General features: G+C 61.0%; 84 protein-coding genes and 3 pseudogenes. 41 read left to right on the forward strand and 46 right to left on the reverse strand.

The features are described 5' to 3' along the window. Positions 1 to 651: 651 nt before the first annotated feature. A complete protein-coding gene (locus SLW75_RS13095) occupies positions 652 to 2,865 on the forward strand; it encodes a TonB-dependent receptor (protein ID WP_410934634.1) in 2,214 nt (737 codons plus the stop codon). Positions 2,866 to 3,448: 583 nt separating this feature from the next. Here SLW75_RS13095 and SLW75_RS13100 read toward each other — a convergent pair. From SLW75_RS13100 to SLW75_RS13110, 3 genes are all read right to left on the reverse strand, one after another. After that, the gene (locus SLW75_RS13100; RefSeq protein WP_410934635.1) at positions 3,449 to 4,540 is read right to left on the reverse strand and encodes a polyamine ABC transporter substrate-binding protein; all 1,092 of its coding nucleotides are present in this window, start codon (positions 4,538 to 4,540) and stop codon (positions 3,449 to 3,451) included. Then, complete coding sequence (locus tag SLW75_RS13105; RefSeq protein WP_410934636.1) at positions 4,537 to 5,571, reverse strand: histone deacetylase family protein; 1,035 nt, start codon at positions 5,569 to 5,571, stop codon at positions 4,537 to 4,539. The genes SLW75_RS13100 and SLW75_RS13105 overlap by 4 nt, the downstream gene beginning before the upstream one ends. A 132-nt stretch (positions 5,572 to 5,703) precedes the next feature. Next, positions 5,704 to 6,696 carry an AraC family transcriptional regulator gene (locus SLW75_RS13110; protein ID WP_410934637.1) on the reverse strand — a complete coding sequence of 331 codons (993 nt, stop codon included), beginning with the start codon at positions 6,694 to 6,696 and terminating at the stop codon, positions 5,704 to 5,706. A 242-nt stretch (positions 6,697 to 6,938) separates the two neighbouring features. Here SLW75_RS13110 and SLW75_RS13115 point away from each other — a divergent pair, with 242 nt between their 5' ends. Beyond that, positions 6,939 to 7,736, forward strand: coding sequence for a phosphodiesterase (locus SLW75_RS13115; RefSeq protein ID WP_083232998.1), 798 nt, complete (start codon positions 6,939 to 6,941; stop codon positions 7,734 to 7,736). Positions 7,737 to 7,861: 125 nt separating this feature from the next. Here the strand turns inward: SLW75_RS13115 and SLW75_RS13120 are convergent, their stop codons facing one another. Then, positions 7,862 to 8,758: a serine hydrolase domain-containing protein gene (locus SLW75_RS13120; RefSeq protein WP_410934638.1), complete on the reverse strand. Its 897-nt coding sequence runs from the start codon at positions 8,756 to 8,758 to the stop codon at positions 7,862 to 7,864. A gap of 86 nt (positions 8,759 to 8,844) precedes the next feature. On the opposite strand from SLW75_RS13120, the gene SLW75_RS13125 reads away from it, so the two are divergent. After that, a complete protein-coding gene (locus tag SLW75_RS13125) occupies positions 8,845 to 9,339 on the forward strand; it encodes a hypothetical protein (protein WP_410934639.1) in 495 nt (164 codons plus the stop codon). 47 nt (positions 9,340 to 9,386) lie between these two features. Here the strand turns inward: SLW75_RS13125 and SLW75_RS13130 are convergent, their stop codons facing one another. Continuing rightward, entirely contained in the window at positions 9,387 to 9,782 is a 396-nt protein-coding gene (locus SLW75_RS13130) for a DoxX-like family protein (RefSeq protein WP_410934685.1), read from the reverse strand. A gap of 5 nt (positions 9,783 to 9,787) precedes the next feature. Continuing rightward, positions 9,788 to 10,239: pseudogene (locus SLW75_RS13135) on the reverse strand (thiol-disulfide oxidoreductase DCC family protein). 293 nt (positions 10,240 to 10,532) lie between these two features. Between SLW75_RS13135 and blaOXA the strand changes: the two are divergent. The 4 genes from blaOXA (at position 10,533) to SLW75_RS13155 (ending at position 16,710) form a co-directional block, all read left to right on the forward strand. Beyond that, positions 10,533 to 11,348, forward strand: a complete 816-nt coding sequence (gene blaOXA, locus SLW75_RS13140) for a class D beta-lactamase (protein ID WP_410934640.1) — start codon at positions 10,533 to 10,535, stop codon at positions 11,346 to 11,348. Between the two features lie 72 nt (positions 11,349 to 11,420). Further along, positions 11,421 to 11,918 (forward strand): HIT family protein, encoded by a 498-nt coding sequence (locus tag SLW75_RS13145; RefSeq protein ID WP_410934641.1) that lies wholly within the window; start codon positions 11,421 to 11,423, stop codon positions 11,916 to 11,918. 193 nt (positions 11,919 to 12,111) lie between these two features. Further along, positions 12,112 to 13,020, forward strand: coding sequence for a glutaminase B (glsB, locus tag SLW75_RS13150; protein WP_410934642.1), 909 nt, complete (start codon positions 12,112 to 12,114; stop codon positions 13,018 to 13,020). Positions 13,021 to 13,290: 270 nt separating this feature from the next. Then, positions 13,291 to 16,710: a PAS domain S-box protein gene (locus SLW75_RS13155; protein WP_410934686.1), complete on the forward strand. Its 3,420-nt coding sequence runs from the start codon at positions 13,291 to 13,293 to the stop codon at positions 16,708 to 16,710. A 56-nt stretch (positions 16,711 to 16,766) separates the two neighbouring features. Here the strand turns inward: SLW75_RS13155 and SLW75_RS13160 are convergent, their stop codons facing one another. Beyond that, complete coding sequence (locus tag SLW75_RS13160; RefSeq protein WP_065986530.1) at positions 16,767 to 17,327, reverse strand: hypothetical protein; 561 nt, start codon at positions 17,325 to 17,327, stop codon at positions 16,767 to 16,769. 129 nt (positions 17,328 to 17,456) lie between these two features. On the opposite strand from SLW75_RS13160, the gene SLW75_RS13165 reads away from it, so the two are divergent. The 6 genes from SLW75_RS13165 to SLW75_RS13190 all read left to right on the forward strand — a co-directional run bounded on the left by SLW75_RS13165 (position 17,457) and on the right by SLW75_RS13190 (position 23,415). Next, positions 17,457 to 18,497 (forward strand): hypothetical protein, encoded by a 1,041-nt coding sequence (locus tag SLW75_RS13165; RefSeq protein ID WP_410934643.1) that lies wholly within the window; start codon positions 17,457 to 17,459, stop codon positions 18,495 to 18,497. A 177-nt stretch (positions 18,498 to 18,674) separates the two neighbouring features. Next, positions 18,675 to 19,310, forward strand: coding sequence for a CGNR zinc finger domain-containing protein (locus SLW75_RS13170; protein ID WP_410934644.1), 636 nt, complete (start codon positions 18,675 to 18,677; stop codon positions 19,308 to 19,310). A gap of 142 nt (positions 19,311 to 19,452) precedes the next feature. After that, the gene (locus SLW75_RS13175) at positions 19,453 to 20,370 is read left to right on the forward strand and encodes a DUF72 domain-containing protein (protein WP_410934645.1); all 918 of its coding nucleotides are present in this window, start codon (positions 19,453 to 19,455) and stop codon (positions 20,368 to 20,370) included. After that, entirely contained in the window at positions 20,367 to 21,161 is a 795-nt protein-coding gene (locus SLW75_RS13180; protein WP_410934646.1) for an endonuclease/exonuclease/phosphatase family protein, read from the forward strand. Before SLW75_RS13175 ends, SLW75_RS13180 begins: the two co-directional genes overlap by 4 nt. Positions 21,162 to 21,166: 5 nt before the next feature. Then, positions 21,167 to 22,417 carry a cardiolipin synthase ClsB gene (gene clsB, locus SLW75_RS13185; protein WP_410934687.1) on the forward strand — a complete coding sequence of 417 codons (1,251 nt, stop codon included), beginning with the start codon at positions 21,167 to 21,169 and terminating at the stop codon, positions 22,415 to 22,417. After that, positions 22,414 to 23,415 (forward strand): lysylphosphatidylglycerol synthase domain-containing protein, encoded by a 1,002-nt coding sequence (locus SLW75_RS13190; RefSeq protein WP_296308660.1) that lies wholly within the window; start codon positions 22,414 to 22,416, stop codon positions 23,413 to 23,415. The genes clsB and SLW75_RS13190 overlap by 4 nt, the downstream gene beginning before the upstream one ends. A gap of 539 nt (positions 23,416 to 23,954) precedes the next feature. Here SLW75_RS13190 and SLW75_RS13195 read toward each other — a convergent pair. From SLW75_RS13195 to SLW75_RS13205, 3 genes and pseudogenes are all read right to left on the reverse strand, one after another. Continuing rightward, positions 23,955 to 24,506: a methyl-accepting chemotaxis protein gene (locus SLW75_RS13195; protein WP_410929382.1), complete on the reverse strand. Its 552-nt coding sequence runs from the start codon at positions 24,504 to 24,506 to the stop codon at positions 23,955 to 23,957. After that, positions 24,492 to 25,268 (reverse strand): annotated as a pseudogene (locus SLW75_RS13200) (PAS domain-containing protein); the annotation flags it as partial. The gene SLW75_RS13195 and the pseudogene SLW75_RS13200, both read right to left, overlap by 15 nt. A gap of 168 nt (positions 25,269 to 25,436) precedes the next feature. Beyond that, positions 25,437 to 26,363, reverse strand: a complete 927-nt coding sequence (locus tag SLW75_RS13205) for a MurR/RpiR family transcriptional regulator (protein WP_296311100.1) — start codon at positions 26,361 to 26,363, stop codon at positions 25,437 to 25,439. Positions 26,364 to 26,609: 246 nt separating this feature from the next. Between SLW75_RS13205 and SLW75_RS13210 the strand changes: the two genes are divergently transcribed. From SLW75_RS13210 to SLW75_RS13265, 12 genes and pseudogenes are all read left to right on the forward strand, one after another. Then, positions 26,610 to 28,547: a bifunctional 5-dehydro-2-deoxygluconokinase/5-dehydro-2-deoxyphosphogluconate aldolase gene (locus tag SLW75_RS13210; protein WP_410934647.1), complete on the forward strand. Its 1,938-nt coding sequence runs from the start codon at positions 26,610 to 26,612 to the stop codon at positions 28,545 to 28,547. Positions 28,548 to 28,607: 60 nt separating this feature from the next. Continuing rightward, the gene (gene iolE / locus SLW75_RS13215; RefSeq protein ID WP_410934648.1) at positions 28,608 to 29,561 is read left to right on the forward strand and encodes a myo-inosose-2 dehydratase; all 954 of its coding nucleotides are present in this window, start codon (positions 28,608 to 28,610) and stop codon (positions 29,559 to 29,561) included. A 2-nt stretch (positions 29,562 to 29,563) separates the two neighbouring features. Then, entirely contained in the window at positions 29,564 to 30,373 is an 810-nt protein-coding gene (gene iolB / locus SLW75_RS13220; protein WP_410934649.1) for a 5-deoxy-glucuronate isomerase, read from the forward strand. A gap of 22 nt (positions 30,374 to 30,395) precedes the next feature. After that, positions 30,396 to 31,895: a CoA-acylating methylmalonate-semialdehyde dehydrogenase gene (locus SLW75_RS13225; RefSeq protein WP_410934650.1), complete on the forward strand. Its 1,500-nt coding sequence runs from the start codon at positions 30,396 to 30,398 to the stop codon at positions 31,893 to 31,895. Between the two features lie 223 nt (positions 31,896 to 32,118). Continuing rightward, entirely contained in the window at positions 32,119 to 34,050 is a 1,932-nt protein-coding gene (gene iolD, locus SLW75_RS13230; protein ID WP_410934651.1) for a 3D-(3,5/4)-trihydroxycyclohexane-1,2-dione acylhydrolase (decyclizing), read from the forward strand. Between the two features lie 161 nt (positions 34,051 to 34,211). After that, on the forward strand, positions 34,212 to 35,231 hold the full coding sequence (locus SLW75_RS13235; protein ID WP_410934652.1) for a Gfo/Idh/MocA family protein: 1,020 nt from the start codon (positions 34,212 to 34,214) through the stop codon (positions 35,229 to 35,231). 536 nt (positions 35,232 to 35,767) lie between these two features. After that, positions 35,768 to 36,694, forward strand: a complete 927-nt coding sequence (locus tag SLW75_RS13240) for a sugar ABC transporter substrate-binding protein (RefSeq protein ID WP_410934653.1) — start codon at positions 35,768 to 35,770, stop codon at positions 36,692 to 36,694. Positions 36,695 to 36,779: 85 nt separating this feature from the next. Then, a complete protein-coding gene (locus SLW75_RS13245; protein ID WP_410934654.1) occupies positions 36,780 to 38,342 on the forward strand; it encodes a sugar ABC transporter ATP-binding protein in 1,563 nt (520 codons plus the stop codon). A gap of 95 nt (positions 38,343 to 38,437) precedes the next feature. Beyond that, positions 38,438 to 39,460, forward strand: a complete 1,023-nt coding sequence (locus SLW75_RS13250) for an ABC transporter permease (protein WP_065986264.1) — start codon at positions 38,438 to 38,440, stop codon at positions 39,458 to 39,460. Positions 39,461 to 39,809: 349 nt separating this feature from the next. After that, positions 39,810 to 40,214 (forward strand): TraR/DksA family transcriptional regulator, encoded by a 405-nt coding sequence (locus SLW75_RS13255; RefSeq protein ID WP_065986217.1) that lies wholly within the window; start codon positions 39,810 to 39,812, stop codon positions 40,212 to 40,214. 796 nt (positions 40,215 to 41,010) lie between these two features. Continuing rightward, a pseudogene (locus SLW75_RS13260) lies at positions 41,011 to 42,024 on the forward strand (methyl-accepting chemotaxis protein); the annotation flags it as partial. Between the two features lie 273 nt (positions 42,025 to 42,297). Further along, complete coding sequence (locus tag SLW75_RS13265; protein WP_369318723.1) at positions 42,298 to 43,761, forward strand: T6SS phospholipase effector Tle1-like catalytic domain-containing protein; 1,464 nt, start codon at positions 42,298 to 42,300, stop codon at positions 43,759 to 43,761. A gap of 93 nt (positions 43,762 to 43,854) precedes the next feature. Here SLW75_RS13265 and SLW75_RS13270 read toward each other — a convergent pair whose 3' ends face one another. Continuing rightward, a complete protein-coding gene (locus tag SLW75_RS13270; RefSeq protein WP_065986220.1) occupies positions 43,855 to 44,091 on the reverse strand; it encodes a DUF2789 family protein in 237 nt (78 codons plus the stop codon). 495 nt (positions 44,092 to 44,586) lie between these two features. Between SLW75_RS13270 and SLW75_RS13275 the strand changes: the two genes are divergently transcribed. Next, entirely contained in the window at positions 44,587 to 45,054 is a 468-nt protein-coding gene (locus SLW75_RS13275) for a hypothetical protein (protein ID WP_192134775.1), read from the forward strand. 107 nt (positions 45,055 to 45,161) lie between these two features. On the opposite strand, the gene SLW75_RS13280 is transcribed toward SLW75_RS13275, so the two are convergent. The 6 genes from SLW75_RS13280 to SLW75_RS13305 are packed head-to-tail and all read right to left on the reverse strand — an operon-like array spanning position 45,162 to position 51,246. Then, positions 45,162 to 45,527 (reverse strand): Na+/H+ antiporter subunit G, encoded by a 366-nt coding sequence (locus SLW75_RS13280; protein ID WP_065986222.1) that lies wholly within the window; start codon positions 45,525 to 45,527, stop codon positions 45,162 to 45,164. Continuing rightward, positions 45,524 to 45,802, reverse strand: a complete 279-nt coding sequence (locus SLW75_RS13285) for a K+/H+ antiporter subunit F (RefSeq protein ID WP_065986223.1) — start codon at positions 45,800 to 45,802, stop codon at positions 45,524 to 45,526. The genes SLW75_RS13280 and SLW75_RS13285 overlap by 4 nt, the downstream gene beginning before the upstream one ends. Then, positions 45,799 to 46,287, reverse strand: coding sequence for a Na+/H+ antiporter subunit E (locus SLW75_RS13290; protein ID WP_410934655.1), 489 nt, complete (start codon positions 46,285 to 46,287; stop codon positions 45,799 to 45,801). The genes SLW75_RS13285 and SLW75_RS13290 overlap by 4 nt, the downstream gene beginning before the upstream one ends. Beyond that, entirely contained in the window at positions 46,284 to 47,963 is a 1,680-nt protein-coding gene (locus tag SLW75_RS13295) for a monovalent cation/H+ antiporter subunit D (protein WP_410934656.1), read from the reverse strand. The genes SLW75_RS13290 and SLW75_RS13295 overlap by 4 nt, the downstream gene beginning before the upstream one ends. Then, complete coding sequence (locus SLW75_RS13300; RefSeq protein WP_065986226.1) at positions 47,960 to 48,304, reverse strand: Na+/H+ antiporter subunit C; 345 nt, start codon at positions 48,302 to 48,304, stop codon at positions 47,960 to 47,962. Before SLW75_RS13300 ends, SLW75_RS13295 begins: the two co-directional genes overlap by 4 nt. Next, positions 48,304 to 51,246: a monovalent cation/H+ antiporter subunit A gene (locus SLW75_RS13305; protein WP_410934657.1), complete on the reverse strand. Its 2,943-nt coding sequence runs from the start codon at positions 51,244 to 51,246 to the stop codon at positions 48,304 to 48,306. The genes SLW75_RS13300 and SLW75_RS13305 overlap by 1 nt, the downstream gene beginning before the upstream one ends. 249 nt (positions 51,247 to 51,495) lie before the next feature. Here SLW75_RS13305 and tusA point away from each other — a divergent pair, with 249 nt between their 5' ends. Then, positions 51,496 to 51,771, forward strand: coding sequence for a sulfurtransferase TusA (gene tusA / locus SLW75_RS13310; protein ID WP_410934658.1), 276 nt, complete (start codon positions 51,496 to 51,498; stop codon positions 51,769 to 51,771). A gap of 88 nt (positions 51,772 to 51,859) precedes the next feature. Next, positions 51,860 to 53,008, forward strand: a complete 1,149-nt coding sequence (gene pdxB / locus SLW75_RS13315; protein ID WP_410934659.1) for a 4-phosphoerythronate dehydrogenase PdxB — start codon at positions 51,860 to 51,862, stop codon at positions 53,006 to 53,008. 1 nt (position 53,009) lies between these two features. Here pdxB and SLW75_RS13320 read toward each other — a convergent pair whose 3' ends face one another. Both SLW75_RS13320 and SLW75_RS13325 read right to left on the reverse strand, forming a co-directional pair. After that, positions 53,010 to 53,990, reverse strand: a complete 981-nt coding sequence (locus tag SLW75_RS13320) for a zeta toxin family protein (RefSeq protein ID WP_410934660.1) — start codon at positions 53,988 to 53,990, stop codon at positions 53,010 to 53,012. Between the two features lie 165 nt (positions 53,991 to 54,155). Further along, entirely contained in the window at positions 54,156 to 54,332 is a 177-nt protein-coding gene (locus SLW75_RS13325; RefSeq protein ID WP_166650608.1) for a PA1571 family protein, read from the reverse strand. Positions 54,333 to 54,585: 253 nt separating this feature from the next. Here SLW75_RS13325 and SLW75_RS13330 point away from each other — a divergent pair, with 253 nt between their 5' ends. Further along, positions 54,586 to 56,364 carry an ABC transporter transmembrane domain-containing protein gene (locus SLW75_RS13330; protein WP_296307433.1) on the forward strand — a complete coding sequence of 593 codons (1,779 nt, stop codon included), beginning with the start codon at positions 54,586 to 54,588 and terminating at the stop codon, positions 56,362 to 56,364. 21 nt (positions 56,365 to 56,385) lie between these two features. Here SLW75_RS13330 and SLW75_RS13335 read toward each other — a convergent pair whose 3' ends face one another. Both SLW75_RS13335 and SLW75_RS13340 read right to left on the reverse strand, forming a co-directional pair. After that, positions 56,386 to 56,673 (reverse strand): pyrimidine/purine nucleoside phosphorylase, encoded by a 288-nt coding sequence (locus tag SLW75_RS13335; RefSeq protein WP_065986230.1) that lies wholly within the window; start codon positions 56,671 to 56,673, stop codon positions 56,386 to 56,388. Positions 56,674 to 56,763: 90 nt separating this feature from the next. Further along, positions 56,764 to 57,306, reverse strand: coding sequence for an exonuclease domain-containing protein (locus SLW75_RS13340; RefSeq protein WP_065986231.1), 543 nt, complete (start codon positions 57,304 to 57,306; stop codon positions 56,764 to 56,766). A 441-nt stretch (positions 57,307 to 57,747) separates the two neighbouring features. Between SLW75_RS13340 and SLW75_RS13345 the strand changes: the two genes are divergently transcribed. After that, positions 57,748 to 58,560, forward strand: a complete 813-nt coding sequence (locus SLW75_RS13345; RefSeq protein WP_244657039.1) for a substrate-binding periplasmic protein — start codon at positions 57,748 to 57,750, stop codon at positions 58,558 to 58,560. A 116-nt stretch (positions 58,561 to 58,676) separates the two neighbouring features. Here SLW75_RS13345 and SLW75_RS13350 read toward each other — a convergent pair whose 3' ends face one another. Then, positions 58,677 to 58,844 (reverse strand): DUF2897 family protein, encoded by a 168-nt coding sequence (locus tag SLW75_RS13350; RefSeq protein WP_065986232.1) that lies wholly within the window; start codon positions 58,842 to 58,844, stop codon positions 58,677 to 58,679. A 175-nt stretch (positions 58,845 to 59,019) separates the two neighbouring features. On the opposite strand from SLW75_RS13350, the gene pyrF reads away from it, so the two are divergent. Next, the gene (gene pyrF / locus SLW75_RS13355) at positions 59,020 to 59,718 is read left to right on the forward strand and encodes an orotidine-5'-phosphate decarboxylase (protein ID WP_167355761.1); all 699 of its coding nucleotides are present in this window, start codon (positions 59,020 to 59,022) and stop codon (positions 59,716 to 59,718) included. Positions 59,719 to 59,783: 65 nt separating this feature from the next. Here the strand turns inward: pyrF and SLW75_RS13360 are convergent, their stop codons facing one another. Together SLW75_RS13360 and SLW75_RS13365 are read right to left on the reverse strand one after the other, a co-directional pair. Next, positions 59,784 to 60,923, reverse strand: coding sequence for a glycerophosphodiester phosphodiesterase (locus SLW75_RS13360; RefSeq protein WP_244160287.1), 1,140 nt, complete (start codon positions 60,921 to 60,923; stop codon positions 59,784 to 59,786). 242 nt (positions 60,924 to 61,165) lie between these two features. Continuing rightward, positions 61,166 to 61,618: a DUF2442 domain-containing protein gene (locus tag SLW75_RS13365; protein ID WP_192134797.1), complete on the reverse strand. Its 453-nt coding sequence runs from the start codon at positions 61,616 to 61,618 to the stop codon at positions 61,166 to 61,168. A gap of 414 nt (positions 61,619 to 62,032) precedes the next feature. On the opposite strand from SLW75_RS13365, the gene SLW75_RS13370 reads away from it, so the two are divergent. From SLW75_RS13370 to SLW75_RS13385, 4 genes are all read left to right on the forward strand, one after another. Then, positions 62,033 to 62,965 carry a 2-hydroxyacid dehydrogenase gene (locus SLW75_RS13370; RefSeq protein WP_410934661.1) on the forward strand — a complete coding sequence of 311 codons (933 nt, stop codon included), beginning with the start codon at positions 62,033 to 62,035 and terminating at the stop codon, positions 62,963 to 62,965. A 43-nt stretch (positions 62,966 to 63,008) separates the two neighbouring features. After that, a complete protein-coding gene (locus SLW75_RS13375; RefSeq protein WP_410934662.1) occupies positions 63,009 to 63,773 on the forward strand; it encodes an SDR family oxidoreductase in 765 nt (254 codons plus the stop codon). A 131-nt stretch (positions 63,774 to 63,904) separates the two neighbouring features. Continuing rightward, positions 63,905 to 64,594 carry a fumarylacetoacetate hydrolase family protein gene (locus SLW75_RS13380; protein WP_410934663.1) on the forward strand — a complete coding sequence of 230 codons (690 nt, stop codon included), beginning with the start codon at positions 63,905 to 63,907 and terminating at the stop codon, positions 64,592 to 64,594. A gap of 96 nt (positions 64,595 to 64,690) precedes the next feature. Then, the gene (locus tag SLW75_RS13385; RefSeq protein WP_410934664.1) at positions 64,691 to 65,596 is read left to right on the forward strand and encodes an AraC family transcriptional regulator; all 906 of its coding nucleotides are present in this window, start codon (positions 64,691 to 64,693) and stop codon (positions 65,594 to 65,596) included. A 293-nt stretch (positions 65,597 to 65,889) separates the two neighbouring features. Here the strand turns inward: SLW75_RS13385 and SLW75_RS13390 are convergent, their stop codons facing one another. Then, on the reverse strand, positions 65,890 to 66,828 hold the full coding sequence (locus SLW75_RS13390; protein ID WP_410934665.1) for a LysR family transcriptional regulator: 939 nt from the start codon (positions 66,826 to 66,828) through the stop codon (positions 65,890 to 65,892). 29 nt (positions 66,829 to 66,857) lie between these two features. Here SLW75_RS13390 and SLW75_RS13395 point away from each other — a divergent pair, with 29 nt between their 5' ends. Together SLW75_RS13395 and SLW75_RS13400 are read left to right on the forward strand one after the other, a co-directional pair. Next, positions 66,858 to 67,568, forward strand: coding sequence for a CTP synthase (locus tag SLW75_RS13395; RefSeq protein ID WP_410934666.1), 711 nt, complete (start codon positions 66,858 to 66,860; stop codon positions 67,566 to 67,568). A gap of 4 nt (positions 67,569 to 67,572) precedes the next feature. Beyond that, positions 67,573 to 67,899: an antibiotic biosynthesis monooxygenase family protein gene (locus SLW75_RS13400; RefSeq protein ID WP_192134844.1), complete on the forward strand. Its 327-nt coding sequence runs from the start codon at positions 67,573 to 67,575 to the stop codon at positions 67,897 to 67,899. Positions 67,900 to 68,117: 218 nt separating this feature from the next. On the opposite strand, the gene SLW75_RS13405 is transcribed toward SLW75_RS13400, so the two are convergent. The 3 genes from SLW75_RS13405 to SLW75_RS13415 form a co-directional block, all read right to left on the reverse strand. Continuing rightward, on the reverse strand, positions 68,118 to 69,536 hold the full coding sequence (locus tag SLW75_RS13405) for a short-chain fatty acid transporter (protein ID WP_065986241.1): 1,419 nt from the start codon (positions 69,534 to 69,536) through the stop codon (positions 68,118 to 68,120). A 222-nt stretch (positions 69,537 to 69,758) separates the two neighbouring features. Next, positions 69,759 to 70,415 carry a CoA transferase subunit B gene (locus SLW75_RS13410; RefSeq protein ID WP_065986242.1) on the reverse strand — a complete coding sequence of 219 codons (657 nt, stop codon included), beginning with the start codon at positions 70,413 to 70,415 and terminating at the stop codon, positions 69,759 to 69,761. 83 nt (positions 70,416 to 70,498) lie between these two features. Beyond that, positions 70,499 to 71,200, reverse strand: a complete 702-nt coding sequence (locus SLW75_RS13415; RefSeq protein ID WP_410934667.1) for a CoA transferase subunit A — start codon at positions 71,198 to 71,200, stop codon at positions 70,499 to 70,501. Between the two features lie 130 nt (positions 71,201 to 71,330). On the opposite strand from SLW75_RS13415, the gene SLW75_RS13420 reads away from it, so the two are divergent. The 3 genes from SLW75_RS13420 to SLW75_RS13430 all read left to right on the forward strand — a co-directional run bounded on the left by SLW75_RS13420 (position 71,331) and on the right by SLW75_RS13430 (position 74,353). Next, complete coding sequence (locus tag SLW75_RS13420; RefSeq protein WP_410934668.1) at positions 71,331 to 72,254, forward strand: LysR family transcriptional regulator; 924 nt, start codon at positions 71,331 to 71,333, stop codon at positions 72,252 to 72,254. 154 nt (positions 72,255 to 72,408) lie between these two features. Continuing rightward, positions 72,409 to 73,779, forward strand: coding sequence for a gluconate:H+ symporter (locus SLW75_RS13425; protein WP_410934669.1), 1,371 nt, complete (start codon positions 72,409 to 72,411; stop codon positions 73,777 to 73,779). A 298-nt stretch (positions 73,780 to 74,077) separates the two neighbouring features. After that, positions 74,078 to 74,353 (forward strand): hypothetical protein, encoded by a 276-nt coding sequence (locus tag SLW75_RS13430; RefSeq protein WP_410934670.1) that lies wholly within the window; start codon positions 74,078 to 74,080, stop codon positions 74,351 to 74,353. A gap of 10 nt (positions 74,354 to 74,363) precedes the next feature. Here SLW75_RS13430 and ssuE read toward each other — a convergent pair whose 3' ends face one another. The 17 genes from ssuE to SLW75_RS13515 all read right to left on the reverse strand — a co-directional run bounded on the left by ssuE (position 74,364) and on the right by SLW75_RS13515 (position 93,890). Further along, entirely contained in the window at positions 74,364 to 74,945 is a 582-nt protein-coding gene (gene ssuE, locus SLW75_RS13435; protein ID WP_065986246.1) for an NADPH-dependent FMN reductase, read from the reverse strand. Between the two features lie 352 nt (positions 74,946 to 75,297). Continuing rightward, positions 75,298 to 76,380: a polysaccharide biosynthesis/export family protein gene (locus tag SLW75_RS13440; RefSeq protein WP_065986247.1), complete on the reverse strand. Its 1,083-nt coding sequence runs from the start codon at positions 76,378 to 76,380 to the stop codon at positions 75,298 to 75,300. Positions 76,381 to 76,548: 168 nt separating this feature from the next. After that, entirely contained in the window at positions 76,549 to 77,961 is a 1,413-nt protein-coding gene (locus tag SLW75_RS13445; protein WP_410934671.1) for an undecaprenyl-phosphate glucose phosphotransferase, read from the reverse strand. A gap of 13 nt (positions 77,962 to 77,974) precedes the next feature. After that, a complete protein-coding gene (locus tag SLW75_RS13450) occupies positions 77,975 to 79,198 on the reverse strand; it encodes a glycosyltransferase family 4 protein (protein ID WP_410929365.1) in 1,224 nt (407 codons plus the stop codon). Between the two features lie 96 nt (positions 79,199 to 79,294). Then, entirely contained in the window at positions 79,295 to 80,335 is a 1,041-nt protein-coding gene (locus tag SLW75_RS13455; RefSeq protein WP_410934672.1) for an acyltransferase family protein, read from the reverse strand. A 9-nt stretch (positions 80,336 to 80,344) separates the two neighbouring features. Then, the gene (locus tag SLW75_RS13460) at positions 80,345 to 81,466 is read right to left on the reverse strand and encodes a glycosyltransferase family 4 protein (RefSeq protein WP_065986251.1); all 1,122 of its coding nucleotides are present in this window, start codon (positions 81,464 to 81,466) and stop codon (positions 80,345 to 80,347) included. A 102-nt stretch (positions 81,467 to 81,568) separates the two neighbouring features. Further along, positions 81,569 to 82,891 (reverse strand): hypothetical protein, encoded by a 1,323-nt coding sequence (locus tag SLW75_RS13465; protein WP_065986252.1) that lies wholly within the window; start codon positions 82,889 to 82,891, stop codon positions 81,569 to 81,571. A 100-nt stretch (positions 82,892 to 82,991) separates the two neighbouring features. Further along, a complete protein-coding gene (locus tag SLW75_RS13470) occupies positions 82,992 to 84,245 on the reverse strand; it encodes a glycosyltransferase family 4 protein (RefSeq protein WP_410934673.1) in 1,254 nt (417 codons plus the stop codon). Continuing rightward, positions 84,242 to 85,243 carry a glycosyltransferase gene (locus SLW75_RS13475; protein WP_192134820.1) on the reverse strand — a complete coding sequence of 334 codons (1,002 nt, stop codon included), beginning with the start codon at positions 85,241 to 85,243 and terminating at the stop codon, positions 84,242 to 84,244. The genes SLW75_RS13470 and SLW75_RS13475 overlap by 4 nt, the downstream gene beginning before the upstream one ends. Positions 85,244 to 85,350: 107 nt before the next feature. Then, positions 85,351 to 85,884, reverse strand: a complete 534-nt coding sequence (rfaH, locus tag SLW75_RS13480) for a transcription/translation regulatory transformer protein RfaH (RefSeq protein WP_192134822.1) — start codon at positions 85,882 to 85,884, stop codon at positions 85,351 to 85,353. Between the two features lie 5 nt (positions 85,885 to 85,889). After that, positions 85,890 to 86,690, reverse strand: coding sequence for a WbqC family protein (locus SLW75_RS13485; RefSeq protein WP_192134824.1), 801 nt, complete (start codon positions 86,688 to 86,690; stop codon positions 85,890 to 85,892). Positions 86,691 to 86,717: 27 nt separating this feature from the next. Further along, entirely contained in the window at positions 86,718 to 88,934 is a 2,217-nt protein-coding gene (locus SLW75_RS13490) for a polysaccharide biosynthesis tyrosine autokinase (protein ID WP_410934674.1), read from the reverse strand. Continuing rightward, positions 88,935 to 89,387 (reverse strand): low molecular weight protein-tyrosine-phosphatase, encoded by a 453-nt coding sequence (locus SLW75_RS13495; protein ID WP_065986257.1) that lies wholly within the window; start codon positions 89,385 to 89,387, stop codon positions 88,935 to 88,937. After that, the gene (locus tag SLW75_RS13500; protein WP_410929373.1) at positions 89,377 to 90,306 is read right to left on the reverse strand and encodes a glycosyltransferase family 2 protein; all 930 of its coding nucleotides are present in this window, start codon (positions 90,304 to 90,306) and stop codon (positions 89,377 to 89,379) included. The genes SLW75_RS13495 and SLW75_RS13500 overlap by 11 nt, the downstream gene beginning before the upstream one ends. Positions 90,307 to 90,323: 17 nt before the next feature. Further along, complete coding sequence (locus SLW75_RS13505; protein WP_410934675.1) at positions 90,324 to 91,838, reverse strand: lipopolysaccharide biosynthesis protein; 1,515 nt, start codon at positions 91,836 to 91,838, stop codon at positions 90,324 to 90,326. 42 nt (positions 91,839 to 91,880) lie between these two features. Further along, the gene (locus tag SLW75_RS13510; protein WP_410934676.1) at positions 91,881 to 93,002 is read right to left on the reverse strand and encodes a DegT/DnrJ/EryC1/StrS family aminotransferase; all 1,122 of its coding nucleotides are present in this window, start codon (positions 93,000 to 93,002) and stop codon (positions 91,881 to 91,883) included. A 102-nt stretch (positions 93,003 to 93,104) separates the two neighbouring features. Continuing rightward, positions 93,105 to 93,890: a hypothetical protein gene (locus SLW75_RS13515; protein WP_410929375.1), complete on the reverse strand. Its 786-nt coding sequence runs from the start codon at positions 93,888 to 93,890 to the stop codon at positions 93,105 to 93,107. 912 nt (positions 93,891 to 94,802) lie between these two features. Between SLW75_RS13515 and SLW75_RS13520 the strand changes: the two genes are divergently transcribed. After that, positions 94,803 to 96,611, forward strand: coding sequence for an aminopeptidase P family protein (locus SLW75_RS13520; RefSeq protein WP_410934677.1), 1,809 nt, complete (start codon positions 94,803 to 94,805; stop codon positions 96,609 to 96,611). 129 nt (positions 96,612 to 96,740) lie between these two features. Here the strand turns inward: SLW75_RS13520 and SLW75_RS13525 are convergent, their stop codons facing one another. Further along, complete coding sequence (locus SLW75_RS13525) at positions 96,741 to 97,031, reverse strand: hypothetical protein (RefSeq protein WP_065986263.1); 291 nt, start codon at positions 97,029 to 97,031, stop codon at positions 96,741 to 96,743. Positions 97,032 to 97,866: the final 835 nt, after the last annotated feature.

Genomic DNA, 97,866 nt, shown 5'->3' on the forward strand with positions numbered 1-97,866 from the left:
TGCCTCGCTCAAAAGATGAGCTACTGCAAAGACAGTTTCTCATTGGCCTTACTCCCGAGGCAGTGATACCTTTCGCCGCCATGGACGGGACCCGCTCTTATCTCAAGTATCTAGCTCCAGCCTTGCTGATCCTCGTGCTACTTAATGGCATGGCATGCAGCATTGGGCACGGGCAGATGTTGCAGAAGATGTTTGTGCCCAGTGTGGCGTCCCAATCTAGCCAAGTAATGTCCACTGGACATGCGATGGTGATGGATCACTCTAATCACCACTTGAACAAGGCATCAGCGAATCAGCATATGCCGCCCATGCCAGGCATGGACTCCCCTTTCAGCGACTGCTTTTTTGCAGCGTCACTGCCGTTGGGCCTCATTCTGTTCGCCGTGCTGGGCTGGCTGCTTCGGCGCAGACCGATGCGCCCAATTCCGCGCCGCCTGACGCTACCGACCCATCCCACAGCGTTATTACTGAGTCTGCATCCTCGCGCGCCTTGAGTAGCCTGTTGTCCCTATAACCATCACTTTAAGCGCTTGGCCCTAACAAGTGCTAAAGGCGCTTCTGCGCATGGTGCATCGGGAAACTGTCGAAATCTTGAAGTGCTGGCCCTGAGGCCTGCGCCATTCGTTGCTGCCTACTCTAAAGAAATTGACCATGAACAGTACTTTCAACCGCAGGCCTTTCCGCCCGCTCCCTTATGTCGTTTACCTTGCAGCAATCTCGTGCGCGCCAGGGCTTGCCTTGGCTTCAAACGGCAACGCGGAAATCGGTGCCGAGCCATCACCACCCGCTCAGGCAAAGAAAGAACAAAGCACGACATCCAACAGTCCGGTAGTGCCGAACTCGGCACAACCTCCGGTCGATCTGCCAAGCACCCTCGTCGTGGACACCCCCATCTCTGGCTACGTTACTCAGACGTCGGCCAGCAGCATCCGAACGGATACCCCACTCAAGGAGTACCCTGCGTCCATTCAGGTCGTACCCAATGAACTGCTGAAAGACCGAGGCGTTACCCGTATCGATCAGGTGGCTGAAACCGTCAGCGGTGTGCATGCGGAGGCCAACTACGGTGGGAACGGTGGAACCTTCTTCAACATCCGGGGCTTTAGTGAAAGCAATGGCCTGCGCGATGGTTTTCGCAACTACGGCTATTACGCGTTCCGCGATGTGCAGAACATTGATCAAGTCGAAATATTCAAGGGGCCCGCTGGTGCGTTGTACGGGGGCATAGGTGCGATTGGTGGCTACATCAATACCGTCTCGAAACGACCTGAGTGGAATGACTTTGGAGAAGTGACCGGCACAGCAGGGAGCCACGACTTGGCGCGTTCCACCCTAGACGTTAACCGAGTTTTGAATGAAGACCTGAGCGTGCGTGTCAATGCGTCCGCCGAATATGATTCGTCTTTCCGCGACGACACCCGTGACCACTCATGGTCATTTGCGCCTGCGATAACCTGGGATAACCACGACGGAACTTCTTTGACGCTGTTAAGTGAGTATAACCACCTCAACCGAGATGGATTCGACTTCGGCGTTCCTGCAGTGGCCAACTACCGCGAACTGTCGAAAACCCGATACTACGGACTCAGCCGGAGTCGGTACGCTGGTATTGACGGCGACTACGGGAAAAACGACACCCTCTCTGAAACTCTGCTGTTCGAGCATCAGCTATCTGACACTTGGAAGTTGCGTCTGGCAGGTCAGTATTCGTATGCACGGCAGCGTTCGACCCAGTCATTCCCTAACAGCACAACGGCGACGGATAATCTGCTCGACTACTCTGTTTACAGCAACGCAAATGAGTCTTCTCGACAGCTCGGGACGCGTGCGGAGCTGGTAGGCGACATCATCACTGGGGACATCAAACACCAGTTGTTGATAGGCACCGACTACAGCCTCCAGAAGATTTCAAGCTCGGGTTCACAGGTGTCTGCGATGACGCTTGATCTGAGCAATCCGGATTACTTTTCAGGTTTGACGCCGGCCGGTTCGCTAAATGGCCACGAATCTCAAGGGAAGGACTACGGTGCGTACGTACAGGACCTCATCGAGCTGACACCGACGATCAAGCTCCAGGCCGCGTTACGTGCAGACCGATTCGTCAACCGCGCCAGGGAGTCGGGTGGTGACCCGGCTCAAGGACAACAATCGACCTTGTCTCCGCGTGTGGGAGTCGTATGGCAGGCCACTGACAGCACGTCGTATTTCGCGGATTGGAGCCTCAGCCATTCACCGAATGTCGGTCACAGCGGCAGCAACGTCACCTATGAAGCTGAGGTTGCGGAGCAGTTCGAGGTGGGGCTCAAGCACGAGCTGATCAAGGACCGCCTTGATGCCAATCTGGCGGTGTTCAATCTTGATCGTAACCATATCCTGACCACAGACCCGGACAACCCCTTGCTCCAGGTGTTAACCGGCAAACAGCGAAGTCAGGGCGTAGAGCTGGATATTACTGGCAACATCACCCCACGATGGAAAACTGCTGCGAGCTACACCTACACCGTTGCGAAGGTACGCAGTGATAGCAACTACCCTGTGGGGGATGTTTTGAGCAATGCACCGCGCCACAGTGCCAACCTGTGGACGGCCTACCAGTTAAAGTCAGTCGAAGGTCTGCAGGTGGGCGGCGGTATTTACTATGTAGGCTCTCGCGAAGCAACGCTGCCCAACACGTTCAAGCTTTCAAGCTATGTCCGAACAGATGTGATGGCCTCATACAAGGTTGGAGGCTGGACGACGCAAATGAACGTTTTCAACCTCTTCGACCGTACGTACTACACCGGAGGCACCGCTGCGACGTTTGACTACACGCTGATGCCAAGTCCGCCGAGAACGGTTCAGCTATCTGAAACCTATCGGTTCTGATCGCCACGAGCCTTGTTCAGCCCTTTAGTCGATACTTTTTAGTATGTGGCGAAAAGGGCTGGCAATGGCTCTGGGTGCAGGTTTGACTGGGAAGCGAGCTGATATTCATGCATGCGCAAGGCGACACTGGATGCGAGACCGCTAGCCTAAATAATGTGGAAAAGGGGGGCCGTACCAGGCTGGTAGCTTCCGGTTAGCAGCGGGGCTTCATAAGGTTTTCCTGGACTGCAAAACCAGTAAAACGCTTTCATACAAGGGCATGTATCGGGCTTACCGATGTGTCTGCTGGGAAGGTAAGCTCAGTGCTTAAGGAAGCCGGCTTTTTTCAAATCCCAACACAACCGGCGATCTACTGGTCACTGAGGGGTTCTGTTCGAGTGCCCTGGTCCTTGTAGCGCATCCGCTCCCACAGCGCCCCTGACCGTTCTCGACCCAAGATCGCTAATCAATGGGCTCTTTTCAAAAGCTGACCATTTCCCACGGTAAACCGACCACTGCGGACACCTTGAAAGCGCATACCACGCTTTACCGCAGATGAAAGCTTGGTCATCCAGTTCGCCCCGCTACGTATAACGGCAACGTATCAAGTGCCTGACTTGATCTTGGTCCAAGCCCGCGTGCGGGCGCGTTCGGCGTCACGACCCAGAGGCTTGAGCGTATAGAGCGTGGCCATCGCGGCCTCGGTGGGGTACAGGTTGGGGTTGTTGCGAATCGACGGATCAACCTGTTCGGTAGCGTCTTTGTTGGGATTGGGGTAGCCGACAAAATCGCTGATGGGCGCAATCACCTGCGGCTGCAGCAGGTAGTTGATGAATGTGTAGGCGTCTTGTGGGTTCTTGGCACCTTTGGGAATGGCGAGCATGTCAAACCAGATAGGTGCGCCTTCCTTGGGCAGACGCATGTCTACGGTCACGCCGTTCCTGGCCTCTTTAGCGCGGTTGGCGGCTTGGGAAAAGCTGCCGGAGTAACCGACCGCGACGCAGATGTCACCGTTGGCGATATCTGCCATGTATTTGGAGGAATGGAAGTAGGTGATATAGGGGCGGATTTTCATCAGCAGCGCTTCGGCCCTCACATAGTCCTTGGGGTTGCTGCTGTTGGGGTCGAGGCCCAAGTGCTGCATGGCCAGGGGCAGGATTTCGGAGGGCGAGTCCAGCAGCGCTACACCGCAGGACTTGAGCTTGCTGATGTTTTCTTCCTTGAAAATCAGGTCCCAGCTGTCCACTGGCGCATCGGCACCCAAGGCGGCCTTGACTTTGTCCGGGTTGAAGCCGATCAGGATGGTGCCGTACATGTAAGGCACGGCGAATTTATTGCCCGGATCGTTGGCCTCGATCAGCTTCATCAGCTTGGGATCGAGGTGGTTCCAGTTCGGCAATTGGCTGCGGTCCAGCGGCTGGAATATTCCGGCTTCGATCTGCTTGGCCAGGAACACGTTGGATGGCACTACCACGTCATACCCTGAGTTGCCGGTGAGCAGCTTGGCTTCCAACGCTTCATTAGTGTCGAAGATGTCGTACACCAATTTAAGGCTGGGATTGTGCGCCTTGAAGTCCTCCAGCGCCTTGGGGGTGATGTAGTCGAACCAGTTGTAGACCCGCAGGGTTTTCTCTTCGGCATGAGCCATGCCGCTGATAACGGCAGTGCAAAGGATAAGTGACTTGAACATGTTCATTGGGCAGCCCCTTGAAAACCTTCGAGAACGTTGACGGCATTGATGCCGATTTCTTCCACCGCGTAGCCGCCTTCCATCACGAACAGCGTAGGTTTACCCAAGCGGGAGATGCGTGCGCCCATCGCCAGATAATCCTCGCTGTCGAGTTTGAATGTCGAGATCGGATCGTCCTTGAATGTATCCACGCCCAGGGAGACGACGATGATGTCGGCGCCATAACGATCAATTTCTGTGCAGGCTTGCTCAAGCGCCGCGCTCCAGGTCTCCCAGCCGGAACCGGCCGGCAGAGGGTAGTTGAAGTTAAAGCCGGCACCGGCGCCTTCACCCGACTCGTCGGCATAGCCCAGGAAAAACGGAAACTCCGCTTCCGGGTGGCCGTGGATCGAGGTAAACAGCACGTCGCTGCGCGCATAGAAAATCGACTGGGTGCCGTTGCCGTGGTGATAGTCCACATCCAGAATCGCGACCTTTTTGTGGTCTTGATCAAGAAAGGCCTGGGCGGCAATTGCGGCATTGTTGAGGTAGCAATAACCGCCCATCAAGTCGCCAGCTGCGTGGTGTCCCGGTGGACGGCACAGGGCGAACGCACTGTGGGCCCCTTGCTGAATCGCCTGTTGGGCGCTAAGCGCGACCTGCGCCGCCGAGTAGGCTGCCTGCCACGTGCCGGCGGTGATTGGCGCTCCGCCGTCGAAGCTGTAATAACCGAGTTGACCATGCAGGCTTTCGGGTAACACGCGGCGCAGGGTGCGGGCGGGCCAGGTGTAGGGCAAGAGGTCGCCGTCCTGACCAAATTCGGTCCAGCGCGCCCAGGCACCCTTGAAGAAATCCAGGTACTCCCGGCTATGAACGCGTTGCAGCGGTTCCAGGCCAAAGTCCTGCGGCGCCTGTACCTCGCCAAGTTGACGGTCCCTGACCCGTTGTAATACATGATCGGCGCGTGAGGGCATTTCGAAGCAGGGCATCAACTGCCCGTCCATCAGCTCACAGCGGCCGTGGTGCAGGTGGTGATCATCCGAGTAGATGGTCAGCATTGGTTGTTCTCCGCAGGCTGTATCGGTCAATACAGTCTTGCCCTGGGCGCAGCTTATGAGAACGGTAAGTGCGGCCAAAAGGGGATAAATATGGCCAGATTCTCTGTCCGTAATTCGCTCCTCAATGAGGCGTCATGCGCGAAATTGGCTCGGCGCCACGCCACTCCAGCGCACAAAGGCGTGCCGAAAACTTGCGGTCTCGCTGAAGCCCAGAGTCTCGGCGATCCGGTAGATGGGCCACCGGTCTTCGGCCAGCATTTGCTTGGCGCGTTCGAAACGAAGTTCGTCGAGCAGTTCCTGATAGCTGCAGCCCAGGTCGTGCAAGTGTCGACGCAAGGTGCGCGCCGAGCAGTTCATCTGTCGGGCCAGCCCGTCCAGCCCAGGTGCGGCATGCAGTTGTGCAGCCAGCAATAGCCGGATTCGCCCCAGCCAGGCCTCGCGCCCGGTGAACTCAGTGTTCTGTTTTCGGCAGCGCTCGGTCATGGCCTGGTGTGTTACCGCATCAGCCAGCGGTAAAGGCTGGTCGAGCCAGCGTTTATCAAAAGCAAATGCATTGACGGTGGACTGGAATTGCAACGGACAGTCGAAACATTCGGCGTAGCGAGTCTGATAGTCCGGCGCATCATGCTCAAAGCGAGCGCCCAGCAAGGGCAGTGAGTGGCCGAGCAGGTCGTCGCAAATGACCTTTAGCGACCCCAGGCACAGCTCGACATTGAAGGCGGTCAGTGCCGGATTCTCGCGGTAATCGCCCGCAGTGAACCAGATCCGTTCGCCGTCTTCCTCCAGACTCAGCTCGAACAGTGTTCCCAGCAGCGCGGGATAACGCAGAGCCAGACGTAGCGCGTCACCGAAAGTGGCACTGGTAAGCAGGGCATAGCCCAGCATGCCGTAGGATGAGACATGCATACGCCGCCCCACGATCAGGCCGATATCGCGCTGCAGAGCCACGGCGTTGGCGCACACCTGCATCTCCTGATGCGTGGCGATGCGCGTGTCGGCACGGTTCAGGTCCGCTGCGCATATGCCACTGCCGGCCAGCAGCGCCTCGGCGGACCAGCCTTGGGCCTTGAACGTGCTCAGGACCAGTGAGACAGCATTGAGGGTGGTGAGATGGGAGTGCAACATGGGACTTCCAGCCAAGCGAGGAATACAAAAAGGGCAAGTTATGTGCCGGAATCCCGCCTGGTTATTTTTGCTTCGGCGACTGGCTGTTCGAGCCTGGGCCGGTTCAACAACCAATCGCCCGTTCCGGCCTCCAAGATCTCGGCGCTCTGCCATGCCGCATGGACGCTGACGCCGTCCATCGCAGCTCAGACATGCTACCTTCACCCGACATCGATCACTGCTTCCTCTAGGGAGAATGTCCCGTGCTGATTGCCCACCTTTCCGATCTGCATATCAGGCCGCAAGGCATGCTTTATCAGGGGCTGGTTGATTCGAACACGATGTGCGAGCAGGCCATTGCACACCTGAACAGGCTCGTGCCGCGACCCGATGTCGTGATCATCACCGGCGACCTGGTGGATGAGGGGCTACCGCAAGAGTACGCAATGGCGCGTACATTGCTGGCCGGGATCGAGCCGCCGTTGCTGATGATTCCTGGCAATCATGATGACCGAAACTTAATGCGTAGTACCTTTTCCCAGCCGTATCTCTCTTCAACGGCAGGCCCGTGGCACTTCGTCGCCGATGACCTCGGGCCGGTACGGATCATTGGCGTGGATGTGACCGTACCGCATGAACACCACGGCGACATGACCGAGGCGGCTGGGGCCTGGCTCGATGCGGCACTGGCCCAGGAGCCGGCGCGTCCGACTCTGATCATGCTGCACCAGCCACCGTTCCTCAGTGGCATTCCCTATATCGACACGTATGCCTGCCGGAACTCGGAGCGACTGCGCGAGGTGGTGCAGCGTTATCCGGCGATCGAACGTGTGGTGTGCGGACACATTCACCGCTCGATGCAATTACGTTTTGGCGGCACAGTCCTGTGCACTGCCCCCAGCACAACGACAGCCATCGGGTTGGCCCTGGATCCAGAGGCAGAAGAGGCGTCGTATGTGGAGCCGCCGGCGTTGCTTCTGCATCACTGGAAGGTGGATACGGGTCTGATTACCCACTGGGTGCCAATCGGCACATTCCGCGGGCCACTGCCGTTTGCATGACTGCAGGAGTGTGGCGGGAGGCGGATGGGGGTGAGTGCCTGCATCGGGTGAGTGCTGGTAACGGGCAGCTATTGACCCAAAGCGGTCAATCGCCGAATAACCACAAAGCTGAGGCAAAAAAGGGCTTATACGCCTTCCGTCTCTTGCCGCAAGACCTGTACCAGTTCTCCAGCAACAAAGGCTTCGACCGCTCCTTCACTGGCGTTCGCCTCAAACGCTGCGCAACACGCCGATGTGTCGCCGTCGTCTATACGGTAAACGGCAATGACGCTGCCAGGCCCGCAGCCTGTGTGTCCGCATAGGGTAAACCCGCCGTCAATCGAACCCTGCATGACACCGAGGCCATAGCCGGCATTGACCCATGGGCGCCCGGGAATCGCGCCGCCCAATCCCCGCGCTGCCTGCATTTCCTGAAGTAGGCTTTTCGGGAGAAGATCACCGGACAGGAGTCGATCCAGGAATACCGCCGCTTGCGAGAGTGGGCCGATCAGCAAGCCGTGATAGACCCAGGCGGGGTCGTAATTAGAGGCACTTCCAAGAGGGGAGGTTTGTAAGTCTGCCTGCGTTTTGGCGAAGCGAACGTTTGACAGGCCCAATGGGCTTAGTGCCCGTTGATTGACCGCTTCATCAAGCGTCAGATGAGTTAGCCGCTCAATAAGCCTGCCGATCAGCATGTATCCGACATTTGAATAGCGCCAGCCGGTTCCGGGGCTGTATCGAAGTCGAGTGCCGTCCAGGCGCTGCATCATTTCGTCTGTTGACCAGGCTGATTCGCTGTTTGAAACGGCAGCGTGATACTCCGCCAGTTCGCCATAATCAGCGAGACCTGCCTCATGCCGCAGTAGCTGGCGTAACGTGAAAAGCTGATCGGGAATAGGTTCGTCCAATCCGATCAGCCCATCACGCACCAATGAGAGGGCTGTTGCCGCCAGGACCGTTTTCGTAAAACTCCACCAAGGCACCATCAGTTCTGATGGGTCGGGCGTTTGTGGCTGACCATTTGATATGAGTGAACTGAGCATTGGCGTCCTTGGGATGTTTGCGGGTCGAGGGCTCGACACGATATCTCATTTGATCTTATTCGCCGGAGGCCTTCGAGGCACATCTGATGGATTCATTCGTCCTTTGGAGGACGTTGTTTCAGGCAGGGAAATATCGTTATTCTGGCGGGCGTAGTTGCTTTTATCGAAGACTGTTCTGGTCCACTGCAGATGCTCCCCAAAGCCTGCCGTCAGGCCGTTCGCTTCAAGTAGGATATTTCGGGGCATTTACATTGCTCGTCAATGCGCAAGGAAGCGGAAATATGACTCAAGCCAAACGCAATAAAACACTCAGCGGCTCCTTCGTATTCGCTGGATTAGCGTACGGCGTATTGCTGTTTTTCTTGATTCTCATCTGGTTTTTGCCTGAGCGAGCGCAAGTGATCGCACATTTTCGGGCCTATATGTTGCCCGTTATTTTTTTCGGGGTGACGGGGAGCATTGTGTATCGCGAGGGCAAGGGGAGCGCTGAGAAGGCAGGAAAGTGCTTGATGGCAATGGCCTACCTGTCCTGTGGTGCCTTTTTCGGCTTGTTCATCTATACGTTCCTGACCGGCAAGTAGTCCGCTATCGTTCCAGGCTGACATTCGTCACCTAATGTTCTTAGTGTTCAGCTGCGTTCCTGACTTCCCCAAGGTGACTGATCCCTTGTCCTTGTAGCCCACGCGATGGCGCATAGCGCCATTCCCGCCACATTCAACGTGACCGGATTGAACGCGTCCAAGAGCATTGAGGGTTGCATGATCGCCACATCCACCAGCAGAGCTAGCAGGATGAGTCCGCCGAGCAGCAGCGGCCAGTTGAGCCGAGGTAGAAGAAGCAACACTGCGGCCAGCACCAGTTCTGCCGCGCCTGCCGCCTGGACCAACCATGTTGAATGTCCCAGCCCGTGAGCCTGCAACAGCATCTGCTCGCCGGGGCTTAATGCGATGAGCTTCGGCACCAGGCCGTGGTAAGCGAACATGAAAGCCAGGCTGCCGCGTGCCAGCCAGTGAACCTGGCGCATCCCCTTCACGAAAATCCCTTGAGGAAGCGCTGTTGATGGTCAGGTGTTGGCAGCATGCACACTTCGTGCTTTCCAAACAGACGATAGCGGTTTAGCGCGACGCGGTCGTAAGCCCAGTCACGAAACCACTGTGGAAAATACGCAGCACCCGAAACATTGGCCACGCTTCCGGCAACAGAGTAACCACTTCGAAGAATGCCTCCGAGCGCACCCAGTAATGTTGGTCGCGAATGACCGCCATGGTGTCGAACGCATTGACGGGCAACCCTGCCCACGCCAGCAAGGCTTGACCTTCGGGCGACTGCACCGCTGCCAGTCGAACGCGATGGTGACGGTCGTGCCGGATCAGAAACTTCGCCCAGCCGTTACACAGTTTGCAGACGCCGTCGAACAGCACCACGGTTTCACCAGGGGCCAGAAGCGGCGCGGGGGCAGGGCGGACCAATGAGGCAGGCATGCTGGATTCTCTGCGGGGGCGATGGAAGCATTGTATGGCGCGCTGTCGTAGCGTTTCCAGTCAAGGCAAAGGAGTCGTCTGTGCAACCACATGCCTTCGATTCGATTTTGATGCGCAGAGTAGGGAATTTCGCTTACCTTGCACTTGATCCGGTCAGCTGTGAGCGAACCGTCGAACAGGCCTGAGAAAAGCTGATATTGGATAAGCGGCTCGGAGAGAGTCTGCTCGAACTGCGGAGTCGTATTCCCCACGCGGGAGAGACTCCTGCATCACCGTCTAAAGGAATAGGATTTATGTTTATGCGCCGCGTTGCGTTAGGTTTACTGATTCTGGGGTTCAATGTCTCGGCAGCACTTGCCGGGACTATTTGCACGATTGTCGCTGACACGAGAAGTGGTGAGCTTCTGCTTGAAGAAGGTGATTGCAGCAGCCGAGTGACCCCCGCCTCAACGTTCAAGATCGCCATTAGCCTGATGGGCTTTGACGCAGCTTTTCTGCAAAACGAGCATTCTCCTACTTTGCCGTACCGTCCCGGTGATCCTGACTGGGGCGGAGCTGCATGGCGGGAGCCGACCGATGCAGCGCGGTGGTTTCAATATTCCGTGGTGTGGTTCTCTCAACGCGTTACGCATGCGCTTGGAAAGGCTAAGGTCAAGCGATATGCCGAGTCATTCGATTACGGAAATACCGACCTGACGGGTGATCCGGGGAAAAACAACGGCCTTGATCGTGCCTGGATCAGCTCCTCGTTGAAAATCTCTCCTCGCGAACAGATCACTTTTCTGAACAGGCTGGTGAACCGTCAACTACCCGTGAGCCCCCATGCGTTCGATATGACGAGTCGGATTTCGCAAATCGCCTTGCGGCCAGACGGTTGGGACGTTCACGGTAAAACAGGCACAGCATTTCCTCGGATGGGAGACGGCACAAGCGATGAGGCTCATGGATACGGATGGTTCGTCGGTTGGGCAACGAAGGGCGAACATTCCCTGGTTTTCGCCCGTCTAGCTCAAGATGACCACGCGCAGCCGATGCCCGCAGGACTGCGAGTTCGTGATGCGTTACTGGATGAGTGGCCCGAGCTGGCCAGATCGCTGGTGAAGCGATGAAGGAAGCCCAGCAGGCCGGGCGGCATCCGTCTTGACCGTTACTCAGCTGTCATCAGCGTAAAGGACCGCCTCATGCACATATCCCCTAATCTCGTCATTCACGAAACCACCCACTGGCTGATCAACCACCGCAAGGACAGCCACCTCCCAGGCTACCTGATGCTCAGCGCCAGGCAGTTAACCAATTCACTGACAACCTTACCCAACGAAGCGCTGGCCGAGCTCGGTGTATTGCAGGCCCAAATCCAGCAAGCCATCGAAACCCACCTGCTCCCCAAACGCCTCTACATCGGCCATTTCGGCCATGACGCGGGCCATTCCATTCACTTCCATTTCATCCCGATCTACTCATGGGTCGAGGCGTTGTTCTGGAAAGACGAACGTTACAGATCGCTGCAAACCTTCGGCTCGCTACCTGACGGCTCCAACCAAACCGACGGCGCGGAACTGACCCTCTTCGTATGGCGAGAATTCTGTGAGCGCCCTGATCCTCCGCCGATAGAAGGCCCGTCCATCGATCAAGCCATCGCGGCGCTGCGGCATGCATTCAGTCCCGACACTCGTATCTGATGGCAGGGCCGATTTCAGAAAAACGACAGTCCCGCAAAAGCGCTCGGTCAACCAACGGCTGCCAACCTGAAAGCGCCAACCCACCCGCCACAAAAAAACCAAAATCCTGTCCAATTGTGTGATCCCGCCCCTCCAGCATTCGTCATGAACCCTAACCTCTGCTGCCGTCAGGGGATCAACGCCAGGACCCTCCATGCAAACGCTGTTGAACGAGATTCTCGACGAAGTGCGTCCCTTGATCGGCCAGGGCAAGGTGGCTGATTACATTCCCGCGCTGGCCGACGTGCCGGCGCAGCAATTGGGCATTGCCGTTTATGGCAACGATGGCACCTATTATTGCGCGGGCGATGCCCTGGAGCCGTTCTCGGTGCAGAGCATTTCCAAGGTGTTCAGCCTGGTTCAGGCGATCGGTCATTCTGGCGAAGCCATTTGGGAGCGCCTGGGCCATGAGCCGTCGGGTCAGCCGTTCAACTCGCTGGTGCAGCTTGAGTTCGAGCGCGGACGCCCGCGTAACCCTTTTATCAATGCCGGGGCTTTGGTGATCTGCGACATCAACCAGTCGCGGTTCGCTGCGCCGACCTTGTCCATGCGCGATTTCGTACGGCGGCTGTCGGGCAATCCCCAGGTGTTGATCGATGCCCGCGTGGCGGATTCCGAATATCAATTCCGCGCACGCAACGCGGCCATGGCCTACCTGATGCAGTCATTCGGCAACTTCCATAACGAAGTCGAAATCGTGCTGCGCAGTTATTTCAGCTGCTGCGCGCTGAAGATGAGCTGCCTGGATCTGGCCCGGGCGTTCTGCTTTCTGGCGAACAACGGGTTCTGCAAACACAGCGGTGAGCAGATCCTCACGCCGCGCCAGACCCAACAAGTGAACTCGATCATGGCCACCAGCGGGCTATATGACGAAGCCGGCAATTTCGCCTACCGCGTGGGATTGCCGGGCAAGAGCGGGGTAGGGGGCGGAATCGTCGCGATCGTGCCCGGCCAATTCACCGTGTGCGTGTGGTCGCCGGAACTGAATGCTGCCGGGAATTCACTCGCCGGCATGGCGGCGTTGGAGTTGCTGAGTTCGCGGATTGGCTGGTCTGTTTTCTGACAGGGGTCGTGGTTGTTTGACGTTCGGTTGATCATTGAAAAAGTTTGACCGGCGGGCGCGTTGGTCGCTTTTCCGAGAAAGCCGAATCGAGCCGTGTCGAGGGCGAAGGGTTACCCGATACAATGCCGCTTTGGCCCTGTCCAGTTCGAACCAGTCTGCGGGATGTTGATGCCGTGGCGATGTCGGGAGATCCGTGTGACTACTGTTCCAGTCGACCCCAGCGGCGATGAGCGCCTGTCTCATGTGCTGAATGCCAGTGAACGGCTCGTCATGGCGGGATCCGTGGACGAAGTCGTCGCGGTGCTGCGAGACGTGGCGCGTGCCACGCTCGGCGCGGATGGCATTGCGGTGGTGATTCAGGACGAAGGGCGGTGTTCTTACATAGCCGAAGATGCGGTCTCTGCGCTGTGGCAGGGCCAGACCTTTCCGGCTGACCACTGTGTTTCCGGGTGGGTCATGCACCGCGGCGAGACGGTTGCGATCCGTGACGTCCGGCTCGATCCACGCATCTCGCAAGACATCTACGCGCCGACCTTTGTGCGTAGCCTTGTTATGGCACCCATCGGTCGGCCAGTGCCGGTCGCGGCGCTGGGCGCCTATTGGTCGCAGGTCCGCAGTCACGATGACGACACGGTCAAACGCCTGGAAAGTCTGGCGCGGCTGGCAACCATCGCCATCGAGAATGCGCGCCTGACCCAGGCCCGCAATCGCGCGGCTGCACTCGGGGCCGCCCAGAACCGTATCCTTGAACTGGCGGTTGAAGAAACACCGCTGAACGCCGCGCTGGACGCGATCGTCCGCGAGGTGGAGGCGCTGTCGCCGTCCCGTTTCCTGGGCAGCATCCTGCTCCTGAACGAGGAGGGCAGCCAGCTGCAGCATTGCGCCGGGCCCAACCTCCCCCTTGCATTTATCGAGGCTGCCGCACACGTCACTGTCGGCGCAGGTTCAGGCTCCAGCACAACCGCGACGGTTCCGAACTCGCGGACGGCGGTGTCCGACATCGTGGACCACCCTCACTGGGCCCAATTCAGGGCGCTTGCCGTCGGACACGGGTTGCACGTTTGTGGGGCGATTCCGATCCGTTCGGCGCAGGGCGCCATGCTCGGCACTTTTGTCATGTATCACACCGAGCGGCGCGAGCCCTTGACGGCGGATATCGAGATCGGCGATTTCGTGGTCAAAACGGTGGGACTGGTCGTGCACCGTGCGCGCGCTGAGGCCGCCATTCGCAGCAGCGAGGTGCGCTACCGCCAGATAGTCGAAGGCGCCGAGGACTTCGCGATCATCACCTTCGATGGGCGGGGGGCCGTCACCGGTTGGAACATCGGCGCCCAGCGCATCGTCGGTTACTGCGCCGATGAAGTCATGGGCCGCGACGGTGATCTCTTCTACACCGATTCGGACCAGATCGAACGGGTCTTTCAAGCCGAGCTCGAACTCTCCATGGAGCAGGGGCGCGCCGTCAACGAACGTTGGCACGTCGATAAACACGGCGCGCGCTTCTGGGGCTCGGGTTTGATGATGCCGCTGGCAACGGATCAGGGCGGCTTCGTGAAAATCTTCCGCGACCGCACGGCCGAGCATCAGGCGGAAGCGGCGTTGCAAGAGAGCGCGGCGCGTCTGAGCTTTTTTGATGAGCTCGACAACCGCCTTTTCAACATCCGCCGGGCCGAAGACGCGATGCTCGCGGCGACCGAGTTGCTCGGGCGCAGGCTCAACGTGTCGCGCTGCGCCTACGCAGATGTCGACATCGACCATGACCGCTTCTGGATTCGCAGCGACTATAACGCGGCTGGCATTCAGAGCTCGGTCGGCGCCTACAGCCTCGATCTTTTCGGCCCGCGGACGGCGGCTGACATGCGCGAAGGCCGAACCCTGATCGTGCGCGACGCCGTTGCAGAACTGGGTCCCGGCGAAGGCCTGGAGACCTTCCGTGGGATTGGCATCGACGCGATCATCTGCTGCCCGCTGGTCAAGAATGGCCGGCTGACGGCCATGATGGCGGTTCATCAAGATCAGCCTCGCGACTGGTTGCCCGCTGAAGTCCTGCTGGTCAGGGAAGTGGTCGAGCGCTGCTGGGCGCATGTCGAGCGTGTGGGCGCCGAGATGCGGATGCGCGAGAGCGAAGAGCGCCTGCGCCTTGCCGTCGAACACGCCGATATCGGTTTCTGGGACGTGGACATCGTCCACGACGCGTTGATCTGGCCCCCCAGAACCAAAGCAATGTTCGGCATCCCGGCTGACGTGCGGGTCACGATTCAAGACTTTTATGACGGCTTGCATCCGGAGGACCGGGACGAGACGATCGAAGCATTCACGGCGGCCAGCGACCCCGAACGCCGCGCGCTGTATGACGTCGACTACCGCACCGTCGGCAGAGACGATGGTGTGATTCGCTGGGTGGCCGCCAAGGGGCGGGGCGTGTTCGATGCCGCCGGCCGTTGCTTGCGCGTCACCGGCACGGTGGTTGAAGTCACGGCCCGCAAGGATGCCGAGGAGGGGCTGCGCGAACTCAATGCCACGCTGGAAGTGCGGATTGCCAAAGCCATCGCCGAGCGCGAAGAAGTCCAGGAGGCGTTGCGCCAGAGTCAGAAGATGGAGGCCATGGGTCAGCTGACCGGCGGCGTCGCCCATGACTTCAACAACCTGCTCACCCCGATCGTCGGCACCCTCGACATGCTCCAGCGCAAAGGCGTAGGCGGCGAACGTGAGCAGCGGTTGATCTCCGGCGCCGTGCAATCGGCCGATCGCGCCAGGACACTCGTGCAGCGGTTGTTGGCTTTTGCGCGCCGTCAGCCGCTGCAGCCGGTGTCGGTCGACGTGGCGAAACTGGTGAACGGCATGGGCGATCTCGTCGCCAGCACCACCGGGCCGCAAATCCGGGTCGTCGTCGATGCCCCGCCTGATCTGCCTGCCGCCATCGCGGACCCGAATCAGCTCGAGATGGCGCTTCTGAATCTTTCCGTGAACGCGCGGGACGCCATGCTCGAAGGCGGCACGATGAGGATCTCGGCGAGTGCCGAATGGGTGTGCACCGGCCACCGTTCCAGGCTGCCGACCGGCGACTACCTCTGTCTGTCCGTTGCGGACACCGGCATTGGCATGGATGCGTCCACGCTCGCCCGGGCGGTGGAACCGTTTTTTTCCACCAAGGGCGTCGGTAAAGGCACGGGGCTTGGGTTGTCGATGGTGCATGGCCTGGCGTCCCAGCTCAACGGCGCGCTGACGATTCAGAGCTCGCCGGGGCTTGGGACGAACGTGGAGCTGTGGCTGCCGCGCAGCATGACCGTGCCGGCGGCGGCGTTGCGTATCGACGAGGCCCCGGACCGACGCTCCCTGCGCGGGATCGCGCTGCTGGTCGACGATGAAGACCTGGTGCGCGCCAGTACGGCGTACATGCTGGCCGATCTGGGTTATCGCGTGATCGAAGCCTCGTCCGGCGAAGAAGCCTTGCAGTTGTTGGGCACCGGGCAGCCTGTCGATCTGATCGTCACCGACCACCTCATGCCGGGCATCAGTGGCACCGACCTGGCCAGACGCGTCCGAAACGCCCGGCCCGGGACGGCTATCCTGCTGGTCTCGGGGTATGCCGAACATGAAGGGCTCGACCCGGATTTGCCGCGCCTGACCAAGCCGTTCCGCAAAAGCGAACTGGCGGCGAGTCTTGCTCAGTTGGGAGGGACGGCCTGAGGCAGCCAGGTGGCCCGGGTACTTACCAGGCGCGGTAGAGGATCAGGGGACGAAGCTCAATGCCGCGACATAACCGCGTTATGAACAGGTAATGCGGCGTGTTCGGGATGTTGATGCAAGAAATACCCGATCGCTTGGGCCTCGCGGTCCACAACGCAGATGTTCACGCTGGGGCGCGGGACTGTGCACTGCCCCAGGGCCAGAAATCCGCAGTCCATCACGCCGTAAACTGCAGCCGGCCGTGCGACCTCCGAGCAGTCGTAGACCATCTCGCCGAGGTAGTTGATCTGCCCTTTGGCAACGCTGAAACGCAGCGATTTGTAGTAAGGTCCCATTACGCCGCGGCGGTTACCCAGGCGGCTTACCTCATAGTCACCGGCGGGTAGCCACGCCGAGTAATCATCCTTGGGGCCCCACCCGAAGATCTTGTCACTTTTGATATCACGAAACTCCAGATACGTTCCGTATGGACCACCCTCAATCAGCGTGCCAACAACCAGACCGGCGTTTTGCGCATTGTAAACGGGCGAATTCAACGCCATGTCCTCAGGCAATGATGAACACCCCATCAGTGATGCGGTCAGGCCAAGTGCGAGTATGTGCTGCGAGCCAAGCATTCAGGCAGTTCTCCAGGGTGGCAGTTAAACGTTTCGAACCAGCTATTACCGGCGCGCTGGACGGCGACGACAGCCTTCATTAGCATGATGGCCTTTCGCCTATCTGTACATCAAGGACGATCAGTCAATATGTTCAGTTTTTCCCCACAGCGCCTGCGTGGCGGTGTAACCATTGCCGCACTCTTACTGGGCGGGTGCAGTTTCAACGGATCCTATCCGGATGCCAGTGAATCTGATTCTGCAAAGCTGCGCTTCATCAGCAGTAACGAAAACTCGACCCTCGATCTGTTCGACGAAGAGCATTGCGGCGGCCAGACCACCGGAATCCTGAACAATCTGTTCACCGCCAATACCCGGCGCAGGGCGGATATGAGCATTGCTGCTCCCGATGACGCCAAGGCTTATCTGGAAGTCCGCTTGCGGCCAGACCACGAACTGTTCGCTCGAGCCAATACATTGGGCAGCGCCAGCGTGTGCACAGTGGGGTTCAACTTCACGCCGCAAAGCAGCGGCGAGTACGAAGCAAACTTTCGCCACACAGGTAACACTTGCCAGGTCTCCCTTAGCCGACTGCGCCAGATTGATGGCAAGGTCATACGCTCGCCAATTGCGCTGACCTACAAAGGTCTGCCCGCCTGCGCCGGCCGCAGTCCGATCTTCCCCAAGTCTGTCGAAGCACCGCCGCAATCTCCGGAGCGTGCGGCCCTGATCGCGCGAATCGTTGATGCAAGTGTTATCCCCAAGATGAAGTCTGATAACGACGACGCCTCTTCGTCTAGAGACGCGTTGATCGGCACAGCGATGGACGAACGCAAGCAACGGTTTGGCTTCAAGCTGCCCGATGTGTACTGGACTGAATATCACCAGAACCTTGAACAGTTCGCCAAAGATGAAATGGCTATCAAGGCGCGTGCACTAGAGCTCTACAAGGATTACTACACTCGCAGTCTAGGCGTGCTCGAGACCCCTCAAATTGTCGAATTGTCGCCAGACGGGCCAACAGCCGACCGCAGCAAGGCGATGTCTACCAACAACGCCATGCTGGAGTACTACTACCGAACCTATCGAGAACTGGAAAAGGAAACATTGAGCGCGCATCAGGCGCGCATGGCAGATCTGGATCAGCGTTTTGATGTGTGCAAGCGGTTCACGGGTTGCTGGCAAAATTAATCGGGCCTGCCGGAAGTACGTTATGCGATTGACCAGTTTGACGAAAGTCGGCCTATTGAATCGTTTCACTTCAGCACTTCCGGCACCGATACGACATCGCCGACAACCGTCCGAAACTTCAGCACCCCCTCACTTCTCTGCCATCATTCCCTCATCGCTTCAAACTGAGGGCAGGCAATGTCTATCGGACAGCTGAAGATCAACGCCATCCGTCTCGTCGGCGGTGCTGCGGTGCTGGATTACCTCAATACCTGTGACGGCCGTCGGCCGGGCACGGGGTTGCGGGAGGTCGTCGACAAGCTGGGCAATCTGGAGGACATCGTCCACTGGTTTCACCACGCCGGGCTGATCGACGATCAGGAGCATCAGCACTTCGTTGCGCTGGTACAGGACTCGTCCTGGCACGCGATGACGTCATTTGGACAGTTAATCGATTTCCGCGAAGCGTTGTATCGGTTGCTGCTGCCCATGGCGCTGGACCACGGGCCTGGCACGTCCAGCCTGGATGCGTTGAATCAGGCACTGGTGGACACCGCTGGCCAGCGTTTACTGGTGCTGACGCCTGCGGGCGTGATCTGGCGCTGGCGTGTGGGCGACGATCTTGGCTCGATGACGGCCGGTTTCATCGGTCGTCTCGCGGTGCAGGCAGCGGCGCTGCTGACCACCAGTGATCTGACGCGTCTCAAGGCCTGCGCCACGCCGGATTGCGACTGGCTGTTTCTCGATACGTCGAAAAACGGCCGCCGCCGCTGGTGCCAGATGAATATTTGCGGCGCCCGGGAAAAGATCAAAAGGGCCACGGCCGAGTCATGAGCACTGGCGTCCGTGCAGCCTGCGGCAATCTGCGCCCTAACACCGGCAAAAAGCCAGGGAACCTGCCACGTTCTCAAGCTTCTTATCTCTAGTTCACAAGCGTCGGGGCAGGTGCCGCGGCGGGACATGAGAGAGCACAGGCATGGGCGACATTCGTATCGGCATTTCAGGCTGGCGTTACACGCCGTGGCGCGGGGATTTCTATCCCGTCGGCCTGACGCAGAAAAACGAGTTGAAATTCGCCTCCAGAGCCGTGAACAGCATCGAAATCAATGGCTCGTTCTATTCGCTGCAGTCTCCCGACCTGTACGCGCGCTGGTACGACGAGGCGCCGAAAGGCTTCGTCTTCAGCGTCAAGGGCCCGCGCTATATCACCCATGTCCGCCGCCTCAAAGAGATCGACGAGCCCGTCGCCAATTTCTTCGCCTCCGGTATTTTCCAGCTCAAGGAAAAGCTGGGCCCGATCCTCTGGCAGTTTGCGCCCAATTTCCCATTCGACCCCGAGCGCTTCGAACATTTTCTGAAACTGCTGCCCCACGACGGTAAAGCCGCCAAGGCCTGTGCAAGCAAGTGCGCCGAGCGGTTGCAGCAGCCGGGTTATCTGGACATTCCGCCCCGCCTGAAGCTGCGGCACGCCGTTGAAATCCGCCATGAAAGCTTTAAGGTGCCGGCCTTTGTCGCGCTGCTGCGCAAGTACAAGGTCGCGCTGGTGGTCGCGGACACCGCCGGCAAGTGGCCCCACGTCGAAGACCTCGCCACCGACTTCGTCTACGTGCGACTGCATGGCGACAAGGAACTCTATGCCAGCGGCTATTCCGACGAGGCGATCAAGCACTGGGGCGACCGCATCGACGCGTGGCAGCGGGGCGCGCAGCCCAAGGATGCTCAACTGATCGTGGACAATGCGCCCCGGGCGCGGAAATCCCGCGACGTCTATTGCTACTTCGATAACGACATCAAGGTCCGCGCGCCCTACGACGCGCGCCGGTTGCTTGAGCGTTTCAATCTCACTGAAAACCTGGAAGTTGCGCCAGGCGATTTGCATGGAGCCACGTTGTGACCAGTGCCCTGATCCCCGAAGAACTCCACGGCCGACGACAAAGCGCGTCGACGTCGGTCACGCTTAATGTGCTGACCATGAACATGCACATGGGCTTCGGTTTCCTCAATAAACGCTTCATCCTGCCGGAGCTGCGCGACGCGGTGCGTACGGTGTCCGCCGATATCGTGTTCCTGCAGGAAGTCCACGGCGAGCATCAGGACCACGCGCAGAACGTGAAAAACTGGCCGACCACGTCGCAGTACGAATTCCTCGCCGACAGCATGTGGAAGGATTTCGCCTACGGCCGCAATGCCGTGTACCCCCATGGTCACCACGGTAATGCACTGCTGTCCAAGTACCCGATTATTCGCCACGAAAACCTCGACATTTCCATCCACGGCACCGAAGAGCGCGGCCTGCTCCACTGCGTGCTGGACGTGCCGCATTTCGGCGAGCTGCATGCGGTGTGCGTGCACCTGGGCCTGAAAGAGGTTCATCGCCAGCAGCAGCTGAAATTGCTCGCTGATCTGGTGGGTCGGTTGCCGTCCGATGCGCCAGTGATTGTGGCGGGGGATTTTAACGATTGGCGGCAGAAGGCCGATGGCGTGTTGAATCCTGCCGGGCTGCGCGAGGTCTTTGTTGAATCATTTGGGGCGCCGGCGAAGAGTTTTCCAGCGCGCTTTCCGTTGTTGCGCCTGGACCGTATTTACGTGCGCAACGCGCACATCCGGTCGCCCAGGGTGATGTCCAATCGTCCCTGGTCGCACCTTTCCGATCATGCGCCGTTGGCGGTGGAGGTAACGCTATGAGGGGTATGAGAGCGATGGGCGCCATGTGTGGCCTTTGGCGGGACGGCAACTCGGTGGAGTTGTTGATCAATGGCGAAGACTTTTTCGCCCGGGTGTTCGACGCCATTCGTGCGGCGCGCGAAGAGGTGCTGATCGAGACCTTCATCATCTTCGAAGACCGCGTCGGCGAGGGTTTGCAGCAGGCCGTGATCGAAGCGGCCAGCCGTGGCGTTCGCGTGATTATCACGGTGGACGACTACGGCACCAGCGACCTGAGCACGGCGTTCGTCAGCAAGATGATCGAGGCCGGCGTGCAGATTCAGCTGTTCGACCCGCGCCCCAAGCTTATGGGCATGCGCACCAACCTGTTCCGGCGCCTGCACCGCAAAGTGGTCGTGATCGACGGCGAAACGTCGTTCATGGGCGGGATCAACTATAGCGTCGACCACATGGCCGACACCGGCATCACCGCCAAGCAGGACTACGCGGTGCTGGTGCGCGGGCCGATTGTCGCCGACATTTATCGCTCGACGCTGGGCATGCTGGGCCCCGCGGTGCGCAAGACTTTCACGCCGCTCAAGCCGGTGACGCGTCAGGCCGGCAGCGCGCGCATGCTTCTCGCCGAACGCGACAACCGTAATCACACCACCGACATCGAAGAGCAGTACCTGCTGGCGATGCGCAACGCGACTCAGCGCATCACCATCGCCAACGCCTACTTCTTCCCCAGCTACCGGTTCCTGCGTGAACTGCGCAATGCGGCTCGACGCGGGGTGAAAGTCACGCTGATCCTCCAGGGCCAGCCGGACATGCCATTTGTGCGCGTGTGCTCGCGTCTGACCTACACCTGGCTGCTGCGCGAAGGGGTGATCATCCACGAATACAAACAGCGGGCGCTGCACGGCAAGGTCGCGTTGATCGACCACGAGTGGTCAACGGTGGGCTCGAGCAACCTCGACCCGCTGAGCCTCGCGCTGAACCTGGAAGCCAACCTGTTCATCCGCGACCATGCCTTGAACCAGCGCTTGCACGAACACCTCCGAGACCTCGCCGTGGCCCACAGCAAACAGGTCAACCTCAAGGGCCTGGCGAAAGGGCAGTGGTGGCGTGCACCGATGATCTTCCTCAGCTTCCACTTCCTTCGGCACTTCCCGGCCATTGCCGGCCTGTTCCCGGTGCACGGTCCACGCCTGAAACCCCTGCGCGCGCCTGAAACCCTGCCGGAAGCCGCCGCGCTCAAAAACGAGCTGCCGGCCGATCAGGAGAAATCCCTATGACCGGCGTATCCCAAGCTTCTACCCACGAGCAGAAACCGGCCGACGCGGGCAAGAATCGTCCGTGGCTGACGTGGGCCAAGCGCGCCTTCACGCTGTTCTTCTTCATCGCGGTGCCGGTGCTGCTGTTCACCCTGATGAAAAACCTCGACTGGAACGAGGTGATGCACGCGCTGGAGTCCTACAAGCTCAGCACCCTGGCGCTGGGCTTTATCATCGCGGCAGGCAGCTACCTGACGTATTGCTGCTTCGACGTCCTGGCCCGGCGCTACACCGAACACAAATTGGCGGTCAAGCAGATCATCCCCGTGACCTTCGTTTGCTACGCCTTCAACCTCAACCTGAGTTCTTGGGTTGGCGGCATTGCGCTTCGCTATCGCCTGTATTCGCGCCTGGGCCTGGACGTGCCGACCATCACCCGTATCCTCAGCCTGAGCCTGATCACCAACTGGCTGGGCTACATGCTCTTGGCCGGTTTCGTGTTCGCCGGGGACTTCGTCGACCTGCCCGAAGGCTGGAAGATTGGCGACACCACGCTGCAACTGATCGGCTTTGTCTTGCTGGCCGTTTGCCTGGCGTATTTTTTGGCCTGCCGCTTCTCGAAAAAGCGCACCTGGACCGTCCGCAAGCAACAGTTTGTCCTGCCCTCGCTGAACCAGGCACTGCGCCAAGCCCTGCTGGGCGCGCTGAACTGGGGGCTGATGGCGCTGCTGATCTACGTGCTGCTGCCGGAAAAAGCCTTCTACCCGGCGGTGCTCGGGATCCTGCTCATCAGCAGCATCGCCGGCGTCATCGCCCACATCCCTGCGGGACTTGGCGTGCTTGAAACGGTGTTCATCACACTGATGCAACACCAATTCAGCAAAGGCCAACTGCTGGCCGCGCTGATTGGCTATCGCGTGATCTACTTCCTCATCCCGCTGATGATTGCGCTGGTGGTGTATGTGGTTTTGGAGAAACGGGCCAAGGCCATGCGCAGCAAGAACGAAGGGCAGTTGTAGGAGAGGAGATCGACTATCTGGGGCAGGTCGGGGACAGATTGCAGGTCGGGGACAGATTAATTTACGGTGAAGCGTTGTAAATAAATCAGTCCCCTCAAACATCGATCTGGAGAGGTCGGGGACAGATTGCAGGTCGGGGACAGATTAATTTACGGTGAAGCGTTGTAAATAAATCAGTCCCCCTCAAACATCGGCTCTGACTGTAGGACCGGCTTCAGCCGGGAAGCTTTTGCTTTTGATCTTCATACACAGATGGTCCAGTCACCGCCAATCGCGACTTGGGTGCAGGCTGAACGCAGGTCTCGCGGAGTGGGCCGAGCCGCATGGATGCGGCGAGAGCTGCCCCCCGCCATGGATGGCGGATGGCAGCGGGCCCACGGAGCGAGACCGGAGTGAAGGAACCCCGAGGAACGAGGGGCCCAACCGAGAGCAAGCACCCTTGGTTACTTGGGGTGCTTTTCCAAGTAACTCGCCGAAGGCGAAACAGTCTGCCCCCAGGCAGACACCCTAGATCTTGATCTTGATCTTGATCTCAAAGATCAATCCCGCCCAGCGAACATTTTGACGGCATCCACCGCATCATTCGTCCCCGAACTGATCTGCACAATCGCAGCCCCCGCCTGATCCGCCAGATCCACCCCCTTCACCGCCGTACTCCGCGTATTGTCCATACTCACAATCGCCTGACGCGTCTCAGTCTGAATCACCTGAATCATCTCCGAAATCTCCTGCGTCGACCGACTCGTACGACCCGCCAGTTGCCGAACCTCATCGGCCACCACCGCAAACCCACGGCCCTGATCGCCGGCCCGGGCCGCCTCGATCGCCGCATTCAACGCCAACAGATTCGTCTGATCCGCAATACTGCGAATCGTATTCACGATCGCCGTAATCTGCTCCGAGCGCTCACCCAACTGACCGATGATCCGCGACGAATCATCGATATTCTGCGAAATCTGACGCATCTCACTGGCCGCCTGCTGAATCACCTGCGTGCCTTGCTCAGCGTATTTCTGCGTCTGCACCGAAATGTGATAGGCCTGCGCAGCACTCTGGGAATCCTCCTCGTGCTTCTGAATACGCGCGGTCACATCCGACGCAAACTTCACCACCTTCCACAGCTTGCCGCTGGCGTCATACACCGGGTTATAGGACGCCTCCAGCCAGAGCGTTCGGCCCTGCTTGCCGACGCGCTTGAACTGATCGCTGAAAAACTCACCCTTGTTCAACCGACGCCAGAAGTCCTGATAATCGGCGCTGTTGCTGAACTCAGGCGGGCAGAGCATCTTGTGGCTTTTGCCCAACAACTCCTGCCGACTGTAGCCCAACAAACGCAGGAGGTTATCGTTGGCCGCGATGATCGTGCCGTCCAGGTCGAACTCAATCACCGCCATGGCGCGGTCGATGGCCTGCAACTTGTTGTGGGTTTCGCTCTCGGCCTGAAGCTTGGCGGTCACGTCCATGGCGTACTTGACCACCCGGATGACCTTGCCGTCCGAATCCCTGACCGGATTGTAACTGGCCTCCAGCCACACCGTGCTGCCGTCGCCGGCGACACGCTGGAACGTCGCGGTCACAAACTCGCCGCTGCGCAAACGCGACCACAACTGAGCGTACTCAGGGCTGCGCGCGTGTTCCGGGGTGCAGAACATGCGGTGCTCTTTACCGATGACCTGCTCGGGCCGGTAGCGCATGGTGTTGAGGAAGTTGTCGTTTGCCTTGAGCACCATACCGTTCAGATCGAACTCGATGCTGGCCATCGAGCGATTGATCGCTTCCAGCAGACTGGCCTGATGGGCGACGGTCAGCTGCAGGTCCTGGATGATTTTATTCTTGGACGAGTCGAAAAACATGATGGCGGCTCACGCAGGTGGAGAGGCGAGGGTCCAGGTCCATGACCGTGCGAGCGAGAGTCAGCTCAGATGCGTGTTCCCTGTGCAGTGCAGCGGATAATCACGCAGGTGATGTTAAAAAGCTATACCAAAGTTATACAGCTCGTCGGGTTTGTACAAGGCTGCCAGTTAATCGTCGAAACCGGCCTGCTCGGAGATCTCGTCCACCTTCAGCTCCAGTCGATAGGCCACGGCAATGAACAGGGCCTGACACAAACACAACGTAGCGCTGAGCGAACGAAACGCGAACGAGCTGCCTTCGTTGACCAGCAGCACGGCGTTGGCGCGCTTGGCCAGGGGCGACAGATTGCTGTCAGTAATGATCAAGGTCTTGGCCTGATGATGCTGGGCGATGCGCAGACAGTGCTGGGTTTCTTTGCCGTAGGGCGTGAAGCTGATGGCGATTACCAGGTCATTGGCGCGCACGCTGCGCATCTGCTCGCGGTAACTGCCGCCGAGGCCGGAAATCAGGTGGATGCGCTTATTGGTGTGCTGCAGGTTGTAGACCAGATAGTCGGCAACGGCGAAGGAGCGTCGTACCCCGACCACGTAGATGTTGTCGGCGTTGACCACCAGGTCCACGGCTTTCTCGAACGCTTCGTCGTCCAGTTCCAGCGCCAGCCGCTCCAGCCCCGACAGTGTGGCGTTCACGCATTCGCGGGCCAGGTCGCCGGCGCTGGCCTTCTGCGATTTGTTGGCGATCATGCTGCGAATACGTTGCTGGTAGTTCTGCACCGGGGTGGTTTTGTGGGTGTAAGCCTCGCGAAACAGCGCCTGCATTTCGCTGAACCCGCTGAAGCCGAACCGCTGGGAGAACCGCACAATGGCCGAAGGATGCACCTCGCATTCCCGGGCGATGTCGCTGATGCGGTCGACCATGATCCGGTCGCTCTGCTGGCTCATGTAGCTGGCGATGCGTTTGAGCTGGCGCGGCAGGCTCTCGTATTCGGCCGTGATCAGCTTGAGCAGGGCATCGGCGGTCTCCGGCGCGGCGGTGACGGGCGTTTCGCCGTCGGCTCCGTTATCGGGCGCGCCTGGCTGATCGAGGCTGGACATACGTGCAAATCCTTTGGCGGATGGTGGCGTGGCGGATTGTCCGGGAAGACAGGCGGCCAGTTTTGCAGGCTGTGACCCGCAATGCAAAGTGGAATAAATATTCCACCTGAAAATAATTTAGAAAAATTCATTGATCAAGGCCCGGCGCCGTTCTAGTCTGCATCCACGAACTCGCTTGCAAGCATCGGTTTTGCAGGCAAGGGCATCAGCACTCAAATCCATAACAATAAAAGAAGAGGGGCCGGCATGGGCCAGACTCGTTTTGCCACTGGGCGTCAGCTGGACGTGATTTGTCTCGGCCGCCTGGGTGTCGATCTCTACGCGCAGCAGATCGGCGCGCGCCTGGAGGACGTCAGCAGTTTCGCCAAATACCTCGGCGGCTCCTCCGCCAACATCGCGTTTGGCACCGCACGGTTGGGTGTGAAATCCGCCATGCTGACCCGCGTTGGCGACGACCACATGGGCCGTTTTCTGGTGGAGTCCCTGGCGCGGGAAGGCTGCGACGTCAGCGGCGTCAAGGTCGACGCCGAACGCCTGACCGCCATGGTCCTGCTCGGCATCAAGGACCGCGAAACCTTTCCGCTGGTGTTCTACCGCGAGAACTGCGCCGACATGGCGCTGCAACCGGAAGACATCGACGAAGCGCAGATCGCCTCCAGCAAGGTGCTGTTGATCACCGGCACACATTTCTCTACCGATCAGGTGTTCCGCGCCAGCAGTCAGGCGCTGGACTACGCCGAAAAACACCACGTCAAACGCGTCCTCGACATCGATTACCGTCCGGTGCTCTGGGGCCTGGCCGGCAAGGCTGACGGCGAGACGCGCTTTGTCGCCAACGACACCGTCAGCCAGCACGTGCAGCGCATCCTGCCGCGCTTCGACCTGATCGTTGGCACCGAAGAAGAATTCCTCATCGCCGGTGGCATGACCGATTTGCTCAGCGCCCTGCGTCGGGTCCGCGAACTCAGTGCCGCGACCCTGGTGGTGAAGCTTGGGCCCCAAGGCTGCACGGTGATTCACGGTGCGATTCCGGCAAAGCTGGAAGACGGCGCGATTTACCCCGGCGTGCGCGTGGAAGTGCTGAATGTGCTGGGCGCGGGCGATGCGTTTATGTCCGGCTTTCTCAAGGGTTGGCTCAACGACGAGAGCGATGAGCGCTGCTGCCAGTTGGCGAATGCCTGCGGCGGTCTGGTGGTGTCGCGGCATGCGTGCGCGCCGGCCATGCCGACGCTGGTCGAACTGGAATATCTGTTCAACAGCCCGGTGGCGATTACCCGACCCGATCAGGACGCGGTGCTGCAGCGCCTGCACCGGGTCAGCGTGCCCCGTCGCGAATGGCAGCCGCTGTTCATCTTCGCCTTCGATCACCGCGGGCAACTGGTGGAGCTGGCGCAAAAGGCCGGGCGCGATCCGGCCTGTATCGGCCAGCTCAAGCAGTTGTTCGTGCAAGCGGTCGCGCGGGTCGAGGCCGATTTGCACACGCGCGGGATCGCTGCCGATGTCGGCGTGCTGGCAGATCAGCGCTTCGGTCAGGATTCACTGAATGCCGCCAGCGGGCGCGGCTGGTGGGTGGCTCGCCCGGTGGAAGTCCAGGGTTCACGCCCGTTGGCGTTCGAGCACGGGCGTTCGGTGGGCAGCACGCTGCAAAGCTGGCCTCAGGAACAGATCATCAAGTGCCTGGTGCAATACCACCCGGACGACGAGCCGATGCTGCGCCTGGAACAGGAAGCGCAACTGCTGGGGCTGTATCAGGCGGCACTGGCCAGTGGTCACGAACTGCTGCTGGAGGTTATTCCGCCCAAGGATCATCCTTCGACCCATCCAGACGTTATCTACCGTTCCCTCAAGCGCCTCTACAACCTGGGCATTTACCCGGCCTGGTGGAAAATCGAGTCGCAGCCCGCCGAGGTCTGGGAGCAGCTCGACGCGCTGATCCACGAGCGCGATCCGTACTGCCGGGGCGTGGTGTTGCTGGGGCTGAACGCGCCCGCCGAAACCCTGGCGGCCGGCTTTCGTCAGGCGGCGAAAAGCACCACCTGCCGCGGTTTTGCCGTCGGCCGGACGATTTTTCATGAGCCCAGCCGAGCCTGGCTGGAAGGCGAAATCGACGACGCGGGCCTGATCACGCGGGTGCAGAGCAATTTCGGTTTCCTCATCGAATCCTGGCGCGACGCCCGGGCCTGACATCAGAACCCGCGGCCTCTGTTTTCAGTTGAACGAGATAACAACAATAAAGGTGCAGCCATGCCCGCTTCTGCAATCCGAATTGGCATCAACCCGATTTCCTGGAGCAACGACGACCTCCCGGCCCTCGGCGGCGAAACGCCCCTGAGCACCGCGCTGGGTGAGGGCAAGGAAATCGGCTACGAAGGCTTCGAGCTCAACGGCAAATTCCCCAAGGATGCCCAAGGCGTGGCCGATGTGTTGCGCCCCTATGACCTGGCGCTGGTGTCGGGCTGGTATTCCGGTCGGCTCGCCAGCCGCTCGGCGGCCGAGGAAATCGACGCCATCGCCAGCCACGTCGAGCTGCTCAAGCACAACGGCGCCACGGTGCTGGTGTACGGCGAAGTGGCCGATTCGATTCAGGGTCAGCGCATTCGATTGGTCGAGCGACCGCGTTTCCACAGCGCCAGCGCCTGGCAGGCCTACGCCGACAAGCTCACCGAGCTGGCCCGGTTTACCCTGTCCCAGGGCGTGCGCCTGGGCTATCACCACCACATGGGCGCCTACGTGGAATCGCCGGAGGACATCGACACGCTGATGGCGCTGACGGGCGATGAAGTCGGCCTGCTGTTCGATTCCGGTCACTGCTACATGGGCGGCGGCGAACCGCTTCAAGTGCTGAGCAAACACATCGACCGCGTCTGTCACGTTCACTTCAAGGACGTGCGCAAGCCAGTGGTGCAGCTGGCGCGCAACCATTTGTGGAGCTTTCCGGACTGCATCGTCAACGGCACCTTCACCGTGCCCGGCGATGGCGACATCGATTTCGCCGCGCTGCTGGATGTGTTGATGCAGGCCGGTTACCAAGGCTGGCTGGTGGTCGAAGCGGAACAGGACCCGGCCGTCGCGCCGAGCTATGCCTATGCAAAGAAAGGCTACGAGACCCTGCGCGCGTTGCTGGCCGCCGCGCAGGTCAATCACTCCGCTCGACAACACAGCACGCCCCAACAACCGCCTGAACACAGGAGTCTGTGAACATGAATCTCTTGGTCAAGAGCAAGGCCGAAGGGCGCGACGTGGTCGCGCTGGCCGACGGCGTGCTGACGTACGTCGGCTTCTCCGCCCATCGATTGAGCGTCGGCGAACGTCTGCCGGTGAGTGCGGGCGACAAGGAAATCTGCCTGGTGCTGCTCAGCGGTCGCATCAGCGTCAGCGGCGAGGCGCCGGGGCAGGGCGGTTTCAACTGGGAAAACCTCGGCGATCGGCAGTCCGTGTTCGAGGACAAATCTCCCTTTGCGGTGTATCTGCCGCCGGGCAGCCAGGCCGAAGTCACGGCGTTGAGCGCGGTGCAGATTGCCGTGTGCGCGGCGCCCGGCGATGCGTCCAAAGACCTGCCGGGGCGCGTCATCACACCCGACACGATGAAACGCAGCGTGCGCGGCCGGGCGGCCAACACCCGTTACGTTTGCGACATTCTCCCTGATTCCGAGCCCGCGCATTCGTTGCTGGTGGTGGAGGTGCGCACGCCCTCGGGCCACTCATCCAGCTACCCGCCGCACAAGCACGACACGGATGATTTACCGCACCAGAGCTTTCTCGAAGAAACCTATTACCATCAGGTCGACCCGCCCCAGGGCTATGTGTTCCAGCGCGTGTACACCGACGATCGCAGCATCGATCAGGCCATGGCCGTGGAGAACAACGACCTGGTCACGGTGCCCAAGGGGTATCACCCGGTCACCGTGCCGTACGGCTACGAATCCTATTACCTGAACGTGATGGCCGGCCCCAAACGCGCCTGGCAATTTCATAACGATCCGCAGCATAGCTGGCTGCTCGATTTGTAAATCTATTGGAAGGAGCCCCTCAATGAGCACTGCCCCGATCATCGGCCACTACATCAACGGCCAGATTCACGACAGCGCCGAGCGTTTCAGCGATGTGTTCAATCCGGCCACCGGCGCCGTGCAGGCCCGGGTCGCGCTGGCGGAACTGAAGACCGTCGATGAAGCCGTTGCCGCTGCCCAGGCGGCGTTTCCCGCCTGGGCGGACCAGTCGTCCCTGCGCCGTGCGCGGGTCATGTTCAAGTTCAAGGAGCTGCTGGACCAGCACCATGACGAGCTGGCGGCCATCATCTGCCGCGAGCACGGCAAGGTGTTTTCCGATGCCAAGGGCGAGGTGGTGCGCGGCATTGAAATCGTCGAGTTCGCCTGTGGCGCGCCGAGCCTGTTGAAAAGCGACTACAGCGACAACATCGGTGGCGGCATCGACAACTGGAACCTGCGTCAGCCACTGGGCGTCTGCGCCGGCGTCACGCCGTTCAATTTCCCGGTGATGGTGCCGCTGTGGATGATCCCCATGGCGCTGGTCACCGGCAACTGCTTCATCCTCAAGCCGTCCGAACGCGACCCGTCGGCGAGCCTGCTGATGGCGCAACTGTTGAAACAGGCGGGCCTGCCGGATGGCGTGTTCAACGTGGTGCAGGGCGACAAAGTGGCCGTGGACGCGCTGTTGCAGCACAAGGGCATCGAGGCGATTTCATTTGTCGGCTCCACGCCCATCGCCGAATACATTCATCAGCAGGGCACGGCCCACGGCAAGCGCGTGCAGGCCCTCGGCGGTGCGAAAAACCACATGATCGTCATGCCCGATGCCGACCTGGATCAGGCGGCCGACGCATTGATCGGCGCAGCTTACGGTTCGGCTGGCGAGCGCTGCATGGCGATTTCCATCGCCGTGGTGGTGGGTGACGCGGGGCAGAAACTCATCGACAAGCTGCTGCCGCGCATCGATGCCCTCAAGGTCGGCAACGGCATGAACGCCGACTCGGACATGGGCCCGCTGGTCACGGCGGTGCACAAGGCCAAGGTCGAAGGCTACATCGCCCAGGGCGTGCAAGAGGGCGCGAAGCTGATTGTCGACGGGCGCAACTTCACCGTGCCGGGGGCGGAACAGGGCTTCTTCGTCGGTGCCACGCTGTTCGATGAGGTGACGCCGGAGATGACTATCTATAAGGAGGAAATATTCGGACCGGTGCTGGGCATCGTCCACGTGCCCAATTTTGCCTCGGCGGTGGAGCTGATCAACGCCCACGAATTCGGCAACGGCGTGTCGTGCTTCACCAGCGACGGCGGCATTGCCCGGGCCTTTGCGCGCAACATCAAGGTCGGCATGGTGGGCATCAACGTGCCGATTCCGGTGCCGATGGCCTGGCATTCGTTCGGCGGCTGGAAGCGCTCGCTGTTCGGCGATCACCATGCCTACGGCGAAGAAGGCCTGCGGTTCTACAGCCGCTACAAGAGCGTCATGCAGCGCTGGCCGGACAGCATCGCCAAGGGCGCGGAATTCAGCATGCCGACGGCGAAGTAGGGGAACAACGTTAATCGTTTGCTGAACGCGGTCGATGTGGGAGCGAGCTTGCTCGCGAAGGCGGCTGTATGGCCACTGGGGATGTGCCAGACGGACCGGCCCCTTCGTGAGCAAGCTCACTCCCACAGGGATCATCGCTGAGTCTGAATATTCAGCCCAGTCAGCCAAGTCCGCTAACCATTCCCAGGGCTTTCATCACCGCCAATAACAACAAGGTGCAAGCATGACCACGACTCGATTGACCATGGCCCAGGCCCTGGTGAAGTTTCTCGATAATCAGTACGTCGAAGTCGACGGCGTGCAGAGCAAGTTCGTCGCCGGGGTGTTCACCATTTTCGGTCACGGCAACGTGCTCGGCCTGGGCCAGGCGCTGGAGCAGGACAGCGGCGAGCTCATCGTCCATCAAGGCCGCAACGAACAAGGCATGTGCCACGCCGCCATGGGTTTTGCCAAGCAACACCTGCGGCGTAAGGTCTACGCCTGTAGCTCGTCGGTCGGCCCCGGCGCCGCCAACATGATCACTGCCGCGGCCACCGCGTCGGCCAATCGCATTCCGCTGTTGTTGCTGCCCGGCGATGTCTACGCCAGTCGCCAGCCCGATCCGGTGCTGCAACAGATCGAACAGTTCCACGACCTCAGCATCAGCACCAACGACGCCTTCAAGGCTGTGAGCAAATACTGGGACCGCATCAACCGCCCCGAGCAGCTGATGAGCGCGGCCCTCAACGCCATGCGCGTGCTCACGGACCCTGCCGAAACCGGCGCCGTCACCCTGGCGCTGCCCCAGGACGTGCAGGCCGAAGCCTACGACTACCCCGATTCATTCCTGCAAAAGCGCGTGCACCGCATCGACCGCCGTCCGCCCACCGAAGCGATGCTCAACGATGCCGTGACGCTGCTCAAAGGCAAACGCAAGCCGCTGCTGATCTGTGGCGGCGGCGTGCGTTATTCCGGTGCGGCCGTCGAGTTGCAGGCGTTCGCCGAGCGCTTCGGCATCCCGTTCAGCGAGACCCAGGCAGGCAAGAGCGCCATCGTCTCCGCCCATCCACTGAACATGGGCGGCATCGGCGAGACCGGCAACCTGGCGGCGAATACCCTGGCCCGGGAGGCGGACCTGATCATCGGCGTCGGCACCCGTTACAGCGATTTCACCACCGGCTCCAAATCCCTGTTCCAGAACCCTGACGTGCAATTCCTCAACCTCAACGTTGGCGCTTTCGATGTGCAGAAACTCGATGGCGTGCAGGTACTGGCCGATGCGTGCCTCGCGCTTCGCTCCCTGTCGGATCAGTTGGGGGACTACCGCGCGCAGTGGGGCAATCAGCCGCGCGAGGCGAGGGCTGCTCTGGATGCGGAAGTGGATCGGCTGTACGCCGTGGACTATCAGGCCGAGGCTTTCGAGCCGGAAGTCAGCGGCCATTTCGACCCGCAGGTGCTGCGCGATTTCATCGAAATGACCGGTTCGTGCCTGACCCAGAGCCGGGTATTGGGCGTGCTCAACCAGCAATTGCCCTCAGACGCGGTCATCGTCGCGGCGGCCGGCAGTCTGCCCGGCGATTTGCAGCGGGCGTGGCGCAGCACCAGTGTCGACAGTTACCACGTCGAGTACGGCTATTCGTGCATGGGCTATGAGGTCAACGCCGCGTTGGGCGTGAAAATGGCGGCGCCGGAGCGTGAGGTGTACGCGCTGGTGGGCGACGGTTCCTACATGATGCTGCACTCGGAACTGGCCACGTCGATTCAGGAACGGCGCAAGATCAACGTGGTGCTCCTCGACAACATGGCCTTCGGTTGCATCAACAATTTGCAGATGGGCAACGGCATGGGCAGTTTCGGCACCGAGTTCCGCTACCGCAATCCCGAGACCGGTCAGCTGGATGGCGACTTAGTGCCGGTGGATTTCGCCATGAATGCTGCGGCTTATGGCTGCAAGACCTACAAGGTCAGCAACGCCCAAGAGCTGGAAGCGGCACTGGCCGATGCGCGCCTGCAGACCGTTTCGACGCTGATCGACATCAAGGTGCTGCCGAAAACCATGATCCACGGCTACCTGTCGTGGTGGCGCGTGGGCGTGGCGCAGGTGTCGACCACGGGAACAACGGCCGAGGCGTACGAGCGGCAAAAAGCGGCGTTGGCCAAAGCCCGCCAGTATTGAACACAGGCCCTGTAGGAGCGTGGCTTGTCCCGCGATCTGCCGGGAACCGGCAGCACATTAGGCAATGCGATGTGTCTGATACACCGCATTGGCTGGATTGACGACGACTGCGTCGCCGATCGCGGGACCAGCCACGCTCCTACAGGGCAAGGAGATTACACATGAAAATCGGACTCATCGGCTACGGCAAGGGCGGGCGTTACTTTCACGCGCCGCTGATTGCCAGCCAGCCCGGCGTGACGTTTGCCGGCGTGGTCACCCGTTCGCCGGAACGCCGCCAGGACCTGCGCAACGATTACCCCAAAGTCCCGGCTTTCGACAGCCTGGCCGATCTGGTCGCGGCCGGTGTCGATGCGGTGGTGATCTCGACGCCGCTGGCCTCCCGCCGTGCCTTGATTCTCGAAGCCATCGAACTCGGCGTCCCGGTCGTCAGCGACAAACCGTTCGCGCCGGATGCCCAGGCGGCGCAGGCGCTGGTGGACGCCGCCGAACGCCGAGGCGTGCTGCTGGGCGTGTACCAGAACCGTCGCTGGGACTCGGATTTTCTCACCGTGCGCAAACTGATCGATCAGGGCGTTCTCGGCGACATCAGCCGCTTCGAGTCCCGGGTCGAGCGCTATTCGCCGTCCTCGGTTGGCAAGGAAAGCGGCGGCGGCATTCTCCGCGATCTCGGCAGCCATCTGGTGGATCAGGCACTGCTGCTGTTCGGGCCGGTGAAGCGGGTGTACGCCGAGCTTGAGTTCGCCACTCTTGAGCAAAAGGTCGATCACGGCTTCTTTATTTCACTGACCCATGCCAACGGCGTGGTTTCGCACCTCTGGGGCAACTGCCTGCAAAACGCCCAGGGCCCGCGTTTTCGAGTCAACGGTTCACAGGGCTGCTATACCGTGGAGGGCCTCGACGGTCAGGAAGCTGCCGCACTGGCCGGGTTGTCCCCCCGATCCGAAGGCGATCGCTGGGGCGTGGAAGAACACCGACGCTGGGGCTGGTTCGAGCAGGGCGAGCACCGCGAGCGGGTCCCGTCGGAGCGTGGCTGCTGGACCGAGTTTTACCGGCAGTGGCAGGAAGCGGTGATGAACCAGGGGCGTAATCCTGTGGATGCAAACGATGCGGTGGCCTCGGCCCGCGTGCTGGATGCCGCGAGGATCAGCGCGATGGAGGGCAGGGTGGTTGTGCTGTAGGACGTGCACCCGGATGTCCCGCGAGGGAGTGCGCTGCACCCACCGGATTGTCCGAACGAGGCGCATCAAACCGAAAATAGAAATTAATTCTAAAAGCTGTTGAAGTAGAAATTATTTTCCAATAGAGTCATTTCCAGGTTGCCGACGATCGCCGTCAGCGCCTGGTGCCGGGTTTCCCGGCAGCAGGCCGAACGAGCGACACAAAAACAAGAAAGCCAATCGCAGACAGGTACCGCCAATGAATATCTTCAGATCAGCCGCCAAGGCTTGCCGCCCCTTCTTACTCGCGCTTCCTGCTATTCCCCGCGCTGTTTCCCACAGATTGATCAACGCCGCCCCCGCTGTCGAATCCGCCCTCGAAACCATCGCCCATGTGCTCTGCGTCCAACGCCGCGGCGTTGTGGTATGCGGCGCATCGGGTGGTTCGGTCGCGCACCTTTCAGACACGGCGTGCACTGCTCCGCGCTGAGTGTCAGTACCTCCAGCCGTCATCATCCCTGTCATTACAACAACAAGAATCTGGAGAAAGACCGTTCATGAATACCCCGCTCCGTTTCACCTCACTCGCTCTAGCCCTCATGCTGAGCAGCGGCGTCACCCTGGCCGCCGACCTGAAGATCGGCGTGTCCATGTCGCAGTTCGATGACACGTACCTGACCTACATGCGCGAGGACATGGACAAAAAAGTCAAAGCCATGGGCGGCGTCGATTTGCAGTTTGTCGATGGCCGCAATGACGTGAACAAACAGCTCGATCAGGTGCAAGAGCTGATTGGCAAGAAGGTCGACGCACTGATCGTCAACCCCGTCGACACCGAAGCCACCGTGAAGATCACCAAGGCTGCCACGGATGCCGGCATTCCGCTGGTCTACGTCAACCGCCGTCCGGACGATCCGAAGCTGCTCGCAGGCGTTGCCTCTGTGACCTCCGACGACAAGGAAGCAGGGCGCATGCAAATGGAATACCTGGCCAAGAAAATGGACGGCAAGGGCAACGTCGTCATCTTGCTCGGTGAGCTGGCCAATAACTCGACCCGCGACCGCACGGCGGGCGTCAAGGAAGTCCTGAAAAACTACCCCGACATCAAGGTCACTCAGGAGCAGACCGGCGCCTGGCAGCGGCAGAAAGGCATGGACGTCACCAATGACTGGCTGACCCAGGGCCGCGACTTCAAGGCGGTCATCTCCAACAACGACGAAATGGCCATCGGTGCGGCCATGGCCCTGAAGCAGGCGGGCAAAAAAGGTGAGGTATTTGTGGCCGGTGTCGACGGCACGCCGGACGGTCTGAGCGCGGTCAAGAAAGGCGACCTCTCGGTCTCGGTGTTTCAGGACGCCAAGGGGCAGGGCGAGGGCGCAATCGATGCGGCTGTGAAACTGGCGAAGAAGGAAACGCTGCCCGAACAGGCCATCGTGATTCCTTTCAAGCTGATCACCCCGGAAAACGTCAACACCTTCAAATAACCGCTCATCTCAGCCCGACTGACACCCGGCAGAGCACCGCCTGGCCGTGCCTCTGCCGACCCTGTCACCCGAGGAGCCTGTGACCATGTTCGCTTCCACAACCGCTTCGGCTTCAACCCTCTCGCCTGTCTCCGGGACGACGAACGACGCCGAGCACCCTTATCTGCTGGAAATCACCAACATCAGCAAGGGCTTCCCCGGGGTGGTGGCGCTGGACAACGTGCAACTGCGCGTGCGGCCCGGCAGCGTGCTGGCGCTGATGGGCGAGAACGGCGCGGGCAAGTCCACGCTGATGAAAATCATTGCCGGCATCTACCAGCCCGACAGCGGCGAAATCCGCCTGCGTGGCGAGCCGGTGGTGTTCCAGTCGCCGCTGGCGGCGCTGCAATCGGGCATTGCCATGATCCATCAGGAGCTCAACCTGATGCCCCACATGAGCATCGCCGAGAACATCTGGATCGGCCGCGAGCAGCTTAACGGCCTGCACATGGTCGACCACCGTGCGATGCACCGCTGCACGGCGCAATTGCTCGGACGCCTGCGCATCAACCTCGATCCAGAGGAGATGGTCGGCAACCTGAGCATCGCCGAGCGGCAGATGGTCGAGATCGCCAAGGCCGTTTCCTACGACTCCGACGTACTGATCATGGACGAGCCGACCTCCGCCATTACGGAGACGGAGGTCGCCCACCTGTTTTCGATCATTGCCGACCTGCGGGCCCAGGGTAAGGGCATCATCTACATCACCCACAAGATGAACGAAGTGTTTGCCATCGCCGATGAGGTAGCGGTGTTCCGGGACGGCGCCTATATCGGTCTGCAGCGGGCCGACAGCATGAACGGCGACAGCCTGATTTCGATGATGGTTGGCCGTGAACTCACCCAGCTGTTTCCCGAACGCGACCAGCCCGTGGGCAAGTTGCTGCTGTCGGTTCGCGACCTGTCGCTCAACGGCGTGTTCGAAGGCGTGTCGTTCGACCTGCACGCCGGCGAAGTGTTGGGCATCGCCGGGCTGATGGGCTCGGGGCGCACCAATGTCGCTGAAACGATCTTCGGCATCACCCCCAGTACGCGCGGGGAAATCCTCCTCGACGGCACGCCGATCCGTGTCAGCGACCCGCACTTCGCCATCGAGAAGGGCTTCGCGTTGCTCACCGAGGATCGCAAGCTCAGCGGCCTGTTTCCGTGCCTGTCGGTGCTGGAAAACATGGAGATGGCGGTGCTGCCCCATTACGCTGGCAACGGTTTTGTCCACCAGAAAGCCTTGCGCGTGCTGTGCGAAGACATGTGCAAAAAGCTGCGGGTGAAGACGCCGTCCCTTGAGCAGTGCATCGACACGCTGTCCGGCGGCAATCAGCAGAAGGCGCTGCTGGCGCGCTGGCTGATGACCAACCCGCGGGTGCTGATCCTCGATGAGCCCACCCGCGGCATCGACGTCGGCGCCAAGGCCGAGATCTATCGGCTGATTTCCCTGCTCGCCAGCGAGGGCATGGCGGTGATCATGATTTCTTCCGAACTGCCGGAAGTGCTGGGGATGAGCGACCGGGTCATGGTCATGCACGAAGGCGAAATGATGGGCACCCTCGACCGCGCCGAGGCCACCCAGGAGCGGGTCATGCACCTGGCGTCCGGAAACCCGGTCCACTGAATCTCGGGCTATTGACGCTCCGATTCAAGCACTGCACCACGCCCCAGTCACACTGCCCCAGTCGGGTCGCACAAGAACAAGAGGCACACATGAAGATGAACGCGATGCTGGAAAACAAACCTGCACTGGCGCCCCGCAAGCACAAGCGCCGGCTGCCCACCGAACTGAGCATCTTTCTGGTGCTGATCGGCATTGGCCTGATTTTCGAACTGTTCGGGTGGATCGTCCGCGATCAGAGCTTTCTGATGAATTCCCAGCGGCTGGTGCTGATGATTCTGCAGGTGTCGATCATCGGCCTGCTGGCCATCGGCGTGACCCAGGTCATCATCACCACCGGCATCGACTTGTCGTCAGGTTCGGTGCTGGCGCTGTCGGCGATGATTGCCGCCAGCCTGGCGCAATCGTCGGACTACACCCGCGCCGTGTTTCCGTCGCTGACCGATCTGCCGGTGTGGGCGCCCGTCATCGCCGGCCTTGGGGTGGGGCTGCTCGCCGGGGCGATCAACGGCAGCATCATCGCCATCACCGGCATCCCGCCGTTCATTGCCACGCTGGGCATGATGGTCTCGGCGCGGGGGCTGGCGCGCTACTACACCGGCGGCCAACCCGTGAGCATGCTGAATGATTCCTACACCGCGATCGGCCAGGGCGCCATGCCGGTGATCATCTTTCTGGTGGTCGCGGTGATCTTTCACATTGCCCTGCGCTACACCAAGTACGGCAAATACACCTACGCCATCGGCGGCAACATGCAGGCGGCGCGCACCTCGGGGATCAACGTCAAGCGGCATCTGGTGATCGTCTACAGCATCGCGGGTCTGCTGGCCGGGCTGGCCGGGGTGGTGGCGTCGGCACGGGCGGCCACCGGGCAGGCCGGCATGGGCGTTTCCTACGAGCTGGACGCCATCGCGGCGGCGGTGATCGGCGGCACGAGCCTGGCCGGTGGCGTCGGGCGGATCACCGGCACGGTCATCGGCGCGCTGATCCTCGGGGTCATGGCCAGCGGCTTTACCTTCGTCGGCGTCGATGCCTACGTGCAGGACATCATCAAGGGCCTGATCATTGTCGTCGCCGTGGTCATCGATCAGTACCGCAACAAGCGCAAGCTCAAGCGCTGAGTCGTTCAGGCGTCATCAAAGAGGGCCTCATTGCAGGCCCTTTTCGTTTTTCATCGGTTTGAACCGATCACGCCACGATCGGTCAGACACCATCTGCCTCGTTTCGAGGACGCCCGGGCCGGGTGAAGGGTGCGATCAAATCCCCGGCGCGACCCAATGCCACCGGGTATTGCGGCCCTTGTTGGACGAATCCTGATCAATTATGTTGCCGAGTACCGAACCCGGCCTTAGACTGCCGCCCCTCGTAAATTGAGTGCCAAGCGGCGCTTCGAGACTACGGCGCGTTTAATGCCAGGTTGAGGCGCACCTTTGAGATCGCCTTAATGCACGTTTTTTTATAGAGAAATCAATGACCAAGGAAAAGTTGCTGGCGATGCCGGCCGATGACTACATGAACGCCGAGCAGCACGCGTTCTTCGTCGGCCTGTTGCAAGCCATGAAAGTCGAAATCCACGAGCGCATCGAGCAGAGCCGTATCGCGATCGAAAGCCTGGACACCCCGGCTGACCCTGCCGACGCCGCTTCCGTGGAAGAAGAGCGCCACTGGCTGGTGAACGTGATTGACCGCGATCAGCGCATGCTGCCTCAGCTGGAAATGGCCTTGAGCCGCATCGCTGACGACAGCTTTGGCTGGTGCGAAGACAGCGGCGAGCCGATTGGCCTCAAGCGCCTGCTGATCAGCCCGACCACCAAGTACTGCATCGAAGCTCAGGAACGTCACGAGCAGATCGACCGCCACCAGCGTCAGGCGTGATCCATCGGGTTCGACCGCCCGCAACGGGTGGTCGAGCCGTTCCCTTGCGCACCGTTCAAGCGCCTACCGTATAGCCCCCCCCCGTCGCAGCACATTCCGACCGACTACCACCAATGACTCATGGCGCATGGCCGCTATTTGGGCGTTTAATGCTTTCACAATAATGAAAGCAGGGCAGGTCCCGGACATGGATGCGAAAGGTCGTCACGCAGCAACACCCTCCCACCCCGCGCACGCGGCCGTCGACAGTCAGGTCGTCACCGGTTCGCGCTGGCTGACGCCCGCCCTGCAAAGCCTTGGCTTGTGCCTGCTGTTTGCGGCGATGGCGTGGGGCTATGTGTCCGTTTACGTGTGCCTGCCCGTCGCGCTGTTGATTCTGTGGTTGCCGCCGCTGTTCGCCGGCCGAACGCCGGTGGCGGCGGTAGAGGCGGGCGAAGACACCATGACGCGTTTGACCCGGGACCTGTCCCGAAGCACCAGTCACAACGCGCTGTCTGCGGCGGCCGTGGCGTTTTCCGTCAGGCAACTGGCGGGCAAGCTGCAGTCTCAGGTCAACGCGGCCGAGCAGATCGTCAGCAGCGCCGATGTGATGATCGCTACCGAGCGCGCCACGTCGACCCTCAGCCAGCAAGCGCTGACGGCCGCCAGCCAGGCGCGGGAGAGCAGCGGCGCCGGGCTCAACGTCCTCAACGCTTCCATCGGCCTGATGCACCAACTCAGTGAGCGGGCCGACAGCAGCCGTGAACTGATCGAAGCGCTCAGCCAGCGCAGCGAAGACATTCAGCGTGTGACGGCGGTGATCCAGTCCATCGCCAGCCAGACCAATCTGCTCGCCCTCAACGCCGCCATCGAAGCCGCGCGGGCCGGCGAACACGGCCGTGGCTTTGCGGTGGTGGCCGATGAAGTGCGCGGGCTGGCCGGGCGCACGGCGACGGCGACCAGTGAAGTCGGGGAGATGGTCGTTGATATCCAGCAGCGCACCCGTCAGGTGGTCGAGCAGATCCGGCAGTTGTCGGGCGACCTGAGTGGCGGCGTGGCGCAGGTCGAATCCACCGGTCAGCAACTGGCGAGCATCGCTCAGCTGGCGGTTGGCGTAGAGCAGCAAGTGGGTGAGATCGCGCGGGGCGCCCAGACCAATCAGGCGCAATTGAGCAGCCTGTTCGTGGCCGTCGAGCAAATGCGCAGCGACCTTGCCGTCAGCGATGACCAGACCCGGCGCCTGGCGCAATCGGCGTTGCAGATGGAGGAGCAGGCGGAAACCATCAGCGAACGCCTGGCCCAGGTCGGTCTGGATGACTATCACCAGCGCATTTACGACCTCGCCCGCGAAGGCGCCAGCCAGATCGCCGCCACGTTCGAGGAGGACATCGATCAGGGCCGGGTCAGCCTGACCGATCTGTTCGACCGCGCCTATCAGCCCATCGCCAACACCTCGCCGGCCAAGTACCAGACGCGCTTCGACCGCTACACCGACCAGACGCTGCCGGCCATTCAGGAACCGCTACTGACCCGTCATGAGGGGCTGGTGTTCGCCATCGCCTGCACCCAGCAAGGCTACGTGCCGACCCACAATAAGGCGTTCAGCCGACCTTTGACGGGCGACACGGCAGTCGACGCGGTCAACAACCGCACCAAGCGCAAGTTCGACGACCGCACCGGGATTCGCTGCGGCAGTCACCAGCAGCCGGTTCTGTTGCAGACCTACACCCGCGACACCGGCGAACTGATGCACGATCTTTCCGTGCCTGTCATGGTCAAGGGCCGGCATTGGGGCGGGCTGCGACTGGGCTATAGGCCGGAGAAAAGCTGAGGACTGAGTTGCAAGCTACAAGCTTCAAGTGAAGAGCAGTGAGCAGTGATCGGGCGTCTTGTGGCTTGCCGCTTGAAGCTTGCAGCTCTTCGCGGAGCGTTAGTTGTGAGACTAAGGCCCTTTAATTATTTAAACGTCCGATATTGAAGTAGGAAGCGTCTGAAGTGCAGTTCCATCGGTTGACGGGACGTTAACTGCGATCATCCTGTGAGTATATGTCCGAATATGTAAATGCCTGTTCGGGACTCATGTCAGTACTCAAGGATGAATCAAATGACAAAGAAAACTATCACTCACGCGTCGGCCGATTCCCGCACCGACGCGCCGGAAGTCACCGTTCGTCTCGGTGTGTTCTTCGACGGGACCGGTAATAATCGCGTCAATAGCCAGATAGGCGCCGACTGCCAGGCCATGGCGGAAGTCTATGGCGGCGTGCATATAAAAGAATGTGGTGGCCGACACACTGACCCCGGCAGCAGTTACAGCAACAGCCCCACCAATATCGCGAGACTGGCCGGCTTATATAAGCAACAGCGCAAGGCGATCATTAAAGCCGACGGCCTGTATGTATATGGTGCGGTGTATGTCAGCGGCGTTGGCACTACCTCTGGCGGGCGCGATTCACGCGTGTCGGGCCAGGGCTTTGGTCGCGGCACCACCGGCGTGGTGGCAAAAGTGTCGCGGGGAATCAAAAAACTCGCCGACGAACTTCAGATGTTTGAAAGCGATAATCCGGGTTGTGTCATCGGTGCGCTGGAACTGGACGTGTTTGGCTTCAGTCGGGGTGCGGCCTCGGCCCGGCATCTGGCCAACGAAGTGCTGAAAAAATCCCGGGGCGCGCTGGACCCGGTTCTGGACCCGCGCAAACTGCCGCTGTCGGACAGCTTCTCATGGGCCAGCGGCAGCGTACGGTTGAAGGTTATCGGGCTGTTCGACACCGTGGCCGCCGTCGGTGGGATCTCCGATCTGGGCAGCGTTCGGGATGCGGTCAATAAACGGGTCAATCTGTTTCTGCCGCCCGGGTGCGCGCAGCAGGTGCTGCATCTGGTGGCCGGCGATGAGCATCGGCGCAACTTCGTCCTAAACAGCGTCAAGCCCGACTGGCCCCGGGAAATCGTGCTGCCCGGCAGCCATTCGGACATCGGCGGCGGTTACCAGCCTCAGGAGGTGGAGAAGGTGTCGCTGTTCCGGCCACGCCGCAGCCTGGTTTGCGTCAATACGCCCTACGACGAAACGGACGCCTGGCTGCAGGCCCATGCCGAGCTGTCCACCCTCGACGCCAGGCGTCTGCTCGACCCCACCGATGAGAGCGCTTCGCTGGGTGTTGAATGTTTCGAGCGGTTTGCCAGCAGCTCACGCGGGGTCAAAACGGTGGTCGCAACGGTGACGCTGGAACGCCGCGTCTACAACCACCTTGCCCACGTTTACCTGCGGCTCATGCACACCCTGGCGAGTGACGAAGGTGTGCCGTTTTTGCCGATCCGTGATTCCGCAGAAATCACCCTGCCACCAGAATTGCGTCCCATCGCCGCCAAGCTGATCAGCCATGCAAAAGGAGAGGGCGGGGTGCTGAACGACGCCGAGCTGACGCTGTTGCATCAGCGCTACATCCATCGCTCGGCGCACTGGAACAACGCCCGACGCGATGCGCTGGTGGATGGTCTTTTTGTGCACGCGCCTGCGCGGAATGGGCGGCAGATGTTTTCCAATGTCGGCCAGCCCGGTTATCCACAGTGACCGGGCTGCCTTGAGGGGTTGGGGCACGATAATGGCGGATCAGGCAAAAAAATGGCGGCCTCGAAGGGCCGCCTTTTTCACACGTGCGCCGGGTCAGGTCGGCGTGTGCAGCAACACATTCAGCTCGTCAACGATGGGCGCCCAATCGTCATCCAGCTGAATCTTCTCCTTGAGCAGTCCGGCTTGATTCTCCGTCCAGAAATCGGCTTCGGAGACCTTCTCACCTTCCGGCAGTTGGTGCGCGGCGACAAATGCGTCGATGCTGGCCTGATCGGACTCCAGCCCCAGTTGTTCGAACAACATTTCAAGCGACGGCGTCATGATTTCCATTTTTTCTCCCGAACGGGTCAAGGACCCGGGTTGGCGTGTCAGTGAGTAACCTTCTGCTGCATGGGAGTACGCGCGGCAGGCAAGAGTTCTAACTGATTGCCTGAAGAGCCGCTGACACACCGCGCGCTTTTAGTAGGACTGGCTTTAGCCGGGAAAGCGTCAGGCGTCACACCGCGAGATTGAGGGTGTTCAATCAGGCCTTTTCCCGGCTGAAGCCGGTCCTACTAGAACAAAATCGCATGGCTCTTTACTGGGGTGGATCCACCCCACTCAAACATCCGATGGCGTCTTGCCGTGTCGGGTCAGCCCCACCGAAACATCGTATGGCGGCAAAAACGTCATCGCAGCGGACGAAAGGGATATAGCCCGTATAGACTGACTGCCGGTAGAATCCGTACCCACGCCAGCGTCCGGCTTCAGGACGCACCATTTCTCGTTTTTTTCTCGCCCGGTCCGCTGTCCGGGCGAGTTCCTATCTGGTTGGGAGTTTGTACATTGGCAGTAGGTAATCTGGATACCCACGCGTTATTCGTGCTCGGCGACGTGCGCGCGAAGTTGGTGAAGCTATTCCAGGCGCGATTCGTTTACGTCATCGAACAATCCCCTGAAGGCATTTACATGTCGGAGATCGACACCGACACCGCACTGGTGGTCGATGACAAACCCGGTCTGGAGCTGAAAGTGGGTGACCACTTCCGTGCCGCGGTATTGCCCAGCCGCGAAGGCGGCAAATTCGAAATCCGCTTTCGCGACATCAGGATGACCATCTATGGTCTGGGCGAATACGCGTTTGTCGAAGTGCCTGAAGGCCAGGGCATCGTGTTCAAAGAGTCCCACAGCATCTTCATGGTGTTCGCCGCCCACGAGCAGATTGAGTCCGGCCTGAGCAAAGTCCTCAAAGCCGCCACCGCCAAAGCCGCGAAATGGCGCAAGGGCGAGCTGACGTTCAAAGCCAGCGAGTAAGCACCGCGCTTCAACACACCTGCACACGGAACGCGCCCACATCCCCCCACGCCACAAGCGATGGGTGGCGGGCATGCGTGCGCCCGGCTATCGCCAATGGCACAGCATCAATGCCCTTGCTGTCTGCCGTCGCTGACTTCAGGTGGCACGTCGTCACCGGCCATGCGCTTGCGAAAGAGTCCGGTGCGCGCCAGCAGCAAGGTGGTGACCGGCACGGTGATGGCGAGCAGGATCGGGATCAGCCACGCGTGCAGCACGGGACCTTCCTTCAGGGCCGAGAAGTAGACGATGGACGCCAGCGCCACGCACCACGCGCCGAGGGTCGACGCCAAGGCGGGCGGGTGCATGCGCTGAAAAAAGTCTTTCATGCGCAACAGACCCAGCGCGCCGATCAGCCCGAACAGGCTGCTCAGCACCAGCAGGACGGCGGTCAGCACTTCGACCCAGAACGGCAGAACCTGCAACGAATTCATTCGATCACCTCGCCGCGCAACAGAAATTTGGCCAGCGCAAATGAGCCGACGAAGCCGAACAGTGCGATCAGCAGCGCCGCCTCGAAGTAGGTGTCACTGGCGTAGCGAATCCCCAGCACCAGCATCATCAGCATCGCCAGGATGTACAGGTAGTCCAGCGCCAGCACCCGGTCCTGCGCCGACGGGCCTTTGAACAGGCGGATCAAGGTCAGGACCATGGCGAGGGTGAACACCGACAGCGTAAACAGAATCGCGTTTGTGAGCAGGGCGCTCATTGGAAAATCTCCATCAGTGGCCGTTCGTACGTGCTCTTGAAGTGCTCGATGAAGGCCGCTTCGTCGTCCAGATCGAACACATGCATCAGCAGCACGCTGCGATCCAGCGCCAGTTCAGACCAGACCGTGCCCGGCACCACCGTGCAGATCATCGCCAGCGCCGCGAGGCCGTGGGCGTCGTGCAGGTCCAGCGGCACCTTGACGAAGGCCGAGCGCGGCGGACGGCGGCCCGCGCGCAGTACGTCCCAGGCGACGGCCAGATTGGACACCACCACATCGCGGCCCACCAGCAAGAACAAGCGCAGTGCGGCGCCGGGTTTGCGGATTCGCGCGGGCGAAGGGCGCAACGGCGCGAAGATGTAGGGCGCGAAAAAGCCGAGCAGGGCGCCCAGCAGCAGGTTGCCCGGGCTCAGCGACAGGTTCAGCAACAGCCACAACCCCCACAGCGACAGCGACAACAGTGGCGCGGGAAACAGGCGCTTCATGGCTGCACCTCCGCCGCTGCCGAAGCGGGCCCCGGTATCGGTCTGGCTGCCTTGACTGAGAGCACGTATTGCTGCGGGTCATGCAGCGCCTGGGCGGTGTCCTGGGTGTAATGCAACAGCGCCTGGGCCTTGAACGTCAGCACGATGGCGCAGCCCACCAGCAAGGCGATCGGCAGGCATTCGTTGAGCCGCAGCAGTGGCGCCGCGTGTTCCTGGGGCGTCCAGAAGCGTTTGATGCCGACCCGCACGAAGGCAAACAGCGACGTCAGTCCGGAAATAATCAGCAGTGCCACCAGCGTCCAACTGTCGCCGCGAATGGCTTCGGCCTTCGCCACATCAAGGCCCAGCGGATTGAGCAGGGCGCTGATCAGCGTCAGCTTGCCGAGAAAACCCGACAGCGGCGGCATGCCGATGATCAACAGTGCACAGGCAATGAAACTCAAGCCCAGAAACGCCATGGTCCAGGGGATGACATGACCGACCACGGCTTTCTGCTCGTCATCCAGATTGGTCCCCGGCACCGGGTGCAAGGACTCCAGCGCCTTGGGCAACTGGTCCGCATCTTCGTCGAGGGCGATGTCATTGGCCGAGCGTGAGCGTTCGATCAACTCCGCCAGCAGGAACATCGCGCTGAGCGCCAGGGTCGAGCTGACCAGATAAAACAGTGCGCCTGCGGTCAGGCTCGGCTGCGCGAAACCGACCGCCGAGAGCAGGATCCCCGCCGACACCAGAATGCTCAGACTGGCCATGCGCTCCAGGCGCTGGGCGGCCACCACTGAAATCGCCGCCACGGTCACGGTGGCCATGCCCCCCCAGATCAGCCAGTCCCCGCCGAAGAACGCCGACGCGCCGGCCTGACCGGAAAACAGCAGCGTCCACAGCCGCAGCAGCGTGTAGAAACCGACCTTGGTCATGATCGCGAACAGCGCCGCCACCGGTGCGCTGGCGGCGGAATACGCCGGCACCAGCCAGAAATTCAGCGGCCACATGCCGGCCTTGGCCAGAAACGCCACTGCCAGAATGGCCGCGCCCGCGTGCAGCAAGCCCAGATCGCCCTCCGGCACCTGAGGAATTTTCACGGCCAGGTCGGCCAGGTTCAGCGTGCCGGTGACGCCGTAAATCAGCGCCGCGCCAATCAGGAACAGCGACGAAGCCAGCAGGTTGATGGTGATGTAATGCAGGCCCGCCGACACCCGCGCGCGGCCCGAGCCGTGCAGCATCAGGCCATAAGATGCCGCCAGCAAAACCTCGAAGAACACGAACAGGTTGAACAGGTCGGCAGTAAGAAAGGCGCCATACAACCCCATCAGTTGAATCTGAAACAGCGCGTGGAAACTGGCGCCCGCGCGGTCCCAACGGGCCAGGGCGAAGAGCAGGGCGCAGAAGGCGACGATGCCGGTCAGCACCAGCATCAGCGCCGACAGGTGATCGACCACCAGCACGATGCCGAACGGCGCCTCCCAGTTGCCCGGTAGGTACACGCCAATGGAGCCGGTGGTGCCGGTCTTCTGCACCCAGATCATCAGCGTGATGGCGATCGCCAGGCCGAGTCCGGTGGAGAAGAGGTTGATCCGCGCTTTCAGCGGGCGGTGTTTCTCGCCGAGCCACAGCACCAGCGCAGCGGTGAGCACCGGCAGCAGGATCGGTGCGACGATCAGTTGATTCATCAAACTCATTCACCCAGCTCCCGGCCGTCGACGTGGTCGTTGCCGGTCAGACCGCGCGACGCCAGCAGCACCACCAGGAACAGCGCAGTCATGGCGAAGCTGATGACGATGGCCGTCAGCACCAGCGCCTGGGGCAGGGGATCGGTGTAATTGAGCAGGTCCTGGGGCACGCCGTCCTTGATGATCGGCTCCTTGCCGATGAACAGGCTGCCCATGCTGAAGATAAACAGATTGACGCCGTAGGACAGCAGGCACAGGCCCATCACGACCTGAAAGGTCCGTGGACGCAGGATCAGCCACACGCCGGAGGCGGCAAGCACGCCGATGGCAATGGCGATGACTTCTTCCATCAGATGGCTCCTTGTGAAATCGGACTGTCGGCCGGGACCGGTTCAATGGGCTGCGGCAGCGAGGTCGGGCGATGGCTGCGCACCGACTGGTGAGCCAGCGCCGTGAGGATTAACAGGGTCGAGCCGACCACCACCGCGTACACGCCGATGTCGAAAAACAGCGCGCTGGCGATGTGCAGGTCACCCAGTATCGGCAGGACCAGGTGCGCGGTGTGGGTGGTCATGAACGGATAACCGAGGGCCATCGAGCCCAGACCCGTGGCCAGCGCGAAGAACAGCCCGGTCCCCATCCAGCGCAACGGCCGCAGGCTCATGTTGGCCTCGACCCACTGGGTGCCGGCCACCATGTATTGCAGGATGAACGCCACCGACATCACTAGCCCGGCCACGAAACCGCCACCCGGCTGGTTATGCCCGCGCATGAACAGGTACATCGACACCACAAAAGCCACCGGCAACAGCAGGCGCACCAGCACCGCCGGCACCATCATGAAGCCCAGTGCGGTATCGGCGGCGTGACGCGGATTGACCAGATCGGTGACCACGTCACGGGCCAGCAAGCGCTGTTGTGCTGGCAGGGCAATGCTCTCTTTCGGCGGACGGAAGCGCCGCAGCAGGGCAAAGACCGTCAGCGCCACCACGGCCAGCACGGTGATTTCGCCAAAGGTGTCGAAGCCACGGAAGTCCACGAGCATGACGTTGACCGCGTTGGTGCCGCCGCCCTGGGCCAGGGCACGGCTCAGGTAAAACTCGGAAATGGCGTTCGGCGTCGGCCGCGTCAGCATCGCGTAGGACAACACCGCCATGCCGCCACCCACCGCCACGGCGAGGACGAAGTCGCGGATCCGCCGCACCTTGGCCCGGCGTCGCGCCTGGGACGGTGGTGGCACGTTTTCGTTACGTCGCGGCAGCCAGCGCAGGCCCAGCAGGATCAACACCGTGGTGACGACTTCCACCGCCAGTTGGGTCAGTGCCAGGTCCGGCGCGGAAAACCAGACGAAGGTCACGCAGGTCATCAACCCGCAGACGCTGACCATGGTCACGGCCGCCAGACGGTGGTACTTGGCTTGCCAGGCGGCGCCGATGGCGCAGGCAATGGCGATCAACCAGAGCATCACAAACACGCCGGAACCCGGGATCTTCGGTCGATCGCCCCAGCTCAGTCCGCTTTCGTACATCGGCACGAAACCGGCGACCAGCGCGGCCAGCACCATCAGAAACAGCTGCGCCTGCAAACGACGTGTGGTCAGCAGCCTCATCAGTCGGCGGGCGCCGCGCATCTTCCACACCAGCACGCGCTCGAACATGCGCTTGCCGTTCAGGCGCCACATCAGCGGGGGGCCATTGACCTGTTTGCGCTTGATCGGGCCGCGCAGCAGCAGGTATAGAACGATGCCAGCCGCCATGGCGATCAGGCTCATGATCATCGGCGCGTTCAGCCCGTGCCAGATCGCCAGGCTGTACTCGGGGAGTTCACCCCCCACCACCGGCTGTGCCGCAGCGGCCAGCAACGGGCCAACGGAGTGCGTGGGAAAAATGCCGACGATCAGGCACGCCAGCACCAGCAATTCCACCGGCAGGCGCATCCAGCGCGGCGGCTCGTGGGGCGTGTGAGGCAGGCGCGTGGCTTTAGGGCCGAAGAACACGTCGACGGTAAAGCGCAGGGAATACGCCACGCTGAAGATCCCGGCGATCGTGGCGATCACCGGCAGGGCGATCTCGACCCAGTCGGTCGAGGTGATGAACACCGTTTCTGCGAAGAACATTTCCTTGGACAGGAAGCCATTGAGCAGCGGCACCCCCGCCATTGACGCGCTGGCGACCATGGCCAGCGTCGCGGTGTAGGGCATCAGCTTGATCAGCCCGCTGAGTTTGCGGATGTCGCGGGTGCCGCTTTCGTGGTCAATGATCCCCGCCGCCATGAACAGCGAGGCCTTGAACGTGGCGTGGTTGAGGATGTGAAACACCGCCGCGACGGCGGCCAGTGGACTGTTCAGGCCCAGCAGCAGGGTGATCAGCCCCAGGTGACTGATGGTGGAATAGGCCAGCAGGCCCTTGAGATCGTTCTGAAACATCGCGGAATAGGCGCCGATCACCAGCGTGCACGCCCCCGCGCCGCTGACCATCCAGAACCACTGTTCGCTTCCGGACAGCGACGGCCACAGGCGCGCCAGCAGGAATACCCCGGCCTTGACCATCGTCGCCGAGTGCAAATACGCCGACACCGGTGTCGGTGCCGCCATGGCGTGGGGCAGCCAGAAGTGGAAGGGGAATTGCGCGCTCTTGCTCAGCGCGCCGATCAGGATCAGCGTCAGCAGCACGGGGTACAGCGCGTGGGCGCGAATCGCATCGCCTGAAGCCAGCACGCGATCCAGGTCATAACTGCCGACGACATGCCCGAGCAGCATCATCCCCACCAGCAGCGCAAGGCCGCCCGCGCCGGTGACCATCAGGGCCATGTAAGCGCCGCGTCGGGCGTCGGCGCGGTGGTGCCAGTAGCCGATCAGCAGGAACGAGAAGACGCTGGTCAGCTCCCAGAAAAACACGATCTGAATGAGGTTGCCGGACATGACCAGTCCGAGCATGGCGCCCATGAACGCCAGAAAAAACGAGAAGAAGCGCGGCACCGGGTCGTCCGGCGACATGTAATAACGCGCATACAGCGACACCAGCGCGCCGATCCCCAGTACCAGCATCGAGAACAGCCAGGCGAAACCGTCCAGACGTAAAACAAAGTTCAGGCCCAGGCTGGGTAGCCAGAAAAACTCTTCTCGGATGACCCCGCCGTGGGCGATCTGCGGATACCACAGTGCGACCTGCACCGCGCCGATCAAGGCGATCAGGCCGGCGAGGAGGGATTCACTGTTGCGTGCGTTGTGCGGCAAAAGCGCCGCCAGACAGCTGCCGATGAAAGGCAGAAGCAGTAGAACTATCAGGGACATAGGCTTCTAATCTGCGGAGAAATGTCAAGGATCATACGTGCCGGGTCCGGGATGACCAAACGCCAAGATGTCGCAGAATCCTACAAAGTTTGTAGGCAGCAGCGTAGTTGACAGTCTGGTTCGCGTAAGGTTGGCGGCTATCTGCCCTATTGTGGGAGCGAGCTTGCTCGCGAAGGGGCCGAGGCAAAGTGCCGATTGGCGGCATGTACCGATTAGGCGACAATGCCGGCCTGTTTCCGGAGCCCCCTCATGTCTGATTCGATCGCACCCCCGTCTGATTCCATTGAAAGGCCCGCCGTCGATGCGGTGCTCGACGCCACCGGCCTCAATTGCCCCGAGCCGGTCATGATGCTGCACCAGAAGGTGCGCGACCTGCCGCCCGGCGGCCTGCTCAAGGTGATCGCCACCGACCCTTCCACCCAGCGGGATATCCCGAAATTCTGTGTCTTCCTCGGCCACGAACTGGTGGATAAACAGGCGGGCGACGGCGAGTTCCTGTACTGGATCCGCAAGAAGCTCGACTGATTTGCGACCTACTCGCTGACGCGTTGCGCGTCACGCTGGCTCGACAGGGCGCTGGCGCCTACACTGCGGCCACTCCAGGAGCCCTGACATGCGCATAGTTGCCGACGAAAACATTCCCTTGCTCGACGCCTTTTTCGCAGGCATCGGTGATATCCAGCGTTACCCGGGCCGCACACTCGACCGCGCCGCCGTCGCCGAGGCCGATATCCTGCTGGTGCGCTCGGTGACCCGGGTCGACCGCGCCTTGCTCGAAGGCACGCCCGTACGATTCGTCGGGACCTGCACCATCGGCACCGATCACCTCGACCTCGATTACTTCAAAGAAGCCGGCATTCAATGGTCCAGCGCCCCGGGCTGCAATGCCCGCGGCGTGGTGGACTACGTGCTTGGCAGCCTGCTGACCCTCGCGGAAATCGAAGGCGTCGGCCTCGCCAGTCGCACCTACGGCGTGGTCGGCGCGGGGCAGGTCGGCGGTCGCTTGATCAAGGTGTTGCGCGGCCTGGGCTGGAGCGTCCTGGTCTGCGACCCGCCGCGTCAGGCCAGCGAAGGCGGCGATTACGTCAGTCTCGACGAGATCATTGCCCGCTGCGATGTGATCAGCCTGCACACACCGCTGGATAAAACCGGCGACACGCCCACCTGGCACCTGTTCGACGGCGCCCACTTGCAGCAGCTCAAGCCCGGCGCCTGGCTGATCAACGCGGCGCGTGGCCCGGTGGTCGACAACACCGCCTTGCGCCAAGTGTTGCTGGAGCGCGAAGACCTGCAAGCGGCGCTGGATGTCTGGGAGCAGGAACCGGCGGTCGACGTCGAGCTGGCCGAGCTGTGCGTCATCGGCACGCCCCACATCGCCGGTTACAGCCTCGACGGCAGGCAGCGCGGCACGGCGCAAATCTATCAGGCTCTGTGTGCGCACCTTGAGCAACCGGCGAGCATCCGGCTTGAAGATCTGCTGCCCAAGCCGTGGCTGGCCGAGGTCACGCTGGATGCCGCCACGGACCCGGTCTGGGCGCTGAACACGCTGTGTCGCGGCGTGTACGATCCGCGCCGCGATGACGCGGATTTCCGCCGCAGTCTGGTGGGGGATGCCCAGAGCCAGCGCCTGGCCTTCGATGCCCTGCGCAAGCATTATCCGCCCCGTCGGGAAATCGACAGCCTGCGGGTTCGCCTCAACGGTGAGTCGGCGACGTTGAGTCAGATCGTCGAGGCCTTGGGCGCCACCGTTGTCACTGAGTGAGTCACTCGCTGTATTTTTTGATGTAAGACCAGAGTGTCTCGGGCAGGCGGGGCGGAACGTGCTGCCAGAATCGGCGCATTCTCGGGAGTGCGTTGTAGGCCTCTTGCCAGGCTTCCAGGCGATCTTCAGCGCCTGAGACAGGGGCTTGGATCAGCGCGATGAAGCTGGCAAAGCTGCAGGGGGTGGGTAACGCTTCGCTGCGCTCGATCCGGTGCACCTGTTCCTGCAACGTGATTTCTGTGCCTTGTTCATTGGTGAACACGTACGGGGTCAGCGAGTCGACTCGATCACAGCGGCTGCTGCAGATTTTTTTGCGGTCTTTGAGCTCACCGAAGCCGCGCTCGTACAGGGTGATGGTGGAGCCGCTCACCCTCATGCAAGCCTCCTCGAACGCATTGAGAATGACCTCGGCGTTCTCGATGCTCGTCTCGATCGTGGCGATATCGACAAAACGCTCGAGGGTCCCGGCTTCCAGCGCGTTGAAGGCGCGCCTGATGGTTGAAAGGTGCACGAAATCCTTCTTGCAGCCAATCAGGTGAACGTCGAACTGGTAGGCGGCCAGTGCCTGGCCCGAGATCACCGTGGCGAAGGCTTTGGTGTCCAGCGCGGTTTCCATTACGATGTTGAACGTGTTGCTGTGGGCATAAGCAAAGATGCGGCTGCACAGCTCCCAGATGAAGGTTTCAGTGTGCTTGTAGCGGCGGGTCACGTCCTGATCGGCGAACTCGGCATAGCGCGGGTGCAGCTCGCGAAAATACTCCTGATAAAGATGCACGTAGTTGCCGTGTCCGGGAATCTTGAGCAGCGTGTTGTTCAGCATGTAGGTCTTGCCGGACCCTTGTACGCCGGCGACCACCAGAATTTTCGGGGCGGGCTGCCCATCGTCTGCAATGTCCTTCGGTACATCGAAGATGGTGTTCACAACTGCCTCAAATACGGCATCCAGTTCTTTTGGTGTGTAGGCGTAGTGAGTGTCGGTCATGGCAGGTCTTCCTTGAGTTGAGTCGGATTGACTGTTGAAGGTCTCAAGGACGTAATCGGAATGCCCGCCGATGGGCAACGGAATAAACGCGCTGTGTATTGCAGAATGTTTTTCCCGTCCATAAAAAACCCGGCGCCATGGCCGGGTTTCAGGCAGATCTGTGCATCAATCTTGTTTTTCGGGCTGCACCCAGTACTTCTCGCATTCCTGACAGGCAGCCTGAACCATTTCTTCAGTGATCAGGATTTCCTGCCCGTTTCTGTCGAGAATCGCGCCGCCCAGTTGCAGCTCAGGTTGCGGGCGGAACACGGGTTCTTGATTGCTGCTGCTTTGCAAGCTCATGGGCTGTCTCCTCATCAGGGGGGTTGCGCGTTCATGGTAGCCACGCCCGCGTGACTGCGCCGTGACACCTGCTGCGGCCGATCTGCGTCGCGGTCGCGAGTCGTCGGGGAAGGCGGTGTGCAAGGCCCATGCACGCAGGGCGTGAGAACAATCCATGACTGACGGCGGCGCGCAGAGTTCAGCGAAAGCTGACGAGCGTGCGCGGGGAGGGAGGTGTAGGCTCTGCGACTGATTCGTCTTGCGAGTGTTCTCCATGGCTTCAGTTTTTTCCGGCCGTCAGCGGCATGCCATTCGTCTTGCCTTGCGCATGATCGCCCCGTACCGCAAGCAAGCCCTCGGCGCGTTGCTCGCGCTGGTGGTCACCGCCGGCATCACGCTGTCGATGGGGCAAGGCATCCGGCTGATGGTCGATCAGGGGTTCATGACCCGTTCGCCGACGCTGCTCAATGAAACCATCGGCCTGTTCATGGGGCTGGTGGTCGCCCTCGCCATCGGCACCTTCGCGCGGTTTTATCTGGTCTCCTGGATCGGCGAACGGGTGGTCGCCGATCTGCGCAAGCAGGTGTTCGACCATCTGGTCAGCCTCCACCCGGGCTTCTATGAGAACAACCGCAGCTCGGAAATCCAGTCGCGCCTGACCGCCGACACCACGCTCCTGCAATCGGTGATCGGCTCGTCGCTGTCGATGTTCCTGCGCAACGCGCTGATGGTCATTGGCGGAATCATCCTGCTGTTCTTCACCAACCCCAAGCTCACCAGCATCGTCGTCGTGGCATTGCCGCTGGTGATCGCGCCGATTCTGATTTTCGGGCGGCGTGTGCGCAGCCTGTCGCGGGAGAGCCAGGACCGCGTGGCGGATGTCGGCAGCTACGTGTCCGAGGCCCTGGGGCAGATCAAAACCGTCCAGGCCTATAACCATCAGGAGCAGGATCGACAGCGTTTCGCGCAGACCGCCGAAGGCGCCTTCGAGACGGCACGCAAGCGTATTCTGCAGCGCTCGTGGCTGATTACCCTGGTGATCGTGCTGGTGCTGGGCGCGGTGGGTGTGATGCTCTGGGTCGGCGGGATGGACGTGATTGCCGGCCGCATCTCCGGGGGCGAGCTGGCAGCGTTCGTGTTCTACAGCCTGATCGTCGGCAGCGCGTTCGGCACCCTCAGCGAGGTGATCGGGGAAATGCAACGGGCGGCGGGCGCGGCAGAGCGGATCAGCGAGTTGCTGCAGGCGCGCAGTGAAATCACCGCGCCCGCCAGTGATCTGCTCACGCTGCCCGAGCGCATCAGCGGTCGCCTGGCGCTGGAAAACCTCAGTTTCGCCTACCCCTCGCGCCCGGAACGCAATGCCGTAGACGGCTTGAGCCTGAGCGTCGAAGCGGGGGAAACCCTGGCGCTGGTCGGGCCTTCGGGCGCGGGCAAGTCGACCTTGTTCGACCTGCTGTTGCGCTTCTATGACCCGCAACAGGGCCGCGTGCTGATTGAAGGCATCCCCGCCGAGCGCCTTGATCCTCTGGACCTGCGCCGGTGCTTCGCCTGGGTGTCACAGACCCCTGCGCTGTTTTTCGGCTCGGTGGAGGACAACATTCGCTACGGCAACCCGGCGGCGAGTGTCGAGCAGGTGGAGGCCGCGGCGCGGATTGCCCATGCCCATGAGTTCATTCAACTGCTGCCCCAGGGTTATCAGACGCATCTGGGTGACGGCGGCATGGGCTTGTCGGGCGGGCAGCGTCAGCGGTTGGCGATCGCCCGGGCTTTGCTGGCCGATGCGCCGATTCTGTTGCTCGACGAGGCCACCAGCGCACTGGATGCCCAGAGCGAGTACCTGATTCAGCAGGCGTTGCCAACGTTGATGAAGGGCCGCACGACCCTGGTGATCGCCCACCGACTGGCGACGGTGCAGAACGCAGACCGAATTGCTGTCATGGATCAGGGGAAATTGGTCGCGGTGGGAACCCATCGCGAGCTGATTGCCAGCAACCCGCTGTACGCGCGGCTGGCAGCCTTGCAGTTCAATGCCGGGGTGGAGCAGGCCGGCTGAGCGCCGGCCTGAATTTGCGTATCAGTCTTTGCGGTATTCGCAGAGGTAGGCGGTTTCTTCGGTGGCTTCGACGTCGAATTTGACGTTCGCCGGGATCTTGAAATCCGTGCCGGCTTTGAAGGTTTCCCAATCATTGGCGCCCGGCAGCAGCACTTTCAGCTCGCCTGAGATCACGTGCATGATTTCCCGGTCGCCGGTGCCGAAGTTGTATTTTCCGGGAGCCATGACGCCGATGGTCGCGTCGCCTGCTGCTTGCTTGAAGGCGATGGATTTGACGGTACCGTCGAAATACTCGTTGACCTTGAACATGGCTGAATTCCTTGGGAAGGGCTGGAAAGGGCCGGACAGTATGCCGAACGTATAAAAGGCCGTCATCCGCTTTGATAAATGCGTCACGCCCTAGCCGGGAATCACCAGCGGTAACAACCGTGCGGTATTGCGCGCGTCTGACAACGCCCGGTGCTGCTGGCCGTTGAAATGCATTCCCGCCAGTTGCAGCGCGGTGTTCAGGCCGCAGGGCTTTTGCAGGTGACGGGCTTTGGCGAAGCGTTGTTTCAGGTTGATGTGGGGCAGGGTGGCGAGTTCGCTGGCGAGCCGGTGCTGATGCCAATCCTGTTGCAGTTGCTGGCGGTCGTAATCGCCCCAACTGGTCCAGGCCACCAATCGCTCGCGGTGTTGGGCGATCCAGCGTTCGAACTGTGGCCATACGGCGGGCAGCGTCAAGGCGCTGTCGATGACGCTCTGCCGAATGTGCGTCAGCTCGCGGCAGAAGGGCGTGAGCAACGGCCGGCGCATGGGCCGTACGTAACGTTCGAAATGGTCGATTTCGCGCCCGTCCTGATTGACCAGCGACGCACCGATTTCGATGATTTCCATTTCCGCCACCGGCCACCCGCCCTCTTCGGTGGTGGCCTCCAGGTCTATCACCAGCCAGTAGGGCATTTCGAACTCCTGTCTCATAACCTGCGGCAGCGCCCTGGAGCGTAGCCACATCACGGCCCTTACGTCCAACTGCCGGCGCAGATGATCCATGATTGGGACTCGCGGCGGGCAGGAAGGTTTGCCGGGCCAGCGTCTTTTGTAGCGCCTGACTTGCATATGGCCGGGACAGCGCTTGCCTGGCCCCCATCCCTCGGCATAAATTGCAGGCGCATTGGTCCTCACATAAAGCGCTGCGCGGTCGATAATGCACAGGACAAGGACAGCTTCAGCCGGGATGTGGGCTAAAAGGGAAAGGGGGCAGCAAGGCGCAAGGAGGGCGAGAGTTGGAACGACAGAGGCGATTTAGCTTCCGTTTGACCGTTGTCTAATTGATCGCGAACGCATAGCTTACGTACTCCGTTTCGCCTGAGGTGCCTTTTCTTGATATCCACGCCGATGCGGATGGTTTTTAAAACCCTGCTGTTCACGACCACAACGCTGTGGGCCTGGCAGGTCGGTGCGACCCAGATCGTGCGCATTGGTGCAGCGCATTTCCCGCCGTATACGATTCGTCCCGAGCGCGGCGAAGACACCGGGCTGCTGCCGCAGATGATCAGCGCACTGAACGCGATGCAGACCGAATACCGCTTCGAAGCGGTGCCCACGTCCATCCCGCGCCGGTTTCGCGATTTCCAGCAGGCACGCTTCGACATGGCCATTTTCGAAAACCCCGACTGGGGCTGGAAAGGCATTCCCCACGAAGCGGTCGATATGGGGCTCGAAGACGCCGAAGTGTTTGTGGCCCATCGCTTGAAGGGCAGGACCCAGACCTATTTCGATGAGCTGCATGGCAAGCGCCTTGCGCTGTTCAGCGGCTATCACTATGCGTTCGCGGGGTTCGACCCCGACCCTAAATTTCTTGCCGACAACTACAACGCCACGCTGACCTATTCCCACGACAGCAACTTGCTGATGGTGCTGCGTGACCGTGCGGACATCGCCCTGGTGACGCGCTCCTACCTGAGCACGTTCATGTCGAACAACCCGCAGGACGCCGATCAGTTTCTGATCTCGGACCGGGTGGATCAGGTGTATCGCCACTACGCGCTGTTGCGTCCGGATGCGCCCATCAGCGGCGAACGCTTCAGCGAACTGCTGCGGCAGCTCCGGGAGAACGGGGAGATGTTCAAAATCTTTCAGCCGTTTCGCATCGCGGTGACACCGCAGTCCACCCGTCGCGCGGTGGCGTTGGGCGACAGGAAGGAGGGGGACTGACGAGGGCACCTATTACCGGCTGAGGAAGCGCGGCGCAAGAGGGGGGGCGCGCGATGCGGGAGCGCTGGCAGCGTGCTCCCGCAATGGGCTTTAACCGTATCGTTTGGCGGGCTGACTCAGCGGTCCCGCGCTTCTTTTGCGTCCATCTCGGCATTGCGCTCGTGGACACGCTTGAGCTGTTCATCAGTCAGGGGCAGTTTCTTCGCTGAGTCCTTGAGCATCAGCAGACCGCCGACGATCGAGCCGATTGCAACGACCAGAATTAACCAGGCATACCAGGGCATAACGCTCTCCTTCTTATGATAGAGGTTGGAGCAGCGACGCTGCCCAGTGGTTCAATTGTAGAAGATGCCCGACGCCTGGCGCGTGTCGGGCAGGCATTTACTGATTGCCGGGTCCCGTCCTGCGGGATGTTCGGCTACAATGCGCGCCGATTTCGACTTGCCAGAGAACCCGCTCATGTCCGCCTGCCAGACCCCCATCATCGTCGCCCTGGATTTCCCGACCCGCGAAGCCGCGTTGAATCTGGCTGATCAGCTGGACCCCAAGCTGTGCCGGGTCAAAGTGGGCAAGGAGCTGTTCACCAGCTGTGCATCGGACATCGTCGAAACCCTTAACGGCAAGGGCTTCGACGTGTTTCTGGACCTCAAATTCCATGACATTCCCAATACCACGGCGATGGCAGTCAAGGCCGCTGCTGAGATGGGCGTATGGATGGTCAACGTGCACTGCTCAGGCGGCCTGCGCATGATGGCGGCCTGCCGTGACGTGCTGGATCAGCGCACCGGCCCCAAGCCGCTGTTGATCGGCGTCACCGTGCTGACCAGCATGGAACGCGAGGATCTGGCCGGGATCGGTCTGGACATCGAGCCCCAGGAGCAAGTGCTTCGGTTGGCGGCGCTGGCTGAAAAAGCCGGGATGGACGGTCTGGTGTGTTCCGCACTGGAGGCCCAGGCGCTGAAAACCGCGCATCCGTCACTGCAACTGGTGACCCCGGGCATTCGTCCGGCTGGCAGTGCGCTGGATGATCAGCGCCGCATCCTGACCCCGCGTCAGGCACTGGATGCGGGGTCTGATTATCTGGTTATCGGCCGCCCGATCAGCCAGGCGGCCGATCCGGCGAAAGCATTGGCTGCGGTGGTGGCAGAGCTGGCTTAAAACCGTCGGGCATTTGTGGGAGTGACCGGGGTGGCGCTCCCACATCCTGATCACTGGTTTCGACGTTAGAAACCGCTGCGTTTCAGGATCGAGTCCATGCTTTCCTTCGACGGCCGGCCGTAGAACTTCAGCAATTCCGCAGCCCGGTTGGTGAAGAACCCGTCCACCCCTTGTTCGCTGATCGCTTTGAAGTCCACCGCGTCATCCACGGTGTACGGGTGAACGATCATTCCGCGATCGTGGGCCATCTTGTTCATCCAAGGCTGCACCAGGTCACTGTAGCTCTGGTCCCCGCCGTTCTTCAGCGCTGCCGACGGCCCGGTCCCTACGGCGCCGTGGGCTTTGGCCCAGTCCATCCAGGCGGCGAACTCCTCTTTCGATTTCACCTGCTGGCTGGCGTAGAAGCTGGCCTTGTCCTTTGCGCCCGAATCCTTGAATGTCTTGCCCGAAGCCGTTTCGATCGAGCCGTCACCCAGCCACAGCAGCAGGACTTTCGGCGTGTCGGGCATACTCTTTTGCAGCAATTCCAGGCTTGGTTTTTCGAAGGTCTGCAGGACCACGCGGCCCGGCATGTGGGCGACGTTGACGTAGCCTTTCTCGGCGGCAGGGCGCTGGCTCAGCCAACCGCGCTGATCGAGTTTCTTCTTCAAATCTTCTTCGATGCCCGGAAACTGTGCCGGCACCTTGGTTTCGATGTACAGACCGGGCTTGTTCTTGCCGCCTTCGGCGATGTCGATGACTTCGTCCAGCGTCAGAATCTTCAGCCCGGCGTAGGTGGCGCGGGCGCGATCGGGGTAGGCCTTGTTGAACCAGGAGCCGGCGTCAAGGCGCTTGATTTCTTCCAGCGTGAAGGTGTTCAGCGGGTCCTTGGCCCGTTGCGGATAGACGTCGGCGATGTTGGTCGTCCGCTCCAGCGTGTTGTCATGCAGCGCGATGAGCACGCCATCCTTGGTGCGCTGAATGTCCATCTCCAGGTAGTCCGCGCCCAGTTCGCGGGCCAGCGTGTACGAAGGCACTGTTTCTTCGGGCGCATTGAACGAAGCACCGCGATGGGCGATCACCGCCGGCCACGGCACACCGATCTTCGCCGCCAGCGCCCGACCCGGTGCGTTGCCGGTGTCAGCGGCGGCCATGGCCACGGCAGATGACAACAACACGCCGGCAATCGCGGCGCCGCTCAACGTTCTGGATAATCCTTTCAACATGGTTCTGACGTTCCTTTTCTGCATGTCCGTTCATGGCGCAGCCGTTGCCGCACCGCGTGGCACATCGTTTTGTCGTGACGAAATCGGGTGTCGCAGGGGGCAGACCTTAAACAGCAACGGGCATGACGGGCAACCTGGGTTGTCGTTATGCGGGGGGTTGCTGTCGGTTTGAGTGGCGATTGAGCGCCACCAGTTTCCGGGTTTTTTATGACATTGAGGTGCCGACGGGCGCTAACGGTCGACTACGTCTCGGCGACTTTCTTGCGCGGTCGCCCGCCTTTTGCCCCGTTAGCCTTCGAAGCGGTGGCTTTTGCCGCACTGACGCGCCGCCCGTTCCGCGCCGCGATCAGGCTACCGGCAACGCCCATGAGCGACTCGCTGGCCGAAATCATGCCCGAGATCGACAGGTGCAAATCGCGATGCGCAAGGCAGATAGCCTTGCCGCCGAAGCCCAACTCGATCTGCCCGAGCTCGTCGACTGAGAGCTCGCGCAGCTCGCGGTAATTGGCGACAGGGAGGAGGAGGGCTGTCTGGTCAGAAAAACCGATGGCCAAAGCATTCAGCTCACTCAGAAAACGTAATGTTGTCGGCTGAATGCTCTGCGCAGTGTGTTTGCGGCCCTGATCGATGGCCTGATTAAGGACCCGCTGGGTAACGGGCTGATCATCATGTTCCCGCGCTTTGATCGTCTTCATAACTCAATCTCCAGTGGATCGACGTACCCCGCGAGGTACAGCTGCGTTTTATAGGTGTAAGGGTCATAGGTGCTTTTGACGATCTTTGATATCTGAGGCTGATCAAGGTGGTTAGAGACGACTTCTTCGGACCGTGAGCTCCATCCCATATTCTCCAAGCAAAGTGTGCTGCGGCTACGCCACCAGCAGTCCCTTGCCTTGCGCAGGTACGATTAATGGTCCAGCTGCAGCCAACAGAGTTGAACGTGGATCAGCGCAATGAGCCAGAACTCAACAGCAACAAAAGTTGACCGGGGGGGCCGCAGAGGGGCGTGCACCGTTCCGGCTCAGGATTTTTTTATGGTTGGCAACCCTGCCCAACCGCTCTCACTCGCGCTACTGTCAGCTCCACGAATTTCGCGCAGCGGAGGGATGATGAAAACGGTGTTGGTGCTGGTTGAGAGCGTGAACATGTATTTGCCGATTCTGGAAAGCAGCGGCTTTCGCCTGATTCTGGCGCCGAAGCCGGCGATGCGCGCCGAGGCGGTGGCGAACGGGGGTGAGGAGATTGACGCCGTGTTGACCCGGGGCCCGTTGGGGTTCACCGCCGAGGAGATGGCCGCGCTGCCAAACCTTGGCATCATCTGTGTGATCGGGGCGGGCTACGAGCGCGTCGACCTCGAAGCCGCCGAAGCGCGAGGCATCGTGGTGACCAACGGGGCAGGGGTAAATGCCCCGACGGTGGCGGACCACGCGATGGCCTTGCTGCTGGCGGCGGTCCGCGACATTCCCCAGGCCGACGCGTCGGTACGCCGCAACGAATGGCGCAAGGTCACACGGCCCTCGTTCGCCGGCAAACGCCTGGGCATTCTTGGCCTTGGCTCGGTCGGGATGGCCATCGCCAAACGCGCGCTGGGGTTTGACATGGTCATCAACTATCACAGCCGTTCGCCCCGGGCGGGCGTGGATTTCAACTATTGCGCGACGCCGCTGGCGCTGGCAGAAGCGTCTGACTTTCTGGTGGTGGCAACGCCGGGCGGCGGGTCGACGCGGCACCTGATCGACAAGGCCGCCATCGAAGCGTTGGGCGCCGAGGGCTTCATCGTCAACATCGCCCGGGCCAGTGTTGTCGACACCGATGCGCTGATCGACGCGCTCAAGCAGGGCCGCCTGGCTGGGGCGGCGCTGGACGTGTTCGACGATGAACCGCAGGTTCCCGACGCCCTGAAAGCTTTGAACAACGTGGTCCTCACCCCGCATCTGGCAGGGTTGTCGCCGGAAGCATCGCGCGACACCGTGCAAAGGGTTGCCGACAACCTGCTGGCGTTTTACGCGGGCAAGCCGGTGCTGACGCCTGTTCACAGCTGACGATCAGTGGTCTGGCCCCCTCTAACAAAAAAAGGAATCGTGCATGTCTTCATCTTCTGTGTTGAAAGTCGCTTTGGTGACGGGCGCCGGGAGCGGCATTGGCCGTGCTGTGGCGCTGCAATTACTGGCCGACGGTTTTGCTGTCGTGCTGGCCGGTCGTCGGTCTGAACCGTTGCAGGCGCTGGTTGAACAGGCCGAGGCTGCCGGTCAGCAGGCGCTGGCGGTGCCGACGGACGTGCGCGATCCGGCCAGTGTTGAGGCACTGTTCGCCACCATTGAACGCACTTTCGGCCGGCTGGACGTTTCGTTCAATAACGCCGGCATCGGCGCACCCGCTTTACCGATGGATGAGCTGTCGGTCGAGCAGTGGAAGAACGTCATCGACACCAACGTCACCGGGATGTTTTTGTGCGTGCGTGCAGCGTTCGGCCTGATGCGGCGCCAAGTGCCCCAAGGCGGCCGGATCATCAACAATGGCTCGATTTCCGCGCACACGCCACGTCTCTTCAGCTCGCCTTATACGTCCAGCAAACACGCCGTGCTGGGCCTGACCAAAAGCACCGCGCTGGACGGCCGGCAATTCAATATCGCCTGCGGTCAGATCGACATTGGCAACGCCCTCACCGAAATGACCGATCGCATGACCAAAGGCGTCTTGCAGCCTGACGGTGAGCTGCAAGTCGAGCCGACCATGAATGTGCAGCACGTGGCTGAAGCGGTGAGTTACATGGCCGGGCTGCCACTGTCGGCCAACGTGCTGAACATGACTGTCATGGCCAGCAGCATGCCGTTTGTGGGACGTGGCTGATTGACCGGGGCGGCTCGTGGCGTTGAGTTGCGTTGTTTTGTCCAAAAGCTGGCGGGATCCGTCCAACCCGGCTGAAGGATCAATCGCCACGCTCAACCCATGCCGCGCCACCTTCAATCGAGGACACTGCCATGACCGAGTTCGTTATCGCCCCCGTTGCCACACCGTCCCTGGCCGTCGCCGGGACGTCCGGCCGCTTTCCGATTCGTCGGGTTTTCTGCGTCGGCCGCAATTATTCCGACCACGCCCGGGAAATGGGCCACGACCCCGACCGCGAGCCGCCGTTCTTCTTCATGAAGCCCGCCGATGCCGTGGTGCCCGCCGAAGGCCGGATTGCTTACCCGCCGCTCACCGAGGACCTGCATCACGAGATCGAGCTGGTCGTGGCGATCGGCAAGGACGGCGTGAACATCGACCCGCAGGATGCCTTGGGCCACGTCTGGGGCTACGGCGTCGGTCTGGACCTGACGCGCCGCGACTTGCAGGCGCAGGCCAAGAAAATGGGCCGGCCGTGGGAGTGGGCCAAAGCCTTCGACGCCTCTGCGCCTGCCACACCGTTGCGTCCGGTCAGCGAGATCGGCCACCCGGAAGCCGGGGCGATCTGGCTCGACGTCAATGGCGAGCGCCGTCAGCGCGGCGATCTGTCTGACCAGATCTGGGCTGTGCGGGACGTGATTGCGCACCTGTCGCAGTCGGTCGGGATCAAGGCGGGCGACCTGATCTACACCGGCACGCCGGCAGGAGTAGGTGCGTTGCAGCGTGGCGATGTGCTCACCGCCGGGATCGAAGGCATTGCCGAACTCAGTGTGACAATTGGCTGATCCGATGTGGATGCCCGCCTGATAATCGGTTGGTCCGGCTGCTGCCGTTGCCCTACCATGGGGCAGTCCGAACCAGCGATTTCAGGTGTTTCAGCGATGGCCCATCCCTCCCGCATCCAGACCTATGGCATGCAGCAGCGCAGCGACCGCATGGATTTCTACATCCGTGACAAGTCCGCCCGACCCGCGCTGACCGCGCCCCATCGCCATAAATATTTCCAGATCCAGATCAACCTCGGCGGCGACACCGTGCAGCACATCGGTGGCGCGGTCAGGCCATTTCCGCGCAACACCCTGGCGTTCATCCTGCCCCATCGACTGCACGTGATTCCGCACCCCGAAGACGGCAATTTTGTGCTGATCAATTTTTCTCAGGAATTTCTCCTGCAGCATCTGCAGTGCGATCCGATGGACCTTGAAGACGTGCCCGTCGCCGAGGCGCCTGAGCTGGCGCCGTTCCGGTTTCAGGAGCATGTGGATTTCACACTCGACGACGCTGACTTTGCTGAGGTAACCGCGCTGTTGATGCGGATGCGCGACATGGATCGCGCCAGGCCATTGGGTTCAGGCGCGATCCTGCGAGGGTGTCTGCTGCAGTTGATCGGCACGGTGTGCAATCGCTACGAAGCGCAGTTGCTGGCGCTGTCCGCGAACAAGGCCGAGCGGCGGGGACGGCGCGATGCGATGGGCCGGGTGATCGACTACATTCGCGCGCACATCGCCGATCCGGCCATGACCCTCACCGATGCCGCGGCGGCGGCCTTTTTGTCGCCCAATTACCTGACCCACCTGCTGCGCAAGGAAACCGGCAGCAGCTTTTCCGAACTGGTCCTGGAGCGGCGCATGCGGCTGGCGCGCACGCATTTGATGAACAGCAGCAAACCCTTGAGCCACATCGCCGAGATCTGCGGGTTCACCGACGAAGCCTATTTCTCGCGGCGTTTTCGCAAAGCCCACGGCATGCCGCCGGGGCAGTTTCGCCGGGAGCGGCGGGGTGGTTGAAGAGGGTTTGGAACGGTTTTAAAGGGGACTGATTTATTTACCGGATTTATTTACAGCGCTTCACCGTAAATTAATCTGTCCCCGTTCGAGCGAGAAAGTGATAAGTGATGGCGCCGGGACTGGCCTCTTCCCGGCTAAAGCCGGTCCCACTGAAAGCATCTTGCCCGCTCAATCTCAATGTGCTGACTTCTTTCCTGCCTGAACCCAGGCTACCTGAACACCGCCTAGTTAGTGGGACCGGCTTTAGCCGGGAAGGCGTCGACACAGCTGGCATCAATCTGGCGCCGTCTAACCTACAGCTCAATCGCCTTGGTCAGCTCGCTGAACAGCGCCGACACCGAGCGCAGCGCCCGGCAATCCGGCCGGGTCAGCAGCCACAGCCCGGTGTCATGCCCTGCGAGCGCTTCAGTAATGGGCTGAACCTCGCTGTCCCGAACCATGAAATCCGGCAGCGCTGCCACACCCATGCCTGCGCGCACCAGTTGCGCCACTGCCAGCATGGAGCTGCAGCGATAAGCGAGGTTCACGCCGGGCAGATGCTGCCGGCGCCACATCACGGTCGGGTGATCGGGGAGGAAATCGTCGGGGGCGATCCAGGCCATGTCGTCGAGGGCCCGATCACCGCAGCGTTGTGCGTAGGCCTCGCTCGAACAGACCCGATACGTAACCGTGCCCAGGCGAGTCCCGACCAAGTGCTCAGGCGGTGTGTTGGTCAGACGCAGCGCGATGTCGGCGTCGCGGCGGCTCAGGTTGGCAAAGGTGCTGGAGGTGTTCAGTTCCAGGCGCAGGCCCGGGTAGTCCGGCATGAAGCGGCTCAGGGCGGGGAGCAACAGGCTTTGCAGAACAGCTTCGGTACAGGTCAGGCGCACGGTGCCGCTGACGACTTGCCGGCCCTGCTCAAGGCTTAATTGCGCGAGGGCCAGCGCGTTCTCGGCACTTTCGGCCTGCTGGGCAAGCGCCAGTGCTGCGCTGGTCGGTACGTAGCCAGCGCGGCTCTTGTCGAAGAGCGCCGTGCCCACCGCCTTTTCCATCCGACGCACCGCGCGAAACACCGTCGAGACATCGACCCTCAGCAGTTCAGCGGCCTTGGCCAGCGTCCGCCCACGCACCAGCGCGAGGATGAGGGTGAGGTCGGCATGATTGATTCGATAGTGCGCAGCTGCATTGATCACTTGCCTGGACGCCAATTCTGATTGCAGAACGACAAGCTTATAGTCGCCCCCGGACCTCATGCAAAGCGTTTTGATATCAGGGAGCACACATGACTCAGCGGCAGAAAATCCGAATCGCGTTGGTGGGAGACTACGACCCGAGCGTGCCGGCGCATCAAGCGATACCCGTGGCGCTGGACAGGGTGGCGAACGAAACGGGGCTCGACGTCCAGGCAACGTGGGTCCCGACGACGGACATCGGGGATGGCGCGAGCCTGCAGGGGTTCGCGGGCATCTGGTGCGTGCCGGCCAGCCCCTACCTCGACATGGACGGCGCGCTGACGGCGATTCGCTTCGCCCGGGAGCGGCAGGTGCCCTTCCTCGGGACGTGCGGCGGCTTTCAGCATGCGTTGCTGGAGTACGCGCGCAATTATCTGGGCTGGGCCGATGCCGAGCACGCCGAAACCGCGCCGGAATCGGAGAACGCCATCATCACGCCCTTGAGTTGCTCGCTGGTCGAGGCCTTCGCACCGATTCGTCTGCGGGCCGGGTCGCGGATGGCTGCTGCGTACAACTCGCTCGAAACCGAGGAGCGCTACCGCTGCCGTTATGGTTTGCGCAAGGAACTGGAGGCCGACGTGTTTGCCGGCCCGCTGAAAGTGTCGGGTTACGACGAAGACGACGAGGTCCGGGCTGTGGAACTCGATGGTCATCCGTTTTTCGTCGCCACGTTGTTTCAACCGGAACGCGCCGCGCTGGAGGGCAGCACCCCGCCGCTGGTGAAGGCTTTTGTGCGCGCCTGCGCGGCGGAGTTGATTTGACATGATGATGGCCAACACGTTTGGTGTGCCGTATTACGCGGTGATCTTCACTTCGATCCGCACTGAGCTCGAAGCACAGGAATATGACGACGCGGCCCGACGGATGCTCGAACTCGTTCGTCAGCAGCGGGGTTTCCTTGGCGTGGAGTCGGCACGCGGCGACGATGGGCTGGGGATCACCGTGTCTTACTGGGCGGATGAAGCCGCGATCCTGGCCTGGAAAGAACATCCGGAACATCGAGCAATCCGTGAGCGCGGCCGGTCGACCTGGTATCGGCAATGTACGACGCGGGTTTCGAGGGTGGAGCGGGAGTACAGCTTTGGCAGTTGAATTACCGTAGCCGGGGACAGATTAATTTACGGTGAAGCGCTGTAAATAAATCAGTCCCCTTTGTGCAGTCCTACATCCGCGTTCACCCCAATTTCACTGACTGCCCACACTGCTTTTGTAGGACCGGCTTCAGCCGGGAAGGAGCCTTCACATGCACCCTCGATTGTGCGGTGTGGCGAATGACGTCTTCCCGGCCAGAGCCGGTCCTAATTATCCCATCAAGGCATGACCGGCGGGATGTACGCCAGCGTCGTACCCAGCACCCACAACAGAAACAGCACCAGCGGCGTATGAACCAGCAACTGCACGAACGAGAAGCCGATCAAATCCCGCGCCTTCAGGCCGAGCACGCCCAGCAGCGGCAGCATGTAGAACGGGTTGATCAGGTTCGGCAGGGCTTCGGCAGCGTTGTAGATCTGCACCGCCCAGCCGAGGTGGTATTTGAGGTCGTTGGCGACCTGCATCACGTACGGCGCTTCGATGATCCACTTGCCGCCGCCGGACGGGATGAAGAACCCGAGAATCGCCGAGTACACACCCATCAGCAGCGCATAGGTGTCGTGGGAGGCGATGCTGGTGAAGAACGTCGAGATGTGGTGCGCGACCGTTTGCGCGTCACCGCCCTTGACGGTTGTCAGCAGCGCGGCGATCGAGCCGTACAACGGAAACTGAATCAGCACGCCGGTGGTGGTCGGCACTGCTCGGGCGACGGCATCGAGGAAACTGCGCGGACGCCAGTGCAGCAGCGCGCCGACCATGATGAACAGGAAGTTGTAGGTGTTCAGGCCGGAAATCGCGGTGATGGCGGGCTTGGTGCTGAACTCGTTGTACAACCAGCCGGACGCCAGCGCGACCATCAGAATGATCAGCAGCGGGCTGTATTCCAGCCATTCGCCCGGGCGGGTGCGCGGCGGCAGCGGTGGCAGGCTGAAGCTCGGGTCGATGCCGCATTCCTTGGCATCGCGGGCGTTGGCCGGGCCGGGCGCCGTGGCGTAGGCGACGATGATCGAGACCACCACCAAGGCCAGCAGCATTACCCCGGACTGCCAGAGAAAGATCGTCTGGGTGAACGGAATCACCCCGGTGATCGCCAGAATCGACGGCGGCAGGCTGGCCGGGTTGGCTTGCAGCTGCGCGGCGGACGACGACAAGCCCAGGGCCCACACCGCGCCCAGACCCAGATAAGCCGCAGCACCGGCGGCGCGGTAGTCCATTTTCAGATCGGTACGACGGGCGAGGGCCCGCACCAGCAAGCCGCCGAACACCAGCGACAAACCCCAGTTGAGCAGTGAGGCCACCATGCTGATCAGCGCGACCCAGGCCACGGCCGAGCGGCCGTTTTTCGGGAGGCGCGCCAGGCGGTCGATCAGTTTGACCGCCGGCGGCGAACTGGCGACGACGTAACCGCCGATGACCACGAAGGCCATTTGCATGGTGAACGGGATCAGGCTCCAGAAACCGTCACCGAAGGCTTTGGCGGTGTCGGCGGGTTTGGCGCCGATGACCAGCGTGGCGAGGGTGACGATGACCACGGCCAGGGCGGCGAACACCCACGAGTCCGGGAACCAGCGTTCCGCCCATTTGGCGCAACGCAGGGCAAAGCGGGCGGAGCGGCTTTCTTCGATGTCGGCGGCCACGTGTGTTACCTCTTTTTAGTTATTGTTCAGGTTTTTTTGGACGGCAGTTTCAAGTGTTGGCGGTGACGCGAAAAAAGCACCGGTTCAGATACAGCAAAGCCCCTTCATCGCTGAAGGGGCAGGGCGGTCTGACGAAAGGTGCGGGTGTGGCAAACGCTTACGCTGTGGCGAAAACGTGGGGCATGACGCGGATCCTGCAGAACCGCGCCATTGCCGGGGCGATCAAAACGTCATTTCAATCACGTCATCCGGCACGATCAGTTTGCCGGCGGTCTTGGCGATGATTTCATCCACGGTCACGCCCGGGGCGGTTTCGCGCAGCACGAAGGCGCCGTTTTCGATCTCAAGGTACGCAAGGTCGGTCAGCACTTTCTTGATGCAGCCGGCGCCGGTCAACGGCAGGCTGCAGCGTGACAGCAGCTTGGATTCGCCGTCCTTGGACGCGTGGGTCATTGTGACGATGATGTTTTCGGCGCCAGCCACCAGGTCCATCGCGCCGCCCATGCCCTTGACCAGCTTGCCGGGGATCATCCACGACGCAATGTTGCCCTCGACGTCCACCTCGAACGCGCCGAGCACGGTCAGGTCGACGTGGCCGCCACGGATCATCGCGAAGGACTCGGCCGACGAAAAGATCGATGCGCCCTTGCGTGCGGTCACGGTCTGTTTGCCGGCGTTGATCATGTCCGCGTCGATGGTCTCTTCAGTCGGAAAGGCGCCCATGCCGAGCAGACCGTTTTCCGACTGCAGCATCACGTCGATGCCGTCCGGGACGTAGTTGGCGACCAGGGTCGGAATGCCGATGCCCAGGTTCACGTAGAAGCCGTCTTGCAGTTCGCGCGCAACGCGCTGTGCCATTTGTTCGCGGGAGAGTGCCATGGTCTTGGGTCTCTTTTATTCTGTCCGGGCTGTGGGAAGCCGGAGATACAAAGGGGGAAATCGGTGCGATTACGGCGCTTGGGTCAGGCTTTTCTGACGGTTCGCTGCTCGATGCGCTTCTCGAACGTGCCCAGGATCACGCGATCAAGATAGATGCCGGGCGTGTGTATCTCGGTGGGCAGCAGCACGCCGGGCTCAACGATCTCTTCGACTTCCACCACGGTGATCTTGCCGGCGGTGGCCACGACCGGATTGAAGTTCTGCGCGGTGTGACGGTAGACCACGTTGCCGAAGTGGTCGGCCTTCCAGCCTTTGACGATGGCGAAGTCGCCGGTGATCGCTTCTTCCAGGATCACGTTGCGGCCGTTGAACTGACGGGTTTCCTTGCCTTCTGCGACGGGCGTGCCGTAGCCGGTGGCGGTATAGAAGGCGGGAATGCCGGCGCCGCCTGCGCGCATTTTTTCGGCCAGGGTGCCTTGGGGGGTGAGCTCGACTTCCAGCTCGCCGCTGAGCAACTGGCGTTCGAACAGGGCGTTTTCACCGACGTAGGACGCGACCATTTTGCGGATCTGCCGGTCTTCCAGGAGGATGCCCAGGCCAAAGCCATCGACGCCGCAGTTGTTGGAGACCACCGTCAGGCCTTTCACGCCCATGCGTTTGATTTCAGCGATGAGGTTTTCCGGGATGCCGCACAATCCGAAGCCGCCGGACAGCACGGTCATGTTGTCGGTCAGCCCGGCGAGGGCTTCAGCGTAGGTTGCCACGCGCTTGTCGAGTCCAGCCATGGTGAGATCCCGCCTTATTTGTAGTTGTGTCCGACAATCTAAGCATCGGAGAGCGTTGGCCGCATCTTCTCTCGCAGGCAATGATTTGTTAATTTTGATTTTTTGATCGATTGATAAGTAATCCAAATATATGAACGTAAAACAGCTTCGTGCGTTTCTGGCGGTGGCGCAGTGCCTGAGTTTCGCTCAGGCCGGCGAGCGGCTGCATGTGTCGCAACCGGCCTTAAGCCTGACCATCAAGGCGCTGGAGGAAGACCTGGGCGGGCAGTTGCTGACCCGCACCACGCGCCATGTCAGCCTGACCCCGGAGGGCGAGGCCTTGCTGCCACTGGCCCGCCAGTTGCTCGCTGATTGGGACAACACCGAGGAACTCCTGCGTCAGCGTTTCACCCTGCAAATGGGCAAGGTGTCGGTGGCCGCCATGCCGTCCTACGCGGGCAATGTGCTGCCCATCGCGCTGAAGGTGTTTCGCGAGCGCTACCCACGGGTGAACGTGGCGGTGCACGACGTGATCAACGAGCAGGTGGTGGAAATGGTCGGCCATCGCCGCGTGGAACTGGGCATCGGCTTCGAGCCCGAGGCGGGCACTAACCTGATCTTCACGCCGTTCTACATGGATCGGTTTGTCGCCGTGGTGCCGAAAGATTCGCCACTGGCCGCGCGCCGCGAAGTGAGTTGGGATGAGCTGCTGCGTCACGACTTCATCACCCTGCAACGCCCGTCCGCCGTGCGCCTGCTGCTGGAGCAGGACCTGCAGAGCCAGCACGGCAAACTGTCGGTGGCGTTCGAAAGCCATCAGCTGTCGACGGTGGGGCGCATGGTCGCCAATGGCCTGGGGGTCAGCGCGGTGCCATCGCTGTGCATCGCGCAGATGGAAGAACTCGGCGCCCGCTGCATTGCCCTGGAAGGCCCGCGCATCGAGCGTCGTATTGGTTTGATGACCCAGGCGGATCACCAACTGTCGGCAGCGGCCCAGGGGTTGCGCGAGGTGCTGATCGAATGCGCGCGGGATTCAAATGCCGCCCTCGCGACCAAGCTCCCTCCCGCTGGGTGATATCGCATTCCACGTTGGAGACCGGCGGCGAAACGGCCAGATCCTGTGAAAAATTTAACTGCGACGCGATGCCGCATCCGGTATGGTTCGGCCGGTTGAAACATATTGTTTCAAAACATCCCGAGATAAAAACCGAACGATAAGGGGTTCCGCGTTGGATCTGTCGTCTGCTGCCTGGGTGTTTCATGACACTCGCCTGATCATCTGCTGCCTGATCGCCATTGCCACCATCATCGTGCTGATCAGCGCCACCAAGCTCCCGCCGTTTCTGTCGATTCTGGTGGGCACATTCATCGCAGGGATAGGCGCGGGGTTGCCAGCGGAGGCAGTGGCAAAGGCGTTCAGCAAGGGCGCGGGCGGGATTCTCGGTGAGGCCGGGATCATCATCGCCCTTGGTGCCATGCTTGGGGCGCTGATGGCCGAATCAGGGGCGGCGGATCGCATCGCGTCGACGTTGCTGGGGCTGGGCAAGGGCAAGACGCTGCCGTGGGTCATGGCGCTGGTGGCCATGGTCATTGGTCTGCCGCTGTTCTTCGAAGTGGGCCTGGTGATGATGGTGCCGATCATCTTCGTCATGGCGCGCCAGTCCAATCAGCCGCTGCTGAAAATCGCCATTCCGGCGCTGGCCGGCATGACCACGCTGCACGCGCTGATGCCGCCGCACCCTGGGCCGCTGATCGCCGTCGCTGCGTTGCACGCCGATCTGGGCCTGACCATGTTGCTGGGGTTTTGCGTGGCAGTGCCGGCGGTGATTCTCGCCGGTCCGCTGTACGGCAACTGGCTGTCAAAGCGCATGCACATCGAGGAGCCGGCAGAGCTGGGCGAGCTGTTCTCGGCCAAACCCACTGCCTCCCGCCAACCGGGCTTCGGCATCTCGTTGCTGATCATCCTGTTGCCAGTGATCCTGATGCTCGGCAGCACCCTGGCGAAAATCGCCATGGCGCCGGAAAGCAACACCGCCCTGACGCTGAAATTTCTCGGTGAGCCGCTGGTGGCGTTGGGCATTGCGGTGCTGGCGGCGACGGTGTGTCTGGGCTGGGCCAACGGTATCTCCCGCGAGCAAGTGGGCGGCACGCTGCGTAAGAGTCTCGCGCCGATTGCCGTGCTGCTGTTGACCATCGGCGCGGGCGGCGGCTTGAAGCAAACCTTGCTGGACGCCGGCGTCAGCCAGACCATCAGCAAAGTGGCCGAAGGCGCGCATATGCCGTACCTGCTGCTGGCGTGGTTGATTGCGGTTGCGCTGCGTCAGGCGACCGGTTCGGCCACTGTGGCAACGACCACCACGGCGGGCATCCTTGCGCCGATGATGGCCGGGCTGGCGCCGGTGGAAGCGTCACTGGTGGCGCTGGTGATCGGGGCGGGCTCGGTGTTCTTCTGCCACGTCAACGACGCCGGGTTCTGGATGGTCCGCGAATACTTCGGCCTGCAACTGAAGCAGACAATCTGGGTCTGGTCGGTGCTGCAGACCATTGTGTCGGTGGTGGGTCTGATCGGCACGTCGCTGTTGTGGCACTTTTTGGTCTGACCATGTCCAGAGCAAACGCTGAAGCCTTTTCGGAGTGAGCAGCCTTATGGAATGGTATTTGCCAAAACATTGAAGGCGGTCATGCGGGTCTCTTCCCGGCTGAAGCCGGTCCTACAGTGGGTATGCGGTGTCTGTAGGACCGGCTTCAGCCGGGAAGCTTTTGATCTCGATCTTCGAACGCAAAAAGTCCAGTCACCGCCCAACCCGATAGCCACTATCAAGACGACTGATTTCTGCTGGAAAGGCCCGGGGCGTAGCCTTGGCTTCATTCCGGAAACGAGCCGAATGGAGGCTCCCAATGAACCGTCTTCTTGTCCTCTCCCTGTTACTCTCCGCCTCCCTCCTCGCCGGTTGTGCCGCTGGCAATCATCCCGAGCTGCGTGCCTACAGCGCTGAAGAAACCCACCAGCTGGCCCTCGAAGACCTCAATCGTCGTGGCTTGTCCTACGACGAATTCCAGGCCCGCAAAGCCCGACTGATCGAACAGCCACAGCTGCAACGGGCCCACGCGTTCGATAACCGTGGTGAAGTGAATGCCGAAGTCAGCGTCGCGTCGAAAGCCCGTCAGGGTTAAGCCGGAACACTTACAACGCCAGCTTCAAGTGCCCGCCCGCTTCCTTGTGACGCGCCTGAGTCCGGTGTTGCAGGCCCAGTAAAAAGTGATCCAGACCGTCATGCAGGCGCTGGGTCAGCAGTTCATCCAGCTCACCGCCCAACGCGTTCTCGCCATAGCTGATCTGGCTGTCGATGGCGAATACACCGTGCAGCACTTCCTGGCATTTCAGCGCCGACAGCACGGGTTTCAGCGCATAATCCACCGCCAGCATGTGGGCAATGCTCCCCCCCGTTGCGATCGGCAAGACCACTTTGCCGTGCAATGAACGCTCCGGCAGCAGGTCGAGCAGCGTCTTCAACGCCCCCGAAAACGACGCCTTGTACACCGGCGTGCCGATCAGCAAACCGTCCGCCTTCGCCACCGCGTCGATGAAAGCCACCACCTGGGGGCTGTCGAATCGGGCGTAGAGCAAATCCTCGGCGGCAAAATCCTGAATGCGCACACCGCTGACTTCGACGCCACGGTCCTTGAGCCAGTGCGCCGCATGCTGCAACACCACGCCCGAGCGCGATCGGGTGGAAGGGCTACCTGAAATCGAAACTACCAACATGTGTTGTTTCCTTGGGGTCAGTCACCCGAGGTGCGAGGCACCGAGCAGGCCGCGTTCAACGCGAAGTAATGGGCGTGAAGACCCTTCGCCGGTACTCAAGCAGCATGCGTGCCAGCGCTCTCCATCGCCCGTCGCCCCCGTCAATCCAGCGAACACACACAGCTGCAATCCTGCCAACCACCCCAAACTGTTGATCCAGGCGCACCCGACTGTTGATCCACTGTTTCCCCAGCGACACTTGCCCTCATCAAATCAAACCCAAAAAAAATCCCCGCAGTCGGACCACTGCGGGGATTTCTCTGTTGCTCTGCTGTCAGCTTGAAGCTTCAGACTTGCGGCTTGAAGCTGGCACTCAATTCCTGAACATCGCACCGGTCTGGATGATGTTGTTCGAGCCCAGCAACTGGCTCACGTAACGGCTCCAGCGGGTGATGTTGGCCGGGCCGACAAACACCACGTCCTGGGCGGCCAGCTCGAAGCCTTTCGCCAGCGCGTAACTGGTCGGCTTCTTCGCGGCCAGGTGATAGACCGTCGCGCCGTGGGTGGCGTCTTGTGCACGAATCACATACACCGCATCGCCATCGGCTGCGTCAGGGCTCAGGCCGCCAGAGGTGCCAAGCGCTTCCAGCAAGGTCACGCTGGTGGTGCTGAAGGAGATCACCTGCGGGCGCTGAACTTCGCCCAGCACGTAGATCTTGTTCTTCGAATTGCTGTTGAGGTGCAGGTAGTCGCCGTCTTTCAGGAAGATCTTGCTGATCTGCGAATCCTTGCGGTTGAGCGAGTCCACGTCGATCACGTAATCCTTGCCATCGCGACGCAGGGTCAGGCCGGCAAGGTTGGCGTCGGTCGAATCAAGACCGGCCTGGCTGATGGCCTGAACCAGGCTCAGCGGAATGTTGGTAATCGGTTGCGGGCCAGCCGATTTGAAGGCACCCGAGAGCAGGACGCGCTGACTGTTGTAACGCAGCACTTTGACGTCGACTTTCACTTCGGTGTACTGCGGCGCCAGCCCCATGCGCAGTTGATCGCGGATCTGCGAAACGGTCTTGCCGGCGGCCTGGATACGGCCCACGTACGGGAAGAACACGGTGCCGTCGTTCAGCACTTCGCGGCTGTTGGCGTCCAGTTGTTCCTGGGAGCCGGGCGCGGTCAGTTCAGGGTGTTCGAACACCGTCACCAGCAAGGCGTCGCCCGGGCCGACGACGTATTCAGGCGTCTTGTAGTTCAGCAGTTCCGGGGGCAGCGGTTTGGCCGCTGCGTCCGCCGTTTTCTGCTGCTGCGCAAGGGTGGCAGGGGTGATGTTGATCAGCGTGACCTGGGGACCGTCGGGGTCTTTCTCGGTGACATCGCTGTAAGACATGTACTGACCGGGGGCGAATGCGCAGCCTTGCAACACCAGACTGGAAAGCAGCACGACCGCTAACGTTACTTTCATATGAATGTTCCTTCTCATCCTACTAATAGGTGCGTACTGGCACCGCAGTGATTTCTTTGCATCCCTTACTTACACCGAACATCGGATCACATTCGCTCATGCACCCGTGCACCTCCCGCCAAGCTTACTAGCCCTTGGCCATGTTTGTGGTTATTGGCAGATTTTCTTTTAGAAGGCGTTCTTGTTGACGAAGCCTTTGAAGAGCGTCAGCAGGATGATTTTCAGGTCCAGCCAGACCGACCAGTGCTCGATGTACTGCAGGTCGAATTCAACGCGTTTCTGCATCTTGTCCAGCGTGTCGGTTTCGCCGCGCCAGCCGTTGATCTGTGCCCAGCCGGTGATGCCCGGCTTGACCTTGTGCCGCAGCATGTAACCCGACACCTGTTTGCGGTACTGCTCGTTGTGCGCCACGGCGTGGGGGCGCGGGCCGACGATGGACATATCGCCGCGCAGCACATTGAAGAACTGCGGCAGCTCGTCCAGCGAAGTGCGCCGCAGGAACGCGCCCAGCGGCGTGATGCGACTGTCGTTGCGCGTGGCCTGGGTCACCACCGAGCCGTTTTCCTGCACGCTCATGCTGCGGAATTTCCAGACCATGATCGGCCGACCGTCCAGCCCGTAACGGCGTTGACGGAACAGCACCGGGCCGGGGGAGGTGAGCTTGATCGCCAGGGCAATCAGGATCAGCGGCAGGGCGATCATGGTCAGGATGATGCTCGACAGCACGATGTCTTCCAGCCGCTTGACCACGCTCCAGGCGCCGTCCATGGGCGAGTCGAAAATGCTGATGCTGGGCAGGCCGTTGATGCTCTCGCTGCGGGCGTGCAGCAACTCGAACATGAAAACGTCCGGGATCACGTAGACCGACGCGGTGGTGTCGCTCAAGCCTTTGATCAGTGCCTGCAAACGTTCCTGTGCACCGAGTTCGAGGGTGATGTAGACCTTGTCGATTTTGCCGTCGCGGGCGTCCTGGATCAGTTGATCCAGATCGCCCAGCACCGGAATGCGCCGGCCAATGCGCGCCAGGTCGATCTGCTGCGGCGCCTGGTCATAAAAGCCCAGCAAGTTCAGGCCCATCCAGGGCGCGCGCTCGATGGACATCGCCAGGCGCTCGCCGCAATGGCCGGTGCCGACGATCGCCACGCGCCGGGTATTGAAACCCTGGGCGCGCAAACTGTGCAGCACGCTGCGGATCGCCAGACGGTAGCCACACAGCGTTACCAGCACGGCGGCAAACCAGGCCATCTGGCTGTTGTCGGCCAGATGGTCGGGCTGTAACAGCAGGTAGTCGACGAACAGCAGCAGCACGAAGGCCAGGCCCCAGTAATTGGCGACCTTCAGCAGCTCGCGCACGATGCGCTCGCCCCGCCACGAGCCGTACAGCTGGTGGTATTCAGCCAGCCAGTGAAAAGCCACCGCCGCCAGCAGAATCTGCATCCAGGCTTCGGCGCTCATCGGCGTGCCGGCGAGCAGGTTGATGCCATAACCGCCGACCGCGATGACCGCCAGATCGAGCAGCCGGTGAGCGACGGACAGCGACGATGAATGGGCATGCAGGATGCCCCGTAATGGAGTGCGCATATTCTGTGCTCGCTCAGACGGATTTGATCGGAACAACGCGGGCGGAGAGGTCGCTGCTGACCAGCGTCGGCGCGCTCAGGATCGGCCGGGTGTGTGCTGGCTGGCGGCTCTGACGGGCAGCGCTCAGGCGGGCCTCGACGAACTGGCGCATTTCCTGCTCGAAGCGGGCTTCGCTGAAGCGCTCGGCGTTGCTCCGGCAGGCTTGCGCGGTGATGCGTGAACCGTTGATCTCGAACGTCTCGATGGCGGCCATCAGCGACGCCACGCTCTGCTCCGGGTAGAGCACGCCGGTGGGCTGCGGATGATCCAGGCCGCAGACCGTTTCCACCACGCCCCCCTTGGCGAACGCGATGACCGGCGTGCCGCAGGCCTGGGCTTCCACCGGGCTGATGCCGAAATCCTCTTCGGCGGCAAACACGAACGCCTTGGCGTTGCTCATGTGTTCCTGCAACACCGCGAACGGCTGATAACCCAGCAGCGTAACGTTCGGCGCGTTGGCCGCAGCGGCCTTGGCCTTGTCCATTTCCGGACCGTCGCCGATCACCACCAGCCGCTTGTTCGGCATGGCCGCGAAGGCTTCGATGATCATCGGCATGCGCTTGTACGGGACCATGCGCGAGGCGGTGAAGTAGTAATCCTGCTTCTGTTCCTGCAGCGCGAATCCGCGGGTGTCCACGGGCGGGTAGATCACCGTGGATTCGCGACGGTAGGCCTTGGTGATGCGCGCGCCAATGAAGTGCGAGTTGGCGATGAAGTCATCGACGCCGGCGGCGGTGCGCTGATCCCACATGCGCATGTAATGCAGGATCATCCGCGCCACTTTGCCTTTCAGGCCGGTGCTCAGGTTCGCCTCTTTGAGGTACTGATGCTGCAGGTCCCAGGCGTAGCGAATCGGCGAGTGCACGTAGCTGACGTGCAACTGGTCCGGGCCGCACAACACGCCTTTGGCCACGGCGTGGCTGCTGCTGATGATCAGGTCGTAACCGGACAGGTCCAGTTGCTCGATGGCCATCGGCATCAGCGGCAGGTAGCGCTGGTATTTGGTTTTGGCCTTGGGCAGGCGCTGGATGAACGTGGTTGTCGCGACCTTGCCGCCCAATTGGGCGCGGTCCTGGTCGCTGAGGAAATCGATGACGGAGAACAGGTCCGCCTCGGGCCAGATGTTGATCAGCGATGCCAAAACCCTTTCGGCACCGGCGTACGTCACCAACCAGTCGTGGACGATTGCAATTTTCATTGGAATTCTCTGCATTAACGGCCGAAGGACGCCCGGCACGTCGAGCGAAGCTCGCGAGGGCGGTCCCAGAACCTTTCCATGTTCGCAGGCGCTAAATCAGACGCTCACAGGCTGCGTCTTGGCGTTGCGGTTATTGAGGCGTTTTCCGAGCTGGATGAAAGGGTGTTCGATGTAGCGAAAGCACAGATGGGCGGCGCCCAGGGTCAGCACCGTCGCGACCAGCGCCACCAGCAGGCCCGGTGCGTCGGTCCCGCGCAGCAGAAACTCGCTGAGCATGCCCATCGACGGGTGCAGCAGGTACAGCGAATAACTCACTGCGCCCAGCCAGACCAGCGCCGGGTGGTTCAGACGCACACTGCGGGTCAGCAGCACGAAGCTGACGATGGCCACGGCGTAGGTGAAGCAGTAACGGCCCCAGGTTTCGCCGGTGCCCATGTCCTTGCTGTAAGCCATGATCAGCGTCGGCGGCAGCAGCACGGCGAAGGCCACGAACAACATGTTCAGGTTTCGCGTCAGCGCCGCGCTGTGTTCGGCCAGCAACCACTGGCGCCACACCGAGCCGAAGAACATCAGCGACAACGCCAGAGGCAGCGCCACCGGCAGTTTGTGTTCGGTCAGTGCGCGGGCAATGCCCATTGCCAGCGCGGCGAGCAGAAACACCAGCGAACAGCGCGCCCGGAACGCCAGGTCGTACAGCTTGCCGGCGATGAACAACGCCAGGCACAGGCCGTAGAACACCAGTTCGATGAACAGCGTCCAGTACAGGCCGACCACGTCGTCGAAGCCCAGTGCCGCTTGCACCATGGTCAGGTTGGCGACGATCTGCGGCCAGGACGGCAGCGGCGCGCCGGTCAACTGAAGCATCAGCACAAACAACACCAGCGACAGCCAGTAGGCCGGGTACAAACGCATGAAACGTGAGATCAGAAAGCGTCGGGCGCCGTCGGGCACCGGCTTGAGGCTGTAGGGAATCACTACGCCGCTGATCATGAAAAACCACAGCACCCCCAATTTGCCGGGGTCGATCAGGTAATCCAGCGCCCAGACGTGACCGATCACCGGTGCGTACAAATGGGTGAAGACCACCATCAAGGCAGCGATGCCGCGCAACGCGTCGAGGTAGGCAAGGCGTTTCATGGCAGTGCCTCAGAGCTTGCTGGAAGATTCACGACCCAGGGCATCGCTGCCCTGGCTGCTGCGCCGGTCTCTGGCCGGACTCAGCAGCGCGTCGATGCGTTGGGAAACCTGGCGCGCCGATTCTTCCCAGGAGAACCGCGCCACGTTGTTCAGTCCGCGTCGGCGCAGCGACAGCCGCAACGGCATGTCAGTCAGAATGCGCTCCATGGCGGCGGCCATGTGCTCAATGTCCAGCGGGTCGAAATACAGCGCGCTGGCCTGCAGCACTTCAGGAATCGACGCCGCGTTCGCCGCCAGCACCGGGCAACCGCACGCCTGGGCTTCCAGGGGCGGAATGCCGAAGCCTTCATACAGCGACGGAAACACAAAGGCCGTTGCGCCCTGGTACTGGCTGATCAGTTCGTCGTCGCTCAGGCGGCCCAGAAAGCGGATGCGTGGGTCACGACTGGCCAAGCGCTGCAGGTTGTCGTCGCTGAAAATCCCGCTGGCGCCACCGACGATGCGCAGTTGCAGATCATCATGACCGCGCAGCAGCAGAAACGCCTGAATCATCCGGCTGAAATTCTTGTGCGCGCTGGGCGAAGACACCGCCAGCAGGTAGTCCTGTTGCTCTTTAAGGGGCGGGCCCGGTTGAAACGCACCGCTGACGGCATTGGGCACCACGAAGATTTTCTTCTCCGGGAATCTGTAGAACTGCGAGATTTCGCCCTTGGAGAAGGCGCTCACCGTCAGCAGCGATTTGATCCGGGACAGCATGATCGGCGTCATGGTCCGGTACAGCATTCGGAACGTGCGGGTGTAGCTTTCCGGGTGACGCACATAGGTGACGTCGTGGTGGGTCGCGATCTGGTTGCGGTAAAACAGCGGCGCGGTGCTGCACAGGGAAATCAGCAGCGGGTTGCCCTGACGGCGGAGGTACAGCGGCAGGTCCAGTTGTTCCCACAGGTGGCCGCGGTGGCTGCCGATGCATTGCACGTCGAGGGCCTTGGCGCTCTCGTGCATCTGAATGCCGTGGGGCGCAACGAACACCACGTCGTCGCGCAGCTGCTTGAGGGCCAGGCAGATCTGTTCGGCGAAGCGTTGAACGCCACGCAATTCCTGGGTCAGGAAACGTGCATTGATCACAATCATTGTGGTCGACCTGTAGAAGAGATAAAGGGGTCGTGCGCAGAGCCGTCAGCGCCCTGGATGAAGGGGCGCCCAAAAGAAGGGCCGAAATAAAAAAGGCAGAAATCAGGGCAAGGCAAACAGTGCCGGGCGTGTGCCCAGGCTTATTATTTTCGGGAAGTCATCAATCGGCACTTGCGCCGAGCAACGCCCGTCGTTGCAGTTCCACGGGATACCGCTGTCAACCAGCCCGCGTTGCGGCTGGCGGGTGTCGATGTATTGCACGTTGCCGCGCAACACGCTGCTGGCGTCTACCTTGATCGATCGCGGCAGCCCGGCGGTCCAGGCGACCATGATCTGTTCCGAACCCCGGGCGAACCGCAGCAGGTATTGCGAGTCGATTTCCCGACTCTTTTCAGCGTCGTAGCGGAATTGATGCAGCGTCGGGCTGATGGCCTTCAGCGTCAGGTACGCCTGCTTGACGCTCAGGTCCTGATTCAGCAGACCGAAGTTCTGCTCCGGGTCAGTGCCGTCGGGGCCATCGTTGAGCAGGCCGTTCCACCACATGCCCTTGATGTTGGGCATCGTCTGCGCCAGGAAGAAACTGCGCGCCAGAAACGCCGCCTGAATCTTCTCGTCACCGCCGCAGCGGCCGTCATTACTGGGCCAGCCTATTTCAGTGAGGTACAGCGGCACCGGCTCTTTGTTGCGGTTCTTTTCCGTCAGGTCCTCGCTGATCCGCCGCAGCCAGGCAATCCAGTTTTCCGGGGTGTTGCGCTCATCCGAACGGCAATACACATAGGGATGAAGCGACAGCCCGTCGACATGGTTGAGCACCCCCGATTCCACCAGCCGATCGGCAAACCCCAGGTCCATGCCCTGGCTCGTCACCGCGCCGGCCAGGATCACCATCGGCCGCTGATTGGCGCGAATGCGCTTGGCGGTCTGTTCGATGAGCAGGCTGTAGTCTTCGGCGAACCCAGGATCGACCGGGTTTTCCTTGTCCCACTCATTCCAGATCTCGTAGAAGTCCACGCTGTCGGTGAGCTGGCGAGTGACGAAGCTGGCGTAGTTGCCGTAAGCATCGCGCATCGAGGGTTTACGCGGTTTGGCGTAGTTCTCGTAAAACGGGTTGCCGTAGCCCAGCACCAACAGCGGTCGCAGGCGGTTTTCCTGGGCGGTGCTCAGGAATGACTGCCACGAAGGCTCAATCTTCAATAACCCTCGTCGGGGCTCGGCGCTGGACCAATAGGCATCGTCGCGCACCGAGTCGACACCCGCCGCTTTGAGCAGCTGCAGCGCGCGGCCGGAGGTGCCGGGTTTGTTCATCAAGTGCGTGTCGACGCCGATGATGAACGCTTCGTCAGCCCGCGTGGCGCAACTGATCAACAAGCCCAGCAACAGGACGGCCGAGGGTCGTCGTAACCGGGTCAGGTATGGGATGAGCATGGCTTGTCTCAGTGAAGAGGCACGGTCCGGAGCACTTGCTCAGGTAGGTCTCGGGCCGTCGGCGTTAATGTCGGCATCACGTGCAGGCATGCCGCTGTGTTCAGACCGGGTGGGGCAGCGTGTCCCGATTGGGCTGGGCAATGTCGTCCAGCAGCGTCTGGGCAAAAATGCTTTGGTAACTGTCGAGCATCAATTCAAGGTTCAGTAATGACGCCACGCTGACCCGCGCTTGACCGCTCAGGCGCGCCAGCAATTCCGGGTTCTGGTGCAAACGCAACATCGCCTGGCCCAGTGAGTCGGGGTCCTGCGGGTCGCACAGCAAACCGTTGAGCGGGTCCTGAATGATCTCCGGCAAGCCGCCCATGCGGCTGGCAATGACCGGCACCGAGTGGGCGCAGGCTTCGACGGCAACCATGCCGAACGGCTCGTTCCACAGCGACGGCACCACGGCGACGTCGATCTGGCGGTAGAACGTTTCAGGCGTCTGATAACCGACGAAGCTGATCTTCGACGAATTCGCCAGCGCCTTGAAGGTGGCTTCGTCATCCGTCTGGCCACGCCCGGCGATCTGCAGCGTGGCGTCGAAGGGCAGTCGCTGAAATTGCTCGATCAGCCAGGCCACGCCTTTCTGATGGGACAGCGTGCCCATGTAGCCGAAGCGCAACGGCGCTTTTTTCACTGCGAGATCCGTTTGCCGCCGCTGATGGGGCGAGGCAGTCGGCGGGGTGAACGGGCTGGCGTTGTGCACCACGTACGGGCTGGCGGCGCTGAAATAACCGCGCTGCTGCAGCTTTTCCAGAATGAAGCGGCTGACACCGACCACCGCCGCGACCTGGGCCGAGCGCGCGTCGTGGCCCTTGCGGAAAGTCTGGCAGCTGCCACATTGCTCCTGGCAGCACTGGCCGCGTTTGAACATGTTGCTGCTCGGGCACATCAGGTACATGTCATGCAGCACCTGCACGATCGGCAGTTTTGCTGCAGTGATCTCGTCCCAGACCGACACCGACCAGCCGGCCAGGTTGTGGCAGACCACCAGTTGCGGCTGCTCGTTGCCGATGACGTGTTTCACGTAGCGGCGCATTGCGCCGTTGTAGCGATCCCGCAAATGCCAGCCCAGGCGCGCCAGACGGCCAGGCCGTTGTGCGCCGAAATGCCAGTAGAAATTACGCAGGCCGGCCCGGTAGACCTTGACGCCGTTCACCGCTTCAACGCTCAAGCCCGCGTCGGGGCCGGTCACCAGCACGCTGACTTCACAGCCGCGCTGCTGCAGGCCTTCGACGGTACGCTGAAGAATGATTTCCGCGCCGCCTCCAATGTGAGGGGCATACAGGCTGCTGATGAACAGTATTTTCATAATGGATACGACTGATTCAGACCCAGTACCCCGGACTCACCGTCGCGGATGGCTTGTTCGATCAGGCCGAGGCGCTCATCGGCACCGCGCCGCTTGGCGATCAGCCGCAGCAGGCGGAAGAACACCCAGCGGTTGAGGCCGTACAGCAGCGACGAATTGGCCCAGATGTTTTTGTCGAACCAGGCCTGGTTGCGTGCGCCGTAGTAGGCGCGCAAGTCCGAGCCCCCCAGCAGGAAGCTCTCGTAGATGTTGTTGGTGCGCGCCTTGATGTTCCACGAGCTTTCCAGGTCGTCGAGCAAGGCGTCCGGCACCAGAAAGATCCGGCCGCCACCGGCGGTGATGCGAAAGGTGTATTCGCTGTCGTCGGCGTACAGCATCAACGCGTCCAGCGGCAGGCCGATGCGGCGATACAGAGTGCGGTGGGCAAGCAGGCCGCCGTACGTGGCGAACGGCAACTGCACCATGGGCAGTTTGCGGTGCGGGCTTTGCGGCGCGCCCCACGGCAGTCGGCGCCAGATCTTGTAAGGCAGCTGCGCGATGTGAAAACCGAAGAAGCTCGAGCGCCGCTGAATGGCGAAGCGGTTCGGCACGCCGGCGGCGATGTCCGCCTGATGGGTTGGACGAAAGCCCAGCACGGCGGCCTTGTCTTCGCCGTCGATGCGTTTACGTTCTTCGAGCACCTGATGCAGTGTGGCGATGGCGTTGATGGTCGGCGCGTTGTCATCGTCCATCAGCCAGATGTGCTCGGCACCGGCGTCCAGCGCGGCCTGGATTCCCACCGAATAGCCCCGCGCCGAACCGGTGTTCTCGTGCATGTAGATCACGCTGACCTGATTCGGCCAAGTGCGCCGCAGGGTGTCCAGCGGCGCGGTGGACGCGTTGCTGACGATGATCACGCGATCGATCAGCGGACTTTCCAGGGAGCGGCTGACCAGCGTGTGCAGGTAGTTGAAACGATCACCATAGGTGAGCGTCACCAGTGTGGTTTTCTGGGTCATGGCGAGTTCCGGGCGAAGGGGGGGCAAGAGGCTGAAAGCATCAGCCCCGTGGGAATCAGGATGTGTGGATCAGAGGTGCAAGAAGTTGAAGGGCAGTAAGGCTCGGTTCAAGCCTGGACTTGCATCCGCGACAGGCTGCTGACCGGCAGGCTGACCTTTTGCTCGCGTTGCAGCAGGTTAAGGAGAATCACCGCGCGTTCATCACCGTCGGCGGCGAGGAAGATCGCCTCGACGTCGTTGAAGCCCTCGGCGGTGATCCGCACCGTTTCACCTTCTTGAAAGGCGACCCTGGCCGGCGGCGCCAACGGCGCCAACAGACGCTGGCGGATTTGCTCGATCAACGCATCCTGCACCGGAACCGGCATGCCGCCGAAGGTGACGATGCGTGCCACGCCGCGGGTCGAGCGGATCGGGTACCAGTTGTCGCTGGCTTGATCCATGTGAATGAACAGGTAGCCGGGGAAGAGCTCTTCTTCGGCCGGTGCCCGTGAGCCGCGTTTTTTCTCGCCGTGCTTGACCGGGCGGTAGCACTCGAACTGCTGACGTTGCAGGTGCTCTGCCGCGCGTGCTTCCTGGCGGGGTTTGGTCTGGATGAGGTACCACCGCGCGGAACCACAGGCGCTGTTGACGACTTCAGACATACATTTCACTCCACTGCGATCCGGTGCGACCCGGTCAGGACAACGTCAGGTTTTTGTGCCAGCCCGCGCATTATGCCCGGCCCGGCGCAGGATGGATGCTTGTCCAGCCCGTATTCGGTCAACATCTGCTGCACCTGCTCGACGCAGTTGAACATCAGCACATCAATGATCGACAGGTTGGCGACAAAAGGTTGCCGAAACTGCCGATACACCACCGGGTTCATCCGGAAGAACCGCACCAGCAAACCGTTGCGGGCGAAGTGATCACGGTCGTAGAGCACCGATCCGCCTTCCGGGGTGATGAACGTGGTGGCTTCAAACGTGTGAGCGATGCGGATGATGCGCTCCTGCTTGTCCGCAGCGCTACCCAGTATAAGGTCCGAGCTGCGCAGGATCGGCGTCACGATGTGTAGATAAGCACAGATTTCACGGATGGCGTGTTCGGCATACAGCGCGATGTTCTGCTGCGGAAAACGGATCAACCGCTCCAGCAGCGGCATGACCTGCGCGAAACAGGGCGCCTCGCGATAGCTCTCGGCGAGCAGATCAATCAGCCGCAGCGCTTCATCGCTGAAGTGGTTGCAGAGTTGACGTTGATTGATCTGCAGCTCAAAGCGGTCTTTCTGCAACGGGAAGCTGATCAGCTTCGCTTCGCCGTTGTGCAGGATGCGGTTGCGATTGACCCAGCCGGACCGCACATACTGCAGATCGTCTCCCAGGACGAAGACGTCTGCGGCGGCAATGAGCTGAAAGTAACCCAGGTAGGGAAACAGATACGGCTGCATCACTGCAAGGGTCCTGGCCATGTGTGTCTCCTTGGCGTGCGTATCGATTTACTTGCGGACCGTGGTGTAGTCGTAACCGTAGGCGGCGCAGTCGTAGTCGGCGGTCGACGCCTTGCGCAGGACACCGTTGAAGATCGCCCCCTTGATCAGAATGCCGTTGTGCATCAAGCGGCGCTTGCACGCTTCGATTTCCTTGGCGGTGCTCAGGCCGAAGCGGGTCACCAGCAGGCAGGTGCCGGACTGGCGGCCGACCAGCGTAGCATCGGTCACGGCCAGAATCGGCGGGGTGTCGATGATCACCAGGTCGTACAGCGGCGACAGCTCGCTGATCATTTTGTTGAAGTTGTCGTGCATCAACAGCTCGGACGGGTTCGGCGCCGCGTAACCGCAGGAGATGAAGTCCAGGTTGCGCACTTCCGTGTGGTTGATGACTTCCTTGCTGCCCAGACGCGCGGCGAGGGTGTCCGACAAACCATGCTTGGGCGTCAGGTTGAACATCTTGTGCAGGTAGCCTTTGCGCATGTCGGCGTCGATCAGCAACACGCGTTTGCCGGTCTGCGCAATGATCACCGCCAGGTTGCTGGAGACGAACGACTTGCCCACGCCCGGCGTCGGGCTGGAAATCATCAGCACGTTGTTGCGGGCTTCAAGCATGGCGAAGTGCAGGCTGGTGCGCAGGCTGCGCAACGCTTCGATCGCCAGTTCCGTCGGCGCGCTGACGCTCAGCAGGCGTGGCTCTTTGCTCGTCGAACGGCTCTGGGCGGCCTTCTCCATGCGTTCCTGCAGTCGCGAATACGGCAGCGATGCGTACACCGGCATGCCGAGGTTTTCGATGACTTCCGGGTTGTCCACACCGCGATAGAACGCCTGGCGCACAAACACGGTGGCAACGGCCAGCAGCAGACCGATCAGGGCCGCGACCAGCACGATGATTTTGCGCATCGGCTTGACCGGCTCTTCGACGTTGGCGTCGGCGTTGTCGATGATGCGGACGTTGCCGATGCTGCCCGCGCGCAGAATGTCCTGCTCCTGGCTCTTGTCCAGCAACAGGGTGTAGGTCTGCGAGGTGACCTGCATGTCCCGGTTCAGCCGCAGCAACTCTTGTTGCGTGGCCGGCAGGGCTTCGATCTTCTTCAGCAGCGCGGCTTTCTGCGATTCAACCTGGCCGATCTGCGTCATCAGGGCGCGGTAGGTCGGATGCTCCGGCGTGTACAGACGCTCGACGTCGACGCGCTTCATTTTCAGGTCTGACAGGGTGCCTTCCAGCTTGACCACCTGATCCAGAACGGACTTGGTTTCAACGCTCAGGTCAACCGACTTGGCGCCCATCTGGAAGTTGTTCAGCGCGATTTCCGACTGCTCCAGCTGCTTGCGCACGGCAGGCAGTTGCGAACGCAGGAACTCCAGACGCTGGGCGGCTTCGGCCGAACTGCGCTCGACGTTCTGACGCACATACAGGCGGCTGACTTCGTTGAGGATGCGTTTGGCCAGTGCCGGGTCGGGGTCTTGGATCGACAGATAGACGATCCCGGAGTCCTTGCCCGCTTCCATGATTTTCAGACGGTCCTGATAATCCAGCGCGGTGGTCAGGGTGCGTTGACGCGCCACGGTGAACTCGGTGCCCGGACGGGCATTGAGCGCCGCCACCTGGATCTTGATGCCGCTGCCTTCCACAGTCTGGCCGACCGGGCCGCTGAGCAGCTTGTTGCGGTCTTCGTCATAGAGGGTAAAGGTGCCAGGCTTGCCCGCCACCATGGTCATCTTTTCACCCAGCAGCGCGTCCGGCACGTCCAGCTGGAACACGTCGATTTTCTCGCCACCCCAGGCGTAGCTATTCAAGCCGAACATTGGATCGGCCACTGCGCCTTCACGCTCCGGCTTGAACCGACGCGCCATGTAGCTGCCCAGCCCCGGGATGTATTTAGGCTTCTGCACGATGTACAGCTTGAGGTCATCGACGACCTTGCCCAGCACTGCGCGGGATTTGATCAGCTCGATTTCGGTGGTCGCCTGGGACACCGACAGCGGCTTGCTGGAAATTTCGGTGCGGCCTTCGATGCCGACTTTGCGCGGCTCGATCTGAATCATCGCGTTGGCCTGGAAGATCGGCGTGGCCAGAATGGCGTAGGTGGCGCCGAGCAGGACGCAGATGCCGACAATCGACGCAATCAATCCTTTGTGATCGAAAAGTGTGCGCAAGATAGTCGCCAAATCGATCCGGGAGTCCTGGACCTCGTCCAGAGAAGTACGGTTCATAGCGGTCATTTATCTTGGATCTCCTGACTGAAGATAAGGAAGCCAGTCGTCGACACAACGCGAAAGCTGCTCGTAGGTCTGTTCAAAGGCTAGTTTCGGGCGCCGGTAGGGGTCGGCGATTTCCAGCGCTTGTTGCCATTTGCCAATCAGAAACGTCTTGCCGCGTACCTCGGGGGCCAGCTTGAGGACGCTCTGGGTCTGACGATGCTCCATGACCAGGATCAGCTCAGCTTCGTGGAGCATCTGCCGATCGATCTGACGGCTTCGATGTTTGTGGGCGGGGACACCGTTGACGTGCAGCACGGCCTGAGCCAGCGGGTCGATGGTGGAACTGAGCATGGCGTGGGTCCCGGCCGACGAGATCTGGACGCGCGCGTTTGGCACCCGTTGTCGGAACATGGCTTCGGCCATGGGGCTGCGACAGATATTGCCGACGCAGACCACCAGGACGTTACTGAACATGACCTTTGCTGAGGGTCGTCATCAGTCTCTTGCTGATGTTTGCGGTGAAGTTCTGCCCAACAGCCAGGAGTGTCTGCATCTTGCGTTTGGGGGTAATCGCCGACAGCGAGTACTCGACCAGCTCCATCAGGAAATGCTCATACAGCTCTTGATGACCGAGCCGGTTGTAGTAGTTGGCCAGGGCGCCCGAGGTCTGCAGCGCCATGTGCAGCTTGCGTTTGTTGGAGCGCATGGAAAACACGCCGCCCGGGTGCAATCGGTACATGGCCGGCTTGACCTCGCCCATGAATTTGCCCTTGCCGTAGGCGCCGAGCAGCGACCACCAGACCAGATCATTGAGCGGCGCGGCGCGCAGCTCGGGGGGCAACGACTCGAACACGTTGCGGAACACCGTGGTCAGCGTCGAGATCGGCCGCGCCTTCTGTAGCTCCAGCGCCGTGGCATCCCCGCGCAGCTTGCCTTGCAGCTGGATCGGGTACTGGCCGCTGATGTCGAAGGGGATCGCGTCGTGGTAGGTCAGCACGTAATCCGGATTGTTCTCGAGAAAATCCACCTGGATCTGCAGCTTGCGCGGGTCCGTCCAGTAGTCGTCGCCTTCGCAATAGGCGATGTAGCGGCCCCGTGCTTCGCCGAACAGACGCGGCACCGGCGGGTTGTTCTGCGAGTACTGATTTGTCTCGTGGTAGAAGGGGCGTATCAGCGTCGGGAAGCGTTTGACGTAATCGGCAATGATGCGGGCGGTGCCGTCCGTGGAGGCATCGTCGTTCACCAGGATTTCGAATGCGAACGTGGTTTGCTGCATCAGGAAGCCTTCCAGCGTCTGCGCGACATAGGCCTCCTGGTTGTAGGCTGGGCAGACGATGCTGACCAGGGGCGCGGCGCACGGCGAGGCGCTCGTCTTATTGCTAGTAGCATCCATGGCTTGAGTACTCGGAGTTAAACACTGGGTTTGCTGAACAAAACGGAAATCTTCATCACCAGCGGCTTGTAGCTGGCGGCCACCATCAGCAGCGTGAGCAGGCCGCAGACGGCCAGACCCAGGAAGATGCTGATGCGGTTCTCATTGGCGATCAGGCGCAGCAGCGGCTCGGTGATCGCAAGGCCCACGCCGGTCATCACGCTGATGCGGATGATGTCGCGCAGCCATTGGCTGTGAATCCCCGGGGCCAGACGCTGGTGCACGATCACAGGCCAGATGGCGAAGGACACGACGCGCAATACGAACCAGGCGATCGCCGCGCCGTAAGCGCCGTAGCCGCGAATCGCCAGAAACATCACCGGCACCGTGATCAGCGCTGAAACAACGCTGTACCAGACGTGCAGGTGCATGCGCCCATAGGCGTATTGCAGGTAAAACTGGAACGCGCTGACCGCCATGATGGCGCTGCCCAGCGAGTACCACGGCAGAATCGTCCGGCTCCAGTCGGCGGCAGGCCGGTCGCCCGACCAGGCAAACACCATCTCGTCGGCGTGCAGCGCGATCAGCGCCGCGAGGGGAAACAGGAACGTGCACACAAACCGGTTGGCCGCGAGATACAGCTGATGCATGTCGTCCCGGCGCCCTTCAGCCATCAACACGGTGAGGCGCGGCAGCAGCGTCTGCGCCAGCGGGTTGGAGAGCATCATGATCCCGGTGGTGATCAGCGCCACCAGCGAGAAGTAACCGTATTCATTGAGCGGCAGCAGCTCGGAGAGCAACACTTTGTCGATCTGGGTGAGCACGATCCACAGCACCGCAGTGCCGGACATGCTGGCCGCGAACGGGATGATCGGCCTGACCAGCTCCCAGTCGAAACCGGTCAGCGCCGACGGCGTCGGCATCTGCTGATAGGCACGGCCCGCGAAGATCAACGCTTCGATCAAGCCCACCAGCGCCTGGAATTCGAAGAAGTGCACCGGGTCGTTGGAAATCGTGCTCACCAGCAGCAGGCCGCCGAAGTAGCGCAGCGTGGCGATCATCACGTTGGCGATGTTCAGCCATGCATGCTGTTCAAGGCCTTGAATCCCGCTTTTGTACAGCGTTGAAAACAAGCGCAGGGCGATGACGATTCCCATCAGCCCGATGCACTGCACCAGCGTCTCAGTCGTCAGTTCCTGGGCATTGAGCCAGTGCACCGCGATCCATCCGCTGCCGGCATACATCGCCACGCAGCAGAGGCCCGCCAGTGGCAGGAAGATGATCTCGAACGAACGCAGCAGGCGCCCGGTGTAGCGATCCAGTCCATCGCTGCCCTGACGATGGGCCACCGCCCTGACCAGACTCGGCGACATCCCTGCGTCCAGCAATTGCAGCCAGGCCTGCAGCACCGAGAAGAATCCGATCAGCCCGTATGCCTCGGCGCCCATGTGGCCGAGGTAGAACGGCATGATCAGGATCCCCACGAGCAGCGTGTAGGCCTGGCCTGCATAGCTCAACGCAGTGTTGCGTATGACTGAGCGCTTGGTTGACATCGAAAGTCCTTCCGGCGTAACGGGATGAATGGCGCGGCGGGGTTACATGACCTTCGCGAGGGACGGCACACGGTACGGCGAGTGGGCGGCGCTGGTTTCGGCGATCACGGTGTTGATCACGCGATCCTGATCGTCGTGCAGCAGGCCCGGGTAAATCGGCAGGCAAAGCACGCGCTCGCTCAAGGAACGCGAAGCGGTTTGTGCCGCTTGCGGCTGCAGGTACTCGAGGGTGTCCAGGGACGGGTAGAAGTAACGGCGCGGGTTGATCCCGTTGGTGTTCAGCGCCGAACGCAAACGCAGCAGTTGTTGTTCGTCGCGCAGGGCGATCGGGTAATAGCTGTGGTTGAGTTCGCTGTTGCTTTCCGGCCGCTGCAGGTCGACGTAATCCCCCAGGCGGGTGGTGTAGCGGTCAGCGATTTCAGCGCGTTCCTGAAGAATGTTCTCGATGTCGTCGAGAATGCACAGGCCCATCGCGGCGGAGAATTCGTTGAGCTTGGCGTTGATGCCGATCCCGTCGATCTTGTCGACGTCGGCGATGCCGAAGTTGCACAGCAGGTGAGCACGGCGCGCGGTTTCGTCATCGTTGGTGATGATCGCGCCGCCTTCGATGGTGTGAAACAACTTGGTGGCGTGAAAGCTCAGCGTGCTGAGGTCACCCCAATTGAGCACCGACTGGCCGGCGTGGCGTACGGCAAAGGCATGGGCGCCGTCGTACACGACTTTCAGATTGCGCCGACGGGCGATCTCTTCGATGCGCTCAACCGCGCACGGGTTGCCGAACACATGGGTGCCGACAATGGCAGTGGTGTCGGAGACGATGCGGCTTTCGATGTGCTCGGGCGAAATGTTCCAGGTCTGGGCGTCGATGTCGGCGAAGATCGGGCGAATGCCTTCCCACTGCAACGAACTGCTGGTGGCCACGAAGCTGAACGGCGTGGTCACGGCGCTGCCGCTCAGGCCCAGCGCGCGGTAGGCGACTTGCAGGGCCAGGGTGCCGTTGTTGGTGAGGATGACGTGTTTGACGCCCAGGTAATCTTTCAGGCGTTGTTCGAGCTCGCACACCAGCGGCCCGTGGTTGGTCAGCCAGCCGCGTGCATAAATGCCCTCGACGTATCCTTTGAACTTGTCGATATCGCCCAGGTAGGTCTTGGTGACGTTGATCATCGAATTCTCCATTTCAGATGCACAGCTTTTAAAAGGCTTTCCGGGCCGTGATGCGGTGGCGCCGGTGTGACGCCGGGCCATCAACGCCAGGTTCGAGCGAAATCAGCTGGGGGTGGAGGCCGGCGGCGGGTTGCCTGCCTTGCTGCTCATCCGCCGCGCGCGGCCCTGATTGATTTTCAGGATCAATCGGGTGGCCAGGCTGCCTGCATGGGGATCGCCGAAGTGGAAGAGCGCGGTGGCGCGCTTCACGTCTGGCCGGCAGGCCTGGTTGGCGTGCAGGCTCCGATAACCCCAGAAGAAATAAACGCTGCCCGGCTCCAGGCGCAGGACGTACGGCTTGAGCCAGTTGCGCTGCATGCCTTTGATGATCCAGCTGCGGGTGATCTTGTTCTGCAGCAGGGCTTTCTCGATCACGTTGAACACCACCCATGAGCGCACCCGGCGGATGTTCGGAAACAGCATCAGATCGCCGCGTCCTTCTCCTTCACTGGGAATGAACACCGGGATCAGTGCAGTCACCAGGCTGGCGTCGTAATGAAAGCTGTTGGACTCGCGCTTGCCCTGGTTGCCCTGCACGCAGCGCAGCACCGGAAAGATGCGGTCACTGGCGGCGTCGCGGCGGGCCGCATGGTGATAGAGGCGACCCAGCAGTGTCTTGAAGCGCGGGTCGGACCAGTAGCTCGCCAGCAGGCTTTCGCTAAGTGCCGCCTCACCGTGGTAGGCAAAGTATTCGCCCTGGTGTTTCTGCGCCTGTTCGTCAGTCCAGGCCCGCAACTGCTGCAGGTCCGTATCAGGCACGGCCGCGTTCAGTTTTGCAAAGCCGTTGGTATCGATTTCGTCAGCCAGTCGCTGAACCAGCTGCTCATCCATGTCGAAAGATAGAGGCATTGCATCAGGCCCTCGTAGGGAGTGAGGAGTGCAGGGGAGGGGAGAGCATTACGCTTCAGGCACGCTACCGCCCGAATCTGCAGATCCTGCCGTTGTATTCATTAATATGTGCATTCAAACGGTTGCTTCATACATCACTGGCTGACTAAACCGTTGGGCAAAGCTACCGCCCCACCGAGCATATTCAGTAATTCGGAAAAGCTTTCTTTAAACCAAAAACTGCCCACCGGCGCTGATTTCACACCGTTGGAATCGTTAATTTCATGGGCAGTCGCAGAGTAATTAAGTCGGAATGCTCTCGGCGCACGGCTCTAAGGTCGCGCTGCAAAAACGGGAAAACATTGGACATGCGTATATATCGACGGAGGCGGACTTTCTGTCAAATTATTTCGCCATCATTCTGTTAATTTTTTGATCAGCGGGCGATCAGACTCTCTAAGTTATTGATTTTACTGACAGTCAATAAAACATCACTGCCCTGTCCTAGTGCGCGACGCTTTTTAGGCGCTCGCCAAGACCGGCGCTTTGACAACCAGAAATGACAGGGAAGACGTATTTCCAACGTCAGAACTTGGGCGTGGACCGGGGGCAACGGTTTTATGGCGCTCGATTTTTGAATGGCGCATTCAGTGGTCATTATGCGTCGAGTTAACTAACCACCTGAGTTTGAATTGCCCCAACAACTGATCACGGCGGTGTTGCAGTTTTATACAAAGAACAGTGTTGGGTTATATATAAATCAATGTGGCTGAGTGGGTGACAGGCCCGAGGATTACGCAGGTGCTCGATGCCGTTGTCCGAGCGCTCAATTCCCATGCGTTGGGTGGATGCGGCGCTGCGGTTGCTCAGCCTTGATCGCTGCTCCATTATCCGGGTCTGCGATGCAAACAATTCGGGTCACCAGGAGATTCAATGAATACGCAGTCGAAAACCACTGGAGTGGCGATGCAACGCCTTGCGCAAGCGCGCGCCCTGATGAGCCGTGAAGGCATCGACGCCTGGCTGGTGCCGTCGGCCGACCCTCATCTCTCTGAATATCTGCCGGGTTACTGGCAAGGGCGGCAGTGGCTGTCCGGCTTCCACGGCTCCGTCGGCACTTTGATCATCACCCAGGACTTCGCCGGTGTCTGGGCTGACAGTCGTTATTGGGAGCAGGCGAGCAAGGAGCTGGCAGGCAGCGGCATCGAGCTGGTCAAACTGCAGCCGGGTCAGACCGGCCCACTTGACTGGCTCGCCGAGCAAGCCAGGACGGATTCCGTCGTCGCAGTGGATGGCGCGGTATTGGCCGTGGCGTCGTCGCGTACGCTGGCTGCGAATCTGTACGAGAAAGGCGCACGGCTGCGCACGGACCTCGACCCCTTGACTGAACTGTGGGATGACCGGCCTGCGTTGCCGGCTCAGGCTGTTTATGAGCACTCAACGCCCCACGCTGGCGAAACCCGTGCCGACAAACTCACTCGACTGCGCGCAGTGATGGCCGAGCGTGGCACGGACTGGCATTTCATCGCCACGCTGGACGACATCGCCTGGCTGTTTAACCTGCGCGGGGCCGATGTCTCCTACAACCCGGTGTTCATTTCTTTCGCCCTGATCGGCCCGAACAGTGTCAACCTGTTTGTCGCGTCAGAGAAAGTCGACGCCGCGCTACGCAGTACCCTCGAACAGGAGGGCATCACCCTGCATGAATACACGCGCATCGGCAGCGCGCTGCGCAACGTGCCTAAAGATGCGAAGCTGCTGGTCGATCCGGCACGCGTCACCTGTGGCCTGCTGGATTATCTCGACAGCGAAGTGACGCTGATCGAAGGCCTCAACCCGACCACGCTGTTCAAATCGCAGAAAAGCGCCGCCGACACCCGGCATATCCGCCAGGCGATGGAGCAGGATGGGGCAGCGCTGTGCGAGTTCTTCGCCTGGCTGGATTCAGCGCTGGGCAAAGAGCCCGTCAGCGAACTGACGATTGACGAGAAACTCAGCGCTGCGCGGGCCCGTCGGCCGGGCTATGTGTCCCAGAGCTTCGCCACCATCGCCGGCTTTAACGGCAACGGGGCCATGCCTCATTACCGCGCCACGGAAGAAGAGCACGCGCAAATCGAAGGTGACGGCTTGCTGCTGATCGATTCCGGCGGCCAATACCTGGGCGGCACGACCGACATCACCCGCATGGTGCCCGTGGGCACGCCGACGGCTGAGCAGAAGCGTGACTGCACGCGTGTCCTGAAGGGTGTCATCGCGCTGTCCCGAGCTCACTTCCCCCGGGGCATTCTTTCGCCATTGCTTGACTCAATTGCTCGCGCGCCGATCTGGGCCGACGGCGTCAACTATGGCCACGGCACCGGTCACGGCGTCGGCTATTTCCTTAACGTGCACGAAGGCCCGCAGGTCATTGCCTATCAGGCTGCTGCCACGCCGCAGACCGCAATGCAGCCGGGGATGATTACGTCGATCGAGCCAGGTACGTATCGGCCGGGACAGTGGGGCGTCCGTATTGAAAACCTGGTGATTAACCAAGAGGCGGGCAAGACCGAGTTCGGCGAGTTTCTCAAGTTCGAGACCCTCACGCTGTGCCCGATAGACACGCGCTGCCTTGAAATCGGTTTGCTCACGCATGAGGAGCATGAATGGCTTAATGAATACCACGCTCAAGTCAGACAGCGCCTCACTCCATTAGTGGAGGGCGCCGCGTTGGCCTGGCTGAACGGTCGTACTCAAGCGGTCTGATGCCGCTGCCACCGCTGCGTAGGCGGTGGCATCACTTACGGGCCTGCGCCTGGCGTTCTCTATCTATATAGACGCCTTTCAAACGCCGCGGGTCGTCAGATGCTGGTATGCTGGTATGCCGGTGGCCGACTAGGGATTCGTCGGTTTTTTGCACACGATGATCATGCTGCGACTGGTGTACCCCGCAGGATTGAGACCGAGCGGGTAGCCTCCAGTGTCTTCGGCGCCGTCACCGGATTTGGCGATCACCCGGTACTGCTTGGACACGCAGGAGTTGGTCGCCATGTCATAGCACTGCTCCCATGAGGACGAAAGCCCCGAGCAGTTGATATGAATCCCGCGTTTGCCCATGACCGGTTTAGACGTCGCTGCGCAACCAGCGACAGCCAATGCTGCCAGTGCCATCAAAAAGTACTTCATTCATATCCTTACCTGACCGGCACATTGCGGTCAGTGACTATCCAGAATTCGCATGCCGCCGCCGACCTTCACGTCCATGTGGGGCAGGGGCACCATGTTAAGGCGCACGGGCTAAACATCGCTCAATAGTGAGACAAATGCCAGTGACATCGTGTATCGCGTCGATGGCAGTGCTGTAGCTCGCGATTCGGAGCCGCATGCGCAGCGGGTCACGAGGCTCGCGCTCCCTATAAGACCCCACGGCTAACGGTCTGTTAAGCAGCAAAGGCGCCAAATATCAGTGATTGCGATATAAGTTCAAATAAGTGCTTGACGCCCCTCTGGATCTGTCTATAATTCGCCCCACTTCCGGCGCAGACGAAACGGAAAACTCGTTGATAATCAAAGAGTTGGACGAAGTAAGCAGCGAGGAGTGCTTCGGTTCAGATGCTTGAATCGACAGCGGTGAAAAAGGCAGTTGACAGCAGGTTGTAACGCTGTAGAATTCGCCTCCCGCTGACGTGAGACGCCAAGTCGAACGAAGCGCAAGTGGTTGAAGTTGATCAGGAAACTTTGAAAACTTCTTAAAATAACCGCTTGACAGATACAAGAGACGCTGTAGAATGCGCGCCTCGGTTGAGACGAAAGATCTTAACCACCCGCTCTTTAACAACTGAATCAAGCAATTCGTGTGGGTGCTTGTGCTGTAAGACTGAAGTCGCAAGATTATCAGCATCGCAAGTTGCTCCACGAGAAATCATGGTTTAACCAACGATTGCTGAGCCAAGTTTATAAGGTTTTCTCAAAACCTAATTGCAGTATTGAACTGAAGAGTTTGATCATGGCTCAGATTGAA

The sequence above is a fragment of the Pseudomonas sp. W5-01 genome (assembly GCF_046540435.1).
GTDB classification, from domain to species: Bacteria; Pseudomonadota; Gammaproteobacteria; order Pseudomonadales; family Pseudomonadaceae; genus Aquipseudomonas; species Aquipseudomonas graminis_B.

Bases quoted from the DNA above. Each gene is read 5' to 3' on its own strand.
- SLW75_RS13095 (WP_410934634.1), top strand. From the start codon at position 652: ATGAACAGTACTTTCAACCGCAGGCCTTTCCGCCCGCTCCCTTATGTC.
- SLW75_RS13100 (WP_410934635.1), bottom strand. From the start codon at position 4,540: ATGAACATGTTCAAGTCACTTATCCTTTGCACTGCCGTTATCAGCGGC.
- SLW75_RS13105 (WP_410934636.1), bottom strand. From the start codon at position 5,571: ATGCTGACCATCTACTCGGATGATCACCACCTGCACCACGGCCGCTGT.
- SLW75_RS13110 (WP_410934637.1), bottom strand. From the start codon at position 6,696: ATGTTGCACTCCCATCTCACCACCCTCAATGCTGTCTCACTGGTCCTG.
- SLW75_RS13120 (WP_410934638.1), bottom strand. From the start codon at position 8,758: ATGCTCAGTTCACTCATATCAAATGGTCAGCCACAAACGCCCGACCCA.
- SLW75_RS13125 (WP_410934639.1), top strand. From the start codon at position 8,845: ATGGATTCATTCGTCCTTTGGAGGACGTTGTTTCAGGCAGGGAAATAT.
- SLW75_RS13130 (WP_410934685.1), bottom strand. From the start codon at position 9,782: ATGCGCCAGGTTCACTGGCTGGCACGCGGCAGCCTGGCTTTCATGTTC.
- blaOXA (WP_410934640.1), top strand. From the start codon at position 10,533: ATGTTTATGCGCCGCGTTGCGTTAGGTTTACTGATTCTGGGGTTCAAT.
- SLW75_RS13145 (WP_410934641.1), top strand. From the start codon at position 11,421: ATGCACATATCCCCTAATCTCGTCATTCACGAAACCACCCACTGGCTG.
- glsB (WP_410934642.1), top strand. From the start codon at position 12,112: ATGCAAACGCTGTTGAACGAGATTCTCGACGAAGTGCGTCCCTTGATC.
- SLW75_RS13155 (WP_410934686.1), top strand. From the start codon at position 13,291: ATGGCGGGATCCGTGGACGAAGTCGTCGCGGTGCTGCGAGACGTGGCG.
- SLW75_RS13160 (WP_065986530.1), bottom strand. From the start codon at position 17,327: ATGCTTGGCTCGCAGCACATACTCGCACTTGGCCTGACCGCATCACTG.
- SLW75_RS13165 (WP_410934643.1), top strand. From the start codon at position 17,457: ATGTTCAGTTTTTCCCCACAGCGCCTGCGTGGCGGTGTAACCATTGCC.
- SLW75_RS13170 (WP_410934644.1), top strand. From the start codon at position 18,675: ATGTCTATCGGACAGCTGAAGATCAACGCCATCCGTCTCGTCGGCGGT.
- SLW75_RS13175 (WP_410934645.1), top strand. From the start codon at position 19,453: ATGGGCGACATTCGTATCGGCATTTCAGGCTGGCGTTACACGCCGTGG.
- clsB (WP_410934687.1), top strand. From the start codon at position 21,167: ATGAGAGCGATGGGCGCCATGTGTGGCCTTTGGCGGGACGGCAACTCG.
- SLW75_RS13190 (WP_296308660.1), top strand. From the start codon at position 22,414: ATGACCGGCGTATCCCAAGCTTCTACCCACGAGCAGAAACCGGCCGAC.
- SLW75_RS13205 (WP_296311100.1), bottom strand. From the start codon at position 26,363: ATGTCCAGCCTCGATCAGCCAGGCGCGCCCGATAACGGAGCCGACGGC.
- SLW75_RS13210 (WP_410934647.1), top strand. From the start codon at position 26,610: ATGGGCCAGACTCGTTTTGCCACTGGGCGTCAGCTGGACGTGATTTGT.
- iolE (WP_410934648.1), top strand. From the start codon at position 28,608: ATGCCCGCTTCTGCAATCCGAATTGGCATCAACCCGATTTCCTGGAGC.
- iolB (WP_410934649.1), top strand. From the start codon at position 29,564: ATGAATCTCTTGGTCAAGAGCAAGGCCGAAGGGCGCGACGTGGTCGCG.
- SLW75_RS13225 (WP_410934650.1), top strand. From the start codon at position 30,396: ATGAGCACTGCCCCGATCATCGGCCACTACATCAACGGCCAGATTCAC.
- iolD (WP_410934651.1), top strand. From the start codon at position 32,119: ATGACCACGACTCGATTGACCATGGCCCAGGCCCTGGTGAAGTTTCTC.
- SLW75_RS13235 (WP_410934652.1), top strand. From the start codon at position 34,212: ATGAAAATCGGACTCATCGGCTACGGCAAGGGCGGGCGTTACTTTCAC.
- SLW75_RS13240 (WP_410934653.1), top strand. From the start codon at position 35,768: ATGAATACCCCGCTCCGTTTCACCTCACTCGCTCTAGCCCTCATGCTG.
- SLW75_RS13245 (WP_410934654.1), top strand. From the start codon at position 36,780: ATGTTCGCTTCCACAACCGCTTCGGCTTCAACCCTCTCGCCTGTCTCC.
- SLW75_RS13250 (WP_065986264.1), top strand. From the start codon at position 38,438: ATGAACGCGATGCTGGAAAACAAACCTGCACTGGCGCCCCGCAAGCAC.
- SLW75_RS13255 (WP_065986217.1), top strand. From the start codon at position 39,810: ATGACCAAGGAAAAGTTGCTGGCGATGCCGGCCGATGACTACATGAAC.
- SLW75_RS13265 (WP_369318723.1), top strand. From the start codon at position 42,298: ATGACAAAGAAAACTATCACTCACGCGTCGGCCGATTCCCGCACCGAC.
- SLW75_RS13270 (WP_065986220.1), bottom strand. From the start codon at position 44,091: ATGGAAATCATGACGCCGTCGCTTGAAATGTTGTTCGAACAACTGGGG.
- SLW75_RS13280 (WP_065986222.1), bottom strand. From the start codon at position 45,527: ATGAATTCGTTGCAGGTTCTGCCGTTCTGGGTCGAAGTGCTGACCGCC.
- SLW75_RS13285 (WP_065986223.1), bottom strand. From the start codon at position 45,802: ATGAGCGCCCTGCTCACAAACGCGATTCTGTTTACGCTGTCGGTGTTC.
- SLW75_RS13290 (WP_410934655.1), bottom strand. From the start codon at position 46,287: ATGAAGCGCCTGTTTCCCGCGCCACTGTTGTCGCTGTCGCTGTGGGGG.
- SLW75_RS13295 (WP_410934656.1), bottom strand. From the start codon at position 47,963: ATGAGTTTGATGAATCAACTGATCGTCGCACCGATCCTGCTGCCGGTG.
- SLW75_RS13300 (WP_065986226.1), bottom strand. From the start codon at position 48,304: ATGGAAGAAGTCATCGCCATTGCCATCGGCGTGCTTGCCGCCTCCGGC.
- SLW75_RS13305 (WP_410934657.1), bottom strand. From the start codon at position 51,246: ATGTCCCTGATAGTTCTACTGCTTCTGCCTTTCATCGGCAGCTGTCTG.
- tusA (WP_410934658.1), top strand. From the start codon at position 51,496: ATGTCTGATTCGATCGCACCCCCGTCTGATTCCATTGAAAGGCCCGCC.
- pdxB (WP_410934659.1), top strand. From the start codon at position 51,860: ATGCGCATAGTTGCCGACGAAAACATTCCCTTGCTCGACGCCTTTTTC.
- SLW75_RS13320 (WP_410934660.1), bottom strand. From the start codon at position 53,990: ATGACCGACACTCACTACGCCTACACACCAAAAGAACTGGATGCCGTA.
- SLW75_RS13325 (WP_166650608.1), bottom strand. From the start codon at position 54,332: ATGAGCTTGCAAAGCAGCAGCAATCAAGAACCCGTGTTCCGCCCGCAA.
- SLW75_RS13330 (WP_296307433.1), top strand. From the start codon at position 54,586: ATGGCTTCAGTTTTTTCCGGCCGTCAGCGGCATGCCATTCGTCTTGCC.
- SLW75_RS13335 (WP_065986230.1), bottom strand. From the start codon at position 56,673: ATGTTCAAGGTCAACGAGTATTTCGACGGTACCGTCAAATCCATCGCC.
- SLW75_RS13340 (WP_065986231.1), bottom strand. From the start codon at position 57,306: ATGCCCTACTGGCTGGTGATAGACCTGGAGGCCACCACCGAAGAGGGC.
- SLW75_RS13345 (WP_244657039.1), top strand. From the start codon at position 57,748: ATGGTTTTTAAAACCCTGCTGTTCACGACCACAACGCTGTGGGCCTGG.
- SLW75_RS13350 (WP_065986232.1), bottom strand. From the start codon at position 58,844: ATGCCCTGGTATGCCTGGTTAATTCTGGTCGTTGCAATCGGCTCGATC.
- pyrF (WP_167355761.1), top strand. From the start codon at position 59,020: ATGTCCGCCTGCCAGACCCCCATCATCGTCGCCCTGGATTTCCCGACC.
- SLW75_RS13360 (WP_244160287.1), bottom strand. From the start codon at position 60,923: ATGTTGAAAGGATTATCCAGAACGTTGAGCGGCGCCGCGATTGCCGGC.
- SLW75_RS13365 (WP_192134797.1), bottom strand. From the start codon at position 61,618: ATGAAGACGATCAAAGCGCGGGAACATGATGATCAGCCCGTTACCCAG.
- SLW75_RS13370 (WP_410934661.1), top strand. From the start codon at position 62,033: ATGAAAACGGTGTTGGTGCTGGTTGAGAGCGTGAACATGTATTTGCCG.
- SLW75_RS13375 (WP_410934662.1), top strand. From the start codon at position 63,009: ATGTCTTCATCTTCTGTGTTGAAAGTCGCTTTGGTGACGGGCGCCGGG.
- SLW75_RS13380 (WP_410934663.1), top strand. From the start codon at position 63,905: ATGACCGAGTTCGTTATCGCCCCCGTTGCCACACCGTCCCTGGCCGTC.
- SLW75_RS13385 (WP_410934664.1), top strand. From the start codon at position 64,691: ATGGCCCATCCCTCCCGCATCCAGACCTATGGCATGCAGCAGCGCAGC.
- SLW75_RS13390 (WP_410934665.1), bottom strand. From the start codon at position 66,828: ATGAGGTCCGGGGGCGACTATAAGCTTGTCGTTCTGCAATCAGAATTG.
- SLW75_RS13395 (WP_410934666.1), top strand. From the start codon at position 66,858: ATGACTCAGCGGCAGAAAATCCGAATCGCGTTGGTGGGAGACTACGAC.
- SLW75_RS13400 (WP_192134844.1), top strand. From the start codon at position 67,573: ATGATGGCCAACACGTTTGGTGTGCCGTATTACGCGGTGATCTTCACT.
- SLW75_RS13410 (WP_065986242.1), bottom strand. From the start codon at position 70,415: ATGGCACTCTCCCGCGAACAAATGGCACAGCGCGTTGCGCGCGAACTG.
- SLW75_RS13415 (WP_410934667.1), bottom strand. From the start codon at position 71,200: ATGGCTGGACTCGACAAGCGCGTGGCAACCTACGCTGAAGCCCTCGCC.
- SLW75_RS13420 (WP_410934668.1), top strand. From the start codon at position 71,331: ATGAACGTAAAACAGCTTCGTGCGTTTCTGGCGGTGGCGCAGTGCCTG.
- SLW75_RS13430 (WP_410934670.1), top strand. From the start codon at position 74,078: ATGAACCGTCTTCTTGTCCTCTCCCTGTTACTCTCCGCCTCCCTCCTC.
- ssuE (WP_065986246.1), bottom strand. From the start codon at position 74,945: ATGTTGGTAGTTTCGATTTCAGGTAGCCCTTCCACCCGATCGCGCTCG.
- SLW75_RS13440 (WP_065986247.1), bottom strand. From the start codon at position 76,380: ATGAAAGTAACGTTAGCGGTCGTGCTGCTTTCCAGTCTGGTGTTGCAA.
- SLW75_RS13445 (WP_410934671.1), bottom strand. From the start codon at position 77,961: ATGCGCACTCCATTACGGGGCATCCTGCATGCCCATTCATCGTCGCTG.
- SLW75_RS13450 (WP_410929365.1), bottom strand. From the start codon at position 79,198: ATGAAAATTGCAATCGTCCACGACTGGTTGGTGACGTACGCCGGTGCC.
- SLW75_RS13455 (WP_410934672.1), bottom strand. From the start codon at position 80,335: ATGAAACGCCTTGCCTACCTCGACGCGTTGCGCGGCATCGCTGCCTTG.
- SLW75_RS13460 (WP_065986251.1), bottom strand. From the start codon at position 81,466: ATGATTGTGATCAATGCACGTTTCCTGACCCAGGAATTGCGTGGCGTT.
- SLW75_RS13465 (WP_065986252.1), bottom strand. From the start codon at position 82,891: ATGCTCATCCCATACCTGACCCGGTTACGACGACCCTCGGCCGTCCTG.
- SLW75_RS13470 (WP_410934673.1), bottom strand. From the start codon at position 84,245: ATGAAAATACTGTTCATCAGCAGCCTGTATGCCCCTCACATTGGAGGC.
- SLW75_RS13475 (WP_192134820.1), bottom strand. From the start codon at position 85,243: ATGACCCAGAAAACCACACTGGTGACGCTCACCTATGGTGATCGTTTC.
- rfaH (WP_192134822.1), bottom strand. From the start codon at position 85,884: ATGTCTGAAGTCGTCAACAGCGCCTGTGGTTCCGCGCGGTGGTACCTC.
- SLW75_RS13485 (WP_192134824.1), bottom strand. From the start codon at position 86,690: ATGGCCAGGACCCTTGCAGTGATGCAGCCGTATCTGTTTCCCTACCTG.
- SLW75_RS13490 (WP_410934674.1), bottom strand. From the start codon at position 88,934: ATGACCGCTATGAACCGTACTTCTCTGGACGAGGTCCAGGACTCCCGG.
- SLW75_RS13495 (WP_065986257.1), bottom strand. From the start codon at position 89,387: ATGTTCAGTAACGTCCTGGTGGTCTGCGTCGGCAATATCTGTCGCAGC.
- SLW75_RS13500 (WP_410929373.1), bottom strand. From the start codon at position 90,306: ATGGATGCTACTAGCAATAAGACGAGCGCCTCGCCGTGCGCCGCGCCC.
- SLW75_RS13505 (WP_410934675.1), bottom strand. From the start codon at position 91,838: ATGTCAACCAAGCGCTCAGTCATACGCAACACTGCGTTGAGCTATGCA.
- SLW75_RS13510 (WP_410934676.1), bottom strand. From the start codon at position 93,002: ATGATCAACGTCACCAAGACCTACCTGGGCGATATCGACAAGTTCAAA.
- SLW75_RS13515 (WP_410929375.1), bottom strand. From the start codon at position 93,890: ATGCCTCTATCTTTCGACATGGATGAGCAGCTGGTTCAGCGACTGGCT.
- SLW75_RS13520 (WP_410934677.1), top strand. From the start codon at position 94,803: ATGAATACGCAGTCGAAAACCACTGGAGTGGCGATGCAACGCCTTGCG.
- SLW75_RS13525 (WP_065986263.1), bottom strand. From the start codon at position 97,031: ATGAAGTACTTTTTGATGGCACTGGCAGCATTGGCTGTCGCTGGTTGC.